Source organism: Bacteroides sp. OF04-15BH (genome assembly GCF_003477995.1).
In the GTDB taxonomy this organism is placed as follows: domain Bacteria; phylum Bacteroidota; class Bacteroidia; order Bacteroidales; family Bacteroidaceae; genus Paraprevotella.
Map to the genome: position 1 here is coordinate 1 of NZ_QUEM01000007.1, position 115,343 is coordinate 115,343.

General features: G+C 46.6%; 76 protein-coding genes and 1 tRNA gene (1 of these 77 running past the window's edge). 52 read left to right on the forward strand and 25 right to left on the reverse strand.

Annotated features, from left to right (window positions below; genetic code table 11):
* Nucleotides 1-144 precede the first annotated feature (144 nt).
* The 16 genes from DXA74_RS04450 (at nucleotide 145) to DXA74_RS04525 (ending at nucleotide 31,304) form a co-directional block, all read left to right on the forward strand.
* Nucleotides 145-990, forward strand: coding sequence for a DUF3575 domain-containing protein (locus DXA74_RS04450; RefSeq protein WP_118525625.1), 846 nt, complete (start codon nucleotides 145-147; stop codon nucleotides 988-990).
* 10 nt (nucleotides 991-1,000) lie between these two features.
* Nucleotides 1,001-1,549: a DUF3575 domain-containing protein gene (locus DXA74_RS04455; protein WP_118525626.1), complete on the forward strand. Its 549-nt coding sequence runs from the start codon at nucleotides 1,001-1,003 to the stop codon at nucleotides 1,547-1,549.
* 4 nt (nucleotides 1,550-1,553) lie between these two features.
* The gene (locus tag DXA74_RS04460; RefSeq protein WP_147401031.1) at nucleotides 1,554-3,821 is read left to right on the forward strand and encodes a hypothetical protein; all 2,268 of its coding nucleotides are present in this window, start codon (nucleotides 1,554-1,556) and stop codon (nucleotides 3,819-3,821) included.
* Nucleotides 3,822-3,836: 15 nt separating this feature from the next.
* Nucleotides 3,837-6,749 carry a hypothetical protein gene (locus tag DXA74_RS04465; protein WP_118525628.1) on the forward strand — a complete coding sequence of 971 codons (2,913 nt, stop codon included), beginning with the start codon at nucleotides 3,837-3,839 and terminating at the stop codon, nucleotides 6,747-6,749.
* A 157-nt stretch (nucleotides 6,750-6,906) separates the two neighbouring features.
* Nucleotides 6,907-8,082 (forward strand): PAS domain-containing sensor histidine kinase, encoded by a 1,176-nt coding sequence (locus DXA74_RS04470; protein ID WP_118525629.1) that lies wholly within the window; start codon nucleotides 6,907-6,909, stop codon nucleotides 8,080-8,082.
* Nucleotides 8,083-8,145: 63 nt separating this feature from the next.
* Nucleotides 8,146-8,700: a DUF177 domain-containing protein gene (locus DXA74_RS04475; protein WP_118525708.1), complete on the forward strand. Its 555-nt coding sequence runs from the start codon at nucleotides 8,146-8,148 to the stop codon at nucleotides 8,698-8,700.
* Nucleotides 8,701-8,712: 12 nt separating this feature from the next.
* On the forward strand, nucleotides 8,713-8,898 hold the full coding sequence (rpmF, locus tag DXA74_RS04480; RefSeq protein ID WP_118525630.1) for a 50S ribosomal protein L32: 186 nt from the start codon (nucleotides 8,713-8,715) through the stop codon (nucleotides 8,896-8,898).
* Nucleotides 8,899-8,971: 73 nt separating this feature from the next.
* Entirely contained in the window at nucleotides 8,972-9,973 is a 1,002-nt protein-coding gene (locus tag DXA74_RS04485; protein ID WP_118525631.1) for a beta-ketoacyl-ACP synthase III, read from the forward strand.
* Nucleotides 9,974-10,053: 80 nt separating this feature from the next.
* On the forward strand, nucleotides 10,054-10,938 hold the full coding sequence (gene era, locus DXA74_RS04490) for a GTPase Era (RefSeq protein WP_118525632.1): 885 nt from the start codon (nucleotides 10,054-10,056) through the stop codon (nucleotides 10,936-10,938).
* 33 nt (nucleotides 10,939-10,971) lie between these two features.
* A complete protein-coding gene (der, locus tag DXA74_RS04495; protein ID WP_118525633.1) occupies nucleotides 10,972-12,285 on the forward strand; it encodes a ribosome biogenesis GTPase Der in 1,314 nt (437 codons plus the stop codon).
* Entirely contained in the window at nucleotides 12,285-12,683 is a 399-nt protein-coding gene (locus DXA74_RS04500; RefSeq protein ID WP_118525634.1) for a DUF4878 domain-containing protein, read from the forward strand. The genes der and DXA74_RS04500 overlap by 1 nt, the downstream gene beginning before the upstream one ends.
* 646 nt (nucleotides 12,684-13,329) lie before the next feature.
* On the forward strand, nucleotides 13,330-20,202 hold the full coding sequence (locus tag DXA74_RS04505) for a LamG-like jellyroll fold domain-containing protein (protein WP_118525635.1): 6,873 nt from the start codon (nucleotides 13,330-13,332) through the stop codon (nucleotides 20,200-20,202).
* Entirely contained in the window at nucleotides 20,199-22,187 is a 1,989-nt protein-coding gene (locus tag DXA74_RS04510; RefSeq protein ID WP_118525636.1) for an NPCBM/NEW2 domain-containing protein, read from the forward strand. Before DXA74_RS04505 ends, DXA74_RS04510 begins: the two co-directional genes overlap by 4 nt.
* Before the next feature lie 333 nt (nucleotides 22,188-22,520).
* On the forward strand, nucleotides 22,521-24,458 hold the full coding sequence (locus tag DXA74_RS04515; protein ID WP_118525637.1) for a hypothetical protein: 1,938 nt from the start codon (nucleotides 22,521-22,523) through the stop codon (nucleotides 24,456-24,458).
* The gene (locus DXA74_RS04520; RefSeq protein ID WP_118525638.1) at nucleotides 24,421-29,352 is read left to right on the forward strand and encodes a LamG-like jellyroll fold domain-containing protein; all 4,932 of its coding nucleotides are present in this window, start codon (nucleotides 24,421-24,423) and stop codon (nucleotides 29,350-29,352) included. The genes DXA74_RS04515 and DXA74_RS04520 overlap by 38 nt, the downstream gene beginning before the upstream one ends.
* Nucleotides 29,349-31,304, forward strand: coding sequence for a T9SS type A sorting domain-containing protein (locus DXA74_RS04525; RefSeq protein ID WP_147401032.1), 1,956 nt, complete (start codon nucleotides 29,349-29,351; stop codon nucleotides 31,302-31,304). Before DXA74_RS04520 ends, DXA74_RS04525 begins: the two co-directional genes overlap by 4 nt.
* A gap of 140 nt (nucleotides 31,305-31,444) precedes the next feature.
* Here DXA74_RS04525 and DXA74_RS04530 read toward each other — a convergent pair whose 3' ends face one another.
* From DXA74_RS04530 to DXA74_RS04565, 8 genes are all read right to left on the reverse strand, one after another.
* The gene (locus tag DXA74_RS04530) at nucleotides 31,445-32,890 is read right to left on the reverse strand and encodes a sulfatase-like hydrolase/transferase (protein WP_233550463.1); all 1,446 of its coding nucleotides are present in this window, start codon (nucleotides 32,888-32,890) and stop codon (nucleotides 31,445-31,447) included.
* Nucleotides 32,891-32,934: 44 nt separating this feature from the next.
* The gene (locus tag DXA74_RS04535) at nucleotides 32,935-33,996 is read right to left on the reverse strand and encodes a glycoside hydrolase family protein (protein ID WP_118525641.1); all 1,062 of its coding nucleotides are present in this window, start codon (nucleotides 33,994-33,996) and stop codon (nucleotides 32,935-32,937) included.
* Between the two features lie 65 nt (nucleotides 33,997-34,061).
* Nucleotides 34,062-36,605, reverse strand: a complete 2,544-nt coding sequence (locus tag DXA74_RS04540; RefSeq protein WP_233550459.1) for an alpha-N-acetylglucosaminidase — start codon at nucleotides 36,603-36,605, stop codon at nucleotides 34,062-34,064.
* A 21-nt stretch (nucleotides 36,606-36,626) separates the two neighbouring features.
* Nucleotides 36,627-38,819 (reverse strand): glycoside hydrolase family 3 N-terminal domain-containing protein, encoded by a 2,193-nt coding sequence (locus DXA74_RS04545; protein ID WP_118525642.1) that lies wholly within the window; start codon nucleotides 38,817-38,819, stop codon nucleotides 36,627-36,629.
* A gap of 28 nt (nucleotides 38,820-38,847) precedes the next feature.
* Nucleotides 38,848-41,418 (reverse strand): glycoside hydrolase family 3 N-terminal domain-containing protein, encoded by a 2,571-nt coding sequence (locus tag DXA74_RS04550; protein WP_118525643.1) that lies wholly within the window; start codon nucleotides 41,416-41,418, stop codon nucleotides 38,848-38,850.
* A gap of 11 nt (nucleotides 41,419-41,429) precedes the next feature.
* Nucleotides 41,430-42,542: an acyltransferase family protein gene (locus tag DXA74_RS04555; RefSeq protein WP_118525644.1), complete on the reverse strand. Its 1,113-nt coding sequence runs from the start codon at nucleotides 42,540-42,542 to the stop codon at nucleotides 41,430-41,432.
* A gap of 137 nt (nucleotides 42,543-42,679) precedes the next feature.
* Nucleotides 42,680-43,903 (reverse strand): alkaline phosphatase family protein, encoded by a 1,224-nt coding sequence (locus tag DXA74_RS04560; protein ID WP_118525645.1) that lies wholly within the window; start codon nucleotides 43,901-43,903, stop codon nucleotides 42,680-42,682.
* Nucleotides 43,904-43,932: 29 nt separating this feature from the next.
* Entirely contained in the window at nucleotides 43,933-45,480 is a 1,548-nt protein-coding gene (locus DXA74_RS04565) for a sulfatase (protein WP_118525646.1), read from the reverse strand.
* 225 nt (nucleotides 45,481-45,705) lie between these two features.
* Between DXA74_RS04565 and DXA74_RS04570 the strand changes: the two genes are divergently transcribed.
* The 13 genes from DXA74_RS04570 to DXA74_RS04635 all read left to right on the forward strand — a co-directional run bounded on the left by DXA74_RS04570 (nucleotide 45,706) and on the right by DXA74_RS04635 (nucleotide 67,068).
* Nucleotides 45,706-49,746 (forward strand): hybrid sensor histidine kinase/response regulator transcription factor, encoded by a 4,041-nt coding sequence (locus DXA74_RS04570; RefSeq protein WP_118525647.1) that lies wholly within the window; start codon nucleotides 45,706-45,708, stop codon nucleotides 49,744-49,746.
* On the forward strand, nucleotides 49,743-51,200 hold the full coding sequence (locus tag DXA74_RS04575) for a sulfatase (protein ID WP_118525648.1): 1,458 nt from the start codon (nucleotides 49,743-49,745) through the stop codon (nucleotides 51,198-51,200). Before DXA74_RS04570 ends, DXA74_RS04575 begins: the two co-directional genes overlap by 4 nt.
* 45 nt (nucleotides 51,201-51,245) lie before the next feature.
* A complete protein-coding gene (locus tag DXA74_RS04580; RefSeq protein ID WP_118525710.1) occupies nucleotides 51,246-51,746 on the forward strand; it encodes a 3'-5' exonuclease in 501 nt (166 codons plus the stop codon).
* Between the two features lie 149 nt (nucleotides 51,747-51,895).
* A complete protein-coding gene (locus tag DXA74_RS04585) occupies nucleotides 51,896-53,017 on the forward strand; it encodes a VWA domain-containing protein (protein WP_118525649.1) in 1,122 nt (373 codons plus the stop codon).
* Nucleotides 53,018-53,674: 657 nt separating this feature from the next.
* Nucleotides 53,675-54,280 (forward strand): TetR/AcrR family transcriptional regulator, encoded by a 606-nt coding sequence (locus tag DXA74_RS04590; RefSeq protein WP_118525650.1) that lies wholly within the window; start codon nucleotides 53,675-53,677, stop codon nucleotides 54,278-54,280.
* 588 nt (nucleotides 54,281-54,868) lie between these two features.
* Nucleotides 54,869-56,470, forward strand: coding sequence for a hypothetical protein (locus DXA74_RS04595; RefSeq protein ID WP_147401033.1), 1,602 nt, complete (start codon nucleotides 54,869-54,871; stop codon nucleotides 56,468-56,470).
* A 45-nt stretch (nucleotides 56,471-56,515) separates the two neighbouring features.
* Entirely contained in the window at nucleotides 56,516-58,030 is a 1,515-nt protein-coding gene (locus DXA74_RS04605) for a TlpA disulfide reductase family protein (RefSeq protein WP_118525652.1), read from the forward strand.
* A 98-nt stretch (nucleotides 58,031-58,128) separates the two neighbouring features.
* The gene (locus DXA74_RS04610; protein WP_158576017.1) at nucleotides 58,129-59,742 is read left to right on the forward strand and encodes a TlpA disulfide reductase family protein; all 1,614 of its coding nucleotides are present in this window, start codon (nucleotides 58,129-58,131) and stop codon (nucleotides 59,740-59,742) included.
* Nucleotides 59,743-59,806: 64 nt separating this feature from the next.
* Entirely contained in the window at nucleotides 59,807-62,182 is a 2,376-nt protein-coding gene (locus tag DXA74_RS04615) for a thioredoxin-like domain-containing protein (RefSeq protein WP_118525654.1), read from the forward strand.
* A 449-nt stretch (nucleotides 62,183-62,631) separates the two neighbouring features.
* Entirely contained in the window at nucleotides 62,632-62,988 is a 357-nt protein-coding gene (locus tag DXA74_RS04620) for a hypothetical protein (protein WP_118525655.1), read from the forward strand.
* A gap of 461 nt (nucleotides 62,989-63,449) precedes the next feature.
* On the forward strand, nucleotides 63,450-64,322 hold the full coding sequence (locus DXA74_RS04625; protein ID WP_118525656.1) for an electron transfer flavoprotein subunit beta/FixA family protein: 873 nt from the start codon (nucleotides 63,450-63,452) through the stop codon (nucleotides 64,320-64,322).
* 6 nt (nucleotides 64,323-64,328) lie between these two features.
* Nucleotides 64,329-65,351 (forward strand): electron transfer flavoprotein subunit alpha/FixB family protein, encoded by a 1,023-nt coding sequence (locus tag DXA74_RS04630; RefSeq protein ID WP_118525657.1) that lies wholly within the window; start codon nucleotides 64,329-64,331, stop codon nucleotides 65,349-65,351.
* Between the two features lie 7 nt (nucleotides 65,352-65,358).
* Nucleotides 65,359-67,068 (forward strand): acyl-CoA dehydrogenase family protein, encoded by a 1,710-nt coding sequence (locus tag DXA74_RS04635; protein ID WP_118525658.1) that lies wholly within the window; start codon nucleotides 65,359-65,361, stop codon nucleotides 67,066-67,068.
* Between the two features lie 87 nt (nucleotides 67,069-67,155).
* On the opposite strand, the gene DXA74_RS04640 is transcribed toward DXA74_RS04635, so the two are convergent.
* The 3 genes from DXA74_RS04640 to cysK all read right to left on the reverse strand — a co-directional run bounded on the left by DXA74_RS04640 (nucleotide 67,156) and on the right by cysK (nucleotide 69,578).
* Entirely contained in the window at nucleotides 67,156-67,791 is a 636-nt protein-coding gene (locus DXA74_RS04640; RefSeq protein ID WP_118525659.1) for an outer membrane beta-barrel protein, read from the reverse strand.
* Between the two features lie 27 nt (nucleotides 67,792-67,818).
* A complete protein-coding gene (locus DXA74_RS04645) occupies nucleotides 67,819-68,472 on the reverse strand; it encodes a DUF4136 domain-containing protein (RefSeq protein ID WP_118525660.1) in 654 nt (217 codons plus the stop codon).
* Nucleotides 68,473-68,615: 143 nt separating this feature from the next.
* Entirely contained in the window at nucleotides 68,616-69,578 is a 963-nt protein-coding gene (gene cysK / locus DXA74_RS04650; RefSeq protein ID WP_118525661.1) for a cysteine synthase A, read from the reverse strand.
* 93 nt (nucleotides 69,579-69,671) lie between these two features.
* On the opposite strand from cysK, the gene DXA74_RS04655 reads away from it, so the two are divergent.
* Together DXA74_RS04655 and DXA74_RS04660 are read left to right on the forward strand one after the other, a co-directional pair.
* Nucleotides 69,672-70,529: an ion transporter gene (locus DXA74_RS04655; protein ID WP_118525662.1), complete on the forward strand. Its 858-nt coding sequence runs from the start codon at nucleotides 69,672-69,674 to the stop codon at nucleotides 70,527-70,529.
* A 72-nt stretch (nucleotides 70,530-70,601) separates the two neighbouring features.
* Complete coding sequence (locus DXA74_RS04660) at nucleotides 70,602-71,108, forward strand: outer membrane beta-barrel protein (protein WP_118525663.1); 507 nt, start codon at nucleotides 70,602-70,604, stop codon at nucleotides 71,106-71,108.
* 374 nt (nucleotides 71,109-71,482) lie between these two features.
* Here DXA74_RS04660 and DXA74_RS04670 read toward each other — a convergent pair whose 3' ends face one another.
* The 5 genes from DXA74_RS04670 to DXA74_RS04690 form a co-directional block, all read right to left on the reverse strand.
* Nucleotides 71,483-72,730: a sodium ion-translocating decarboxylase subunit beta gene (locus DXA74_RS04670; RefSeq protein WP_370448487.1), complete on the reverse strand. Its 1,248-nt coding sequence runs from the start codon at nucleotides 72,728-72,730 to the stop codon at nucleotides 71,483-71,485.
* Nucleotide 72,731: 1 nt separating this feature from the next.
* Complete coding sequence (locus DXA74_RS04675) at nucleotides 72,732-74,588, reverse strand: biotin/lipoyl-containing protein (protein ID WP_118525665.1); 1,857 nt, start codon at nucleotides 74,586-74,588, stop codon at nucleotides 72,732-72,734.
* Between the two features lie 46 nt (nucleotides 74,589-74,634).
* A complete protein-coding gene (locus tag DXA74_RS04680) occupies nucleotides 74,635-74,901 on the reverse strand; it encodes an OadG family protein (RefSeq protein ID WP_118525713.1) in 267 nt (88 codons plus the stop codon).
* Nucleotides 74,902-75,022: 121 nt separating this feature from the next.
* Complete coding sequence (gene folB, locus DXA74_RS04685; protein WP_118525666.1) at nucleotides 75,023-75,394, reverse strand: dihydroneopterin aldolase; 372 nt, start codon at nucleotides 75,392-75,394, stop codon at nucleotides 75,023-75,025.
* Nucleotides 75,395-75,515: 121 nt separating this feature from the next.
* Nucleotides 75,516-78,059: an adenosylcobalamin-dependent ribonucleoside-diphosphate reductase gene (locus tag DXA74_RS04690; RefSeq protein WP_118525667.1), complete on the reverse strand. Its 2,544-nt coding sequence runs from the start codon at nucleotides 78,057-78,059 to the stop codon at nucleotides 75,516-75,518.
* Between the two features lie 312 nt (nucleotides 78,060-78,371).
* Here DXA74_RS04690 and DXA74_RS04695 point away from each other — a divergent pair, with 312 nt between their 5' ends.
* Nucleotides 78,372-79,112 (forward strand): nitroreductase family protein, encoded by a 741-nt coding sequence (locus DXA74_RS04695; RefSeq protein ID WP_118525714.1) that lies wholly within the window; start codon nucleotides 78,372-78,374, stop codon nucleotides 79,110-79,112.
* Between the two features lie 62 nt (nucleotides 79,113-79,174).
* Here the strand turns inward: DXA74_RS04695 and dnaA are convergent, their stop codons facing one another.
* The 5 genes from dnaA to asnA form a co-directional block, all read right to left on the reverse strand.
* Nucleotides 79,175-80,581, reverse strand: a complete 1,407-nt coding sequence (gene dnaA / locus DXA74_RS04700) for a chromosomal replication initiator protein DnaA (RefSeq protein ID WP_118525668.1) — start codon at nucleotides 80,579-80,581, stop codon at nucleotides 79,175-79,177.
* Nucleotides 80,582-80,817: 236 nt separating this feature from the next.
* Complete coding sequence (locus DXA74_RS04705) at nucleotides 80,818-81,711, reverse strand: MlaD family protein (RefSeq protein WP_118525669.1); 894 nt, start codon at nucleotides 81,709-81,711, stop codon at nucleotides 80,818-80,820.
* A 10-nt stretch (nucleotides 81,712-81,721) separates the two neighbouring features.
* Nucleotides 81,722-82,990, reverse strand: a complete 1,269-nt coding sequence (locus DXA74_RS04710; RefSeq protein WP_118525670.1) for an N-acetylmuramoyl-L-alanine amidase — start codon at nucleotides 82,988-82,990, stop codon at nucleotides 81,722-81,724.
* Nucleotides 82,991-83,073: 83 nt separating this feature from the next.
* Nucleotides 83,074-83,565: a methylated-DNA--[protein]-cysteine S-methyltransferase gene (locus DXA74_RS04715; RefSeq protein WP_118525671.1), complete on the reverse strand. Its 492-nt coding sequence runs from the start codon at nucleotides 83,563-83,565 to the stop codon at nucleotides 83,074-83,076.
* 88 nt (nucleotides 83,566-83,653) lie between these two features.
* Nucleotides 83,654-84,691 (reverse strand): aspartate--ammonia ligase, encoded by a 1,038-nt coding sequence (asnA, locus tag DXA74_RS04720; protein ID WP_118525672.1) that lies wholly within the window; start codon nucleotides 84,689-84,691, stop codon nucleotides 83,654-83,656.
* Between the two features lie 174 nt (nucleotides 84,692-84,865).
* Between asnA and DXA74_RS04725 the strand changes: the two genes are divergently transcribed.
* The 3 genes from DXA74_RS04725 to DXA74_RS04735 all read left to right on the forward strand — a co-directional run bounded on the left by DXA74_RS04725 (nucleotide 84,866) and on the right by DXA74_RS04735 (nucleotide 88,808).
* Nucleotides 84,866-84,939, forward strand: a tRNA-Arg gene (locus DXA74_RS04725).
* A gap of 331 nt (nucleotides 84,940-85,270) precedes the next feature.
* On the forward strand, nucleotides 85,271-86,506 hold the full coding sequence (gene pepT / locus DXA74_RS04730; RefSeq protein WP_118525673.1) for a peptidase T: 1,236 nt from the start codon (nucleotides 85,271-85,273) through the stop codon (nucleotides 86,504-86,506).
* A 58-nt stretch (nucleotides 86,507-86,564) separates the two neighbouring features.
* Nucleotides 86,565-88,808 (forward strand): cation:proton antiporter, encoded by a 2,244-nt coding sequence (locus DXA74_RS04735; RefSeq protein ID WP_118525674.1) that lies wholly within the window; start codon nucleotides 86,565-86,567, stop codon nucleotides 88,806-88,808.
* Nucleotides 88,809-88,831: 23 nt separating this feature from the next.
* Here DXA74_RS04735 and DXA74_RS04740 read toward each other — a convergent pair whose 3' ends face one another.
* The 4 genes from DXA74_RS04740 to DXA74_RS04755 all read right to left on the reverse strand — a co-directional run bounded on the left by DXA74_RS04740 (nucleotide 88,832) and on the right by DXA74_RS04755 (nucleotide 91,026).
* Nucleotides 88,832-89,269: an RNA-binding S4 domain-containing protein gene (locus DXA74_RS04740; protein ID WP_118525675.1), complete on the reverse strand. Its 438-nt coding sequence runs from the start codon at nucleotides 89,267-89,269 to the stop codon at nucleotides 88,832-88,834.
* Between the two features lie 8 nt (nucleotides 89,270-89,277).
* Nucleotides 89,278-89,841, reverse strand: coding sequence for an aminoacyl-tRNA hydrolase (gene pth, locus DXA74_RS04745; protein ID WP_118525676.1), 564 nt, complete (start codon nucleotides 89,839-89,841; stop codon nucleotides 89,278-89,280).
* A gap of 18 nt (nucleotides 89,842-89,859) precedes the next feature.
* Nucleotides 89,860-90,456: a 50S ribosomal protein L25/general stress protein Ctc gene (locus DXA74_RS04750; RefSeq protein WP_118525677.1), complete on the reverse strand. Its 597-nt coding sequence runs from the start codon at nucleotides 90,454-90,456 to the stop codon at nucleotides 89,860-89,862.
* A gap of 231 nt (nucleotides 90,457-90,687) precedes the next feature.
* Nucleotides 90,688-91,026: a DUF3276 family protein gene (locus DXA74_RS04755; protein WP_118525678.1), complete on the reverse strand. Its 339-nt coding sequence runs from the start codon at nucleotides 91,024-91,026 to the stop codon at nucleotides 90,688-90,690.
* 137 nt (nucleotides 91,027-91,163) lie between these two features.
* On the opposite strand from DXA74_RS04755, the gene nusB reads away from it, so the two are divergent.
* From nusB to DXA74_RS04840, 17 genes are all read left to right on the forward strand, one after another.
* Entirely contained in the window at nucleotides 91,164-92,090 is a 927-nt protein-coding gene (gene nusB, locus DXA74_RS04760; RefSeq protein ID WP_118525679.1) for a transcription antitermination factor NusB, read from the forward strand.
* A gap of 18 nt (nucleotides 92,091-92,108) precedes the next feature.
* Complete coding sequence (yajC, locus tag DXA74_RS04765; RefSeq protein ID WP_118525680.1) at nucleotides 92,109-92,426, forward strand: preprotein translocase subunit YajC; 318 nt, start codon at nucleotides 92,109-92,111, stop codon at nucleotides 92,424-92,426.
* Between the two features lie 80 nt (nucleotides 92,427-92,506).
* On the forward strand, nucleotides 92,507-93,430 hold the full coding sequence (locus DXA74_RS04770) for a YbbR-like domain-containing protein (RefSeq protein ID WP_233550460.1): 924 nt from the start codon (nucleotides 92,507-92,509) through the stop codon (nucleotides 93,428-93,430).
* A gap of 2 nt (nucleotides 93,431-93,432) precedes the next feature.
* Complete coding sequence (gene coaE, locus DXA74_RS04775) at nucleotides 93,433-94,023, forward strand: dephospho-CoA kinase (protein ID WP_118525682.1); 591 nt, start codon at nucleotides 93,433-93,435, stop codon at nucleotides 94,021-94,023.
* Nucleotides 94,024-94,098: 75 nt separating this feature from the next.
* Nucleotides 94,099-94,506: a DUF5606 domain-containing protein gene (locus DXA74_RS04780; RefSeq protein ID WP_118525683.1), complete on the forward strand. Its 408-nt coding sequence runs from the start codon at nucleotides 94,099-94,101 to the stop codon at nucleotides 94,504-94,506.
* Nucleotides 94,507-94,725: 219 nt separating this feature from the next.
* A complete protein-coding gene (lpxD, locus tag DXA74_RS04785) occupies nucleotides 94,726-95,775 on the forward strand; it encodes a UDP-3-O-(3-hydroxymyristoyl)glucosamine N-acyltransferase (RefSeq protein WP_118525684.1) in 1,050 nt (349 codons plus the stop codon).
* A 6-nt stretch (nucleotides 95,776-95,781) separates the two neighbouring features.
* On the forward strand, nucleotides 95,782-97,167 hold the full coding sequence (locus DXA74_RS04790) for a bifunctional UDP-3-O-[3-hydroxymyristoyl] N-acetylglucosamine deacetylase/3-hydroxyacyl-ACP dehydratase (protein ID WP_118525685.1): 1,386 nt from the start codon (nucleotides 95,782-95,784) through the stop codon (nucleotides 97,165-97,167).
* A 10-nt stretch (nucleotides 97,168-97,177) separates the two neighbouring features.
* Nucleotides 97,178-97,951, forward strand: coding sequence for an acyl-ACP--UDP-N-acetylglucosamine O-acyltransferase (gene lpxA / locus DXA74_RS04795; RefSeq protein WP_118525686.1), 774 nt, complete (start codon nucleotides 97,178-97,180; stop codon nucleotides 97,949-97,951).
* A 12-nt stretch (nucleotides 97,952-97,963) separates the two neighbouring features.
* Complete coding sequence (locus DXA74_RS04800) at nucleotides 97,964-98,515, forward strand: hypothetical protein (RefSeq protein WP_118525687.1); 552 nt, start codon at nucleotides 97,964-97,966, stop codon at nucleotides 98,513-98,515.
* Nucleotides 98,516-98,517: 2 nt separating this feature from the next.
* Nucleotides 98,518-99,423, forward strand: a complete 906-nt coding sequence (gene miaA, locus DXA74_RS04805) for a tRNA (adenosine(37)-N6)-dimethylallyltransferase MiaA (protein ID WP_118525688.1) — start codon at nucleotides 98,518-98,520, stop codon at nucleotides 99,421-99,423.
* A gap of 41 nt (nucleotides 99,424-99,464) precedes the next feature.
* Complete coding sequence (locus tag DXA74_RS04810; protein ID WP_118525689.1) at nucleotides 99,465-101,951, forward strand: transglycosylase domain-containing protein; 2,487 nt, start codon at nucleotides 99,465-99,467, stop codon at nucleotides 101,949-101,951.
* Between the two features lie 14 nt (nucleotides 101,952-101,965).
* Nucleotides 101,966-103,987, forward strand: coding sequence for a tetratricopeptide repeat protein (locus tag DXA74_RS04815; RefSeq protein ID WP_118525690.1), 2,022 nt, complete (start codon nucleotides 101,966-101,968; stop codon nucleotides 103,985-103,987).
* A 505-nt stretch (nucleotides 103,988-104,492) separates the two neighbouring features.
* Nucleotides 104,493-107,429: a hypothetical protein gene (locus DXA74_RS04820; RefSeq protein ID WP_147401034.1), complete on the forward strand. Its 2,937-nt coding sequence runs from the start codon at nucleotides 104,493-104,495 to the stop codon at nucleotides 107,427-107,429.
* A gap of 8 nt (nucleotides 107,430-107,437) precedes the next feature.
* Complete coding sequence (locus DXA74_RS04825) at nucleotides 107,438-110,821, forward strand: SusC/RagA family TonB-linked outer membrane protein (RefSeq protein WP_118525715.1); 3,384 nt, start codon at nucleotides 107,438-107,440, stop codon at nucleotides 110,819-110,821.
* 11 nt (nucleotides 110,822-110,832) lie between these two features.
* On the forward strand, nucleotides 110,833-112,605 hold the full coding sequence (locus tag DXA74_RS04830) for a RagB/SusD family nutrient uptake outer membrane protein (RefSeq protein WP_118525692.1): 1,773 nt from the start codon (nucleotides 110,833-110,835) through the stop codon (nucleotides 112,603-112,605).
* Nucleotides 112,606-112,611: 6 nt separating this feature from the next.
* Nucleotides 112,612-114,786 carry a fasciclin domain-containing protein gene (locus DXA74_RS04835; protein WP_118525693.1) on the forward strand — a complete coding sequence of 725 codons (2,175 nt, stop codon included), beginning with the start codon at nucleotides 112,612-112,614 and terminating at the stop codon, nucleotides 114,784-114,786.
* Between the two features lie 18 nt (nucleotides 114,787-114,804).
* A protein-coding gene (locus DXA74_RS04840; RefSeq protein WP_147401035.1) for a hypothetical protein crosses the window boundary here: on the forward strand, nucleotides 114,805-115,343 show its 5' portion. The gene runs 1,168 nt beyond the window's last position; 539 of the gene's 1,707 nt are visible here — the first part of the coding sequence; the start codon lies at nucleotides 114,805-114,807; its stop codon lies off the right edge, out of view.

A 115,343-nucleotide genomic window follows, 5' to 3' on the forward strand; every position in this document is an offset into this window, starting at 1 on the left:
CCTTCAGAGAGCAATCTCCGGAGGGATTCTTTTTTTGTATTTATTTTTTATAAATTGTCAATAAACCTTACAAAAGGATTTTTTTTGTTTTTCTTTCTTGTAAGTGTTAGAAAGACATTATTTTTGTGGAAAATTATACTGTAAATGAAGAAAACGTGGTTTGTACTGTTTTGTTTTACCTTTTTAGGTTCGGGCATGAAAGCACAAACGTATACTACAAAAAAGGTAAAGAGTGAAAAAGAGAAAACGATTTCTTTTCCTGATCGTTGGAGTATACGAACAAATGCAATTGATTGGATTGCAACAGTACCTAATATTGCTGTAGAATTTGATATTTCAGATTCTGTATATAATCGATGGTCTTTAGGAGCTGGTTTTAAATTTAATTATATTCCATGTTCTACAAATTTTTCTTCTCGTTTTACTTATAAACTTGGTGAGGCTAGGTTAGAAGCAAGAAGGTACTTTCGTTCTTATCAGATGTTTCCTTATCGCTCGAAGAAATCTAAAAAAGGTAATAAAGGGTGGTGGAGAGCATATTATGTAGGACCTTACGTGGGGTATAGTCGCTATGCAGTTCAGTTTTCCGAACCAAGTTACCAAGGAACGGCAATTAGCATAGGAATAACAGGAGGATATAATATTCCTTTGTATGAAACACGTCATGGCGGTTCTGTTGATTTGGATTTGGGTTTAAGCGTTGGTGCCCTTTATTTAGATCAGCAAAAAAATAAGAATGGTATGAATGTAATTGAATCTCGGGTATTGCCTTATCCGATGCTTACAGATTTGCGTATAGGTTTTGTATATCGTTGGCGTTCTGTACGTAAAAAGTATGTAGTTTTAAACGAAGAAAAGATTCTGGAGCGTCATACAGAGCGTCTTCTTAAAGAAAAACAACGATTGGAAAAGAAATATCAAGATAGTTTGCGCTTGGACTCCGTGCAGCGTGTAAAACAAGAGATTCGTATCAAAAAACAGAAGAAATAATCAGAATATAATGAAAAAGAGATTGTTCGGTTTCGCCCTCCTGATTCTGGTCTTTGCTATCAAGATGCAAGGCCAGTTGCTGTCGGTGAAAACCAACTTATTGAATTGGGGTTTATGTGCTCCCAACTTGTCTTTGGAGCTGGTTACCGGAGAGCGGCATTCGTTTGTTGTATCCGGTTCCTATATGTCGAAGTTGTACCAGAAATCTTTAAGAGGCTGGATGCTGATGCCAGAGTATCGTTTCTGGCTCAGTGGAAGACCTATGGTACGTACTTACTTGGGTGTAGCTGCTTTTGGAGGTAATTATAATGACCAGAGCGCTTTGATCCAGAAAGGAAAGAATCAGGAGGGAAGCTATGCCGGTGTGGCAGCTACCGGAGGTTATTCCTTTTATTTGGGCAAACGATGGAATCTGGAACTGACGGCCGGTGTTGGAGTTGCCATGACCCATCGCAGAGTCTATACTTCGGGGGAACCGAAACCAGAGTCTTTTGAACCGTTGAATTTTAGTGTCATTCCTGTGAATCTGGGTGTGACGTTGGGATATATTATAAAATGACACGATGAGAAAAATTTTAGTTCTACTCTTTTTGTTTGTAGCCTGTGGCAGTGTGCTGCGGGCGCAAAATCAGATAACCGTATCGGGTAAGATCCTGAATATGGAAGCCAATAAGGAAGGTAAGCGTAATCTTCCTTTTACGGATGAATTGGTTGAGGTATTTTCTTATGCCACCAAGGCAGATGCGGAAGAGGCCCTGAAGCTGATGGAGCAGCAGTTCAAGAAAGGTCTGCCCTATCATGGCCTTAAGGAAATTGATATAACCGAGGCCGATCCCTATACCGGATATTATGAGGTGAAAACTTATTCCAACGGATGGTTATTGGTTCGTGTTGGTTTGTCTTCAGAACTTCATCCAGTGGAGAATCAGTTTCAAATAGATTTTAAGATTCGCGGTGCCGTTGCTTTAGACCAGGTGGTGGTGCAGGCTCAAAATACTACTCCCAATGAATTGCAGGTGATTCCTGTGGCCACGGCACGTTTCGGAAACGTGTTGCCGTTGAATCTGACACTACCTATCGGAGAACATTATGGAAAAACCAATGCGCGGTTAGTTTATCAGCCGTTTGTGGTAGACTGCACTACTGATAAAATTGAAGCCTACGGACGTCCTTATGTTTTGGAAGGAAAGGAATACCATGCTACGCAGGAACGAAGAATGGGATATGACATTACTCGTGATACACTGCAAAGGTTTGTAGATCCTGAAAAGCAATTGTCAAAAGATGCTTTTGTGCTGAATTATGCGGATACGGTTTATTTGTCACATACAGACCGGAACTATGCCGTGTTCGGTTCGTTCTCTTTCGTGGATTATAATAATATCTATTATTCCAAGACTTCGATGGTAAATACTTGTCGGAATATTCTTTTGATGGATCTAATGGAAGTCCCCAAGTTTAAGCCATTTTATCTGGACTTTGAGGATTACAAGAAAATAGCTGAGCGCAAAGAGCGTCCTGTGCCTGGAGAGATACAGATAAACTTTCTGATTAATGAAGCTAAGCCAGATCTTACGGACTCTTCAACGGTAGAACAATTGAATGATCTGGTCGCTCTTTTGAATAATATTTCCTCTGGAGCGGTTTTAAGATCATTATCTATTGAAGGAGTATCTTCTCCTGATGGCCGTTATGCTTCTAATCTTAACCTTGCCCGTAGGAGAACGGAGTTCTTGCAGGATTTTATCAGTCAAAGACTTCACGTGAGTGGTTATGATAAAAAATCAGATGCCCGAGTCACTTCTTGGAAAGAGTTGGCCGACACAGTCATGGTTTATGATACATTGTTAGCTCGACAGTTGCAAAAAATCGTTGAAGTAGAAAAAGACCATGATCATACTTCTGTTGCTGTGAGACGTAGTGGATTAATGGAAAAATTGACTCCTTATTTGGAAAAAATGCGAAAGGTAACCTATACGTGCGTCTATGTGGTAAACCGTCCTTTGACTCCGGCTGAGATTTTACAAAAATATCGTGCCAACCCCGATGATTCGTTCTTGCCGTATGAATACTGGCATCTGTATCAGATGGTGAAAGATACGGCGGAGCTGGAAGTGCTGTATAAGAAAGGAGCAGCTGTGGCCAAGGCCTACGAAAACGGACGTCCGTGGGTGCTTCCGGAATGTTTGCTGGCTGCATCTTACATAAATAGGGATACTAGTGATTTAAGTCTTTTGGAACCATATGTGGATCGTACTCCGATATCTGTATCTGATAAGCGTCCAAAATTGAATTATATTAAAAAAGACTTTAATGGATATGAGACAATCATTAATCCTGAGGCTGTAGTTGCTAATTATTTAATTATGTGTTTAAAAGAGCACAATTATGAAAAAGCGAGTGTTGCTGCGCAGATTCTGGAGCAAGCTAAAAATAAGGATTATGAAGAGTTGATAGCTTTTGCATTATGTATGAGAGGTTCATTCTATAATAATTCTCAAGTATTTAAAAAGGTGGCAGCTATTTCACCTGTTAATGAAGTGATCTTAAATTTAATGATGGGTACGAATCGAAATAACATGTATGCTCAAGAGAGTTTAGAGAAATTATCCGATGAGACCCCGTTATATTGGTTTTTGAAGGCTGTTCTGGCAGACCGTATGGATCAAGGGCAGAATATGTCATTAGATTTACCGGAAGCGGTGAAATGTTTGGTCAAGTGCTTCCAGTTGGATGAGTCCTTCGTGGACAAGGCGTTGAAAGACGGTAGTTTAAGAGAGTCTACAGTGGATGAAGCTATTGCAGAATATGAAATGCAGAAAAAAAACTAGGAAGGAGCAGACAAAATGAAAAAGATACTGATCATAAATATATTGTTAGGCTGCTTCGTTCAGGAAGCTGCAGCGCAGAACACCGGTCTGTTTGACCAACGTCCGGATTATGGAAATGTTTTGGATTATGTGCGGGTGAAGCGCTATCGGCCGGCCGATTCGGCCTTTGTGGATACCACGGCTGCCAAGAACATTTATTTCTCTGTTTTTGGGTTGGGAGAGACCGCACGCCTGCAAAATCTTTCTTCCTATCGGAACATTTCTCCAGGTATAGGTGTCAGTCTCGGTAAACAGTTTGACAAGTTCAACTCCATGCGCTTGTCTTTCTCCTACCAGAAAGGACGACCACAGCTCGGGGCCAATATGATGGCTTACGACCGTTGGGATATGAAGGCTGATTATCTCTTCGATGCGACATCTTATCTGATGGGATACCGTCCGGGCCGTATCGGAAGCATTCATACCGTTGCCGGTCTGGGATTTACCTACGTGCCCGATGCGGCTCACCGCTATATGCCCCATTTCCAGACGGGATTGCATTTCCGCTATCATGCGGGCGACCATCTGTATTTGTATGCCGAACCAACCATGCAGCTGTATCCGTCGGCCGACAATGTCACCCCGATGAGAAACAGTATGCTGGCCTGGTCTCCTCGACTGGAGATCGGTGCTCTGTATAATTTCACCGCCCATCCGCTATATCGGGATGGATACAGAAACCAAAGCTGGATGGATCAGGTATTTATCCAGGGTGGTGCCGGATTCGCATTTATGGCTTCGGCATTGAAGGGACACGGTTCTCCGGCAAAAGGCGGTGATGCCTTTGTGAATTTAGGTAAATGGTATGGTATTCTCGGAGGCCGTTTAGGTCTGTTTACGCAGGCATGGCACAATACGGAGACCAGATACGACCGTGTGTATGGTTATCTCGGCGGTCGTGCCGAGGTGCTTTTGAATCTGAACCGTCTGTTCCGGCCGACTGTCCATCAGCCCAAAGTCGAAGTGAACGGTTTCTTGGGATGGACGTTGGGAGCTGTGGGCTACCGTTACAACCCTTCGTATGCCGACCGCATCAATATTTTTCAGGGGCCGACAGCCGGAGGTAACCTGATTTACTATCCGGTGCCACAGGTCGGTCTGATGCTGGAGGCACGCTACCAGCGGCCCAAGTTTGAGCGTACGCTGCCTAGCGGTGCGGAAAGAATTGGAGCGCAGAACAATCTGTCTGTGTCCTTAGGTCTGGAAATTCGTCGCCGCGATACGGAGTTCCAAGCATTGAAAGATGCCTACGGGTCTCAGTTCCGTCCTTACTGGTTCACCGAAATGAGTGGAGGCATCACCGAAGGCGTGCAGGCACTGACTTCTTCGGTCATCAAGGATAATATCGGCGGAAGCGGACGCTGGGCCTTCGGACGCATGTTTACCCCTTCGTCCGGTTTGCGCTTGTCTTTGGGAACAGCCAAACTGAAGACTTCCTACTCGGGAACGGCTTATCCGTTCTATCTGAATCTGGATTATCAGCTGGACATGCTGAATGTGCTGATGGGATATAATCCTGAGCGGAAGATGGATTTCAACCTGCTCGTGGGAGCCAATTATATACATAATGCGGTGCACGGAAAAGATGCCGTCGGTGTGAATCTGGCTTTGCAGCCCGGTGTGAGAATGGGCCAGCACTGGAATCTGTTCCTGGAGCCCGGACTGAAACTGTACAGAAAGAAAGCCTTTGAGGGTGCCAAGCGGATAAGAAACCTGAATGCCATTGCCGATTTGCAGTTGGGACTCCGCTACCGCTTCCATGAGTTTAACGGAACTTTTGGTGACTCGGAGAGAAAAGACTTTACCGATGGCCTGTTTGTACAAATGGCCGCCGGAATGAACAAGATTGCTCCGGCTGACCATGTGGGTCCGGGCGGAACGGCTAGAGTGTCTTTGGGCAAGTGGTTTAACTTCCTCGGAGTGCGTCTTTCGGCGTTCGGCACCTATACCTTTGACGACCGCAGCTATGCCGCTTTGTCCGAATGGCAGAACGAGCATACACAATATGTGGGAGGCCGTTTGGAAGGAATGCTCGCTCTGGCAGACTTCTGGAAGAAGACAGACGTAGCGCCGGTGGATGTGAATCTGATCGGAGGTTGGGTCACCGGAGTGGCCCGCAACAACAGTTCCTATAACCTGAAGAAGATTTCCGGCATGAACGGTTACTCTTTCAGTACTCAGGTAAAATGGAACATCACTCCTCATTGGGGCATCTTTGTAGAACCTCGTTTCCAACAGCTGTTCTACCGTTACGACAAGCAGTTTGCCGAGCGTTCTTATGCCGTGCAGTCCGTGCGCTATAAAACCAAGATGTTTGAACTGGAAGCCGGTGTGGAATTCCAGGGACGGGGCATGGAGCCGTATCGCACGTCGAAGGACAAGTTCCGCGGCGAAACCTTCGTGCAGGGAGAATATTCCGTGTCCTTGCCTTTCAAATTGCTGAACCGTGCCGGTCTGGACCATCGCGGCGGACTGGGTGTGGGACACCGCTTCACCCCGCTTTCCGGAGTCCGCTTTACGGTAGACTACGGACAATACGACGCTTTGGTGAAAACTCCGGTGACGACCTTGTCGGCCGACTATATGTTCTCGCTGATGAACTGGTTCTGCGGCTATGACCCGGCCAACAAGTGGCAGCTCGATGCCGTTGCCGGTTTCACCTATTCTTTCTCTAAGGATGCCTTGAACCGAGACTACAAGTCTGTGGCCGGAGTGCCCGGAATCAAGCTGGGAGTGCGTGCCGCCTATCGCTTCCTGCCGCAGTGGGGCATTTATCTGGAACCGCAGAATCTGTTCCGTTTTGGCAGACTGAACGAGAATTTCTGGATGTATCACAACCGTTTCTCAGAGACTCTGGGACTGAACGTGGGAGTAGAGTACCGGTTCTGACACGATGTTCTGAAAAAATCATCCTGATGAAGTGAACAGATCATTTCGATGAAATGCGCACTTCATCAGGATGATTTTTTTTGTGCGCATACAGAAAAAGATCGAAACAGCTTTTGTGAAACAATAAAAGGGCCGTATCTTCGTTAGAAAAATAAAAATGAATTGGATAAATCAAATTTCACGAACTAAAATAGGCCTGATTTTGCTGGCCATTGCCATTTCATCGGTATTCCTGATTTCTTCGCAGACGCTGGTGCGGGACCTTTCCGAGCAGGAAAAGACCAACATGTCTATCTGGGCCGAGGCGATGCGAAGCCTGAATCATGCCGACGAAGACACGGACCTGTCGCTGGTGCTGAAAGTTATCAACAGCAACTCCTCCATACCCGTGATTGTGCTCGATTCCTACGGAAACGTGCAGACCAGCCGCAATCTTTCTCTGAAATCTTCCACCCGTCAGGACAGTATTACCGAGATCAAACTCCGGGCCGAGAGGATGAAGCAGCAGGGACATCTGATCCGGATTGATATGGATGCGGCTTCGCCCGAGGCGCGGGATGAGTTCATCGAAATCTGTTATGACGACTCCATCTTGCTCAAGCGCCTGGCAGCCTATCCCTACGTACAGCTGGCTGTGGTCTGCGTGTTCTTCTTTGTGGTGCTGATGGCGCTGCTCAGTTCTAAAAAGGCCGAGCAGAATAAAGTGTGGGTGGGACTGTCGAAGGAAACCGCCCATCAGCTGGGCACTCCGATCTCCTCGCTGATGGCCTGGGTGCAGATCCTGAAAGAGAACTATCCGCAGGACGACTTGATTCCCGAGATGGATAAGGATGTGAAGCGTCTGGAAATGATTGCCGAGCGTTTTTCGAAAGTGGGGTCCATACCCGAACTGAAGGAAGAAGACCTGACACGCATTGTCCGTAATGTAGAAGAATACATGAGTGTGCGCATCTCGTCAAAAATCGTGATGCACACCGAAATGCCTTCCGGTCCTTGTCCGGTAAAGCTGTGCGCCCCTCTGTTTGAGTGGGTGGTGGAAAATCTGTGCAAGAATGCTGTAGATGCCATTGCCCGCGAAGGAGAAATCCGCTTACAGGTGACCGATGCCGAAGATACCTACTATATAGATGTGTCCGACACCGGAAAGGGAATCCCCAAGAAAGACTTCAAGGCCGTGTTCCGCCCCGGATTCACAACCAAAAAAAGAGGCTGGGGACTGGGACTGTCGCTGGCCAAACGAATCGTGGAGGAGTACCACAAAGGGAAAATTTATGTGCGTAAATCTGAGTTGGGACAGGGAACGACGTTCCGTATTGAGTTGAAAAAGTATTAAAATAATTTTTTTTGGTTCTTTTCTTTGTCTTTGTCCTTCATTTTTTATAAATTTGCAGCCCAAATGGATATATTAAACAGCTATAGGATTGATTTGAAGAACATGAAATCAGAAAAGGAAGAATTCTGGTTTCACCTTGATGATGTCTTTTTTCAGACTGTTGACGGTCCGGAAATCAAGAGCGGGGATTTGAAAGCCCATCTGCTCGTTCGCAGAACAAGCGGGGCCTTTGAGTTCCATATTGATGTGGAGGGCACGATACAGATACCGTGTGACCGCTGCCTGGATATGATGAGCCTGCCCGTAGAGACGGAAACCTTGATTAAGGTGCGTTTGGGAGAGGAATACGATGATGACGGCGAGTGGATCACCATTCCGGAAGAAGACGACGTGTTCGATGTTTCCTGGTTGCTTTATGAAATCATTGCCCTGGAGATACCCTTACAGCATGTGCACGAACCTGGAGCATGTAATGAGTCCATGATTAGCGCATTAGAGACTCACTGTGCAACGCTAGGGAATCCGGAAGCAGACGATTCGCCAGCCGAAGAAACAGACGCCGACAAGCCGATTGATCCTAGGTGGAATGAATTGAGAAAAATATTAGATAATAATTAAAGATTAAGTAAAATGGCACATCCTAAAAGAAGACAATCAAAAACGAGAACTCTTAAAAGAAGAACTCATGATAAGGCAGTAGCTCCTACTTTGGCCGTATGCCCAAATTGTGGTGAGTATTACATCTATCATACAGTATGCTCTGCCTGTGGTTATTACAGAGGCAAGTTAGCTGTTGAAAAAGAAGCAACTGTCTAATTAGCGAATAGAAGAGTAATAGCCAGAGAGTCAGCAGGCTCTCCGGCTACTTTTTTTTAGAAACTTCTGTGAAATGGAAAAGATAAATGCAATTATTACCGGTGTCGGTGGTTACGTTCCTGATTATGTGTTGAATAATGAGGAATTGTCGCGTATGGTGGATACCAACGACGAGTGGATCATGACACGTATCGGTATCAAGGAAAGAAGAATCTTGAACGAAGAGGGACTGGGTACCAGTTATCTGGCACGCAAGGCTGCCAAACAGCTGCTGCAGAAAACCGGTGTGAGCCCGCTGGATGTGGACTGCGTCATCGTGGCTACCACTACCCCCGACTACCACTTCCCTTCAACAGCTTCTATTGTGATCGGTAAACTGGGTATGGAGAATGCCTTTGCCTATGACCTGCAGGCTGCATGTAGCGGTTTCCTGTTTGCCATGGATACAGCATCAGCGCTCATCACCAGCGGACGTTACAAGAGAATCATGGTGATCGGTGCCGACAAGATGTCTTCTATGGTTGATTATACAGACCGCGCCACTTGTCCTATCTTTGGTGATGGTGCCGCAGCCGTATTCGTTGAGCCGACCACAGAAGATCTGGGATGGAAGGATTCTTATCTGCGTACCGACGGAAAGGGACTGCCTTTCCTGTGCATGAAGGCAGGTGGTTCTGTTTGCCCTCCTTCTTATTTCTCTTTGGACAACCGCATGCACTATCTGCATCAGGAAGGAAGAACCGTGTTCAAGTTCGCCGTGACCAACATGAGCGACACTTGTGCCCTGATTGCCGAGCGTAACGGACTGAACAAGGACAACATTGCATGGGTAATTCCTCATCAGGCCAATGTGCGTATCATCGAAGCTGTGGCCAACCGTCTGGAACTCCCGATGGACAAGATGATGATGAACATCCAGCGCTATGGAAATACCAGTGCGGCAACACTTCCGCTGGCTCTTTGGGATTACGAAAAGCAGTTGAAGAAGGGAGACAACCTGATCCTCACAGCTTTCGGAGCAGGATTCACTTGGGGAGCAGCCTACATGAAGTGGGGATATGACAGTTCCAAATAAAGACTGTTCGATATAATTTAAAATAACAGAAAAACGCATCGTTTTCAAGGTGCGTTTTTTTATTCAATAAAATCATGACTATGACACATAAAGCCGGATTTGTGAATATTGTGGGAAATCCGAATGTCGGAAAATCCACACTGATGAACCTGCTGGTGGGCGAGCGTATTTCCATTGCCACCTTCAAGGCTCAGACCACGCGTCATCGCATTATGGGTATCCTCAACACCGAGGACATGCAGATCTGTTTCTCTGATACTCCCGGAGTGCTGAAACCGAATTACAAGTTGCAGGAGTCTATGTTGAACTTCTCGGAGTCTGCCTTGCAGGATGCCGATGTCTTGCTTTATGTGACCGACATGGTGGAGACTCCGGACAAGAACGAATCCTTTTTGGAGCAGGTTTCCAAGATGAATGTGCCGGTATTGGTGCTGATCAACAAGATTGACCTGGCCGACCAGAATTCGTTGGGCGACAAGGTGGCCGTATGGCACGAGGTGTTGCCGCAGGCCGAAATCATCCCGATTTCCGCCAAATGCAAGTTCAATGTGGATGTGGTTCTGAAGCGAATCAAGGAACTGCTTCCCGACTCTCCGCCTTATTTCGGTAAAGACCAGTGGACCGACAAGCCGGCCCGCTTCTTTGTCACGGAAATCATCCGCGAAAAGATTCTGCTGTATTATGACAAGGAAATCCCTTATTCGGTAGAGGTTGTGGTAGAATCCTTCAAGGAAGACAAAAAATCCATTCATATTCACGCCGTCATCTATGTGGAGCGTGAGTCACAGAAAGGAATCATTATCGGCCATCAGGGTGTGGCCTTGAAGAAAGTGGCTTCGGAGGCCCGTAAGGAACTGGAACGCTTCTTTGGCAAGAGCATCTATCTGGAGACTTTTGTCAAGGTGGACAAGGACTGGAGAAGTTCCGACAAGGCCCTGAAGAACTTTGGTTATAACTTAGATTGATTAATAGGCTGTGAAGCCAAAACAGAACAAAATATGGGAAATTTAGTTGCTATTGTAGGACGCCCCAATGTCGGGAAATCTACTTTGTTCAATCGTCTGACCAAGACGCGCCATGCGATAGTCAGCGATGAGGCCGGAACGACACGCGACCGCCAGTATGGCAAGTCGGAGTGGATCGGCCGTGAGTTCTCAGTGGTAGACACCGGAGGATGGGTTGTCAATTCAGATGATATCTTTGAAGAAGAAATTAGAAAGCAGGTTACTTTGGCCACCGAAGAGGCTGATGTGATTCTGTTTGTAGTTGATGTGCATAATGGCGTGACCGATTTGGATGAGGCTGTTGCCGGCATCCTGCGTCGCACCAAGAAACCGGTAATCCTGGTTGCCAATAAAACTGATACCAACGACTTGATTTATAGCGCCGCCGAATTCTATGCCTTGGGATTGGGCGATCCGTATTGTATTTCTGCCGCTACCGGTAGCGGCACGGGAGACTTGCTGGACTATGTGGTTTCCAAGTTTCCGAAAGAGGCAAAGGAAGAGGCCGATGAAAACATTCCCCGTTTTGCCGTTGTCGGCCGTCCGAATGCCGGCAAGTCAAGTCTGGTCAATGCCTTTATCGGCGAGGAACGCAATATCGTGACCGATATCGCCGGAACCACCCGTGATTCCATCTATACCCGTTACGACAAGTTCGGCTTTGATTTCTATCTGGTGGATACAGCCGGTATCCGTCGTAAGAATAAGGTGACTGAGGATTTGGAATACTATTCGGTGATGCGTTCTATCCGTTCCATCGAAAACTCCGATGTGTGTATCCTGATGATTGATGCCACCCGTGGTATCGAGGCGCAGGACCTGAATATCTTCCAGCTCATTCAGCGTAACAACAAGAGTCTGGTGGTTGTGGTCAACAAATGGGATTTGGTAGAAGAAAAGACTACTGCGGTGATGAAAGAGTTCGAACTGGCTATCCGCAACCGTATGGCTCCGTTTGACGATTTCCCGATTATCTTTGCTTCAGCTTTGACCAAGCAGCGCATCTTCAAGGTGCTTGAAACTGCCAAGGATGTGTTCTTGAGCCGTAAGACCCGCGTGTCAACAGCCAAACTGAACGAAGAGATGCTTCCGTTGATCGAGGCCTATCCGCCACCATCCATCAAGGGTAAGTATATCAAGATCAAATACTGCATGCAGTTGCCGAACACACAGATTCCTTCTTTTGTGTTCTATGCCAACCTGCCTCAGTATGTCAAGGAACCGTATAAGCGTTTCCTGGAGAACAAGATCCGCGAACGCTGGAACTTCTCCGGAACACCGATAAATATATTTATTAGACAGAAATAATGAGATTCAGCCGGTCGTTTGTTGCAATATCCATTGTGCTGTGCGTGCTTTTGAGTGTCTTGTCCTGCAAAAAAGAGTCGCGGGAAGATGCTGCGGCGCAAATGGCTTTAACCTGCTATCAGCATTTGATAGCCGAGGAATATGATGCTTATCTTCAGGCAATGGTGGATTATGAACACATGCCTGCATCATATCGTGAGGAACTGAAAGCCCTGTTGGCTCAGTATGTCCGGAAAGAAATGACTGAGCGCGGAGGGTTCTCCAACGTAACGGTCAATTCCGATACGATTATAGGAACGCGTGCCAATGTGTTCTTGCAGGTAAAGTTCAAGGATGACTCAACGGAAGAAATTTCAGTTCCCATGATTTATGTTGGGAATGCCTGGAAGTTGCAATGACCGGAGCCGATACGGATTTTTTGAATTATATTCATGATCGCGGGTGTGTCCTCAGACACATCCGCGATTGCGTTTATATATGCAAGATTTTTCTGTTTCGGACGTTGCGGGACAGTACCGGCAATCTGAAATTTGTCCGGTTTGTGTAGAATTGTAATATGTTTGTAAGAACTTAATTTTTAATAATGGGTTAATCTTCTATAAACTGTATTCTTATACTATTGTTATTATTGTGTATTCATTTCATTTTTGTATCTTTGTAAGCAAATTGTGTGATACAATTATTACTAACTGCAAGAATAAACTAAACTGAACTAAATGTAATCTAATGATGTGTAAGAGAAAAATCATGTCTTTTGAAGAATAGCTTGTTTTGACCAGCTAGGGCAACCAGATATCTTGAGTTGCTGAAAAATTACCAAATCTTTGTGTGACTGCGTGTATGCTGAGTCTGTTACGAAACAGTTTTAGCATACTATAAACGTGTGTGTTCATTTCTTTCATGTCGTGCATTGCGGCATACAGGATAGGTAGCGACAAACAATTACTTAACTTTTTAGTGATTAAAAAACTGGCTCTCGCCGATTAATTTGTTTAACTTTTATTTTTCGGTAAGAACTTACCGGAGCATCGGACAACAAAAGTAATGAGAAAAAGAACTATACCTTTATTTTTATTGGTGCCGGCAGTTGCATGGTCTATAGCTGGAAATTTGAGTGATGACCACCTTACTGCCATTAAAAACAAACTGAACTCCATTCCGGATTCCATGTTTTCATCTGTGAAGAAAGAAGATTTGCTGAAGGATGAAGTATATATGAAATTGGCGCGCGACGGATGGAGTCAGGATGAAATCAAGTCAATCTTCGGGGATTATCTGAAGCGTAACAAAAGCAAAGTAAGAGGTTCGCTGGAATATGGCAGATACGCGAAGCAATGGCTTCCGACTTATGGCTATACTCCAGGCGGAGATACGATATATCAATTTGCAGACACTGCCTATAACGAAAATATGATGCGGGCCGTGAAATCTTATGCCCGGACAAAAGAAGGCAATGATTTTAATGGCTATTATTTGTCGGAAGAGTATTCTCCGGAACCAAGATTACGTGGAGAGCGTCAGCCGGGAGTGTTCAGACCGGCAAAACCAAAACCGTCATCCGGTAGAATCCATTGGATTCAGGTGCATCCGACAGATCCGGACAAACTTATGGTAATCCCCGACGGTTCCGGTATATGCCGTACTGACGATGGCGGAAAGCATTGGGAACTGATCACCGACCGCATTCCGGAAAGATATCATCGGAACACGGCGACTCATTCAGCCATACCGGTTGATCCGGATGACTGGGATCATCTGTTTGCCTTCATGTCCAATGGAAACCCGGTTTATGAAACCATGGATGGCGGTAAGACATGGACAAGAGTTGAGGGAGCTACCCATAAGGGCTTTAAACGTGGTCATGCTTTCAGAGACAGTGAGGGTACGCTTAAGTTCATCGGTGCTGTGCAGAATGGTGGAAACAATTACTGGTCAAGTGAATTGTGGATTAGTGAAAATAAGGGAGTAACATGGAATCGAGTACAGATTCCGGACTCTTTGATTGATGTCCGCCCGGAGAATAACGTAAAAGGTGCCTGGTTCCAGGAAACGGCTTTTCATCCTAAAAACCGTGACCTGATCTTCTTTCCGACTTCCAGAGCTATTTATTACTTTGACAATGGTGGCAGACCCGAGGTGGTTAATGGAGTAAAGAAATATGTCCTGAAGAAGCTGCACTTCAAGGTGTATAATGCCGACAGTACACAATTGCGTTGCGAGGGATACAACTTCCCGTTTGAGGCAACCACTCAGGCTTTCCTGAATATCAATCCGAACAATCCGAACGAAATGTGGTTTGCTACTGGTTCGCGTAACGTAAGTTTTGGCAGTTATTCGGCCTTATACCGTTCAAGAGACGGAGGTAAGACCTGGATTACTTTGCAGGAGCCTTATCACGGAATCGGTAGTGGAAGAATTTACGGAAATGAATGCCCTTGGGGATGGCTTGGAGGCTTTGGTGTAAACTATGCGGATACAAGATACCTCTATGGATGTTCCATGAGCTCGGGATATAGTGAGGATGGCGGTGTGAACTTTAGAGAGTATGCATGGGGTAACCGTCTTAAGTCATTGCAGGCAGACGGCAATTATTATCATGTAACCAATTCACGCCATAATGCGGACAATCATGCTATTGTATCTCATGCGTCCGGAAGAGTGTTCAGAGCCTCGGACAGCGGTATTCTGATGAAGGACAAGAATATCAATAACCACGAGTGGACCAATATCGGAGGTGATATGGGACAGATGCTGTTTTACTGTATCCGTGTGAATGAATTCGGTGACCAGATGATGCACGGAAACACTCAGGATATTGATGTGCAGACTTATCGTGAAGGAAGATGGGGAAATTGGCGAGGATATGAAGGAAGCACTGCCTTTATCAATCCTTACAGTAATATGGGCTATTATCCGTCTGGCGGTGGAGGTATTGACGGCCTCGACTATGGCAGCTGGGTCGGTCATGATGTTAAAGCCGATGTTTGTACCGGTAACTGGTATGTGCAGCAGAATGAAAAACTGTTTATCATAGAGGATTTCGGAAAGAAATCACGCCGAGTGAAGATTCAGAGTGCTACCGGTGAGGACCAGAACGTAAACTCTTATGTGCTTTCCCGAAACAACCCTTCAAATGATGGCTCTACAGTCTGGGTAAGAACCGGAGGCAGTTGGTTCAGATATTCGCACGACAACGGCAATACCTTTACTTATGCCTATCAGGTGGCTAATTTGAATAATGTGCAGACTTTTGCCGCTGACCCGAATAATTGGACAAAGCTGTATATTGTGGCGAAGTCTGGTTCTGATTCAAAGATATATTTGTGTGATATGGTGAAGAAAACCATATTGCAGGACCTGACATACAATCTGCCTAAGAATATGACTTGTAACTCTCTCTTCTTGCATGAAGGTAGCGGAGATTTGTATTTCTACAATAGCTCAACCGGTATCTTTATTTTGGAGAACGGTTCTACGGAGTGGAAGTTCTGGATGAAGGGATATAATGCGGCAAAATCAGGAAGTGTGATCATCAATTATACAACACAGGAGATGGTGCTTCATGATTATGGTCGTGGCATTTATGTGGCAGACTTGGAGAACCCGTCTGACCGTTATTTTGATGATGGATTTCAGCTGAAGGCATTGTCTTGCAATTCCGGCAGACTTACTTTGGGAATCAATACTCACTGGACCATACCGTTCTACTATAATTATGTATGGACGGTAAATGGAGTGGATGTGAACAATCCTTATCAGTACCTGACGCATTCTCTGAAGGCAGGAGACAAGGTGCAGCTTAAGCTGACTCTTAGAGAGTCGCCGGATGTGTCTACTCTGTCTGAAGTTTATGTGGTGAAAGATTCAGATTTAAATGGATCGGTTGCGACAAGACAGAGTAAAACGGCAGACAGTCGTCCGAAGGCATTGTATTCTGATGGAAACGGACGCGTGGATCTGGGTTATGTGGATTTGTTCCTGAACGACTTCAGTATAGATTTGTGGGTTTGTCCGGAATCATCAACGGGAGTCATATTGGCCAATGGTCAGAAAGTACAGACCAGAGACGGTAGAGGCTGGTGGTTGGGTCTGGATAATGGTATCCTGAAGTTTAATTACGTACCGACCAACAGATTTGATCAGCCGACTTACGAAACCAGAGCAGATCAGGAAAGAACGCTTCAGGCAGGCACCTTACCGTTGAAGAAATGGAGTCATGTCGTACTGACTCAGGAAAGAAACGGTTCTATCTCCATCTATGTAAACGGAGTCAAGAAGGTAACCGGCGAAAGAATACTTCCAAAGCATTCTTTGAACAATGCCCTGTATCTTTCTTTGTTTGCAGACGGATATGAGCAGGCTCCTCTTACCGGAACTGTTGATGAACTCAAGATCTGGAAATATTCGATGAGTGAAGCAGATGTAAGAAAGGCTATGAATTCGCAGATTACTTCGAATACGGATGCCCTGGTATATTATAACTCTTTCGATGCGGACAAACTGGAAGACAATAAGGAAGCATTCTCACAAGTGGCTCCACATTCCAGAATTTTGGCACGTACAAAAGCGATGCTGTCTCCTGTGGCTGGTAAGGCAGAAACGGTAGAACGTGGAATTCCTGCTTCTGGAGGATGGATCGGAGATGAGGCTGTGGCTAAGGTATCTCTGAAGGGTGCAAATGATCAGGCTTTCGCAAGTTCTGATTTATATGCCTATTCATTCCGACATAACTTCCTGGAGGATACATTGTCGAATCTGAATTCGAAATATTACACCGTTGCGCCGTATGCTTATATCTTAAGAGATTTTGCAGCAACAGACTTGACTCAAAAGGTTAATATCATTTTCAGAAAGAATGATAATATGAAGTCAACAGAATATCGTTTGTATTCGGCTGCTGCAGATGCTCCGTCATCTTATTGGACTGAGATTGCCAAATTGCAGATCAATAGTGATGGAAACTATGAGGCAGAAGGACTGACTCTGCAACAGATTCTGAATAACAAGCTGATTATTGTCAGTCTGGACAACGGTATTGAGATTATTCCGGATGAAGGAAGCAATATGAAGGCCGGTAAGGTAACCGTAACCGAAAGCGGATATACGGAAGTGCCGTTTACCGCTTATCTCCGTGGTGGAAATGAACCGGAAGACGAATGCAGACTGAAGGCTTCTTCTGCGGCAGTGAGATTTGATGGTCCGTTGAACTTTGTTCAGGGAAAGGCTACTGGCAAGATCATTATCGATTCTGACAAACTGGATGATTTGACTTCCAATATTGTTAGCATATCGTCAGATGATGCACCGGTTGTTCCGTTCTCATTTGCTATCAGCGATCAGCGCATATCAAATTATGAGCGAAATGCTGTAAGAGGCAATTGGGGAGGATTCTATGTCGGTGACGCTTCTACGTTCAGTTCATTGAATTCATCGAATACGATGACATTTATGACTTGGATACGTATAGAGGATAAATCAGTTTTAGAGAAGCTGGTTGGTCTGATGATGTTCCGCAGCAGTAGCGGTGCAACAGGTTTACATATTGACAGAGGAAACGTACGCTGTCACTGGAATGAGGAGTCCTGGAGCTGGAGTACGGCATCAGACCTTAACATTACGGCGTCAGACCTGGGTAGATGGATACATATTGCGATGGTGGCACGCCCGGATGGTATGGATTACTATCTCAATGGTCGTAAGTTTACGATTGCCCGTGGCATGAGCCGAACCAGAATCGCTTCTGAAATGATGTTGGGTATGACTGTCTCTGGTGAGAAGTATTTTAAAGGCTCTTTTGATCAGTTGATGGTTTGGAACCGTTCTCTGACTCAGGATGAGGTATTGCATTATATGCATCACCCGGTTGAGTTGGGCAATAACGGACTGATTGCTTATGCCAATATGGATGCGAAGGATTCCAATGGAATGCCTGTTGAGTTGGTTTCCGGTAAATCATTCAGAACAAATGGTGGAACGGAATTAACGGTTTTATCAGAGATTCCATATAATCCGGCTTATTCAGTAGCACATACATCGGTTGATGATAAGGCATGCATACATGTTTCTTCGAATGGCAGTCCTGTGGACTATGCGTTGAATGTATTTAAGGACTATTCTTACAATTACATTCAGAATGCACGGTCTTTGGAACTTCCGTTAACAAAGGAAAGTTATTCTTTGGTTCCATTGAACAGTGTTGCCTATGGAGAATCGGATGTCTTGAAGTTAGACTATACCAGTGCCATTCTGGCTTCCGGTGATCCGGTTAGACTGGCCATACGTCCGTTGGGTTCTTTAGAGCCTTATACTATGTTCTATGAGAGTGTAGCAGATACTGATGGCCATGTGTCTTTCGAGATTCCGGCTCAAAGCATACAAGGAGCGGTAGAAGTGATGTTCTTCTCAACCCAAAGTGTTTCTGAGCGTCCGATAAAGGCGAGCTTGTCTTTATACGATAAGGAACAGCGTCCGGCAAATGCTTTTGTGCTTCATGATGAGGAGAAGGAGATTCATTTTGATGTAACGTTGCGTTCCGGAAATCCGTCGGTAAAGGTCCCGGTATACATCAAGGAAACCTCTTATGCGAAGGCTCTCACAGATTCGGTAGACCTTTCAGTGAAGAATCCTAGAGTAACTGTGGTTTTGGACTACGATCAGCTGAATAAGCTGGCATGGAATCCGGTCACCGTAAATCTTCTCGGTGTAGATTCCGAGCCGGTAGAGTTGAATGTTGCTCTGGAACCTAAAGTCCGTCTCTCCGTTGCTGGCACAGAAAAAACGCTGCACAATGCGTCATCTTCGGTACCGACATATCCAGTAAAGGTTGAGCTGGTACAAGGTATTCTGGATGAAGATGTGAAGTTGGAAGTTGTATCCGATGTGCCGGGAGTCGTGAATGGAATGGCTGGTGTGATGTTTAACAATACCAATGTCAAGTATTCCGATTTGAAGTTCTTTGGTGTAGAGAATCATTTGGATGATGGATGGAACCTTGTGGGTAATCCTTATCTGGCTTCAATTAATGTCACCAAGAATCAGAATTACAATGCTACGAACATAGCGCGGTATGTATACCACTATGATAACATTACGCGCAACTATGTTGTTTCAGACATGGTGACATTTGAGCCGGAAAAGTTGATCAATCCATTCTCGGCATATTTCGTTCAGGCGATGGCTTCGGATGCTCATTTTGAGCTGACTCCGATATCCAAGTCGAGAGCAATTAACCGAAAAGTGCTGGATTATGATGTCGCTGCGGAACAAGTTGCTCTGACAATGCAGTTATGCGAGGATGGTCAGCCGCTTGATGAACTCAAATTCATGTGGGAGAACGGAGCCTCGGCTGATTGTGTATTCAATGAGGATGCTTTGAAAATGTGGAGTCTGTCTGAGGATGCCATGCAGATATATTCTTATGACAAGATAAAGAAAGCGATGGCTGTAAACACATTGCCGCTTTCAAGCATAGAGGCACCGTTGGCGATATCTGCCGGTCATACAGGCAAGATGACCTTGAAGGTAAAGAGAAAGACCGGTTTTACCGGATCTGATCGTGTTTTGCTTGTTGACAAGTTCAAAGGCAACAGTATTGAACTTGGTGATGGCACAGAATATGAATTCGATGTGGATAAGAAGGGTGCGATAACTTCTCGTTTCAGCATACGTTTCGTAAAAGGAACTACCGGTATTGCAGAAAATACAGTCGGCTATCCGGTAATCGTGCGTAATGGTAAGTGTATCATTTCTGGATTGAAGGGAAATGCTGATATTAGAATCTTTGATATGGCCGGCCGTATGGTTGTGTCAGAACACACTTCGGATGCTGAATATTCCGTTCGCTTGAATACCGGATACTATCTGGTCAAAATTAAAGAGAACGGTAAAGAGTTTGTAACTAAGATTTCTATGAAATGAAAAAAATATCTTTTGTTTTAATTTTTATATTTACTATTCTGGGTTTCCTTAAAATGGAAGCCCAGAATGTAAACGTAACTTCAAAGGCGCAGTCTGCTTGGTTTACCGAGGCCAGATTGAAACTTTTGGGAGGAGAGAAGTCTGCTGACGGCAAATATTATGCTTATATATCCGTCAATACTGCCAACAAGGAAATCAAGTCCCTGTCCATAACAGGGTATGACAATGTTTTGACTCTGAATAAAAAAGAAACTGTTGAACTGACGGATATGCTTCTTTTGAGCTCTTCTTCAGAAACAGGTATTTCTATTTATGCCGCTCCGATAACAGAATCTTCTGTGTATCGTATAAATGGAGAACTGGCTAATGATGATGCTTCGTCTGAGGTATTGAAGTCGTATTATTATGAAATAGATGAGGGTACGGGGCATGCTTTTGAATATGTTTCTGATTTGCCTTATGAAGGAGAATCCGGATGGAATGGTATAAAGATAGACCGCTCACCCGATAATCTGGTGATAAACTTGTTGGGGCAGACTTATGCAAAGGGAATCGGTTTGCATTCTCAGGGATGGATTAGGTTTACTTTTGATACAGGAAAATACCATCGTTTCCTAGCAGATGCTGCCATTCAGAAGAATTATTCAGGACGTGCAGATGCCCAATTGAAATTTAAACTAGAAGGTAGTGCAAATGCGGAAGTAATTGATTATTTTACTGAAATCACTCAAACCAAAAAGGTAAGTTGGGATTATGAATTACCTGCTAATGTTATAGCGGTAGTTGTAGATTTTTTCAAGGCTAGTTATGGTAATGGCGAAGCCCACTCATGTTTGGGAGGAGCAAGACTCTACCTGACTCCACATACAAGAAAAGCGCAGAGCATTAATTGGAATCAGAGTCAGGAAATCTATGCTTACCGTCCGGTTACGATAAACCTTAATGCAACTTCTTCTTCAGGTTTGCCGGTGTACTACCGAATTGTGAAAGGAAACTCAAATGCCGAGATTCTTGATGGCTCGGTGCTGAGAATCAATAAATTCAATTCAGATATTGCTGTTGAGGCTTATCAGCCCGGAAATGAAGAGTGGGAGTCTGCGTCATTCAAAACTTCTGTTTTCAAAATTTATAGCGGTTCTAAGGTGGATGTAGGGAGTACGGTTGATTTGTCTACCGGCGATGAATTGGATGAGTTGATTGTATACGGTAACGGAGTGAAGACTGGTGAAGTGAATGTAAATGGACTGCCTCAGGTTAAGAAGTTAATCTATAAATGCAAGTTCCGCCCCTCTGCATGGAATTTTGTTTCCTTCCCTTCAAATGTAAATATTGACGAGATCAGTAATTTGCGCGAACTGGGTTATGAACTGAATGCTCCACAGGGTAAGCCGGCATACTATATTCTGGAATACGACGCGCAGAAGAGAGCTGAAAATCCATCGGAGTCTAGTTGGAAAAAGCTTAATACCCCCAATCTTGAGGCCAGAAAGGGATATATTATGGGTATCAATAATGTAGCTACAACAGACTCCGTTGAAGTGACTTTTCATATTGATAACACAGCTATGGCTCTTTCTGGAAGTTCTACAGAGTTTAATGTCAGTGTAGATCTTTCCCAGTGTGAACCTCAATCGGTACAAACGTTTTATGTAAGACCGACGAATATCAAAGGCAATACTTTAAAAATGGATGTTGAGTTTAATCCGACAGACTATTCAGAATTGCCGGTAAACCACGAGGTAGCATTAAGAAATGCCAGAGTGACTCATACTCCAGGTTACGAAGGCATCCGCATAACGCTGCCTGATGCTACACCTGCCAAGGTTGCTATTTTTGACAAAAAAGGCAAAAAACTTATCAAGGCTGTACGTTATGTGTCTCCTATGATGATAGATGTTTCTGATTTGAAACCTGGTGATTATAAGGTATTCATATCTTACGGTAATGCTTATGCCGAAAAAGCTTTTGCAATGCCTAAGAGATAAGGAATAACAGGAAAAAATTTTATTCTCATCCTTAATAATAGAAGGGCTGCATCGTGATATGCGATGCAGCCCTTCTGTTTTTCCTTAAAAGGGTTAAACTATTATAAACAAGCTTGTTTTTATTGAAGTTTAAATAATGTATTAATTACATTATTGTATCTTTGTATAAAGATTGTTTTTATAAAGCTACACAAAATATAAGTAATAACTAAACTAAGACGTGATTAAATGAAGTTTACAAGAAGATGGACTAGTTCTTTTTGTCTTTTTTTATTACCCTTAGCTCTGTATTCAGGCGAGAAAATAAAAAAAGAAAACCGACAAAAACACAAAATGGAAAAAGTTTTGCAAACTTTGCCGGACTCTCTGTATGAGCGGGTGCGTCGTGAAGATCTTTTGCAGAACGAAGTGTATGTTAAACTGGCGCGCGACGGTTGGAACAACCAGGAGATTGTCCGTATCATGGACAATTACTTGCAATATCGTAAGAGTAAGGTCAAGGGATCGCATGCTTACGGTATGTATGCCAAACAATGGCTTCCCACCTATGGTTATACTCCGGGAGGAGATTCCATTTATCAGTTTGTAGATACCACTTTCTCCGAAAAGGCGATTGCCAGTGTACGTCGTTTGTATTCCAAATCATTGGATAATTACTATCCCCAGATCCCTTATACACCAGATGACCGTTTAAAGGGTATTCGTAATACAGGCTATTTCCGTCCTGTACTGCAATATCCGAATACCGGTCGTATTCATTGGATTGTAGCCGACCCGTTGAATGCAGACCATATTATGGTCGTTCCCGACGGTGGTGGTATCTTCCGCACCGATAATTTGGGAGATACCTGGGATTGTGTGACGGACCGTATTCCGGATCGTGAGTTCCGTAAAATCTGTACTCATTCCGCTATTCCGGTAGATCCGGATGACTGGAATCATTTCTTTGCTTTCATGAAGAGCGGTAATACAACCCGTGTTTATGAAACACTGGATGGAGGACAGAACTGGACACGCATAGAAGGAGCTACTCATAAAAGTTTCAAGCGTGGTTATGGCTTCAAGGACAAGGCGGGTAATCTGAAGTTTATCGGTGCCTGCCAGGCCGGAAATTATATGTATAATGAACTTTGGACCAGTGCTGATAAGGGAGTTCATTGGGACCGGATAACCTTGCCGGAGGAATTGAAAGAGACACATCCGGAGAACGGTTCCAAAGGAGCCTTCTTCCAGAATTTTGCTTTCAATCCTCAGAATCGGGATATGGTATATATCCCCACTTCACGAAGCATCTATTATTTTGATGACGGTGTTACCAAGAACGAGAACGGAGGCTATAACATCAAGAAGATGGTGTTTGATGTGTACGATCAGGACGGCACAACTCTTCGGGCAAAGGCTGTTTCTGAGTTCCCATTCAAGGCAACCAGTCAGGGATTCCTGGAAATTGATCCGGCTCATCCCGACACCATGTGGTTTGCATCTGCCTCTCGTAATGTGAGTTATGGCGTTTATTCTGCCGTATACAAGACTACCGACGGTGGAAAAACCTGGATTACCTTGCAGGAACCTTTGGCTAAGATCGGTTCCGGATTGGCTTTCGGTAACGAGTCTCCATGGGGATGGCTCGGAGGCTTTGGAGTAAACTTCAAGAATCCGCAGCGCCTTTATGGTTGTTCCATGAGTTCGGCTATCAGTACGGATGGTGGAAAAAACTTCTGGGAATATGCCTGGGGTAACCGTTTGAAGGCTAAATACCTGGATGGAAATTACTATACAACGACCAGTTCGCGTCATAATGCCGATAATCACTGTATCGTATCTCATCCGAGTGGTCGTGTGTTCCGCGGATCAGATTCTGGAGTGTTGATGATTGACGAGAATATCAATGGCCATCAGTGGACCAATATCAATGGGCCGATGGGTAATCAGTTGCACTATTCCATCAAGGTTAATGAGTTTGGTGATCAGGTGATGCTGGGTAATACTCAGGACGTGGATGTGCAGACTTACAAATATGGCCGTTGGGAGAACTGGAGAGGTTACGAAGGAACCGAAGCCTTTATCAATCCGTATGGCGGTACTTGCTACTTTTCTGGTAGTGGTGGCGGTGGTCTGGATGGTATTGATTTCGGTTCGTGGCGTGCCGGCTATACCAAAGCCGATGTATGTACCGGAAACTGGTATCTGATGCATAATCAGGATGCCGGTTCTTTTTTCCGCGTAGAGGACTTTGGCCGTACTCCAATCAATATCCAATACAGCCGATGATACCGGTGCAGGTGCCGGAGCCAATGACTTTGCGTTGAGTCGTGGCAAGGACGGAACTCCTGTGCTTTATGTCTATAACAAGAATAATACAGTAGTCCGTTCTACGGATAATGGAAATACTTTCCAGACGGTAAAGGTCAATGTAAGCAGTGGTCTGGTTAATGCAAAATATGCCAACTGTAAGATTGCAACAGACCCGAATGATGTGAATATCGTTTATTTGGGACAGAATAACGGTAAGGTATTCAAGATTAATGCAGAGACCCATGTGGTTGAAGAAATCAATACGGGATTGCCTTCTTCAATTCAATGTAAGGGTTTGCTCTTCCACGAAGGATCGGGCGATTTATACTACTGTAGTAATGTGGGTATTTATTTGCTGGAAAAAGGCAGCAGTAGCTGGCGTTTGTGGATGGATGGTTATAATCCGTTGGAGTATGGAAGCGCACTGATCAACTACACCACTCAGGAGATGGTGATGCATGATTACGGAAGAGGTATCTGGGTTGCCGACCTGGAGCATCCTGCCGACCGCTTCTTCACAAATGGTTTTGCTTTGAAAGAAATTTCGGATGTAGCAGGACGTAAGACCATTGGTATAGATACCAAATGGACCATTCCGATGTATTATGAGTATACTTGGACCGTGAATGGAGTAGAGCAGCCTGTTCCTTATCAGTATCTGACAGCCCGTTTGAACCCGGGAGACCGAGTGCAGCTGAAACTGACTTTGCGCGAGTCACCGGATGTAAGCACTACTTCGGCTGAGTTCGTAGTTCCGGATGCTTCGCGTCAGAAAGACGTGGCCACTCCGGTTTATGCTCCGAAGGCAGGCAAGGCCCTCTATTCGGATGGAAACGGCCGTGTTGATTTGGGCTATGTGGATTATTTCTATAATGATTTTACGATTGATTTCTGGGTAAATGCAGAAAGCGACGGGGTCATTCTGGCTAACCGTCCGGTAGATTTTGAGCGTGACACAAGAGGGTGGGCCATTCTTCTGGAGAACGGACAGTTGAAGTTCCGTTATGCTCCGGCCAATATGGTTAACCAGCCAAGTTATGAGCAAGGATTTACGCAGCAGAGCAATCTGGTCATTGGTTCGTTCCAGAAAAACAAGTGGAACCATGTGGCATTGAGTCAGGATCGCGATGGTAATGTGGTTCTGTATTTGAATGGCAATACAACAGCCCAGCAGGCCCGTATCTTGCCGAAGCATACCCTGAACTCTTCCTTGTATCTGTCTTTGTTTGCCGATGGTTATGAGCGTAGAGCCATCAAGGCAGCTGTGGATGAACTGCGAATCTGGAAATCAGCTTATGGCCTTGATGAGATCCGTCGGATTATGTATTCACACGATCCGGGACATGAGGATGATTTGCTCTACTATCAGGATTTCAATGCCGGAAAGCTGGATGCCGAGCAGGAACTCTTCTCGCGTCAGGGGATGCGCGTGCGCACCCGAGCGGTGACCAGTTATGTCGCTATGCCGGTAGGAGTCGCAGCCCGTTGGGCCGACCTGAAGGAGGCTGCATCAGATGTAACTTTTGCCAGCGGCAGCAAGCAGCTGTTAAAACTTCACATGGATCAGTACGATCAGTTGGGCACATTGGCTGCATACGAATATGACTTGCAGGGCAGCACACAGTATGCCGGTGTGGATTCAAAATATTATGAAGTTGCTTCGGACATTTACCAGATTCGTTCTTTTGGTACGGTGAAGGAAGGTATTCAGGCTGATCTGTATTTCCCGCAGGCTTTGGACGATTCACAGCGTTATACGTTGTATGCATCTGATTTTTATGCAGATTCTGTGGCTTGGAATAAGTTGGCTGTCCTGGAAAAGGATGCTTCTACCGGACAGTTTGTTGCCCGTGGAATTCCAATGTCTACGATACAGGGACGTCAGTTAGTGATCTTGAAGAACAAGGCAGCTATAGAGGTTGCTGTTGGAGATGCCAGCTGGGATAACACGCTGGTTGTCTATGACAAGAATGAAACTCAGTTCAAGCTTAGAGCAGAGGCTATTGCCGGTTTGTCAGAACCGACCGGAACCTATAAGATAACATCGGAGAAAGGATACTTGATTATCAATGATGCTTTCAATTTCCAGAATGATGTAGCCGAAGGAACTGTTTCTGTAGATATGCGCCGTGTTGGTGATGCCGTCGAAGTCAGCGACCGTCTGATTGGACAGGATGGCCGTATGATTCCGGTATCTGTGAAGGTTATCAATAAGGTTATGCCGGAGAATGTGGGTAATGCTTCGACGATAACCAGCGGAGGTATGATCTTTGAGAATGCGTCTCTGCCTCAGAAACTGAACGGTACGAACCAGATGACCTTTATGGGATGGGTGCGCATTGATAATGCCAATCTGTTCTCGGGTGTGAATCCATTGATCTTTAGCCGTTCGGGCGGTTCCAAGGTTTGTGGTTTGCATTTGTCTGGCGGAAATCTGGGATTCCACTGGAATGATGGATATTATCAAGAGAGATCTAGCTTTACCCTAACAACCGCTGATGTGGGACGTTGGGTGCATGTAGCAATGTCTGTTGCTCCGGATGGAGTGCGCATCTATCTTAATGGAATGGAATATCACAGAAAATTCACACCGGCTTCGGCTCAGATTGAATCCATGCTGATGTTGGGAGTAGATTCCCGTAACGACCGTCGTTTCAACGGTGCTTTTGATCAGGTGTCTATCTGGGGACGTACCTTGTCGGCCGATGAGATTCGCCAGTATATGTACCACGCACCGAAACTGAATGCAGAAAGCCTGTTGGCTTATGTGGATATGGATTCGCTGTCGGCTTCCGGACAGGTTGTTGATCGTGTAAGCGGTTTGCCGATGACCAATTTGGGTACTGTCCGTCAGGAACAGAATATGGGAAGCCTGTATAATCCGACCCGTGAATTGGTTCAGGAAACAGCAGATACCGAAAACGGACAGACTTTCTTCCTGGAGCAGCCGTCGAACAAGAAAACACGTTGCATGTTTGCATTCTTCAATGGTTCTGCTTACAACAGTACCAGTGCCGAGCATCCGGAACTGTTCCCGTTGGTGAACCGTCATTATGCCCTGACCTTTAGCAATTTGCCGGGCTTTACGGCTTCAGAAACCGTGCGCCTGATTGTGAATTCTCCGGATCAGATTGCTGCCGGTGATCACATCACGCTGGCTTTGCGCCTGATGGGACGACAGACGGAGTATAGCAGCTATATCGAAGCCAAGACTGTAGAAGCAGGAAAGGCTGTCTTTGAGATTCCGGGTAATATCGTAAATGGATCTGTAGATTTCATGCTGATGACGAATACTCAGGTACAGGATAAGCCGGTGAAGGTTGCTCTTTCTGCCTACGACCGTACGGGAACCAACGAAATCAAGGAAGGTGACCTTGTGATTCTGAAAGAAGGTGAAAATCAGTTTATGGTTAAGACTGACGTACTTTCAAGCAACGATAATGCACAGGTACTTCTTACTGCGGTAGAACAGGCCTATGTGAAGCTTAATGATACCTTGGATATCAAGAATCATCCGCAGGATGAGATGCTTGTCACTATCGACCGTTCGGCTCTGGATCCGTTTGCCGAGAATCCGGTTACATTGCGCCTGGCTGGAGTATCAGAGAATACCACACTCTGCTTCAAGGTGGCTTTGGAACCTGTCATTCAGCTTTCTTTGTTGGAGAACCAGCAGAAGATTGAAAATGAATCTCAGATTGTGGTGGATAATGTGCAACAGCAGTTCCATGTGCAGGTTGATTTGCTGCAGGGTGTTTTGAAAGAGGGAGTTCCGTTTGTTACAGAATTCGACCCGGAATCAAAACTGAAAGTAAATACGAATACGCAAATTGGAGATCTGATGGCCAACTATGCGGTGACAATAAAAGACCATTTGGAATATCATCCGTCTGCCAATCCGGAAGACGAGGGATGGAACCTGGTTGGTAACCCTTATCTGCACAACTTGAACCTGACAAAACCGCAAAATGTTGTGATTGACGAGTCTTATATGTTGAAGTATATGTACCAGTACGAGCCGGAGACCGATACCTATCGTGTTTGGGATATGATTGAGAACTACGACCCGACGCAGCAGCTCAAATCCTTGCAGCCGTTCTTCATTCAGACAAAGCAGCAGGGAGCCACTCTGACAATTACGCCAGAGGCTAAGAACCCGAATATAAACCGCCGGGTATTCAGTCATTATCGTATGAATGATGCTACTGCTATCCGTTTGTCATTGCTTTCTGAGGATAAGAAAGAGTATGACTGTACTCAGGTGCGCGTGATGCGCGATGCAGAAGATGCATATCAGTTTGGCGAAGATGCCGTGAAGATGTGGGGTGGCCTGAATGGCCAGACCAACGAAATCGCCACACAGGCATCCGGAAAGAGTCTGTCGGTCAATGTGGTGGGCAGTCATCAGATTGAGATACCATTGCAGCTGAAACTTACCCATACCGGTACCTTTGAGCTGGCATTGTCTCAGCAGGAAGGTCTGGTATTTACAGACAAGGTACAGTTGTATGACAAGAAACTGAAGGTGCGCCATGACCTGCAGAGCGGTCGCAACTATCGTTTCCAGGTAGATGCTGTGGCTGAGGCCAACACGCGCTTTGCCCTGATCCTGTCTGTGGGTGACGAGGAAACCGGAATAGAAACTCCGGAAGAGCAGAAGCAGAACATTCAAGTCGGAGAGAACGGAATGTGTACGATTAGCGGACTGGAGGGTAAGAGCGTCATTGAAGTATTCGATGTGGCTGGTCGTCGCATCATGTATCTGCCGACTACACAAGAGAGTCTTTCTGTGCGCCTGAAGTCTGGAAGCTATGTGCTTTATGTTCGTTCGGCACAAACTGAGTATTCACATAAGATCGTAGTAAAATGAAAATAAGAGCATATATATATTTGTTACTTTTGTTTTTGGGATGGTCCGGGCACTTGGTGGCCCGTGACCCCCAATTAATCGGGGCTGTAAATTCTCCAGATGGCAAAGTTGTTTGTTTTGAACTGGAGGCAGGAGAGCAGGTGCAAAGCATTTCCTTGATTCTCTTTGATATGGTCAAAGGTGAAAAAACGACACAAGAAACTACCGGTTTTCAGAATGGCAATTATTTCTTTGTCAATATCCCCAAGAACGAAACGGAGAATAATTACGCCTATCAGATCGTTTTAGGCTTGTCGGACGGTACAGAGTTTTACAGCCATAAATACGAAGAAACGACCGGTCGCTGGTTCGATTGGTTGGGATCTGATGTGAAATGGACCACTGCTACAACGGATTATCCGAAAAGAGAACCATTGGTGGATATTTGTTATGGATATGATCCTGCGTGGGGATTGCCTTTTAACCGTACCACCTACTATAAAGCCTTGGTAAATTGTGCAAATGGTAGTATTGTATTCTCTTTCTCTGAAGATTCTCCTTATGACTTGTTACATACTGAATATGGAGTCGCTACATTCGATACGCAGACCTGGTCTGAAAATGGAGATGTGCGTTTTACTTTCACTGTGAATGGCGAAGTAAAAGAAGAAAATGTGATGTATGCCCCGGGCTTCTTTTCTTCAACAGCTCCTCCGCCTTATACGCGTATTTTTGAGACGGCAATAAAGGGTGCTACCAAAATTGAAATGTCCGGAGATATTTTTGATAAAGATAATGATGGAGATATCATGGTATTCGCCCTTCCTCGGGTATATCTGAAGGAATCAGACGGTCAGGCACAGACTATTGACTGGATGACGGAAATGAATCTGGATGAAAACCGGCCGTTTAAGTATACGCTGACGGCTAAAGCCAGTTCCGGATTACCGATACAATATCGTTTGGTGCACGGAACAGAATACGCCAGTCTGAACGGTTCTGTGTTAGATGTCACAAAGATTCCTCTGGATGATTATATTGAGGTAGAGGCTTTCCAGCCTGGTAACGAACAGTTCAAGCCCAGTGATATATACCGTTGCCGTTTTACGGTATCAGGAAAGAAGGTGGTAGACAGTAAAGAAGTCTATGTGCTTCATGAGAACGAGGAAATCAGTGAGATCATTGTGAAGGGTGATAAGGAGTCGGTTGGTCAGCTCAGTGTGGAGAATGGAAGTGCCAGTGTTGGCAAACTGGTCCTTCAGTACACATTTGTGCCGGGTGAGTGGAATTTCATTTCTTTCCCCAGCAATGCCGATTTGAGCAAGATCACCAATCTGGAGGAACTGGGCTACGCCTACAATACAGGAAACAAGGCTTTTTATGTGCTGGAATACAACACGAAGAAGCGTGCGGAGAGCCCAGACAAGACTGCGTGGACGCGCTTGAGCAAGCCTGCTGTATTGGCCAATAAGGGTTATATCATGGGTGTGTCCCGCTCTGACGATAATCCGAATAATGATCCGGTGACTGTGACCTTTACCTTCGACAATGTTACGCTGGATTTAAACAAGGAGCAGAACGGAATGCTCGGAGTGAATATGAACTTTTATGAAGTAGAGCCAGGCAGCGAGGTGCCGGTTTACATCAAGCCGGCCGATGGAGTCAAGGGTAACATTTTGAAGTTTGACGTGAAATTCGAGCCTAAGACACGTAATGATTTGGCCATGAATTATCAGTATGAGCTAGAACAAAGTCGAATTACATTCAATCCGAACCGTTCGGGTATCCGCATCACACTGCCGACTTCAGAAACAGCCAAGGTGTTGATTTTCGACAAGAAGGAGCGTCTGGTCAAGGCGGTGCGCTATGAATCTCCTTTCCTGATTGATATTCAGGATCTGAAGAAAGGAGAATATCAGGTGCTCATCCAGTATGGAAATGCACAGGAATATAAGAAATTGGTGATTGAATAACCCGCTTCATTGAATAAGACAAAGGGGCAGCCTGGCATCATGCCAGGCTGCCCCTTTCTTTTGTTGGGATGCTTCGGAAAAACCATCCTGATGATTTTTTCAGATGATTTCAATGAAATGTTTCATTCATCAGGATGGTTTTAGAAATCGGTAATCTTTTGGGTTTCGCGCTTCAGTTGTTCAAAGCGCATCATCATCTGGCGCAGTCTTTTTCTTTCCTTGTCAGCCAGATTATTCTGTTGCATTGGATCTTCTTTAATGTTATACAGTTCATATTCTTTATTCTTTCCCGGATAAGGAGGCAACATGACCCAGTCGCCCTGACGGAAGGCGTAATCGAACATGCCTTCAATGACCAGTTCCTGACGTCCGTTTCCCGCTTGTCCCAGAAAGACAGGCAGTGTGTTCTGACTGTCGGTGCGGTCGGAGTAACTTTGTCCAGTCAGTGCCGCCAGCGAAGCCAGCAGATCCATTTGGCACACCAGCTTGTCCGAAACACCCGGCTTGACCACTTTAGGCCATCGCACGATGAACGGGATGCAGGTTCCGCCCATCAGGCGGGTTGTTTTCCATCCCCGATAAGGTCCGGCCGGCTTGTGACTGCCTATAAGTTCTTCGGCCTGATCCTTGTAACCGTCGTCCAGAACGGGTCCGTTGTCGCTGGTCAGTATCACCAGAGTATTTTCTGTCAGTCCCAGTCGGTCCATTTCTTTCAGGAATTCAGACACGCACCAATCGGCTTCGAGAATCACGTCTCCACGAGGGCCCATACCGCTTTTTCCCGCAAAGCGCTCATTAGGAACGCGGGGAACATGGGGCTGATGAAGGCCATAGTACAGAAAGAATGCTTCGTCTTTATGCTCTTTCAGAAAGTCTTTTGCCTTGTTGAGGAACAGTTCGGCCATATCCTCATCTTTCCACTGTGCTTTCTTGCCACCCGTCTGGAAACCGATTCTCGGCACTCCGTTTACGATAGAGCCGCCATGACCTACGCTGGGGTGCATCCGCAGCAGTTCGGGATTGTCTTTTCCGGTAGGTTCTCCCGGGAAATTCCGTTTGTAGCTTACGTAAATGGGGTCCTTGGGGTCCAGGTTCACACCTTTACCGTTTTCAATAAAGATGCATGGCACCCGGTCGTTCGTGGCTGCCTGGATAAAAGAGTATTCATAGCCCACTTCACGGGCTCCCGGATAAATCCGGTCGTTCCAGTCCACACTGCCGTCACCCAGTCCCAGATGCCATTTGCCAACGGCTCCGGTGGCATATCCCGCCTGTTTCAGAACCTTGGGCAGTGTGATTTGTTGCGTGTTGATGATGAGCGCGGCATTTCCCGGCAGGATTTTGGCGTCTTTGTTGCTCCACGGATATTTTCCCGTCAGTAGAGAATATCTACTCGGAGTAGAAGTGGCGGCCGTGCAGAAAGCATCCGTAAAGCGCAATCCTTCCTCGGCCAGACGGTCCATGCCCGGAGTCTTGAGGGCGGTTGCTCCGTAGCAGCTCAGATCGCCGAATCCCAGGTCATCGGCTTCTATAATCACAATGTTCGGGCGTTCCTGCTGGCTTTGTCCGAAGAGTGCGGCCGGCATCAGTGCGGCCAGACCGAATAATGATGTTGCTCTCATATTGATGATTATTTGGTTGTTTGTTTCAGGTTAAAGAAAACGATGAAGGCATTATTCCCTTTTTTCACGCCGAAGGAAAGCATCGCCGGTTTACCGTTTTCCAGATACAGGAACGGGCGTTCCATCCGGTCCACCTTCATAATAGTGCCGTCTGTCAAAGGGATTTCTTTTTTGCACACGACATAATGCCGTGCCTTTTTCCAGTGAATACCGTCCGTAGAAGTAATCAGTCCGATAAAATTGCCGCCGTGCGCATGAAACAGCGCATAGAAGCGTTCGCGTTCTTTGTCATACCAACTGCACACATCTTCTGTAGGAATGTCGGCAAAGGCCGGCTTATCTTCCAACACAAACGGGCCGGTAGGGCTGTCGCTCGTGCCCACAGCCTGAATCAGATGACGTTTGCCTGATGGTTGGTTGTCGCCTTTGACTATCAGATAATATCTCTGATCCTTGCCTCGACACACCGAAGGGTTTACCGTCACGGTATAAATGGGACCGTGAGGCTCTATCATGGGTTTCTCCTTTCGTTCCCAGGGACCGTATAGGGAAGATGACTCGGCCACACCGGTGCGCTGGTTTGAGCGCAACAGATTCCAATAGGGATGCGAATACCCCGTGCGTGCGATTTCCTGGAGTTGCTTCTCGTTCAGCGTTACGGTATCGCTGTTGGTAGAGATGTAATAAAGGTAGTAACGGTTGTTGAATCGGTTCACCCGTACATTATGCGCGGTAATCTGATCCCAGTGTCCTTTGCGAGCTTGCAGGACTGTTTTTGTTTCCTGATAAGGACCGTCCGGATGCCGGGCGGTGGCGTGTGCTATTTCCGAGTGGGTGAGCCAGGCAAAAAAGCCATATTTTTTGGGCCATCTGGAGTAGAACAGGTGGTAGGTTCCCTGTTTGTCCCGGATGATGGAACTGCACCAGTTAAAGTATTGGCTGTCCTTGACGAACCGGGACGTGTCAGCCGGTTCGATTAAGGCTGACAAATCCAGGTTGTCTGTATCCTGTGCAGCGACTATCGGTTGCCACAGGAATAGGAGTGCTAGTATTAGATGGTAAATTTTCATATTTCCATATAGGGTGTTGAAATGAACAACTGTTTTTATTTCCGTCTGATAACAATCAGGTATCTTTACGGCAAAAAGACGATTCCGGCACAATTTTCAGGGGCACTTATCTTTATTTTCAGGATGCAGCTGTTGTTGGCCTTCAGATTTGCATCCAGTTTTATTTCATAAGTACCTGTTTCTCCAGCCTTGATGTTCTTGACAAGATCCGATGAGGCTACGGTTTTTCCGTCGGCTTCCAGAGTAAATCCCGATACCTTGATTGCTCCGTTTCCTTTGATTGTTTCGATGGAAATTCCTTTCATCAGTCCCAAACTCTTGGCAGGGATGTTCCAGGCAAATTCTTTGGAACTCTTTGGAGATACGTTCCAAATGCCCACCATGTTTTTGCGGTTCAGCTTCAGGTTCTTGTCTGAGATATCCTTTGTCTGGCTGATTCGGGCTTTGGCAAAACCAACCACATCAAACGGAGCGATATTGGTTTGGGCATCCTGATTGTTTTCCACCCAGTTACGTTCCCAAGCCGCCATATCAAACGGTTGGCCCGACTGTCTGGAGGCATAATAGTTCTGCCATCTTTTCAGATAATAGTTCTTGATGAGACCGCTCCAGATACGGGCCGCATAATCGTCAACCGGCGGTCCCCAGATGGTAACGATGCGACGGGCATTCATTTCATACTGTTTCTTCTGTTCGTCGGTCTTTGCGGCTTGAGTGGCAAAGTTCACCCAGCGGTCCAGTCGCAGGGTGGGGTGTTGGCTGAGCAGAGAGTCCATGCTTGTCAATACATGTTCAAAACGTTTTTGCAGTTGCAGTGCCTGCAACGTGTCGCCCAGCAGATATTCCTGATCAATCATTTTCGTCAGGATCTCGGCTTTTCCTCCCAGATAGTGCGCCGCCATTTCTTCCAGATCGTTCCGGTACAAAGGACTGCCAGACAGTTCGTCCGATGCTTTTGCAAAGTATTCCAGCCCTTTGAAATAATCTTCGTTGATGTAGATGGAGCCGTTCTTTACATTTCCTGGACGGAACTGCCAGTTGAAACGGGGATGGTCGGTAAAGGTACCATAGCAGGACTTCAGCAGATAGTCCCAAGCGGTCATCAAGGTTTTCGGAGCCTTGCCATAGCGGTTTTCCGAGTAATTTTTCAGCCACTGCTTCACGTCGATATGCTGTTTGCTCCATCCGGCATCGGTAATCAGCTCATAAATCACTTCGTTGTTTTCTATGCCTTCGGGAGCCATGCCGTGAGCAATCAGGTTGCCTTTGTTCGGAGAACTCAGAGCCTCGAGGTGTCCGTTGGCATAAAAATCCAGCACACCGGTCATACCCACCTTGCCTCCCATGTTGGGGATAACACTGTAGACCCATTGTTTATCGTAGAAGCCTTTGTAATATTCCCAGTTCACCTCCGAGTGCCAAAAGTGCTTGTTGTAGTCCACAGCCAGGTCGAGTAAAAGCATTTTCTGGTCTGGCACCTTGGAAACCAGGGCATCCAGTGTTTCATAGTCCCAGATATATCTTTGATATCCGAACATCCATCCCTGCATCACCCACACGGCATCCGGATTGGCCCGTTTGATGGATTCATACACTTTCTCTCCATAAGATGCCGCCATTGCATAGCGTTCCGGATTTCCTTTCTCGGGGAATGGAATATCCATTTCGTTGAAGCTGTCCACCAGATAATAGCCACACTCTCCAAATTCCTTCTCCCATTCCTGAATAAAGGCGGTTCCTATTTCCTGAAACAGCGGTTCCTGTGGAGATACCATCCAGTTGTTGAAAGCTCCTCCCCAGTGTGTTTCAATGATTTTCAGTTCCGGATGAATTCTTTGGAACGCCTTGGGAATGAATCCCGGGAATCCCGGACAGATAGGTTTCATACCCAGTTCACGCATACGCTTCAGGATTTTGTGCTGCAACTCTATTTGCTGTTGGTGCCAGTCTTCGTTAAGAGGACCGTCAATGCCGCTCACATTACCCATTCTCATCCAGGGCAAATGAGCCGGACCGACAAAATACTCGTTGATTTCCTCGTCGGTGAGTCCCATCTTTTTCCAGACGCGGGCAATGATGGCTTCGTAACCCACCAGGGCCAGTGGCATGTTGATACCGTGTAAAGCCATCCAGTCTATTTCCTTTTCCCAGCGTTCCCAATTCCAGTAGGGCATGGAGTATCCGTAGGTGCATACATTGAAATAATAATGGTTGGCAAAGGGAGAAACAACCTTTTGCGATGCTTGTGGATTCAGGATTTCGGGGAAACGTAGATTGTTGCCCGACCAGGAATAGACACCGCACTTTTCTTGTTTGAGGAAAGCGTAAAGGCCGCGGCATAAAGACACCGGAGCGTTTCCTTCAAGGTAAAGTCTGCCGTTTTTCACCTGATACGAATAGTAGGTGGAGTCCTGACAGCCGTTTTTCAGTTTTAGCGAAACCGGCAGTTTTTTTCCTGAAGTATTCAGAACTCTTTCCATCAGTTTTTTTACAGGGCGTATCTGGTCTTTGGCCTCTGCGGGCATATTGTTGCCAGCAAAAGCCAGCATAAATAATCCGGCATAAAAGCCGATTTGTCTTTTTATCAGGTGGTTGCTGTTGGGATTCATATTCTAATGCTTTTTATCGGGTTATGGTTTGAATTGGATTGTGGTGGCTTGAAGTTCCTCTGAGTTGCTTCCGGTCAGAATCTTAAAGGAGCCCGGTTCTAGAACTTTTTCCATCCGGTTGTTCCAGATCATAAAGGATTCGGAAGGAAGTTCGAACCGGATCTCTTTGCTTTCACCGGGTTGTAGTTTTACGGAGGCAAACCCTTTTAGTTCCTTTTCTCGGGGAACGATGGTGGCAACTTCGTCACGAATGTATAGTTGTACGATTTCTCTGGCTGCTTTCTTTCCGGTATTCTGCACCGTTACCCTTACTCGGACCGTGTCGCCGGAAGTATATTCCTTGCGGTCTGTGGCCGGTTCTCCGTAGGCAAATGTCGTGTAAGTCAGTCCAAAGCCAAAAGGAAACTGAGGACCTTTTCCCAAGTCGTTATGTTCGATTCGGCCAAAACTTCTTCTGAAATTATAGGCGATGGGCACTTGTCCGGCGTGCCGTGGAAAGGTTTGTGTCAGTTTGCCCGACGGAGATTCCTCACCGAGCAGCAAAGAGGCAACCGCCTCTCCGCCCATCGTTCCCGGATACCAGGCTTCCAGCAGAGCGTCGCAGGATTTCAGAATCTCGTCCACGACCAGAGGCCGGCCGTTAAACAGTACGGCAATGACGGGCTTTCCGGTACTTTTCAGGACTTGAAGCATTTGTATTTGTTCCTCCGGTATTTGCAGTTTGCCGGTAGTAACCGCTTCGCCGATGTTGAAAGAGAATTCTCCGATACAGGCAATAATCACCTGAGCCTCTTTAACCTGTTCCTTTAATGTGGCCAGATATTCCGGTGTTACTCCGTTCCACGCGCATCCGGCATGGATGAGTTGTTCTTGAGGAAGCTTTTTGCAGAAACCGTTCCATACCGATATGACCTCTTCGGCACGGCCTTTCATGGTCCATGACCCCATCAGGTCCGTCTGAATATTGGCAAACGGTCCGGTGAGCGCTATTTTTTCTTTTCCGGAAAGCGGCAGTACGGACGACTCGTTTTTCAGCAGAACCATGCTTTCGCGAGCCATATCCAGCATGGTTTGTCTGATGGCGGATGAACCGGTGATTTCCTTTTCTTTTTTCGTGTCAAAATAAAGGTAAGGATTGTCAAACAGTCCGGTCTTGAATTTCAGAGTCAGTGCCCTTGCGGCAGCCTGGTCGATCAGTGAAGAATCGACTTCTCCTGCAAGCACAAGTTCCTTGAGCCATTTGGAGTATTGGCCGGAAGTCATGTCCATATCTACGCCGCTTTGCATTCCCCGTCGTGAAGATTCGCGTCCGTTTTCGGCTGCCCCTTCTTCAACTGCATGAGTCAATGTCGACCAGTCGCTCATGTATAATCCCTTGAACTGCATTTCATTCCGGAGCAGTTCCGTGTTTATCTTATGATTCATCGTGACCGGTTCTCCGTCATAAGAAGTATAAGAACACATAACAGAAGATACTCCGGCATCTACCGCAGCCTGGAAGGGCGGCAGATAGCGTTCTTTAAGATCCCGATAAGAGAAATCGGTGTTGAGATAATCCCGTCCGGCCAGAAGAGCGGCATAACCGATAAAATGCTTGACACAGGCAGCCAGAGTATGCTGGTCGTTCAGTTCGTCCCCCTGAAATCCTCGGACACGTGCCGTAGCCATAGCGGCTCCCAGAAATGCGTCTTCGCCGGAAGTTTCCATGATGCGTCCCCAGCGCGGATCGTTGGATACATCGACCATAGGGGCATAGGTCAGCTGGATTCCGGCGGCTGTGGCCTCCAGAGCCGCTGCGGCAGCACTTTTCCGTACCAGAACCGTGTCCCAGCTACAGGATTCTGCCAGGGGTATTGGTGCGAGGGTACGATATCCGTGAATGACATCCTCATGGAATATCAGCGGAATGCTCAGGCGACTGTTTTTTATGGCGATTTCTTGCAGGGAACGGTTCAATGCGGCTCCGTTGGCCTTGAGTAAGGCACCGACTTTACCTTGTTTTATGAGATTTCTGATATTGGCATCCCTTTGCGTATAATAAGGCATGAGGTTCAGTTCCGCAATCTTTTCCTCCAGAGTCATCCGTTTCAGCAGATCTTGGACGCGGACTTCTATGGGCTGATGCCGGTCTTTATAGGCCGGAATGTTTTCTGAATAAGCGCCGTTGGCTCCCCACAGCGAGGTGCACAGCAAAGATATTTTCAGTATTTTCATGATCTATACGTTTAAGATTCTGTAAGTTCTATTTCTTTCTTACGATTTCAATATTGATGTTTGCTTCGCCCTGAACAGGTATTTTCTTGGATTCTATGTGTTGTCCTTTTACGAGTAGAGTAGCCGTAGAGTAGGTCGTTATCTGATAGAATCCGTCCGAATCGGTCGATACGCTTTGTCCCTCACTCTCGATTCGGACATTTTCTACCGGGTTGGCTTGCACGTCGCGTACATATCCCGAAACCGTTATTTTTTCTTTTTTGATTTTTCGGGTTGTGTTTTCCTGTTTTTCCAGATTGATCTTTTTTTCTTCATGAAGAGCCACACCGATTTTTTTCCGTAAAGCAATCTTGTCGGATGCGCCGCCAACCTGTATTTCGAATTCGCCCGGTTCTACCACATATTTCATGGCCTGATTATACAGTCCCAAATCGTGTACCGGTATGGACAAATTTACCTGTTTTGTTTCTTTTCCGGAAATATTTACTTTAGAAAAAGCCTTCAGTTCCTGAATCGGAGTCACCACACTGGATATCAGGTCCCGGACATAAACCTGCACGACTTCCTTTCCGGGAATGTCGCTCAGATTCCGGACTTTTACATCAATATGTATGGTGTCGTCCATATCGTATTCTTCCTTGTCCGTTTGCATGTCGCAGTACTCAAATTCTGAATAGCTTAATCCATGACCGAAAGCCCAAAGAGGCTCAGGAGTGTCGAACACATAATCACGTCCCGGTTGGTTGGGTTTACCCGGCTGGTGATAAAATCCTCTGTCTGTGGGCAGATGGTTATAGTAACAAGGCATGTTTCCTGTACTTTTCGGGAAAGAGTAGTTGAGTTTTCCGGAAGGGTTTACCTCACCAAACAGTACATCATACAAGGCATAGCCTCCCTGCTCTCCAGGATACCACTGTACCAGAATGGTGGGAATGTTTTCCTTTACCCACGGCATGGCGAAGGGTTTGCCCGACAGCAGGACAACGATAACCGGTTTTCCGGTGGCATGTATGGCCTTGATCAGTTCCTCCTGCGCTCCGGTCAGTGTCATGTCCGACAGGTCGTATCCTTCTCCGCAGGTCACATTGGAATAGTCTCTGGAGAGGGAAGCGCTGGCCGAACCTACAACAACAATACTTAAATCACAGTTCTTAGCCATGTTTACAGCCTGTGGAATATAAGAAGTTGTGTCCGTATGCAGGTCACAGCCTTTGGCGTATTCTATCCGGATTTTATTTCCGGCTCTTTTCCGGAAGGCTTCCAACAGGGTAACCCCGTCTTCGTTGCTTCTGCTCCAGGTATAATCTCCAAACTGTACTTGATGGGCATTAGGACCAATCAGCGCCACAGAGTGCAGTTTGTGGATGTCCAGAGGAAGAAGTTTTTCGTTGTTCTGTAACAGGACGATGGATTCTTCGGCCAGTTTGCGTGCCAGCGCCACCTGTTTGGGAGTATGCAGATGCTTCTTGAATTCTTTTTCGGTTGGAAAGCGGTATTCAAACAGTCCCATTTCAAATTTGGCGGTTAACACCCGACGCACCGCCCGATCAATATCCTCCATATCCAGCAAGCCGGAGGCCACCAGTCCCTTCAGGTTCTGATAGCAGTTGATTCCGGCTTCCACATCCAGTCCGGCATGGAACGCCTGATAAGCCGCTTCTGCCCGGTTTCGTGCAGTCTTATGGAAATAATCCAGCATGTCGATGGAGCCCCAGTCAGAATATACGTATCCCTGAAAACCCCATTCGTCTCTCAGTAAAGTCGTCATCAGATACTCGGAAGCAGAATTGGGCACTCCGTTCCAGGAATTATACGAAGACATGACGGCCCAAGGCTTCACAGTCTTTACGATATATTCAAAGGGTTGGAGATAGATGGAAAGCAAATCTCTTTGTCCGCAATGCACGGATGCAAGATTAAGGCCTCCGGAAGGATTACCGTGGGCTCCAAAATGCTTCAGCATGGGCGAAATTCCCTGATCCATATATCCTTTCACCTGATGGGCTCCCATCGTACGAACCAGAAAAGGATCTTCGCCGAAACATTCTTCCACACGGCCCCAGCGTAAATCTCGGCAGACATCGACAACGGGTGTCAGGCTCTGGGTAATTCCCTGCACTTTTAATTCTTCCGAAATATGGGCGGTCATCTGATAAACCAGTTCCGGGTTGAAAGTGCTGCCCAGAGCTATAGCCTGCGGATAGATCGTTGCGCCGTCGTTCACGGAACCGTGCAGTGATTCGGTAATGGTAAAGACCGGAATTCCCAACCGGGTGCTGTCTATCATATAGTGCTGCACCTCGCTCATGATTCTGTTGGCCTCTTCGCTGGTGAGGGTGATCCCTTCAAAAAAGCCGATTCCGTTTTTCTGGCAAATAGCTTTCATTTTGCCCAAATCCACTTTCCCGTCGTGCACAATCATGTGGCTGCCCATCTGCATCAGTTGGGCCACTTTTTCATCGAGCGTCATTCTCGCCATGAGGTCTTCGACGCGTTCCGATACCTGGACAGAAGCATCCTTATATTTGATATAATCCTTTGCCTGTGCCGTCTGACAAGTGCAGAGGCCGGCTATCAGGAGAGCATATAGCTGTTTCATGTTTTTGTTCTTTATACTTTAAGAAATATACCTTTTTGATAACAGTGTCTCAGGATCAGGAAGATCAGAGAGACAAAACACAATTCGAAAACGAAAGGATAATACTTCCCCGCGAACTGTTCCACTCCGTGTAACCATTGCTGAAGCAGAGAATTCAGATTCATGGTATTATACAGCATGTAGGCCAGAATGGAATTCATGCCGTAAATCTTCAGCCACTTTAAGAACCGTCCTTTCTTCCGGATATCCACCCAATAGTAAAAGAACAGCATCAAGAGAATGGAAATTCCAGAAGACAGGAAAGTCATGGAACTGGTCCATATTCGCTTGACGATCGGCTCTGCGAAAGAAAGACCGTAAGCAGCCAGCAGACAGATGATGCCACTGAAGAGCAGAACCTGCACTTTCTTCTTTCCGGTCATCTGGGATTTTAAGATGACTCCGGTGAGCACACCGCTCATGGTGGTTGCTATGAAATTCAGTGAGCTTAACAGCCAACTGTTGTGATACCAGTCGGCAAAGACGATTTCTCCGTTGTCCATGACATAAGAACCATAGACAAACCGTCCGAGAATCATCCGGTCGATTTGTTCGGCCATATTAGTGCCCGGCTGGTATCCGTCGCCTGTCATCATCGTGACCGTGTAGATCAGGGGGCAAAGCAGAGTGACGACCAGCATGCCTTTAGCTGACAGATTCATAAAGAGAATCACAGAGAACAGGTAGCCGCAGGCAATGGCCTGCAAGGTATCTGTGTATAGATAAAAGGTATCGGGATTAAGATCCAGGAGATTCCCCTGAACGATGGCACCGAAAATCCAGAGCAGGACCACCCGTTTGCCGACGCGATAAAAGGCGGACTTCGGGAAATGTCTTTCTTCCTTATATCGGGCAAATGCATAAGGGATGGAAGTTCCTGCCATGAATAAGAACAAGGGCATGACCTGATCCCATAAATGATGTCCTTCCCATTCCACATGGGTAAAGACCTGTTCTTGAATGAGTCGTAAAAAGTTGCCTTCCGGCTGCGCCTGTGCCAGGCGCATGAATACAGGCTGGAAAAACACCAGAATAAAAAGATCCAGACCCCGTAAGATGTCTAATGATTCCAAACGTTGTTTCATGGTATGCTGTATGTAGGTCGTTGCAAAAATGAGATTATCGGTAAACGAATATCGGGGACTGCATAAACCATCCTATTTCCAGCAGCAGGAATACCCTCTGATAGTTAGGAACAGGATGGTCTGTGCCAAATATGTTTTTATTTAAAAATCCATTTCGTAATCAGATTGTTGGGAGTTGCCACCACAAATTTATAGAACTTTGATTTCGGGTATTTGTTCAGGTCAACGGTAAATTCCTTTTTGTTGGCCTTTGTGGTACCGATTTTTATCCACTCATCCTTGCCTCCTTCTTTATAGTTATTGGTCGTAGCCATGTAGATGGTGGCATCCTCTTTGGACTTGGTGCAGTTCCATTTCAGAGTGACATATTGGTCATAAGGGTGAGTCGTCAGATCAGAGATATCATTCTTGCCCAAGAAAGAAACGCCATCCTTTTCGAAAGCTACTTCCTGAGGCATTTCAAACTGCATGTAGGAGCAGATGCTGGGCAGGATGTCCACCAATGATAATGAAGGACTCTGGAAGTGACTGTTTACTTTGGCGGCATTGGTCGAAATCCATACGCTGCGTTCTCTTTCCGATTGTCTGCCGTGATGGTAACCGCTTTCATCACGTCCGTGGTCGGTGGTGACAATGACCAGCCATTCTTCGTTATATTCTTTTTCGCGCAATTGCACGGCCTCCCATATCTGTCGGATCAGTTCATCAGTCTTCCGTACGTATTGGTCCATATAGGCGCCGTCTCCATATTGATGATAGCCGGCATCCGTATACCACAGATATACCCAACTCAAATCAGGGGCTTTCTCGCGGATACACTTGGCAGCTTCGTGGCAGACCACAGAGTCGATTTCAAAGATGTGCATGTTGTTGGCTTTTTCCGGAAATCTCTGTTTGTCCAGTTCGTATCCGTCATACACATAGTCTATCTTTAAGTTTCCTGTTTCCGGCTTGTCGGCACCGATGAGTACGGTGCGGTTGTCAGTCCAGCTGGAAAATAAGGCCGTTTTGTAATCCGTGTCCTGAGATTTGGCAATCCGGAACAGCGACCAGTAATTATAGTTCGGTTTCAGATTGGAGTTACCGTTTACATTGTGTTTGTTCATCCAGGTTCCGGTCAGCATATTCATATATCCGATGGCAGAGATGGTCGGTGTTTCCGAGTATCTTCCGATTTCTCCTCCGGTTATGGCCCGTGCATAATTCCCTTTTTCCGCTATTTCAAAGATGGTTTTGGGATGTACCCGTTCGATGTAGTCGGCAGGAATTCCGTCCAAGACGATATATATTGCTTTGCGTTTCTGTGCTGTGAGTTGCAGTTGGGTAAGCAGAATGGCGAGTAATAAGAATATTTTTTTCATGATATCGGGATGTTTAAAAGAGTTATGTTTTAATTCTGATTTGTTTCGTCCGGCCAGGGGCAGGCTTTTCCGGTGGTCTTGAAAGTCGGTCTTTGTCCGTCCACTTTTCTGAGGAATCTGCCCAGTTCTTTGGAGAGTCTGGCTACGAGTTTCGGATTCTGGGTGGCCAGATCCTTGGTTTCGGCAATATCTTCCTTTATATTATAGAGTTCCTTTTTGCCGTCCTTGTACCAGTAAACCAGCTTGTAGTCCCCCTTGCGGATGGCGCAAGTCTGTCCGATGCCCTGATGTCTGTAATCACCGCCATACCATGTGTTGGGCGTATTCCAATATAAGGCACGGCCTTTAGACGGATCTCCCTTTCCGGTTATCAGCGGAACGAAGCTCACACCGTCAATCGGCTGGACCGTTTTGTATTTTTTGATTTGAGCCATTTCCAGAATGCTGGGGAAGAAATCTTCAATAATGAGATATTTGTCGATGGTGCTTCCCGGCTGTGCCACTCCGTTCCAATAGACAATCATCGGTTCTCTGATGCCCCCTTCGTAAGCCGATCCCTTTCCACTGCGCAACGGAGCGTTCTGAACACCCAGCGGGGGCGTGCGGCTTGAGGCTGCCAGTCCGCCGTTGTCCGACATGAAGATGATAATCGTATTGTCTATCTCTCCGTTTTTCTCCAGATAGTCCATCAAGTCTCCCAGACTTTTGTCCATGCCCTCGACCAGAGTGGCATAGGCTGCTTCGGTGGCCGAAAGCCCCATGTCCTGATAACGTTTCAGGAAACGTTTGTCTGCCTGAATGGGGATGTGCACGGCATAATGTGCCATATACAGAAAGAAAGGATGGTCCTGAGAGCGGGCTTTATCGAGTGCCTTGATTGCCTCCCGGGTCAGTGCTTCGGTGACAAAGACATCTGTGTCCCAATAGGCTTCCAGGCCCGGGATGGCGAAGCCGCTGACCGGTTTTCCGTTCTTGTCGTGACCGTAGCGCTGCTCGCCCAGATAAGAGGCCAGACCTCCGGCGGCATGTCCGGCAATATTCACCTCGAAACCATATTTCAGCGGGTCGGCGGCAGGAGTGTTCTGCGAGCCGAAGTGTGCTTTTCCGCAATGGATGGTATGGTATCCGTTCTGCTTTAGAATCTGTACGAATGAGGTTGCCTCGTACGAACGTTCTATGCCGCCCACTGGCTGGATGCCGTTGACGTTCCATAAAGGCATGTCCAGATCCGGATCCTGGGCATCGGTCGAAGAATTATAGCCGAAGGTCCAGTTGGTAACCCGATGGCGTGCCTGGTTGGTGCCCGTCATCAGGCTGCAGCGGGTCGGTGAGCTGATACTGCAGGCGTAGGCCGATGTAAATTTGGCGCCCATCTGGGCCAAACGTTCCATATTCGGAGTGTGATAACGCCTGTTCAGGGGAGTTTTCTCTTTCCAGAACGGGAGAGAGGTGTCCTGCCATCCCATATCATCAACCATGAAGAGGATGATGTTGGGGCGGTTGTCTTTTGCGCTGATGTGGTTATGCACGCCAATTAAAGGAAACAGCGCTGTGCTCAGCAATAAAAATCTGTTCATATCTGATAACTGTTGTTTTGCATGATACATTAAGGATAACCGGTAACGTTTTTCTGTATCAGTTATAAAGTTTTCTGCGAAAATATAAAAAATGAGCTTTACAGTTTGAAACAATCGTACAAAAACATGCAATTATTGTACAAAGAGTGAAATTACTGCTCTTTGGCAGGCTTTTGAAGATAAGCTTTTATTACCTTTGTATCAAACCATATTAAACACATCAAGATGTATTTCAGATATATCCTTTCCTTTCTTTTTACCGTTTGTTTTTTCTTGCAGCTGCGGGCCGTTCCTTCCGAGGTTAAGGTGCGCCATTTAACCGTGAACGAGGGCTTGCTGCGGAATGCGGTCTTTGATTTGGCGCAGGATAAAAAAGGATGTATCTGGATTGGAGGATGGGACGGTCTTTATTCGTATGACGGTTATCAGCTGAAGCTGGTCTGTCAGAACCCGATACCGCAGAAGAAAGGGGAACAGGTAATCCGTAAATTGGCCATAGACGATTCGTCGCGTATCTGGATGGGAACATCCGAAGGGCTGGCCTATTGGGACCCCGTTCACGAAAAAGCACATGTCCTGCATTTCACTGTCCCCGGGAGAAAAACTCCAGATGCGCGGATCACCGCTTTGCAGGCAGGCCGTAACGGTCTTTTGTGGATAGGAACGCAACACGGAGATATCTTTTTATGGAATCCGCGAGTGCGGAAACTGCTTCATCTGGCAGATGCGGTGGCCGAAGGATTGTCCATGGTTACCGGTTTTCATGAGGATGCCGCAGGTCAAGTCCGGGCGGTGACTTATGAAGGTACCGTGCATACTTTTGCCCCCCGAAGTGCCGGTTCGGACAGTTGGAGACGAGTTTACCGGCAGCGTCTTCCCTTTTTGAATGGCACCTGTATCTTATCACTTCTGGTGGATTCCAGACAGCGTTTGTGGTTGGGCACCAATCGCGGGCTTTATGTTCTGGAAAGAGAAAAGCACCGTGAGCTGACTTTTTCCGGAAATGAAGCGAAACTGCTGGTGCCGGATTGCGAAATACGCTCCATGACCGAAACAGAGGGCACGGTTTATCTGGCTACCGACAAAGGCGTGTGTGCCTGTTCGCTGGAGCGGATGTCTCTAAACTGGATTGCTCCCGATTACAATCGTCAGAATGCCCTGAACGACCATAATCTGCAAAAGGTGTATTGCGACCGCGAGGGAGGATTGTGGATTGCTTCCTTTTACGGAGGGGTTAACTATATTTCGCCTACAGCCGGAAATTTTCAGGACCACCAGCAGATCAACCAGCTTTTGGGAGGTCATGTCGTGAGCGGCATTGCAGAAGATGCGCGCCACAATCTGTGGATCGGTCTTGAAGATGGCGGTCTGAGTTACTGGGACCGTGCGACCGATCGGGTGCATCATCTGGATGCTGCCCCTAAGGCTTTGTTCCGTTACAGCCCGAAGAACGTGCAGACGGTTTATTGCCATGAAGATGAACTCTATGTCGGCACTTTCGGTCAGGGTATGGATATCATCAACCTGCGTACGGGAGCACAGATGAATTATCGGAAGGATGCGAAGAATCCCGGCTTTTCCAATTCGGTTTATGCCTTTTATAAAGATACGGAGGGCATTTTGTGGATAGGAACGGCGTCGGGCCTGTACCGTTCGGAGGGCCACCGGCCTCCGGTTGCAGTGGACCGGATTCCTTCGTGCAAGGTGAATGCCATCCGGGCCGATGAAGAAGACAATCTTTGGATCAGTACCCTTTCCGAAGGCTTTTTCTGCATGGACAGGCGTACCGGTCGGGTCCGGCAATGGACATGTGCGGACAGCACCGGAGCAAAGCTTCCTACCAATGAACTGACCACACTGACCCCTTACGGCCAATCCGTATATTTAGGTACTCAGGGATACGGACTTTGGTGTTATGGCAAGAAAGACGGAGTGCTGCTTCCTTTGGCCGAAGAAGTGCTCGGACAACTGTTTATTTTCAGGATCATTCCCGTGCAGGACTACCTGTGGATAACGACAAACCGCGGCTTGTATGCCTATAGTCTGACCACCCGGCAAATCAAACAATACACCTCGCACGACGGCTTGCGTACCGATCAGTTCAAGAACAACTCCGGAATCCTTACCTCCGATGGGCTGGTAGTGTTGGGAAGCGTTCAGGGAATCAATACTTTCCGTCCCGAGAAAATCCGTTTCAACCAAGTGCGCCCGCAAGTGTTTCTTACCGGATTTTTCTTGCAGAACCAGTTGGTGGCAGCAGGAGATGCGGGGTCCGTTCTCCCGGCATCGATAGAATATGCCGGGCATCTGGATGTAGAGCAGAAGCATCATAGTATCGGATTCCAGTTTGCTTCGTCCAGCTACAGCGATGTGACGAGCAACCGGTTTGAGTATATGCTTGAGCCTTTTGAAAAGGAGTGGCAGCGCTTGTCGGAGGGAGTACATTCCGTGAGTTATACCAATCTTCAGGCCGGAACCTACACGTTTCGCGTCCGTACGGCCAATAAGGATGGCATCTGGAGTGAGGAAAAGTCGGTCACTGTCCGGGTGCATCCCTACTGGTGGCTTTCCTGGCCCATGAAGATGGTCTACCTGTTTGCGGTCCTCTCGACCGTTTATCTGTTTTTCCGGGCATACCGAAACAAGCATAAGGAAGAGATCCGTTTGCTGCATATTCAGAAAGAGCAGGAATTATATCATTCCAAAATGGACTTTTTCACCTGTATGATTCATGAATTACGCACCCCGCTTACCTTGATTCTCGGTCCCTTGGAGCATGTCAAGAAACAGACTCCGCCAGCAACACCGGCTTATGCCGATCTGCAAGTCATGGAGCGAAACGGCCGGCGCCTGCTTTCTTTGGTGAACGAATTGATGGACTTCAGGAAAATAGAGGAGAAATCCTATCGCATTCATCTGAAAAGCTGGGATGTGCGTGTTCTGGCCGGACAGGTGGTGCAGGACTTCCAACCCGAAGTGCAACACCGGAAGCTTGCCTTGGAGTGGAATTGCCCGCCGGAAGAATGTTCCGCTCTTTTAGATCAGGAAGCCTTTATCAAAGTGCTTTATAATCTGTTGTCCAACGCCCTGAAATTTGCAGAAACCAAGATTCAGGTGGTGTTGGGAGAATCGTCGGACCGCCATTTCTGGCTCCTTTCCGTAAGTGATGACGGTCCCGGAATAGACCCGCAGCAGCAGAAAAAAGTCTTTGAACCTTTCTATCAGGCCGACAATGCCGGCATGGCGACAGCCGGAACGGGTATCGGACTATTTGTGGCCCGGCGTCTGACGGAACTTCAGAACGGTTCCATTCAGGTCCGTCAGAATCCGGAGAAAGGGTGTTGCTTTGAACTGCTGTTGCCCAAGCAGGGAGAGCTGGTCCGGCAGTCTGATTCCGAAGCGGCCGATGAGGCTCTTCTTCGGCCGAATGACTGTGCGGACAAGCCGGAGGCAGTAGTAGCCGACGGAAAACTGCACCTGCTGATTGTGGAAGACCATAAGGAGATGCAAGAATATATCCGCTCCCTGTTCGTGCCGGAATATCAGGTAGATGTGTGTGATAACGGACAAATGGCCCTGGAGCAGGTCCGTACTCATGAATATCATCTGATTCTGACTGACCTGATGATGCCGGTAATGGGAGGAGTGGAATTGTGTGGCATACTGAAGAACGATGTCAGGACATCGCACATTCCGGTGCTGATGCTGACGGCAAAATGTGATGAAGCCAGTCAGGTCGAAGGCTTCGACTCCGGAGCCGATCTGTACGTCACCAAGCCCTTCTCGGCAGCAGTGCTTCAGGCTCAGGTGAGTGCGCTGTTGCGGAACCGCATGAATCTGAAGAAAGAGTTCTTCCATAATCCCGAGGTACATGCAGAGACCTTGTGTGCCAATCATACCGACCGGGATTTTTTGGAGCGGCTCGATCAGTTTATTGCCGGCGAATTGCAGAACTCCTCTTTGTCTGTAGAAGACATGGCAGCGCACATCGGAATGGGGCGCAGTATCTTTTTTCAGAAAATCAAGGAACTGACCGGAATGACTCCCAATGATTATCTCCGCACTTACCGGTTGAAATGCGCCGCGTCCTTGCTGGCCGATGGCCGTTTGCGGATCAGTGAGATTTGTTATGAGGTCGGTTTTTCCTCCCCTTCATATTTTGCCAAAAGATTCTGCCAGCAGTTTGGAGTTTCTCCTTCTGATTATCAGAAAAGAATGCAGGCCAATCTTCAGGACTCTTGTCAAACATTAAAACAACGTTTATGAGAATCGTTTCTTTACCTTCTTTCCTTCTTTGCTGTTCTGCCTTACCTTGGGTGCAGACCCGGGCAGAACAGGGTGCTCGCCCGAATCTTCTGGTCGTGATGGCTGACCAGTTCCGCGGCGACGCTTTCAGTTTCCGCGGGCGCGAAAGGGTTCAGACACCCGCTTTCGATGAATTTGCCCGGAATGCGGTTGTGCTGAATCAGGCCGTGAGCGGTTATCCGGTTTCTTCTCCGGCCCGCGGCATGTTCCTGTCCGGCGCTTATCCCCATCGCAACGGAGTGCTCACCAATTGCCAGTCGCACTCGGCCGTGCAGGATGTGGAACTGCGTGAAGATCTGACCTGCTGGTCGGATGTGTTGAAGTCCGAGGGCTATCACACCGCCTACATCGGAAAGTGGCATCTGGACAAACCGGTGGAACCGTTTATCGACTGTGCCAACAACCGGGGCAATATGGCCTGGAACGAATGGTGCCCGCCACACCGCCGTCACGGTTTCGACTATTGGGTGGCCTATGGCACGTATGACCAGCATCTGCGTCCGCTGTACTGGAATGCTGATGGCGGGCGGCAGGACTTTTACTATGTAAACCAATGGGGACCGGAGTATGAGGCCAATCTGGCCATCAACTATATCGACAGTGTGGCGCACAGCGGTCAGCCTTTTGCCCTGATGGTGTCCATGAATCCTCCGCACACCGGTTACGAACTGGTGCCCGAAAAATATAAGTGCTATAAGAATCTCAATGTGGACTCCATCGTGCAGACCATGCCGCATCTGCGTGATGCAGACCCCAAGTTCGTGAAATATTTCAAGCGCAGTCTGCCCGACTATTATGCCTGCATATCCGGGGTGGACGACCAGTTCCGGCGCATCATGGCGAGTCTGGAAGAAAACGGACTGTTGGAGAATACCATCGTGGTGTTTGTGTCCGATCATGGCGACAGCATGGGCATGCACGGAAATATCGGAAAGAATATCTTCTATGAAGAGGCGATGCGTGTGCCGTTCATGGTGTCGTGGAAAGGACATCTCACACCCCGTATGGACGACGACCTGCTGGTGTCGCTTGAAGATTTCTGTCCCACAGTCCTTTCTCTGATGGGACTGAAGGAAAAGATTCCGGCCACGGTGCAGACGCGCGACCTGAGCGAGCAGATCCGGGGCAGCCGTAAGAAGATGCCGCGCGAGCAGCTTTATATGCTTTATAGCGAAGTGAACAAGAAAGGCAAGCACCTCACCACCGGTGCCCGCGGTTTGCGTGATGCGCGCTACACCTATGCCGTACGCTTCAAGAACGGAGTGATCACCGAGCGACACCTGTACGACCGCAAGAACGATCCGGCACAGATGGAAAATCTGGCCGAGAAACAGAGCAAGCGGGCGCAGAAGATGCACCGCCGGCTGAAAGAGTTGTTGGTTGAAAAACAGGACCCGGCAGCCGGAGTGCTGTAAGGACCGGTGCCCGATTCCGAATACATAATTTTAAAAGACAATGAAATGAAAGACTTTGCAGCAATAGATTTTGAAACCGCCAATTTTGAACGTACCAGTGTGTGCAGTGTGGGTGTAGTGGTGGTGCGCGACGGGGAGATCGTAGATTCTTTCTATTCCCTCATTCAGCCCGAACCGAATTACTATACCTATCGTTGCACGCAGGTGCACGGGCTGACGCGTGCCGATACGGATGAGGCTCCTCTCTTTCCGGATGTGTGGGCGCAGGTGGCCCCCATGATTGAAGGACTGCCGCTGGTGGCGCATAACAAATCCTTCGACGAGAGTTGTCTCAAGGCCGTGTTCCGCTGTTATCAGATGGATTATCCCGACTATGTGTTTTACGACACTTTGCGGGTGGCGCGCCGTGCTTTTCCGAAAGCCCCCAATCATCAGTTGCATACGGTGGCCGCACTGTGCGGTTATGATCTGAGACGGCATCATCATGCTCTGGCTGATGCTGAAGCCTGTGCCTGCATTGCCTGCAAGCTGTTTGCTTCGGTCTGAGAATGGTTGCGAAGCTCTTCTCTTCCTCTTTGCCGTGGAAAAATTTTACGGTTAGCGCTTCATTTCCATTTTCGTATTTGAATTCTGATAGATTCAGCGTCATAAGCCCCTCCATTATAAAAACAAGACAAAAAGAAAGGAGTTTATTTATGAAGACATTCAAATTCGATGAACCAATAACAGTTTTGGGAGTGACATTTAACGATGTGCGAGAGATGATATGTTGTGCATTCGAAAGGAAGGCCAAGGACGGCATTTATGTGGGCTATGATTCGGAGCGGTATCCTTGTTTTGATGCTGATGACTATGCTTCAGAGACTCGTTCTTACTGGAATTTTGTTTTTGCAACAAGTCTGTATGAACTGAGTCGCAAGCTAAAGGAGTTGCGGGCCATGAGTCCTCTCCACTCAAATTACAACAAATTAACGGGGAAACTGTATCCGATGGCCTATTGGGGAGGTGACAGCCATCATCCGGTTTACGTTATGGAGTACGAGGAGCCGGATTTTTCAGAGTCACCGGATCAACCCAAGGAAGAACGATGGCAGAAGATTGCTCCCAAAGAGGTCGGTATGCTGGATATGGTCATAGCTTTTGATACTACAGGCTCTATGGCAGCTTATATCGATGCCGTGCGGAAGGAAGTCGCCGAACTGATTCCCCGCCTGTTTCGGGAGAACAAGGATCTGCGTATCGGTATTGTGGCTTTCGGCGATTATTGCGATATGAAGAATGCTCAGGAGTTTGGCGATGCTTACCAGTGCCTGATGCCTACGGACCATGAGAATGAAATCATCAGATTTGTCCGGGAGTCAAAGGACACAAACGGAGGTGATGGTGACGAATTCTATGAACTGGTAATCCGAAAGATTGTGGAAGAAACTCCGTGGCGCGAGCATGCCACGCGGAGCGTGCTGCTTATCTCCGATGCCAATCCCCATCCGGTGGGCTATTCCTATGAGAATTTCGTAGTGAACAACCCGATAGACTGGCGTGAAGAGGCCCGGAAGGCTGCGCGGATGAAAATCAAGATTGATACGGTGACCATAACCGATGCTCCCTGGTATAAGGAATTGTCGCGGATGACCAACGGTATCTGTGTGCCTTTTGAGAATGGGGAGAAGACGGCCCAGTTGGTGGAGATTGCAGCGATGGCCCGAGGTTCAAAAGAATCGCGCAGCCGTTTCGATGCGCTTGCCAGACATTGTACGGACCATGAGATAAAAAGCATCTTCGAGAGCTACGATGAAGAACGCAACAGATTCGATTGATCTTGTATTTCTTCCTTTTGACAGTTTGTCAATTCGAAGGCTTCAGATTTGAAAATATACGGTGATGCTCCGTCCGGGATTCAAAAATGAGAATCTCAGACGGAGCTTTTCTTTTTAAAAGGTTGATGCACTGGTGGATATGGATTCAAAGTACTGCCCGAAACTGAGAGCAGATAGCGCGGCTGCATGGTTTCCAAGTCATTTTTTGAAGCCTTCCCGATGATTGGTTTCTGTCATCAGGATGAATGTTGCCGGTCATTATGATGAAAAAAGGCATCTACTCTCATAATTTGGGATATTCTCAGTCCGGTTTTAGCACACATATAGAGGTGTTTTTTGCATAAAGGCTGTATTATTATGAGAAAAACCGGTTGCAAAACGGAATATTTATAGATTATTCTTTCTGTTTTGTTTGTTTGAAAGGAAGCAAGCGAAAGCTTATTCCGTGATGGAGCGTCATTTTGCTTGTGTTTCTCCCATTTTGCAGATATTTCTGTTTTACTTCACTACGCTTTTTAAGGACAAGGATTCAGCTATACGATGAATTTGACGCTTAGATAATAATTGTTATGTTTCTTTCAAAAAAACAGATGAAAAAGTTTGCAGCAGATATTCAGTTTTGTAATTTTGTAAACACATCCTCAAAAAATATGGCACATGAATAAGAATAACAGAAAAGAGCATTTGTACGCCACGGCTTTTAAGTTGTTTCTTACAAGGCAATACGAAGGCGTCAGCATATCCGATATAGAAAAGGAATCCGGAATGACCCGCGGAGCAATTACCTATTACTGCAAAGACAAGCTGGGATTGTTTTACGATGTCATACGCCATTACCTGATTGATTCTCAGAATCTGGACTTTAAATTGCAGGAAATGAATTTCGAAAGCCTGAAGGATTTCATGGATGCGTATGTTCAAAGCTGTCAGGAGACGATGGCCAGATTCCGGAAGATTGACGCTACCATAGAGAACGGAAGCCGTGCTTATATGGCTCTGATCCTGCAGGTCTGTAACTTTTTCCCCGACTTGCACCAGCAATATCTGGAAAACCGAAACAAGGAACTGATGATATGGATTAAAGTCATTCAGGCCGCTATCGGAAACAAGGAGATCAAGGAAGATATTGACGTTATTACCACGGCAAGACTGTTCATGAACGTCTTCTACGGACAAGCCTATCTGGACGCATTAAGCATGGGACTGAATACGATGGAATTGAAACTGCAGTTCCAGAATATCTATAAATTACTTAAAAAGTAGCAACAGAACCATCGGAATCCATCATTCATTTTCTTTTCTAATCAAAAGAATAACAATCATATCTAGAATATATTTTATATTGGGAACTCTCATCCTCTTTTACCTTGTTTAGACTGTTTCTCCGGATTATATGAATCTTTTAAAACAGAATTCTGTACTTTAAAACGGAGAAACAGCTAAAACAAGATCAATATTTCTCAGTCTTCTTTTAAAAAATAGATTAATAATTATTAATATTAATCTATTGGATTTGCATAGTTTCTGCTGATTCTTTTTCTTTATAAAAGAATTATGGGCATAATGTAAATCAAGCTTTTCAGATGGTTTCAATTTATCCGAATTCATTTAATCTTTAAATCATGAAAAAATTAAAAATGTGCGTATGAAAGGAACATGATTATCAGAAATTACGCAAAAGATACAAAGGGATTGCTTGTCCGGATAATCCGGAATATGAGCGTCCGGACTATCCTGCAATCTATCTATTGCAAAAAAACGAATCAATAGACTGTTTTTTTAAGGGCCAGTTTAATTCCGCCAGTGTCCTTTTTAAAATTTGTAGAACTCACAGAAAATAAGACCATGAAAATGTTACGTAGACTTTTTACCCTGTTGTTGCTTTGCCTTTGGGGCCAGGCTTCTTCCTTGCTTTGGGCCGATGACGGCTATGAATTCCGAGGCGGTACGTGTGTGCTTCGGGGACAGATAAAGAATATGGGCACGATGCCCAAACATCTTACCCTTCATCTTGGGAATTTGTTTTTAAATCAGGATGCCAATTATCTGGTGCAGGTTCGTCCGGATGGCAGCATTCAGGAAAACATTCCTTTACCTCACAGTCAGTTTGCTTATTGGAGCGGATTGAACGGACAGTTTTTCTTAATGGCGGGCGATACGGTCGATATGGTTTATGATGCCGAAAAGGGAATGGAGTTTTTGGGGAACAATGTTACCGCGCAGGTTAACCGTTACTATCCCGCTCTTAGGAAGAAGTTCTTGTCGGAATACAGAACCTCTCCCGGAGAGAACGATTCCAAGAAGGTCTATGATGATTATATAGACTTTAAAATTCAGGTATTCGAGAAAATCAGAAAGGAGATAGACCGGTCGCTTCCTGCGGACTGCCTGCCGCTGACTCGCAAAATTCTTCGGGCTTCTTTGCTGAACGAGCCGGTTTCTGATATTTTAGACTTGACGCTTTATCAAAAAGTTATGCCTACTCTTGGAGGATGGATGGTGAGTGAAGAGAAGCCTTCGCTGGATAATAAGAAACTCTTTCATTTTTTAAGTAAGTATAAAGCCGATTTTTTGGACAACCCTTATTCTATCATGGGCGATAATGCCAGGATACCTCAGAACAGAATGACTTATTACTATGCTCTTTTCCTGTCTTTTGGCGGAGTGACCAGAGAAGCCTTGGTCGATCCGGATAATCCGAACCAGGATCTGGTTGGGTATGGCATCGATTACCTTTTGCCCCAGCATTATGATTCCGGTTTTCTGAAGCAGGCCAAAGCGTTGCGAGATGGTGCGCTTTATACATATAGTGACTTTGTTGAGGAGCAATTCCAGAAGTATCAGAAACGTACGGGTATGGACAATAATTTCTCCTTTCAGGTTGCGCTTTGCCAACATTTCAGAAATGCGTACAAGAATCTGGATGCGTTCAATATAGACCGTCTGACCGAACGGCTCCTTGCCATCATGCCTTATATCACTTATCCTCAGGTGCGTTTCCATCTGTTGCAGTTCTATCGCCAGTGCGTTCGGGAGCAGGCGGTTGAGGAGGAGAAAGCGTTGGAGAACGACAGTGTGTTCCAGCGTATCATCCGTCCCTATGCAGGCAATGTGCTTTATATCGACTTTTGGGGATTGGGTTGCGGCCCTTGCCGTGCCGGAATGCTGCAACAGCGCGAAATCGTAGAAGCCCTGAAAGGTAAGCCGGTGAAGTTCCTGTATATCTGCAATGAGGCGGCCTCTCCCCGTGAATCTGTTGAGGCTTGGTTGAAAGAGAATCAAATTCAGGGTGAGCATATCTTTATCCATCCGGAAGACTGGGCCTATTTGGAGGCTCATTTCCAGTTCTCGGGCATTCCATTTACCTTGATCATGAATAAAAAAGGAAAATTGCTGAAGCTCTCAAGTTATGATCTGACTGTGGAGGAATTTGAGCAATTGGCAAACGAGTAGGATTACAGAAATGCTGTCAGCATTTTATAAACCATATTATATTGTATGAAAAAAATTTGGATATTATTTTTGTTGATGATGACTGTGCTTTTCGTTGGGGCACAATCTTTGCTTCCTGTTCCCGAGTGGACGAATACTCCGGCTATTCTTAAAGGACAAATTATCGGTTATGAGAAGAACGCTCCGGAGATGAGGGTGCAAACTTTTGCTTATATGCCTTATGACGACCTTGGAACCATTACTGCAGAAATCCATGAGGACGGTTCTTTTCGTATGGAAGTTCCCATGTATGCCACTCGCCAGGGATATTATTTCCGGATTGGTCCGTGGTATGGTATTCTGGTACTCACAGCCGGTGATTCTGTATCCGTTACGTTGGATTTGAAATCCGGAATGCCCGGAGAGGAATATTCGTTGGAATGCCGTGGACCGTTGGCTGAACTGAATAATGAATTGGTAAGATGCTCTACGCTTGACATATGGAAGTCTTATAGAAATGTACATAATAAAGTCAGTCCGATGTCGCCTGCCGATTTTTATGATTCGGTGCGTAAATACTATCATGATTTGGCACTTCAGGCGGATTCGATGGATCTGAAGCCCATAACCAAAGAATGGCTAAAGTTGCATTTTCAATCTGATATGGTTAATGTCCTGCTGCTTCCCGAAAAACTGGTGAATACGGAAAATTTGGGAGAAGACTTTTTGCGTCGGGTTACTTCAGAGGTTGGAGGAAATACTTTGATGCAGGCTTATTCGGCTCAGTTACCGACAGTGGTGAATCGTTATGAGTATGCCTTTTTTGGCGATTCTCTGTTTGTCGATCAGATAAGACGAAAGGGTGATAACCTTGCTGCCCGGGGATATAATAGCGATGTTATTACGGATTCTACGAATCAAATGAGATGGCGGTATACTTTTTCTTTGCTTGGAGGAGAGCAGGGAGTGATTCAGGATGCCATTAGGGGAAACTATTATTCCGTAATTCTGAGCCAGGATACACCGCTTACAGAGAAAGAGCTGAAATCGTTGTCGCAGTTGGAGAATGCTTCTATCCGGAATTATTTCCAGAAGAAGAATGAAAGGCTCAAACAGACCCTTGAAGAACGTAAACGCAAAAGGAACAAACAATTCGTTTTTCAGGAAACGACAGCCAAGGAAAGTGAAAAATTTCTGGCTGAAATCACAAAAAAATATGCGGGACAAGTGATTCTGATTGATTTTTGGGGCACTTGGTGCGGACCGTGTCGTCAGGCAATCAAGGATTTTAAAGAGAATCATGAGAAACTGTCCCAGAAAGGATTGGTAACCATATATGTAACGGATGAGCTTTCGCCGGAAGCTGTTTGGAAGAATATGGCTGCGGGGATGCCCGGAGTGCATTATCGGATAGAGGAAACCCTGTCAAATGAAATCTTTTCCCAATATGGACTGACCGGCTGGCCTTCCTATCTGATTATTGACAAGAACGGTCATCTTATTTATAAGAAGACAGCATTCCGTGAAGATGAATTGGTGGAAACCATTCTTCGGGCAATAGATGAAGATGTCAAGAAATAAAGATGATCGTAGAATATTTATACCTAAATTGATACCAGATGATACATGTTTCTTTTTTTACAAAAAATACCCTTGCCGTGGGTATAGCCGCTCTTTTTATGACAAATGCGACGGCGCAGACGGTGGTGGACTATCCCGGCAGTCTGAATCACCAAGATTGCATTGAGGTTTATCGTACAGCGACAGATCAGAAGCAAACGGTTTTTGATGTTACTGTATATTATCAGCCCGGCTATTGGTTACGATTGTCTTCTTCCGGAGTGCTGCACGGATGCCAGACCGGCAAGACTTACCGTTTGGTTAAGGCAGAAGGCTTTGAACTGGATAAGCAGGTGGTCATGCCTGATTCGGGTTGCCGTGATTTCAAATGCTATTTTGAACCTATTGATGCCCGTGACCAGGCCGTACATTGGATAGATCGGAAAAACGATACTTTGTTTACTGCTTTGAATGTGCGTCCGGTTTCTCGTTCCAAAGAGATGTTCGCCTGTCGCATCAAGGGGACGGTTGCAGGCGAACGCCCTTGTGTGCGTCTGTTGTTTTATGATTTTGACCAAGACAATCGTGTGCGGCCACCTTTGTCCATACCGGTGCGTGGTAACCGCTTTGACTATATTTATTACACGGACAAGCCGGAGGTGAAAATGCTGACAAAATGGGATGAGTATATGGAGGGCAGCTGGTATGTGATTCCTTTCTTTGTGGAGCAGGGAGAAAATGAAATTACCATTCTTCCTAAGGGAACGGATCTCGAGTTATGTCGTGCCACGGCTGCGAATCAGGAATGGAAACGAATCAGGCAGGAAACGGATCGACGGGGAGACGAATGTCAGTTGGACGAGTATTACAAAACCATGAGAGAAATGTCTCCGAAGCAGAAACTGACTCCTGAAGCGTTCACCTTGCATGAGCAGTTGCAGGCTCTTTATGCCAAAAAGGAGAAGCAGGGAGAAGATCAAGTTTTGGACGACAGTATCGATCAGATTTATAAGCAACGCGCTCAGTTGAAGGAGGCACAGAAAATGTATTCACCCGAATATACCCAGCTTCGTAAAAACGTAGACCGTATCTGGTCACTGATCAACCGGACGATGGTCACTCAGATGGCCAAGTCTCCTTCGTTACCGGCACTTTACCGGTTATATCAGCTGATTGCCGAGGCTATAGATGAAAATTCGCCGGAACTGCAGCCTTACTATCAGATTTATCAAAGGAACTTTGCCCCTCTTTGGAGCGAACATTCTTTGGGAAAGCATCTTGAATATATGACGAAGGCCGGAATACAGATGAAAGTTGGGGAGCAGTATCCGCTTTTTGAGGCCAGAGATCTGACCGGAAAACAGGTTTCTGTGAATGGACTGATCAAAGGGAAATGGGCATTGGTTGACTTGTGGGCTTCTTGGTGCGGCCCGTGTCGTCAGCATTCGGAAGAAATGATTCCCGTCTACCGGAAGTATGCCGATAAAGGTTTTACGGTGGTAGGTATTGCCCGCGAACAGTATGTTTCCGATGCGCTGGAGGCAATCCGTGAGGACGGCTATCCCTGGGTGCAGTTGATTGATCTGCGTGACGAGTTCTGCATCTGGTTAAGACATGGCATCGGAAATTCCGGTGGTTGCCTGTTCCTGGTGGACCCTGAAGGGAAAATTGCGGCCATCCGTCCCTCTGCCGAAGAGGTAGAAGCTATTCTGGAGCAGCATCTGGGGCATTGATACAGCAGGCAGATTCTGTGACTGCTCCCATTCTTTTCATTTCGATTTTATATTTAAAGACATTATGAGAACGCAACATTTATGGCTTGCCTTGATATTCATGGCACTCGGCATCTGGAAGGGGCAGGCGCAAAAGATTCAGACCTGGAACCATCCGACCACGGAGTATGGTAATGTTTACTTTGACGGATTCTTCAATATCGCTTTGGATATTACTAAAGTGGAACTGAAAGAAGACGAGACTGCGGTTTATGCCACAATTAGGCAACGCTCTGATTATCCTGATATGGATCAGTTTCAGTTTTCAAAAGACACCTATCTCTTGGCAGACAGTAAGCGCTATTCAGTGGTGTCCGCCGAAGGAATAGAATTTGACAAGTTCCGTCAGACGGAAAAGAATGGCCGGCTTGATGTGGTCTTTCACTTCCGCCCATTGCCAAAGAACACAAGGTCGTTCGATTTTATCGAAGGTGAGGGACAGGGAGCCTTCCAGATAAAAGGCATCAAGCCGGTGGAGGAAAGATGGAAAGAACTCTTCCCGTCTTATTGGCGTGATGAACAGACCGGAGAATGGGTGATTGCTTTCCTCGGCAATCAGGCCATCTATGATAATAAGGTCTGGGATATGGAAGCGGAACTCCGTCATCGGGGAAAAGAGGCGGAAATCACGCTGACTCATGAAGGCGAAACGATCAAGGTTCAAGTCGGTAAGAACCGGAATGGCCGTCGCACGATACGGATAGGCAAGCAAAAGCGAACGCTTTCCATGATTACCGGTCGCTTTATACCCGATTATCCCAAAAAGGATACGCGCACTGATTTTGTGGATCTGGGCAATAAAACCGATACTGTTACTTTTATGGGTTGGTTAAAAGACATGCCGGAAACTGAAAAAGCCAAGAAACAGGTTCGTGTGAGTTACACTGATTTTATCACGGGTAAACTGATGGAGCACATGGTGCAGCTCGATTCGCTCGGTCGTTTCTCCATAAAGATTCCGTTGACCAGCAGCCATGAATTTTTCTTTGATTGGGATCTATGCTATCTTCGCACGGTTTTTGAGCCGGGGAAGACCTATTTCCTGCTCTATGACTTCAGGGAAGGTCGCCGCCTTTTCATGGGCGATGATGTGCGTTTGCAGAACGAACTGCTTAAATACCCTTTGGAATGGTTTGGCATTCGCATGGAACGGGGCGATGATTTGGATGAATTTCTGGATGCTACCGACAGCATACTTAAGGCTAAATATGCATCCTTGGATACCTTATGTCTCCAGCATCCCACGCTCTCTGCACGTTTTAGCCGGTTCTGCAAGGACAATATGACTTCTCAGGCTGCGCGCGAACTGGGGCAGGCACGATTCTATACGCCGGCACGCTGTCTGTCTTCTCGTGCCCGCCAATATGCTTACGAACATTTTTGGAAGAAAATGTCCAAACCCTACGCGTTACACGATTACTGGAGAGATTTCATTCGTGATTATGCAGATGATATGGCTGAAGAAAGTTTGGCTGCCACTTACTCTTTGGATGTCTGGGATTTCATAGAGGAGATCGCGTCCAATACCGAGGAACTTGATTTCCTGAAAAACTGTAAGTCGTGGATGGAAGAGAGCAATGCCCGCCTGGCTTCTGTAGAAAGTGCGGAGGAAAAAAAGCGCCTGATGGAGCAAAACGAGAAGGAGGATGAAGAACGGTTCAAAAAGGTAATTTCTATCCTCAATTCTCCAAGAGCAAAGGAAGTAATAGGAAGAAAGATGTTCGTGGAAGATATGCGCCGGAAAATCCATGTACTCGATTCGATAGGCACAGACTCTTTCATCAAGACGGTCCTTCTTTGTGAGGATGCATACAAAAGAATCGACTATACCCGTAAGCCGCTCCATCAGGAAATCATGGACTCTTTAGTCCTATGGACCGGCAATTCATCGGTCTTACAGGCCATCAGGGAGAAAAACGAATTCTACACCGCTCTTGCCAACCGGAAACTGGACCAGCTGGTTTTGAAAACGGGTTCGGAAGTGGAAGGCTTGCAGGAAGGGAAGGAGATTCTGAGCAAACTCACGGAGCCTTATCGTGGCAGGTTCATCCTTCTGGATATCTGGGGCACCTGGTGCGGCCCTTGCAAAGATGCGCTCTCACATTCACAAGAAGAATATCAGCGGTTGGCCAAGTACGACCTGCAGTATATGTATCTCGCCAACCACAGTCCGAAAGACACGTGGGAGAATGTGATCAAAGAGTACAACGTGACGGGCAGCAATGTGGTTCACTTCAATCTCCCTCCTGAGCAACAAGAAGCTGTTGAGCGTTATCTCGAGGTTTCCTCGTTCCCTACCTATAAGGTGATTGACCCGGAGGGTCGGGTGCTCGATGTCAAGGTAGACCTCCGCAATCTGGAATCTACCGAAAAGTTGTTCCAGATGCTTACCGGAAAATAATATCCTGGAGAAGAAAGACATATTATCTTTTTTAGAAAGAAAGTATTAATAACTTTTTGAAAAAGAAGATAAACGAGCAATGCATGGGTATAGCTTCCCTTTTGTATTTTACTTTTCTAATTTCGGAATAGAAGACTGTATGAGTATTCCCATTCTTTCCAATTTGGCAAACTTTGGAAAGAATGGGAATACTTTTTTGTTATTTCTGACATGGAACATATCGTCAAAGGTTCTGTTTTCTTTAAAAACATTTATCTGTGGTAGGGGACGAATACAGAATAACAGATTAATGAGAGAAAGAATTCAGGCGTAAGAATGGGGGTATTTCTTGAGCATTTCGTTATTATAATCATGAGAATGATTCAAATGCGATAAGGTTGATATACCGAAAACTGGTATGCAACGATTGGATTCATCGCATTATTGGGTAACTATTAAAAGAAAAAAGTATGAATGTTTTTAAGAAATCTCTTTTGTTTGTTGTATCGCTGCTGTGTGTTTTTATGGGATATTCCTGTTCAGAGGATGTTCCTGATTTGACTGTGGTTCGTGTGCAAATAGAAGCCAATACAGACGAACCGGTTAGAATTTATGGAATGAAGGGTAGTCCGGAAGGAGGAGTTGTCATAAGGAAGAATTTTGATCAGACATTTCAGTTGGAAGGGAATAATGATTTTTCTATTGAAGCCAGATGCAAGGATGAGAATACCTTAATTATTATCAAGGTATGGATAGGCGGACAACTTTGGGCATATACGTATGGTAATAAATATCTGACAACCGGTTCCATTTCACTGATTCATTAGAATAGTGGAATGGAAAGATATTTTTATTTTATATAGAACCTAATAAGGTGACGTTTTTTCTTATGTAATCTTATAGCATAAGGAGAGATAGTAATATTCAAGGAACGCATATCCAGAAGAATAAGCCTTCAGACTTTGTTTTTCTGAATTTATATTTCTAAATTTGTGGAATGCAGCGTGGGGTGCAATGTGCGCTCGTAATGGTTGTGGTTCGATGGGGCGGTGCGGATCGTTTCCATTTGGATGGCTCTTTCGTCGGTTTTTCCGGAGAGAATGATGCTGTCGAAGGATGGAAGGAACAGTGCCGGATTCTGAATAAACTATGCTGTAACCTGAGTTTGGGTATAATCCGAGCCGTGGCATCATCCCGATTTTGCATCGCTGTATCCCTGTCTTTTTCATGGGAAATAAGAATGGAATAAAATTTATTACCTTAATTATATACAGAAAATAAATTGAATATGAGTTTGAAAATCGTTGTACTTGCCAAGCAAGTTCCCGACACACGCAATGTGGGACCGGATGCGATGACCCCGGAGGGTACCATCAACCGTTCCGCGCTGCCGGCTGTGTTCAATCCCGAAGACTTGAATGCCCTGGAACAGGCTCTTCGTCTGAAAGACCAGAATCCGGGTTCTACCGTAACTATCGTGACTATGGGACCTCCGCGTGCCGCAGAGATCATTCGCGAAGGTCTGTATCGTGGTGCCGATAACGGTTACCTGTTGAGCGACCGTGCCTTTGCCGGTGCCGATACATTGGCTACATCTTATGCTTTGGCCCGCACCATTGAGAAGATCGGTGTGCCCGATCTGGTAATCGGCGGTCGTCAGGCTATTGATGGAGATACCGCACAGGTTGGTCCGCAGGTGGCTCAGAAACTGAATATGCCACAGGTGACTTATGTAGAAGACGTACTGAGCTGTGCCGACGGAAAAATCGTCGTGAAGCGTCATATCGACGGCGGTGTGGAAACTGTTGAGGCTCCGCTTCCGGTAGTGCTTACCGTAAACGGAAGTGCCGCTCCATGTCGTCCGCGCAATGCCAAGCTGGTGATGAAATACAAGCGTGCCATGGCTCCGATGGAGATGCCGGCCGAGGGTCTGCCTTATGCAGAGGAATACGAAAAGAAACCATACCTGACCTTGGGTCAGCTCAGTGCCGCTGATGTGGAGGCCGATCTGGCACAGTGCGGTTTGAGCGGCTCACCGACCAAGGTGAAGGCTATTGAGAACATCGTGTTCAAGGCTAAGGAGAGCAAGGTGCTCACCGCCAGCGATGCCGATGTAGAGAGTTTGATTCAGGAATTATTGGCTAACCATACCATTGGATAAAGAAACATGAATAACGTATTTGTATATTGTGAACTGGAAGGCACAACCGTTGCCGAGGTAAGTCAGGAACTGTTGACCAAGGGACGTAAGTTGGCCAATACGCTGGGCGTTCAGCTTGAAGCTGTTGCTGCCGGCAGTGGTATTGTAGGTAAGGTAGAGGCGCAGATCCTGCCTTATGGAGTAGACAAACTGCATCTCTTTGATGCTCCGGGTCTGGCTCCTTATACTTCATTGCCTCATACTTCTATTTTAGTGAATCTGTTCAAGGCCGAGCAGCCTCAGATCTGCCTGATGGGTGCCGATGTGGTGGGCCGTGATTTGGGTCCGCGCGTATCTTCGGCCCTGCATTCCGGTCTGACTGCCGACTGTACCGCATTGGAAATCGGTCCGCATGAGGACAAGCGTGCCGGAAAGACTTATGAGAATCTGTTGTATCAGATCCGTCCGGCTTTTGGCGGTAACATTGTAGCAACCATTATCAATCCGGAGAACCGTCCGCAGATGGCTACCGTGCGTAGCGGTGTGATGAAGGCCGAGATTCTGGATCCGGACTATAAGGGTGAAGTGATTGTACACGATGTGGCCAAGTTTGTTCCGGAAACCGATTATGTGGTCAAGGTGCTCGACCGTCATGTGGAGAAGGCCAAGAATAACCTGAAGGGCGCTCCGATTGTGATTGCCGGCGGTTATGGTATGGGCAGCAAGGAAGGTTTCGATATGCTGTTTGAGCTGGCCAAGGAATTGCATGCCGAGGTAGGAGGTAGCCGTGCGGCTGTGGATGCCGGATTCTGCGACCACGATCTGCAGATCGGTCAGACCGGTGTTACCGTTCGTCCGAAGGTATATATCGCCTGCGGTATTTCCGGAGCTATCCAGCACATTGCCGGAATGAAGGAGAGCGGTATCATCATCTCCGTAAACAGCGATCCGAACGCACCGATCAACGCCATTGCCGACTATGTAATTAACGGCACTGTAGAAGAGGTGGTTCCGAAACTGATCAAGTATTACAAACAAAACAGCAAGTAAGAGAAAAATGGCTAATTATTATTCAGATATTCCGGAACTCAAGTATCACTTGAACAATCCGATGATGGAGCGCATCTGCCAGTTGAAAGAGCGCGACTACCGTGACAAGGACGAATTTGACTATGCACCGAGCGACTTTGCCGATGCGATGGATTCATACGATAAGGTATTGGAGATTACCGGTGAGATTACTGCCGACGTGATTGCTGCCAATGCCGAGAGCGTGGATGAGGAAGGACCACACTGTGCCAACGGACGTGTGGAATATGCTCAGGGCACCAAGCAGAATCTGGAAACCATGGTAAAGGCCGGACTCAACGGTATGACCATGCCGCGCCGTTTCGGTGGACTGAACTTCCCGATCACTCCGTACACCATGTGCGCCGAGATCGTGGCTGCCGCCGATGCCGGTTTCGGTAACATCTGGTCTTTGCAGGACTGTATCGAAACCCTGTATGAGTTCGGTAACGAGGACCAGCACAGCCGTTTCATCCCGCGTATCTGCGCCGGAGAGACCATGTCTATGGACCTGACCGAGCCGGATGCCGGTTCTGACTTGCAGAGCGTGATGCTGAAGGCCACCTATGATGAGGAAAACCAGTGCTGGCGACTGAATGGTGTGAAGCGATTCATTACCAACGGAGATGCTCAGTTGCACTTGGTGCTGGCCCGTTCGGAGGAAGGAACCAAGGACGGCCGCGGACTGTCTATGTTCATCTATGACAAGAACGACGGCGGTGTGGACGTGCGCCGTATTGAAAACAAGATGGGTATTCATGGTTCACCAACCTGTGAGCTGGTTTACAAGAATGCCAAGGCCGAGCTTTGCGGCGACCGCAAGCTGGGATTGATCAAATATGTGATGGCCCTGATGAACGGTGCCCGTCTGGGTATCGCAGCCCAGTCTGTCGGATTGAGCCAGGCCGCTTACAACGAAGGATTGGCTTATGCCAAGGACCGTGAGCAGTTCGGCAAGGCGATTATCAACTTCCCGGCTGTGTACGATATGCTTTCCATCATGAAGGCCAAACTGGATGCCGGTCGTGCGCTGTTGTATCAGACTTCACGCTATGTGGATATCTACAAGGCACTGGACGATATTGCCCGCGAGCGTAAGCTCACTCCGGAAGAACGTCAGGAGCAGAAGAAATATGCCAAGCTGGCCGACAGCTTCACTCCGCTGGCTAAGGGTATGAACTCTGAGTATGCCAACCAGAATGCCTACGACTGTATTCAGATTCACGGCGGTTCCGGTTTCATGATGGAGTACGCCTGTCAGCGCATCTATCGTGATGCCCGTATCACTTCAATCTATGAGGGAACCACCCAGTTGCAGACTGTTGCCGCTATCCGTTATGTCACCAACGGATCGTATGCCGCTACGCTGCATGACTATGAACTGATTCCTTGTGCTGCCGAGTACGAAGATCTGAAGGACCGCATCAAGAACATGACCCGCAAGTTCGAGGCCTGCACCAATGCCGTGAAGGAAGCTGCCGATCAGGAGCTGCACGACTTTGTAGCCCGTCGTCTGATGGAGATGGCCGCTGTTTGTGTCATGTCTCACCTGTTGTTGCAGGATGCCACCCGCTGTTCGGAACTCTTCGAGAAGAGTCTCAAGGTATATGTAAACTATGCCGAGTCAGAAGTGGAGAAGCACTTCAACTTCATCCGCAAGTTCGATGCTACTCAGCTGGAGGCATACCGCCAGTTGTAATTCATAACGGCAATCCATAAATACAAACGGGCTCTCTGAGATTCAGAGGGCCCGTTTTTTGTAACCGACGAAATAAAAACGGAATCTTTAAAAGGTGATACCGGTGCGGAATCCATAATTATGCGTGTGCTTGTTGTGATACCACAAAGCCCCGTGTTCATTGGTGGCAAAACTGTAGTAGCAGGCCAAATGCAGTCCGAAGCGTTTCTGGGCAAAAGGATATATTTCCACTCCGATTTCCGGAGAGAGATAAAAGCCCCAGTTGTCCTGATAGACACAGGTCCGGTTGATGTAATCCTCGCTTCGGGTATATTGTGCTCCGATTTTTGTGCCGATGTAGGGCCGGACACTGTTTCCCGTCAGCCGGTAGCGGGCCGACACGCCGAACGGAATCTGGAACACCGAATGCTGCTGTTCGATACTCAGAGCCTCGTTTTCCCAGATAAAAGATTGATAAGGGATATATTCATTGTTTGTGTGATAAGATAAAAAGCCGCCGACGGCGAAATTCTCCGTACGATAGTAACCCGCTTCCAGATGCGCGCCCCATCCGCTGATTTTGCTCACAAAGTCACTGCCGATTACTCCGTTTGCCTGCCAGTCTATGTTTATGTATGAAGATTTTTGCGGGGTCATCTTGTTGAAAGATTCCTGTGCATCCCCCGACAGAGGAAGCACGCTGCAGGTTGTTGCCAGTAGAAAATGATATATTTTTGATTTCATGATAATTCCTCCTTCATTTTGTGGCGATTATGGGTTAGTGTTCCGGTTCAGGTATCTGCTCTGGTAGAATGCCTGATCAATGCCGCGTTGCATGCGGTTGCTGTCAAAATGCCGGTAGCCCGACACTTCGCCGTTGATATACATGTTCCATACGACATTCAGTTTGCTGCCTTTTTCCTGGCGGGCGGTCAGGTCGACCATCTCTCCCAGCAGGGAGTTTTCCGAATAGCTGTAGCTGATGGGGAAACTGTAGTCCCAGCCCACCCAGTAGCTGCCCCAGTAATAAGGATCCCAATAGCCGGGGTATCCCCACCACCAATACGAAGGGTACGGATAGCTGGTAAAATAATGTGTGTCGAAGATATAGCTCAGTTGCAGACCCAAATCCGCTTCTTCCTTGCGGTCGGTGCGGTGATATCCTGCGCGTTCCATATTCAGCGCTACCCTTGAGATGATTTTTTCCGCTTCTGTTCCCTTCAGATATCTGGGTTCTTCCGCATCGTCGATGAGCAGGATGCTGTCGGCGATGAAATAGTTTTCATATCGTCCGGCCTCAAAGAAGGCATCCTTTTGCGTATACACAAGATATTCGTTGCTTTGTTCCGCCCAATCCGGCTCCTTCTGGCAGGAGATGAGAGCGGTGGTCAGGGCCAGTAGCCACAATGATGGTTTGTAATTCATAAGTTAATCGGTTTTTGTTCACGGCAAATATAAGGCTGCCTGCAGAAAAAGGAGAGGGTAAAGATGATAAAGCCTGAAAAGTCAGTTCTCAAGTGACTTTTCAGGCTAATGAATTGGTTTTTGAGATTCAAAAACTTCGTGTGTTACTGTGCGGTTGTTTCCAGCGGGAAGTTCTCAAAGTCGAAGAGTGGGGTAGAAAGGTAGCGTTCGCCGGTGTCCGGAAGGAGCACCACAATGTTTTTGTTTTCATATCCCGCTTCGGCGGCTACCTGAAGAGCGGCAAAGGTGGCGGCACCGGACGAAATACCGGTGAGCAGACCTTCGCGAAGAGACAGGAGTCGACCGGTGCGCAAGGCATCATTATCCGTAACACGAACAATGCGGTCAATGACGCTGCGGTCCAGAATGCTGGGGACGAAACCCGCTCCGATTCCCTGAATCTTGTGCGGTGCCGGCTGCTCCCCTGAAAGAACTGCCGAGGCATCCGGCTCTACGGCAATGATTTCGATGTTCGGGTTCAGCTCTTTCAGTCGGCGGCCCACTCCGGTGATGGTTCCGCCTGTGCCCACTCCGGCGATGAATACATCCACCTGTCCTTCGGTGTCGTTCCAGATCTCTTCTGCTGTTGTATGATAGTGTTTTGTCGGATTCGCTTGGTTCTCGAATTGCTGCAGCAGGACGGCATTTTCCAGAGTGGCAGCCAGCTCCTGTGCTTTTGCGATGGCTCCCTTCATGCCCTGTGCGCCGGGTGTGAGCACCAGTTCGGCCCCTCGGGCACGCAGCAGGTTGCGGCGTTCGATGCTCATGGTTTCGGGCATGGTCAGTATGGCGCGGTATCCCTTGGCGCGTGCAATCCAGGCCAGTCCGATGCCGGTATTGCCGCTTGTCGGTTCCACGATGATGCTTCCGGGTTTCAGGATGCCTCTCTGTTCGGCATCTTCAATCATGCCCAGGGCAATGCGGTCTTTCACACTGCCGCCCGGGTTCAGATATTCCAGTTTGGCCAGGATATTGGCTTTTGCGTGTGCGTCTTCAGTCAGCTTTTGCAGCATGACCAGGGGAGTATTACCGATCAGGTCGGTAAGTTGTCTGTTTATTCTTTTCATAATCTGAGCTTTTTATTGTTACTTTGCAAAGGTATGGGGAAAGCCGCAGGCCGGCAATACCCTTTTTATGGGATATTTGAAATGAAACAGATTATGACGACTTTGGAGAGACTGAAACGATATTTGAACCGGGAGAAACTTTATCAGATTATATTTGAGTCGGATACGTATGCCGGGCGTCTGTTCGACACGGTGCTCATCATTGCCATTCTGCTCAGTGTGTTGGCTGCCATCATCGAGAGTCTGCCCTTTGTGAGTGAGGGCTGGCGTCTGGCCTTGCAGGTATTTGAGTACGTGTCCACCTTCTTCTTTACGGTGGAATATATATTGCGCATTTATGTGTCCAACAAGCCGCGGAGCTATATTTTCAGCTTTTTCGGCATTGTGGATTTGCTGGCCACCTTGCCGCTCTATCTGGCCTTTTTCTTTCCTTCCGTGCGCTATGTGCTGATTATCCGTGCTTTCCGTCTGATTCGGGTGTTCCGTGTGTTCAAGCTCTTTAATTACTGGACAGAAGGAAACCTGCTTTTGCGCTCGGTGCAGAAAAGCATGCGCAAGATATTCGTGTTTTTCCTGTTTGTGCTGATTCTGGTCATTTCAATCGGTACCATTATGTATATGGTGGAGGGAGACCATCCGGAATCCGGCTTTACGGATATTCCGACCAGTATCTATTGGGCCATTGTGACGCTGACCACAGTGGGCTACGGCGACATCACTCCCCTCACGGCTGTGGGACGCTTCATTTCGGGAGTGGTGATGCTGTTGGGTTATACCATTATTGCCGTGCCTACCGGCATTGTTTCCGTAACCTTGATGGACGAGCAGAAAAAGGCTGGCGGCACCTGTCCGAATTGCGGTCGCCCGCTGGATTTTGATGCCCGATACTGCAAGTATTGTGGCACCAAAGTAATGTCTGAAGAATCGAACGAGGAAAGCAGGCAAAATTAAAAAATCCCGGAAACAGTCTGCTGTTTAGAAATTTCTTTGTAAATTTGCGCAATTTTTAAAATAAGTTTTGAAATGAAAAAGTTTTTATTAATTGCCGTACTGGCTGTTTTGGGTGCCGTTTCTGCCAAGGCACAGGTAAGATTGGGAGGTGAAGTTTCCGTTTGGTACAACAACGACACAGAGAATACCTCTTATGCTTTTATGCCGGAAATCGGTTATAAGCTGAACGATCGTTGGGAGGTAGGTACTGAAATCGGTTTTACCGGTCATTCTAACCAGAGCGGTCTGAACTTCAAGATGGCTCCTTTTGCCCGTTACACCTTCCTGAGAGCCGGTATGTTCTCAATGTTTGGCGAGGGCGGTTTTGCTGTGGCTACTTCTAAGCACCGCGATACAGCTTTCAACATCGGTTTGCGTCCGGGTATTGATGTAGAGCTTTCTGAGCACTGGAGTCTGGAAGCACATCTGGGTTTCCTGGGATTTGCTACCAATAAAGATGGAATTGCCGGAATGCAGGAGTCAGGTTTTGGCTTTGATTTTGCCAACGGAACCTCTTTCGGTCTGATCTATCAGTTCTAAAAAACGAAGAGAATTGAATGTAATAGACACACGCTGGTGTGGAAACGAAGTGCCCCTTGTAAGTTGCTTTTGAACTTACAGGGGGCACTTTCTTTTGGTGGTTTCCCGAGTTTCTTCGGGAGTCTTGTTTTTCCGGACTTTACTTGCCGCTTCCGGAGCGTGGAAATTTCATCAGGATGATTGGTTCGGTTCATTGAGATGATTTTTTCATTTCATTGGGATGCTTTTTCCGAAACATCACCAGTACAGAATGCTCCGGCACTTTTCCCCGAAGAAACAGTCGGAGGGTCTTTTTCTGTTTATGCGGCATCGACAAAAAATCGAGCCCCTTCCTCACTCGGTGTCCGAGGCAGAAGGGGCTCGTTTTGTTCTTGCTAGCTCAGGAAGGAGATCAGCACTCCGGCAGCTACTGCCGAACCGATCACACCCGAGATATTGGAAGCCATGCAGTAGTTGAGCACATGGTTCTTCGGATCATATTTGGTGGCAATCTCGTTGCACACACGGCTGGCCATCGGCACAGCACTCAGACCGGTGGCACCGATCAGCGGATTGATTTTCTTCTTGCTGAACAGGTTGAATATCTTCACCATCATGATACCAGAGGCGATAGAGAGGGCAAAAGCCAGGAATCCGCCTACGACAATACCGATGGTCTGCATGTTCAGGAAGGCATCATAAGTCATCGTAGCACCCACACACAGTCCCAGGAAGATGGTGGCGGTGTTCATGATGGAGTTGGAGGCCGCGTCAAACAGACGGCTGGTATCCGCTCCGATTTCCTTCAGCAGGTTTCCGAACATCAGCATACCGATAAGCGGTACGGCTGTAGGTACGAAGAGCGCCACAATCGTAGTCACGGCTATCGGGAAGATAATCTTCAGCGTGCTCATGTTCTTGATTTCATTTTTCGAAGGATGCAGCTTCTCCTGTTCCTTCATATTGATCATCAGTTCCTTCTTGCTGCAGGTCAGTTTCACCACCAACGGGATGATTACAGGCACCAGCGCCATATACGAATAGGCGGCGATGGCAATCGGACCGAGCAGATGCGGGGCCAGCTTGATGGTGGTAAAGATGGCGGTCGGACCGTCGGCACCACCGATGATACCCAATGAAGCGGCTTCCTTAGGCGTGAAGCCCATCAGGATGGCTACCAGCAGCACGCAGAAGATACCGAACTGTGCGGCGGCACCGAAAATAGACAGGCGCAGATTGCGCAGCATCGGACCGAAATCGGTCAGCGCACCCACACCCATGAAGATAATCGGCGGCAGGAATCCGGTTTTGATGAGCATGTAGTAGAGGAAGTTCATCAGTCCGAATTCGTGGGCAATCTGGTGCAGCGGCATGTCCCAGATGAGGCGGCGCGTATTGTCGGAACACAGGACATAACCTTCGGAGTCGGCTTGAATCACTCCCATGCCGCCTCCCGGAAAGTTGGCCAGCAACACTCCGAATGCGATGGGAATGAGCAGCAACGGTTCATATTTCTTAACGATGCCCAGATAGAGCAGGATAAATGCCAGGGCATACATGACCAGGATTCCGGGCTCCAGAGCCAGATTGCTGAAGGCCGTCATCTGGTACAGCTTTTCTAAAATCTCATATATTTGGTCCATATCACTTTCTTGCTATCTTCATGATTACATCGTCTTCTTCTACACTGTCGCCGGAGTTGACCACAATGGCGGTGATGACTCCGTCAAATTCGGCACGGATGGCATTGTAGGTCTTCATGGCCTCAATGTAGCCGATGATGTCGCCTTTCTGCACGGCATCGCCCACATTCTTCGGAGTCTCCTGCGCGTTCTTCACGCGGTAGAACTTGCCTTCCAGCGGAGCGGCAATATCTTCGCCTTCGCCGGCAGGGGCTGCCGGAGCGGCTGTTGCCTGAGCCGGAGCTGCGGCTGCCGCATCGGCACCATAGGCCACTTCCACCTGATAGCGCTGTCCGTTGAGGGTGAGGGTGAGCGTCTTGGGCAGTTCTGCCGGAGCGGCGGCAGAGCCCTGATGCTGCTCTTCGCGTTTCTTTTGCAGGTCTGCCAGGAAGTTTTCCTTGGCTTTTCCGCTCTTGTAGGCCTCATACTGCGACGGGTGCATGGCATATTCGAAGAGTTCCTCGTCGTCCTGTCCGGTTTCCCAGCCTTTTTCCTTCATCAGCTGGCGGTATTTGTCCAGTTCGTCCGGATAGTTGCTCTGCGGATCGCTGGTCATGAACACGCGTCCCTGTTCTTTGGCCAGAGCCACGATTTCCGGAGCCACTTCGCCCGGCAGTTTGCCGGCCTTGCCCAGAATCATGTCCCAGATGTCGTCGGCAATCATGCTCCAGCGTTCCTTGCCTTTCTCCAGTTGCATCACATTCATCAGAGCCAGGTTCTTGACATACTGGCTGAACGGAGTCACCAGGCAAGGGTATCCCAACTTAGGCCAGATATAGGCCACCTCGTCGAACAGCTTGATGAGCAGGTCGTCCTGAGTCAGTTCCGGCTGGTTGTGCTTTGCTTTCCATTTGTTGATGCTTTCCAGATTGGTCTCCAGATCGGCCATCAGGGAGCCCATCATACCGCCCGGCAGTCCCGGAGCAATCAGCAATGAGTTGTTCAGTCGGTTCAGCGGGTTGCAATAGAAGCCCAGGAAGTCGTCCATCATTTCCTGAATCTGTGAGCGCACTTCCATATAGGCGGCCATATTGATTTCCTTCACTTCAAATCCGGCATCCTTCAGCATGGCCTGCACGGCGATGATGTCGGCATGACCGGTACCCCACGACAGCGGAGCCACAGCGGTGTCGATATAGTCACAACCGTTTTTGCAGACCTCCAGAATGGAAGCCATATTGAAGCCCGGTCCGGCATGAGAGTGATACTGGATGACGATATCCGGCTTGTAAGCCTTGATTCCGGCGCAGATTTTTCCCAGAGTGACGGGACGTCCGATTCCGGCCATGTCTTTCAGACAGATTTCGTCACAGCCGGCATCAATCAGCTGCTTGGCCATGTTTACATAATAATCTACCGTGTGCACCGGTGAATGGGTGATACAAAGACAGCATTGTGAAATCATGCCCGCAGCATGGGCGTAGCCGATACTCGGGATGATATTGCGCACGTCATTCAGTCCGCAGAAGGTGCGGGTGATGTCTGTGCCCTGTGCTTTCTTGACTTTATAGAAGAGCTGGCGCACGTCGGCCGGTACGGGGCTCATGCGCAGTCCGTTCAGGGCGCGGTCCAGCATGTGAGTCTGAATGCCGGCTTCGTGGAACGGGCGGGTCCATTCGCGCACCGCCTTGTTCGGATTCTCGCCGAACAGAAGGTTCACCTGCTCAAAGCCTCCGCCGTTGGTTTCCACACGGTCAAAGCAGCCCATGCGGATGATGGCCGGAGCCACCTTAACCAGTTGGTCTACTCGGGGTACGTATTTTCCGGCACTCTGCCACATATCTCTGAATACGAGACTGAATTTTATTTCTTTTTTCATGATTGTTTAGGTCTGTTGTTGATAATCAGCTGTAAACGCTGAAGGGTTAGGGTAATTTCTTGATTTGGGTCACATGGCCTTTTCCTCCGGTCAGTTCCTTGATGGCCAGCTGGATGACAGCCTGGGTAGTGGCATCGGCTTCAGGAGCCTGGGCGGGTCGTGGGGGCGAGACGGGAGGAGCCTCCTTTGCATTTGCGTTGGTGTAATTTACGAGTAATTTGCCTAATCCGATGATGATATAAAGGATTAGAAATACGGTTGCCATGCCCACAACCATGAGTTGCAGGGCCAGATAAATGTTTTCCGTGTTCATAAGCTTTGTTTTTTTATGGTATTGTTTGTAAGATCGATTTAATGGGAAACCGGTCATGCGAATATAGCACTTTTTTTTCTCTTCCGGCCCTTCTTAATACTTTTTTGTACACTGTTCACCTTTATTCGCGTGCGGCTTCGATGTGGATTCCGGCCCCTTCGCTGTCTGCTCCCATCGGCGGGTTCTCCTTGATGATTTCCAAGGTGATGTTCTCTACCTCCGGATAGCTGCTGAAGATATGTTCCAGAATTCTTCCTCCCACATGCTCAATGAGTTGCGAGGGCGTTTCCATCTCTGTGCGCACGATGTCGAACAGGTCGGCATAGCTCACCGTGTCGGTCAGTTCATCGGTTTGAAGCGCATGAACGAAGTTTACTCGGGCTTCCAGATTGACATAAAAGTTGGCTCCCGTGTAGCGTTCCTGCTCCAATACTCCGTGATGGGCAAAGAAACGGGCTTTTTTGATAAAGATTTTGGTCTGATTGATTTTCATTGTGATTCTTTGTAAGGAATTAATAATAAAACCGCCTCTTTGCCAGAGCCGCGGACAGGAGTGCGGCTTCCGGCAAAGAGGCGGTTATCTGGTTTTCTTATATATCGTTTTCGGGGGAATACTATCCGCAGCGTGAAGTACCGCAATACTTGCAGATGAGGCAGCCTTCCTGATAGATCAGCGTCTCATGACCGCAGTTCGGACATTTCTGTCCTTTGGCCTCGGTACCGTCGGTGATGTATTTCTTCAGCGCGCGCTCCACACCGTTTTTCCAGGTGTTGATGCTTTCGCTTTCCAGTTGCAGGGAACCGACCAGACGGATTACGTGTTCCAAAGGCATGCGGTAACGCAACACTCCGGAAATCAGTTTGGCATAGTTCCAATATTCCTTGTTGAATTTCTCAGAGAGACCTTCAACCGTAGTTTTGTAACCTTTCTTGTTCTCGAACTGGAAGTCGTAGCGCTTGGTGCCGTCCTCGCATACATTTTTGATGATGCGTCCCTTGGTGACACTCTTAGGCAATACGATACCCTCGTCGTCGTCCTGAAGTCCGGTAAAGATTTCATAAGGCTGACCGTCGAGCAGTCCGATGAAAGCCACCCATTTTTCCTTGTTGTTCTGGAAGCGTACCACATCACATTCCAGTGATTTCGGGCGCACTTCGGTAACGGTGGGGTGTTCGAAGACCTTCGGCTGTTCCGGCTTGTCGCTTTTCTTCTTCACGGAGATCATCACTCCGGCACGAGAGCCGTCACGGTAGATGGTGCATCCCTTGCAGCCGGAGCGCCATGCCTCTACATACAACCGGTTCACCAACGCCTCGTCTACGTGGTTCGGCAGGTTTACGGTCACACTGATAGAGTGGTCTACCCATTTCTGGATGGCACCCTGCATCTGCACCTTCATCAGCCAGTCCACATCGTTGGCTGTAGCCTTATAATAAGGTGACTTGGCTACCAGTTCATCAATTTCTTCCTGAGTATATTTCTTTTGTGTGTCGTAACCGTTCACTTCCATCCAGGTCATGAACTTGTGGTGATACACGATATATTCCTCAAAAGCATCTCCCGTTTCGTCCACAAAGTCAATGTGCACTTCCGGATCGTTCGGGTTCACTTTTCTGCGGCGCTTGTAAATCGGCATGAATACCGGCTCGATGCCCGAAGTGGTCTGGGTCATCAGACTGGTGGTTCCGGTTGGAGCGATGGTGAGACACGCAATGTTGCGGCGTCCGTATTTCGCCATGTCGTTATACAGTTCCATGTCCGCATCCTTAATGCGGTTGATGAACGGATTGTTCTTTTCACGCTCGGCACTGTAAATCGGGAAGGCACCTCTTTCCTTGGCCATCTGGACAGAAGAACGGTAAGCTTCCAAAGCTACGGTCTTGTGTACCTGTACCGAGAAGTCAGTAGCCTCCTGGGTTCCGTATCTCAGGTTCAGGGCAGCGAGCATATCACCCTCGGCTGTGATTCCCACACCGGTGCGTCGGCCCATGCCGCTCTTCTTGTAAATCTTCTCCCAAAGGTGCTTTTCGGTCTCTTTCACCTCATCCGATTCCGGATCGGCCTTGATCTTTTGCTGTATGGCTTCAATCTTCTCCAGCTCCAGATCGATGATATCGTCCATGATGCGCTGCGCTGTGCGTACGTGCTTCTTGAACAGTTCAAAATCGAAATAGGCATCCGGAGTAAACGGATTGACTACGTAAGAGTATAAATTGATGGCCAGCAGACGGCAACTGTCGTAAGGACAGAGAGGAATCTCACCACAAGGGTTGGTACTTACGGTGCGGAATCCCAGGTCTGCATAGCAGTCAGGAACAGATTCACGCAGGATGGTGTCCCAGAACAACACGCCCGGTTCAGCTGATTTCCAGGCATTGTGCACAATCTTCTCCCACAAAGCCTTGGCCTGAATCTCCTTGTGATATAAAGGCTGGTCAGAATCAATCGGGAACTGCTGGATGTAAGTCTGGTCAGTTGTCGCTGCCTCCATGAAGGCATCGTCCAGTTTCACCGAGATGTTGGCGCCGGTAACCTTGCCTTCGGTCATCTTGGCGTCGATGAAGGCTTCTGCATCCGGGTGTTTGATGCTTACAGACAACATCAAGGCACCGCGTCGGCCGTCCTGAGCCACCTCACGGGTTGAATTGCTGTAGCGTTCCATGAAAGGAACCAGACCGGTTGAAGTTAGAGCCGAATTCTTTACAGGAGAGCCCTTCGGACGGATGTGTGACAGGTCGTGTCCTACACCGCCGCGTCGTTTCATCAACTGCACCTGCTCTTCGTCGATACGGATAATGCCGCCGTATGAATCCGCCTTGCCTTCCAGTCCGATAACAAAGCAGTTGGACAGGGAAGCAATCTGATAATCGTTTCCGATTCCGGTCATTGGGCTTCCGGCCGGTACGATATATTTGAAATGGTCGAGCAATTCAAATATATCCCGGGCTTTCATATTATTGGGATACTTGGCTTCGATGCGTGCGATCTCATTGGCCAAACGCCAATGCATGTCGGTTGGAGTCTGCTCATAAATATTGCCATAAGAATCTTTCATGGCATATTTATTCACCCACACTCTTGCGGCCAGTTCATCTCCCTTGAAGTATTTCAGGGTTGCCTCAAAAGCTTCATCATAGGAATAAGTCTGTTTTTCCACGTCTAGTATTTTTAATTATTTTTGCATTTGTAGTTTCTAGCCTTGTATAAGCGTGAATGAATCGTAGAATTGTGTTCTAAAAGCAGTGCAAAGCTACGCATGTTTTCCCATATATCAAAATAAAAAGTAGTTAAAAAACGGTTTCGAGAAAAGTTAGTTGTCAGTTTTTGAATATTATTCATCTGATAATTAAATGATTATGTTTTTCAAAAATTCGAAAAGTTATCCAAAAAGAAAATTCAATGATATAAATTGAATAACACTCGCATTTTTTTTGTATCTTTGTTCAACCAACAAAAAAATGAAGGAATTATGGATTTTCTGAATAACAGACGCTCTATTCGTCGCTATAAAACCGATGATATTTCGGATGAATTGTTAAATAGTCTTTTGCTTCAGGCCGAGCGCACCCAAACAATGGGTAACATGCAATTATACAGTGTTGTGGTGACCCGTTCGAAAGAAATGAAGGAGGCTTTGGCGCCGGTTCACTTCAATCAGCCTATGGTTACCGGAGCTCCTGTAGTGCTTACTTTCTGTGCCGATTTCAACCGTACGGTCAAGTGGTGCTCCTTCCGCGATGCCAATAGCGGATATGATAATCTGCTTTCGCTGATGAATGCCGTGAGCGATACCTTGCTCTATACGCAGACCTTCTCTTGTCTGGCTGAAGAGGCAGGGCTGGGACTCTGTTATTTGGGAACAACCTTGTATAACGCCGGTCAGATTATCGACTTGCTGAAGCTTCCGAAACTGGTATTGCCGGTGGCTACACTGACTGTGGGATATCCCGATGAATGCCCTCCTATGACCGACCGTCTGCCTTTGGTGGCCCTGATTCACCAGGAGCATTATCACGATTATGACGAGCAGGCTATCAATGAATTTTATCAGACAAAAGAAAGCCTGCCGGAGAACCAGGAATTTGTAAAAGTCAACCAGAAGCAGACTTTGGCACAAGTCTTTGCCGAGGTGCGTTACAATAAGGCCGACAATGAAGCCATCAGCGGCGTTTTGCTTGAAACGCTCAAGAAACAGGGCTTCTTGAAATAAACTCTATTGAGATATAAAGATACAAAAAAACACCGTTGAATGGAAGTTCAACGGTGTTTTTTTTATTTGCTGCTTTGAAGCATTCTTTCAATTTCTTCTACCTTGCTCTTGAAGTTCTTGTCCACATGAATGCGGTCTGCTACCAGATTGCAGGAGTGGAGTACCGTGGCATGATTGCGTTTGCCGATGAGTGCTCCAATCTTTGACGAAGACAAGTCGGTATGTTTCTGAGCCAGATACATGGCGATTTGTCTTACCTGCACCACATTCTGTTTGCGGCTCTTGGTAAAGATCTCGCTTTGGTTCATCTTGAAATATCCGCATACGTTTTCCAGAATCAGGTCTACGGTGATCGGTTTCTTCTCGAACTTCACGGCACGTTTGACAATCTGTTCTGCCAGATTCATGTCCACTTCGCGATTGTATACCACAGAATAGGCCATCAGAGAGTTGATGATACCTTCCAGGTCGCGCACGCTTTCATTGACGTTTTCTGCAATGAAGTCGATGACAGCCTCCGGAATGGACAGACCGTCGCGGTGGATTTTGCTTTTCAGAATGTCCTTTCTCAGTTCCTTGTTCGGCTTTTCCAACTCAGCCACCAGACCCCATTTGAATCGGGTGAGCAGTCGTTCTTCCATTCCCTGCAGGGCTACCGGAGGACGGTCGGAAGTCAGAATCAGCTGGCGTCCGTTCTGGTGCAGATGGTTGAAAATGTGGAAAAAGGTATTCTGAGTCTTTGTTAGGCTGGCAAACTCCTGCACATCATCAATAATCAGCACATCAATAGTTTGATAGAAATTGATGAAGTCGTTGACGGTATTTTTGCGCACAGAATCCGTGTATTGCACCTGAAACAGATGTGCCGACAGGTACAGAACTCTTTTCTGAGGATACAGTTCTTTGATTTTGGTACCGATGGCATTGACCAGATGAGTCTTTCCCACACCCGATGCTCCGTAAAGAAACAGCGGGTTGAAGGTGGTCTGTTTCGGATGTTCGGCAATAGCCTGGCCTACCGAGCGCGGCAGCTTGTTGCTGATACCCTCGATAAAGTTCTCAAAGTTATAGTTTGGATTCAGTTGCGGATCCAAGTCCTGCGGCAGAGTAGCCTGCATCGGATTCGGTGCCTTATTGCCGTTTGTAATCGGGCGCCCTACCGGTACGGATACAGGACGGGTAGTAGCTTCCAGATCAACCGTAAGATTGTTGGTCTTGTCAGCTTCAATACGGTACATCAATTTTACCCCTTCACCGAAAACCCTATGCAGTACGTTGTGAAGGAGTTTAACGTAATGTTCTTCCAAATATTCATAGACAAAAGAACTAGGTACCTGAATGGTCAGAGTCTTGTCCTCATAGCTCATACAGGTAATTGGTGTAAACCAGGTTTTAAACTGGAGTTCGCTTACATTGTCGTGAATAATTTGAAGACAACGTTCCCATTGCGTTTGAAGAGAACTAGTCATTCAATTAAGTTCTTGCTTTTAAAATTCTACTATCATTCAATACTTATACTCTACAAAGGTCGGAATATTCTCTGAAATTACCAAATATATTTGGGGGTCTGAGCATTCTTTTTTTATAAAATGCTTGTTTCCAGTGTTTAGTTTCAGCGTTAAAAAAAATAATCTGTTTTTCTGAGGGGGGATAAAAAAAAGACGCATGGTTTTTAGCAGGCCATGCGTCTTGATATGGTTTGATTTTACTTGTCTTTTCTTCCGAAGATGGAGAAGTGCACATAACGTTTCGGATGTGCCTTCAAATCGCGCAGCAGACTGTCTGCACTGCCGATGGTAGTGTTGATATTGCCATAGAGGGCCGTATCGTTGAGCAGCAGACCGATGCTGTTGTCGGTGCGGTTCAGCTTTTCAGTGGCCAGTTGCAGATTGTTCATGGTGGTGTCCACTTTTGTCAGTGTTCCTTCCAGGTTGAGTGCGTTCACTTTGTCTGTCAGCTGGATGACGTGGTCACCTACAGCCGTAAACTTGTTGGTCATGCCGGGAATGTCTTTCCGGAGCACTTTGTTCAGGTCCTGGGTACTCTGATTCAGATTGGCCGTCAATTGATTGGTGTTGGCCAGAATCTTGGCAATGTTCGGATCAGACACGATGCGGTTCAGGGCAGATACCAGTGAATCGACGGTATTCAGGGTTTTCTCCACTTTCGGTATCATGGTGGCCGCCTGGTCCATCAGACCCAAGTTCTCGGTTCCGATGATGGTGTCTCCCGGTTCGAAACGTTCTCTCGGATTGTTGGCCAGCAGCAGGTTCAGATTGCATCCGCCCAGCATTTCCGATACCAGTTCGGCCGAGCTGCCTTTGGGGATTCTCATCTGGTCGTCAACCTGAATCTCTACGATGACATGACCGTTCTTGTTGTAGTTGTAGAAGATTTCGCGAACAATACCGATGTTGTATCCGTCGGCATACACCGGGCTGGACTTGGCCAATCCCTTTACGTTACTGAATTCGATATAGTAGAAATTGCTGGACTTGAACAGATTGATTCCTTTCAGGAAGTTTATTCCCAAAAAGAGCAGGGCCAAGGCCACGATTCCGGCTATTCCGATTTTTACTTCTTTTGATAGACTTTTCATACTTAGTATTTTAATTTCTTTTCATTTTCAATGCTTCTGCCAAAGGAATTTTCCGGCTGTTGTGAAAGGCAATTACAAAAGCGCCCGGAAATTTTTCCTCCACTTCTTCCTTTCTTTTCACCGCTTCCCGATAAATGGGAGTGCTTCCGCAGGTGTATTTATAGATATCATTTTCCTTGAAAACCTCAATGTCTGCTATTCCCTTGAAGTGCGAACTGTTGACATGCAACTGCCGGTTGCTGGTGAGTATCTGCACTTTGAACAGGATGGTGTCGGCCATAGCCTGCTGGGGTTCTGCCGGAGCCGGCAGGGGCAGGGGAGCCGGTACCGTATCTGCAGAAAGGCTTATTGCTGTTTCCGCTACGTGGGTCACCACTGAATCTGCTTTTGCCGTGGTGTCGGGAACTGCAATGGCAGCAGCCAAGGCTGTTGCTGCAACAGGCAATGTGTCTTTGCGGACCGTTTCCTGGGCTGTTTGCAGCGGAGCCGCCTTGCGCATTTGCTTGCTCTTGTACTGGCTGAAGGCGTTGTAAAGGCTTTGCGCCAGTTGGTTGATGCCTTGTGCCGAGTTCAGATATCGTTCTTCGTCCGGTGTGGTGATATATCCCAACTCTACCAGCACGCTGGGCATGGTTGTGGCGCGCAGTACCAGAAACCCCGCCTGGTGCACGCCGCGGTCCGCTCTTTTGGCTGTGCTTTTGAATTCCTTCTGAATGTTCCGGGCCAGAGCCACACTCTGCTCCATGTACTTGTCCTGCATGAGTTCAAAGATAATGTAGCTTTCGGCCGAGCGAGGGTCAAAGCCCTCATACCGTGTCTGATAGTCATCTTCCACGAGGATTACCGAGTTCTCCCGTTTGGCCACATCCAGATTTTCCTGTGCGCGGGCCATACCCATTGTGTATGTTTCTGTTCCTCGCGCTATTTTCTTGCCGGGCATGGCATTCGTGTGTATGGAGATAAACAGGTCGGCTTTTGCCTTGTTGGCTATCTGGGCCCGTTTGTCCAGCGGGATGAACACATCCGTTTTCCGGGTATAGAGCACCCGGGTATCCGGGCAATTGTTTTCAATCAGTTTTCCCAGCGCCAGAGCCACAGAAAGGTTGATGTTCTTCTCTCTGGAAATCCGTCCTACGGCTCCCGGGTCTCTTCCACCGTGTCCGGCATCGAGCACAACCGTGAAGTTTTTGGTGGCCGGAGCATTTTCAGCATGTGTCCGTTCGGGCACGGAAAAGAGCGCTATGAAAATGATTATCAGTGAAAAGATATGTTTGCTCATTTTGCTTCTTTTCGTGCAAAAATAATAAGTTTTTTTGATATTTGAATTCTTTTCGTCATTCAAATCTGCTCTAATGAGCAATATTATAGATTAATAACAGAATGCGAAAAGAGGGGCAGGTTGTCTTTTTCGAGCAGCAGCAGACTTTTTTTCCGTTCTGCTCCGCCCCGGTAATTGCCTGCTGTGCCGTTTTTGTTCACGATGCGGTGGCAGGGGATAATCAGATTGATGGGGTTGTTGCTGCATGCCGTTCCCACCGCGCGGCAGGCCTGAGGATGACCGCTTTGCTGTGCCAGTTCCTGATAACTTAGGGTAGTGCCGTAAGGAACCTGCGCCAGTGCCTGCCACACCGCTTTCTGAAAGTCAGTGCCCCGCAGCAGGCAGGGGATGGAAAAACGGGTCAGTTCCTTGCGGAAGTAAGCCTTGATTTCCGCTTCGGTTTGGGCCAGCAGGTCTGTTTTCCGGCAGCAACCCTCAAAGACCGTTTCGCCCCACAGCAGTGCGGTGAGCCGTTGCTCCTCTTCGAGAGCCGTAAGTTTCCCAAGGGGAGTCTCTATGCAGAAGAAATATTTCATGGATTGTTTTTCGATTTCAGGGAATAAACGGGAAATAGCCTGTTCCGTTCTGAAACAGGCTATTTATATATAGGAGTTTGTGTTTTGCTTAAATCAGGGTCATGCCGGCTTCCTGACATTCCTTTCTCATGGCTTCCGGCCAGATGCTTGACTGGGTTTCACCCACGTGAGCCTTGTGCAGCAATACCATGCACAGACGGCTCTGACCGATGCCGCCACCTACAGACAGAGGCAGAGAGCCTTCGAGCAGGCGCTTGTGGAAATAAAGTTCCTTACGGTCTTCCTTGCCGCTTTCCTTCAGCTGTTTTTCCAAAGCAGCCTTGTCCACACGGATACCCATAGAAGACAACTCCACGGCGCGGTTCAGTACCGGATACCAGATCATCAGGTCACCGTTCAGACCCGGCAGTCCGTTTTCGGCAATGGTAGAGTAGTCGTCATAGTCCGGTGCGCGCAGGTCGTGCTCCTTGCCGTCGCCCAGCTTGCAGCCGATACCGATGATGAACACGGCACCATATTCCTTACAGATGGCGTCTTCGCGCTCTTTGGCAGTCAGGTTCGGATATTTCTGACGCAACTCTTCTGCATGGATAAAATGAATCTCTTCCGGCAGGTAAGGCTTCAGTTGCGGATAAGTTTCGCAGATGAAGAACTCGGTGCGCAGGATTGCAGAATAGATGCGGTAAACGATTTTCTTCAGATATTTCAGGGTGCGCTGCTCCGGAGTGACTACACGCTCCCAGTCCCACTGGTCCACATAAAGAGAGTGCAGGTTGCCCATTTCCTCGTCGGCGCGCACGGCGTTCATGTCGGTAATGATACCGTAACCCGGCTGCACCTCATATTCTGCCAGAGTGACACGCTTCCATTTGGCCAGAGAGTGTACCACTTCGGCTTTGGCATCCTGCATGTCCTTGATCGGGAAAGTCACCGGACGCTCCACGCCATTCAGGTCGTCATTCATACCCAAACCTTTGAGTACGAAAAGAGGAGCCGTAACGCGGCGCAGGCGCAGTTCTGTAGAGATGCTGCTGAGGAAAAAGTCCTTTATCTTTTTGATGGCCAGTTCTGTTTGCTGTAAGTCCAGAACCGCTTTATAATTTTCAGGTTTTATTAAATAGCTCATTTTGCTTTGTTTTTTATATTATTGCTTTCTATTTGCGATGCAAAGATAAGTGATTTTATTAAAATGACAATGATAAAACAAAAATAAATGTCTATATGATTATCACACTTTAGCCAAATTTGCAAAAGACTATTGCAGCATAAAATATTTTTGCTTATTTTTGCAATGAAATAAGGCTCCGTAGCTTAGCTGTATAGAGCGTCAGATTCCGGTTCTGAAGGTCGAGGGTTAGAATCCCTCCGGAGTCACTACAAAGGGAGGTGTCCACAAGGGCGCTTCCCTTTTTGTTTTTCTTCGTTACTTTCCGCTTTTCGTTTGTTTTGTTTTTCATGTTCCCGTCATTTTACTTGCCCGTCAGTAATAGATTACCGAGCCGTCAGTAATTGATTACTGACGGGCGGATAATTTAGGGAGAATATCTTCGGGATTAGGGAATGAGCCGTTGGGAGAGGGGCTGTTGGCTATGATTTCTTGATCGGAAATCTAAAAAATGCCATACAAATTTGGGATTGGCTGTCGGATTTTCTAATTTTACACATTAAATAATTGATTCTATAAATATATAATTAAAGTATTGATATGGAAATACTGGATCGTTTTTTGAAATACGTTCGTTTCGACACTCAGTCGGACGAGCAGTCGGGAGTTTGTCCCAGCACCGCCAAGCAGATGGTTTTTGCCGAATATCTCAAGAAAGAGCTTGAAGAAATCGGATTGGAAGAGATTACGCTCGATGAGCACGGTTATCTGTTTGCTACCTTGCCGGCCAATACTGATGCCGAAGTGCCGGTGGTAGGTTTCATCGCTCACATGGATACTTCACCCGACTATTCCGGTAAGGATGTGAATCCGCGCATTGTGACGGCATACGATGGAGGAGACATCGTGCTGTCGGAAGAACGGGGTATTGTCACTTCACCCAAGAAGTTCCCCGAACTGTTGAACCATGTAGGCGAGGATCTGGTGGTGACCGACGGAACAACCCTGCTGGGTGCCGACGATAAGGCCGGTATTGCCGAAATCGTATCGGCTATGGTTTACCTGAAACAGCATCCTGAAATCAAGCACGGAAAGATTCGTGTGGGATTCAACCCCGATGAGGAGATCGGAATGGGTGCTCATCTGTTCGACGTGGAGAAGTTCGGTTGCGACTGGGCTTACACCATGGACGGCGGAGAAGTGGGCGAACTGGAGTTTGAGAACTTCAATGCCGCTTCGGCTCATGTCACCGTAAAGGGACTGAACGTACATCCGGGATATGCCAAGAACAAGATGATCAACTCCAATTATATTGCCGCTGAGTTTGTGCGCAGCATGCCGCTGCTCGAAACTCCGGAGCAGACCGACGGTTACGAAGGCTTCTTCCATCTGATGTCTATGCAGGGCACCGTGGAGAAAACGGAACTGACTTATATCATCCGCGACCACGACCGCAAACGCTTTGAGGAGCGCAAACAGTATGTTCAGAAACTTGTGGAGCAGTTCAACAAGAAGTATGGCGAGGGCACGGTAATCGCTGAAGTTTCTGACCAGTATTACAATATGCGCGAGGTGGTAGAGCCAAGCATGCACATCATTGATGTGGCCCAGCAGGCCATGCAGGATTGCGGCATTCCTTGCGAGGTAAAGGCCATCCGTGGTGGTACTGACGGAGCCCAGTTGTCGTTCAAGGGACTTCCTTGTCCGAATATCTTTGCGGGAGGACTGAATTTCCACGGACGTCATGAGTTCATTCCGGTGGCCAGTCTGACCAAAGCCATGAACACCATTGTGCGCATCTGCGAACTGGTGCCAACCTTAGATATCAAGAAATAATCAACACAAACTATAAAAGCGAATCGGGAAAGCTCGTTCTTTCCCGATTTTTATTCTTATGAACCATCTTCCTGATTTGATAAAAGACTTGGCGCTGATTCTTGCCGTAGCAGGAATCGTGGCGCTGATTTTCAAACGTCTCAAGCAACCCTTGGTGCTGGGATACATTGTGGCCGGATTTCTGGCCGGTCCGCATCTGGTGTGGGTGCCCACCATACGCGACATCAACGATGTGCAGGTGTGGGCCGACATCGGTGTGATCGTATTGCTTTTCTCTCTGGGACTGGAGTTCAGTTTCAAGAAGATTGTGCGGATGGGAGGCGCACCGATTATAGCCGTCAGTGTGATTATCTTTGCCATGATGCTGTTGGGCTCAGCAGTTGGTTCGCTGTTCGGATGGGCGCGTATGGACTGTATCTATCTGGGTGGTATGCTGGCCATGTCGTCTACGACTATCATTTACAAGGCCTTTCAGGATTTGAATCTGCTGTCGCAACGGTTCACCGGCATGGTGCTCAGTGTGCTGATTCTTGAAGATGTGCTGGCTATTGTGTTGATGGTGGTGCTGTCCACTTTGGCCTTGAAGAACAGTATTGTGGGCGAGGATATGCTGGGCAGTATGTTTAAGCTGGTGTTTTTCCTGATCGTGTGGTTCGTCATCGGTTTGTATCTCATTCCCACCTTTCTGCGCAAGAATCGCAAGTGGATTAACGATGAGATTCTGCTGATCGTGTCGTTGGCGTTCTGTTTCGGTATGGCTGTGTTGGCTGTAAAGAGTGGTTACAGTGCCGCTTTCGGAGCTTTTGTTGTAGGTTCCATCCTGGCCGAGACGGTTGAAGCGGAGCATATCGGCAAGTTGGTTTCGCCTATCAAGGATTTGTTCGGTGCCATCTTCTTCGTGTCTGTCGGTATGCTGGTTGAACCGCAGGTACTGGCCGATTACGCCTGGCCGATTGCCGCCATTGTCTGTACCATTATTCTGGGTCAGGCCATTTTCGGAACTATCGGTTATCTGGTTTCCGGACAGACGTTTCGCGATGCCTTACGCTGCGGTTTGAGTATGACGCAGATCGGAGAATTTGCCTTTATCATCGCCTCCTTGGGTTTGTCTTTGGGAGTGATCAGCAAGTTCCTGTATCCGGTTGTGGTTGCCGTTTCAGTCATCACCACCTTTACCACACCTTATATGATCCGTCTGGCCGATCCGCTTTATCGGGTACTTATCAAATTCATTCCGCTTTCCTGGCAGGAGTTTTTCACACAGAATGTGTCTTCCAGTGTGTCGCGGGTGAACCATGACAGCAACTGGCGACGTCTGTTGCTGGCTATTCTCAAGATGGTGTTGGTCTATGCCGTGCTGAGTACGGCGGTAATTGCCTTTTCGTTCGGTATCCTGCTGCCGCTGTTCCGGGCTCATCTGGGGCATTGGTGGGGAAATGCGCTGTGTGGAGTACTTACCTTGCTGTGCGTGTCTCCGTTCCTGCGGGCCATTATGGCCAAGAAAAACCACTCGGTAGAGTTCACAACCCTGTGGAACGAGAGTAAATACAACCGGGTGCCGTTGGCGTTTCTGATTCTGCTGCGTGTGTTGCTGGCCGTATCGTTTGTGTTCTACATAGCCCGCTATCTGATTCCTTTTGCCGATATCTGGCTTTTGGGAGCCGCCTTTGTCGTGGTAGTTGTCATGATTTTCTCGCGCCGTCTCAAACTGCAATCCATCAAGATGGAGCAGTCCTTCAAGCACAATCTGCGCAGTCGCGAGGAGTTTCAGCGCCGTCATTCCGACAATCTGCCTCGTTATGCCCGGCATCTGCTGTCGCAGAATCTGCATTTGTCTGTGTGTCAGCTGCCCGAGCATTCGTTGTGGGGCGGAAAGAAACTTTCGGAATTGAATCTGGCGCATAAGTATGGCATTCATGTGGCTTCGATTATTCGTGGAGAGCGCCATATCAATGTGCCCAACGGAGATGATGTTCTGTTTCCGGGCGACCGGTTACAGGTGATCGGTTCCGATGCCCAACTGATGCGTTTCAATAAGATTCTGGCCGAACAGGTGTATGTATTGCCGGAGTATGACAGTGCTTGCGATATGGTGATGCGCAAACTTTATATCGACGCCGGTTCGCCGTTCTTGGGTAAGAGTATAAAAAACAGTGATATCAGAGACCGATATCACTGTATGGTAGTGGGATGGGAAAGTGCTGAGGGAGTGTTGGAGCGCCCGGATCCCGACCGTACCTTCGAAGAAGGCGATCTGCTGTGGATTGTCGGGGAGCAGGAATCGCTCAAACAACTGCTCTAATAGGGATTTTCCGGAAATGAAGGTCAGGCGTTGTCTTCATCGTCCTGATCTTCATCATCATCCCAAAGATCTTCAAAATCACCAAAGAATTCGGGAGTGGTAAATTCCTCCAGGCTTCGGCGGTCTTTCTTGGTGGGGCGTCCGGTACCTCGGGCACGGTCCACAAAACCGCTGATTTTGCTCATTTCCAGAATTTCATACTGTTCCGGAGGAGTTACGTTTTCCAAAACATCGGGCACCAGTTTGGCACCTACTCTTTTTTCAATGGCCTGCTTGACCCGGAAAGAGAACGTGACGGGGCTTTTGCGCACCTCGATCACATCGCCTTCCTTGATCATGCGCGAAGGTTTTATCTGGCTTCCCTTGATGGACACCTGGCCCTTCTTGCAGGCAGCGGCAGCCATGGAGCGGGTTTTGAATATTCGTGCGGCCCACAGCCATTTGTCTATTCTCGCTTCCATGCCGACAACTATTTTTTGTTGAATTGGTTCATGGTGATATTGATTCCGGCCAGACAGAAACTCTTGATCATTTCTCCGGCCAGTTCAATACGTTCTTTCAGTTTTTCCTGCTCTTCGGGGCTGAATTTTCCCAGCACGAAGTCCACCTGGCCTCCTTTGGGGAAATCATTGCCAATGCCGAAGCGCAAGCGCGGATAAGCCTGGGTGCCCAAGGTGGCGGCGATGTGCTTCAGACCGTTATGGCCGGCATCGCTTCCCGACGGTTTCATGCGCAGGGCTCCCAATGGCAGAGCCAGATCATCAACGATAATCAGTGTTCTTTCCACCGGAATGTTTTCCTTGTTCATCCAGTATCGTACGGCGTTTCCGCTCAGGTTCATATAGGTAGAGGGCTTGAGCAGGATGAGTTGCTGTCCCTTGACCGACATGGAGCCTACGAATCCGTAGCGCTTATCCTCAAAAATGACATTGGACGCCTTAGCTAAGGCGTCCAATACACTGAATCCTATGTTGTGGCGCGTTCCATCGTACTCACTTCCGATGTTACCGAGCCCTACAATCAAGTATTTCATTCAGAGAATGTTTCAGGATTACTTCTTCTGAGCGGCAGCAGCAGCCATAGCGCTACGAGTCATCTTAACCTGGCATACTACAACCTCTGAGCTGTTCATCAACTCCATACCCTCGAAGTTCAACTCACCAACCTTGATAGTCTTACCCAGACCCAGGTGAGATACGTTGATAACCAGACGCTCTGGAATGTTAGTGTAAACAGCCTTAACTTTCAGCTTACGTACGTTAGCAACCAGCTTACCACCGGCCTTAACACCTTCTGCCAGACCTTCCAGCTTGATAGGTACTTCCATAACGATAGGCTTCTGATCTGTGATTTCGTAGAAGTCAACGTGCATTACGTTGTCCTTTACAGGGTGGAACTGGATTTCCTTCAGGATAGCCTTGCACTCCTTACCGTCGATGTTCAGGTTTACAGAGTAGATATCCGGGCTGTAGATCAAGTTACGCAACTCGTCGTTAGTAGCTGTGAAAGACAGTGCCAATGGCTTTCCGTCCTCAGTCTTAGCCTCACCATACAAGTTACATGGAACTGCGTTTGCCTTACGAATCTCGCGAGCTGCCTTCTTACCCAGGTCAGTTCTTACGGTACCTTTTACGTTAATTTCTTTCATAATAAAATGTGTTACTCTAAATTAAGTGATTAATTTGCTTAATTCGCCATCACACGATGCGGTGCATCTGAATGTATGTGCTAAAAAGCGCGGCAAAATTACAGATAAATATTCGGTTTGCCAAGCTTTTTAGTTGTTTTTTGACACTTTTTGTGTTTGCTTGCTGCTCCTAACCGGTCTTTTATGCGCGAATGCTGAGACCGTTTCGGAAAATCCGGAGAGAATACTGTCTTAGAATTTGATATCAAAGTTCAGGTCGTTTTCCGTCGGATCCTGCTCTCTTACCGCCACTCCCTGCTCCTTTTGAATGAAATTCACGGCGTCATTGAGTGCGTGGATGAAATTGTCAAAATCTTCGCGGTACAGGAATATCTTGTGCTTTTCAAAATTTACCTGCATATCTTCGTTGCTTCCCGATACAATTTTTTTGCTTTCGGTGATGGCGAGGAACATCTCATCCTTCCGGTTTTTCTTCACATCAATATAGTAGATGCGTTTCCCGGCTTTGATGGTCTGGGAATATACGATTTCCTTTTCTGCTTCTGTCATGTTTTTTTTATTCTCCTCCATAATCCAATCCCTTAATTGTTTGATTTGAGTTCAAAATTGCTGATATTTTTTAAAACTTCCAAAAAAAAAGAGAGAAACATACGTTTTTTTATGCAATTTCTCTACTTTTGTATTCCGATACTGAAACATATAATTGTATGATTAATAGAGAAATCATTCGTTTGAAGGTAGTTCAGATAGTTTATGCTTATTATCAGAACGGCGGAAAGAATGTGGATGTAGCTGAAAAAGAGCTGTTTTTCAGCCTCTCCAAGGCTTACGACCTGTATAACTATCTTTTACTGCTGATGGTAGAAATCAATCGCATCGCGATGCGAAGTGTAGAAACGGCACAGAATCGTTACAACCGTACTCATGAAGGTGAGGCGCCAAGCACGAAGTTTATCGACAACCGTTTCGCATTACAGCTTGAAGCCAATGAGCAACTCAAGGAGTTCCAGGAGAACCAGAAGAAAAGCTGGGCCGATGAAGAGACCTTTGTTCGCTCTTTATATAAGAAAATCACCGAGACTGATTATTATAAGGAGTATATGGCTGCTGAGACATCGTCTTATGCAGAAGACCGTGAGCTCTGGAGAAAAATATACAAGAACATCATTTGCAATAACGAAGAGCTGGATAGCCTGCTCGAGGATATGAGCCTCTATTGGAATGATGATAAGTTTATTGTAGACACCTTTGTCCTGAAAACCATCAAGCGTTTTGAGGAAAGCAACGGTGCCGCTCAGGAATTGTTGCCGGAATTTAAAGACGATGAGGACAAGGAGTTTGCTCATAAACTGTTCCGCAGCACTTTGCTCAATGCCGAGTACTATCGCGGACTGATTTCCGAGAACACCAAGAACTGGGAGTTTAAACGTATTGCCCAGATGGATTTGGTGATTATGCAGATTGCTTTGGCCGAAATCCTCAGCTTCCCGCAGATTCCTTTAAGCGTGTCCATCAACGAGTATGTAAATGTGGCTAAGGTTTACAGCACCCCGAAAAGTGGTGGCTATATCAATGGTCTGCTGGATGCGATTGCCAAGAAACTGATTGCACAAAAGAAACTCATTAACAAATAAAACTAAAAACCTGTATCCATGAATTTAATGACAGTAGTGCTGAACGCACAGGGTGGCGGTTATGAAATGCTGATCATGATGGTGGTTATTTTTGCCATTATGTATTTCTTTATGATTCGTCCGCAACAGAAAAAACAGAAAGAAATCCAGAACTTCAGAAACAGTCTGGCCGTAGGTCAGGATATTGTTACTGCCGGAGGTATCTACGGTAAGATCAAAGAGGTGAATGATGCCGACAATACCGTAATGATTGAAGTGGCTTCCGGAGTGAAGATAAAGGTGAGCAAGAATTCTGTATATGCCAATATCGAATCCACTGTACCGGGTGGTAAATAATAATGAAGGGAAATACAACTCGAAAAAGAATTATCATAAAGATCAAGGACTTCCTGTTAGGCAGAAAAAATAGGGAGTTCTTGATTTTTTTGTTTTTTTTCGCCTTGTCTGCCGTATTCTGGCTGTTGCAGACGCTGAATGAAACCTTCGAAACGGAGGTGGTGGTTCCGCTGAAACTGAATAATGTGCCCAGCAACCTGATCATTACTTCCGATTTGCCCGATGAACTGCATGTGACGGTTCAGGATAAGGGAAGCATTCTGATGAAGTACCTTTATGGCCAGCCTTTGACTCCGGTGACTGTGGATTATAAGAACTATGATTTCGGAGGAATGGCCGGAAGAGTACAGGTGCAGGAGGCGGAGGTGAGACGTGCCATTGCCGCTCAGCTGTTTTCTTCAACCAGAATTCAAAGTATCAAGCCCGATACGCTGGAGTTCTTCTACAATCGTGGTCTGAAGAAGAAAGTGCCGGTGCTGATTAGTGGCGTTATTGAGCCGGCCCAGCAATATTATCTGCGTCATGTCGTAGCCAAGCCGGACTCTGTAGTTGTTTTTGCACCTTCGTCTATTCTGGATACCTTGCAGGCTGCTTACACTCAGAACTTTTATCAGGCCGGACTCGTGGAGAGCAAGAATTTGCAGATTCCTGTCCGTCCGATAAGGGGAGCCAAGTTTATTCCTGATGTGCTCGATGTGCAGATTGATGTGGATATCTATACCGAAAAGACGGTAGAGGTACCCATTGTAGGAGTGAATTTCCCGGCCGACAAGGATTTGCGGACCTTCCCTTCAAAGGTGAAGGTGACGTTCAAGGTCGGTTCCAAGAGCTATAAATCAATTACGGCAGACGATTTCGTGTTGGTTATCTCTTACGAGGAACTGATTAACAACGAGTCTTCGAAGATACCATTGCATTTGAAGAGTATTCCGGAAGGTGTCTCTTCTGTGCGAATTCATCCTTCGGAAGTCGACTATTTGTTGGAACAGACAAGCGGAGAATAGATATGTTGAAAATAGGAATAACAGGAGGAATCGGCTGCGGAAAGAGTTTTGTTTGCCGAAAGCTTCAAGAGTTGGGAATGGTTATATTTGACTGTGACCGCGAAGCGAAGCGGATAATGGAAACCTTGCCTGATGTCGTTGAAGGGCTGAAATCCGTAGTCGGAGAGCAGGTCTATACTTCCGAAGGGCGGATTGACAAGCGAGTCATGTCGGATTTCCTTTTTGCCAATGCTGCGAATGCGGCTGCTGTGTCTGCAATTGTACATCCGGCTGTGGGGCGGGAATTCCTGAAATTTGCCTCTGAGCATACCGATGCTTTGGCTTGTGTGATGGAATCAGCCATTCTGATCGAATCGGGATTGGCGCCGCTGGTTGATAAGGTTATTTGTGTGCAGGCTCCGCTTCAGGTGAGACTGGAGCGCGTGCAGTTGCGCGACGGCCTGGATGAAGCAAGTATCAGAAGAAGAATAGACCGTCAGATGGCCGAAGAAGAGCGTCGGAAATATCCGTTTGACTGTATCATTGTAAACGACGGGCAGGAAGATCTGGCGAAACAGCTGTCGGAGATGCTTCGTGATTTTAAGCTTTTTTAGTGACTATGTTTTGAGATTATTCATTCGATGTCTTAACTTTGTCACAAATTAATAATTAATCAGATAAAGAGTTATATGTTACAGACAGTTTTGGCAATAGCCGGCAAACCAGGTTTGTATAGACTGGTTTCTCGTGGAAATAAGAACTTGATTGTAGAATCTTTGGATGCAGCCAAGAAGCGTACTCCGATTTTTGGAGCAGACAAAGTGATTTCTTTAGCGGATATTGCAATGTATACCGATAACGGTGAAGTTCCTTTGGCAGAGGTGTTGCAGAAAGTGGCCGATAAGGAATCTGCAAAAGAGGCTTCTTTGAATCCGAAAAAGGCAAGCAATGAAGAATTGCAGAATTATTTTGCGGAAATCCTTCCTGATTATGACCGTGAAAGAGTTTACATGACTGATATCAAGAAATTGCTCACATGGTATAATCTGCTGGTTAATGCAGGAATAACTGTGTTCGTAGAGAAGGAACAGGAATAAAGAACACAATATCAAAATGTCACATAGAAAGGGAATATGGTGCGAATCATATTCCCTTTGTTTTTACATTTTTCTAGATTATGACGGATTATGCTCCATTTTTCTGACTGTGATATGGCCTAAAAGGCTTGTTGCTGTTGAATTTGTGGTCTAAAAAAGATGGTTCTTATGATTTTTTTTACGATATTTGCAGAATATCATGGACAATATAGATGAAATATGGAATTTTCAGCGAAACAAATAGCAGCATTTATACAGGGGGAGGTTGAAGGTAATCCGGATACCATGATTCATACATTTGCCAAAATTGAGGAAGGGGTTCCCGGAGCCATCTCGTTCCTGTCTAATCCAAAATATGAGCATTATATATATGACACACAATCGAGTATCGTTCTGGTGAACAAGGATCTGGTGTTGCAGAAGCCTGTCAAGGCCACATTGATTCGGGTTCCGAATGCTTATGATGCCGTTGCCCGGCTGCTTACTCTTTATGAAAGCACTAAAGCCCAGAAAACGGGGGTTTCCGAACTGGCATATATTTCGCCGACTGCCAAGTTGGGCGAAGGATGTTATGTAGGTCCTTATGCTTATATCGGCGATCACGTTGTTGTGGGCGATCATACTCAGATATATCCCAACACCACCATCATGGAAAATGTTCAGGTTGGTGATCACTGTAAGATTTATCCGAATGTTTCGGTATATCATGGATGTAAAATCGGTAATCGTGTTATTTTGCATTCCGGTTGTGTCATCGGTGCCGACGGTTTCGGTTTTGCTCCGGTGGGAGAGGGATATGAGAAAATTCCTCAAATCGGTATTGTCACCATCGAAGATGATGTTGAAATCGGTGCCAATACTTGCGTCGACCGTTCTACTATGGGTTCTACTTATGTACGTAAGGGCGTGAAGCTGGATAATCTGGTACAGATTGCCCATAATGTAGAGGTCGGAGAAAATACCGTAATGTCTGCGCAGGTAGGTGTTGCCGGTTCCACAAAAATCGGTTCCTGGTGCATGTTCGGAGGTCAGGTCGGTATTGCCGGTCATGCCGTAATCGGCGACCGTGTGATGTCGGGAGCTCAGGCAGGTATTGCAGGAAGCATTCGTAAAGGACATATCACTGTGCAGGGAAGTCCTGCCATCGAAGCTAAAAACTTTGCCCGCTCCAGCGTGGTTTATAAAAAGCTTCCGGAAGTTTATGCAACCGTCAACCAGTTGCAGAAAGAGATAGAAGAGTTAAAACAATTACTAAATAAGGATAAGTAAATCATCATGCTAAAACAAAATACACTAAAAGGCAGTTTCTCGCTGTGCGGAAAGGGTCTGCATACCGGACTGAACCTGACTGTAACCTTCAATCCGGCACCAGAGAACCATGGATATAAAATCCAACGAATTGATTTGCCGGGAATGCCGGTTATGGATGCGGTCGCTGAGAATGTAACAGAAACAACCCGAGGCACTGTTTTGTCAAAAGGCGAAGTGAAGTGCAGCACCGTGGAGCACGCTCTGGCTGCCCTGTATGCTTTGGGGGTAGATAACTGTCTGATTCAGGTAAACGGTCCTGAAATGCCGATTCTGGACGGTAGTGCGGAACTGTATGTAGAGCAGATCAAGCGCGTGGGTTTGGCTGAACAGAATGCACCCAAGGACTATTATGTGATTAAGAAGAAAATCGAAGTGCGTGATGAAAAGAGCGGTTCCTGCATTACGATTTTACCGGACGAGGAGTTCAGTATTACAACCATGATTTCTTTCGATTCCAAAGTATTGAACAGTCAGTTTGCCACTTTGGACAATATGGCAAACTTTGAGAAAGAAATTGCTCCTAGCCGTACCTTTGTTTTTGTGCGTGAAATCGAACAGTTGTTGCAGGTAGGTCTGATCAAGGGCGGTGACTTGGACAACGCCATTGTGATTTATGAAAACGAAACGACTCAGGAGGCGCTGGATAAGTTGGCAGATGCCATCGGAGTGGCTCACCATGATGCCCGTGTGAAAGGCTATCTGAACCATAAGCCTTTGGTGTGGGAAAATGAGCCGGCCCGTCATAAGTTGCTCGATATTATCGGCGATATGGCGCTTATCGGCAAGCCGATCAAGGGACGTATCATTGCTACCCGTCCGGGACATACCATCAACAATAAGTTTGCCCGCCTGATGCGTAAGGAGATTCGTGCGCACGAAATTCAGGCACCTGTATTCGATTGCAATGATGCACCGGTGATGGATGTAAACCGTATCCGCGAGTTGTTGCCGCACCGTTACCCGATGCAGTTGGTGGATAAGGTAGTGGCTTTGGGTCCGACCAGCATCGTGGCAGTGAAAAATGTAACGGCCAACGAGCCTTTCTTCCAGGGACATTTCCCTCAGGAGCCGGTGATGCCGGGCGTTTTGCAGATTGAGGCTATGGCACAGGCCGGAGGCTTGCTCGTTCTGAACTCTGTAGAAGAGCCGGAGCGTTGGAGCACTTATTTCCTGCGTATTGATCAGGTGAAGTTCCGTCAGAAGGTGGTTCCGGGAGATACTTTGGTCTTTAAGGTTGAGTTGTTGGCGCCGTTGCGTCATGGCATTTCATCGATGCACGGTTATGTCTTTGTTGGCGAAAAGGTTGTTTCAGAAGCTACATTTACTGCGCAAATCGTAAAAAACAAATAATTTCATCACTATGAGTAAGATCAGCCCTCTAGCATATATCGATCCCGAAGCGAAAATCGGCGAAAACTGTGAGATCGGTCCTTTTTGTTTTATTGACAAGAATGTAGTTATTGGCGACAACAATGTTCTGATGAACAGCGTGACCGTTTTGTATGGAGCGCGCATCGGTTCCGGAAACGTGTTTTTTCCCGGTGCTGTGATCAGTGCCGTTCCGCAGGATTTGAAGTTCCGTGGAGAGGAAACGACAGCTGTCATTGGAGATAATAATAAGATTCGTGAGAATGTGACCATAAACCGCGGTACGGCAGCCAAGGGAGTAACTGTTGTCGGAAGCGGAAACCTTCTGATGGAAGGGGTACACGTGGCTCATGATGCCATTGTAGGAAACAATTGTATTATCGGTAACAGTACCAAACTGGCCGGAGAGACGGTCATCGACGACCAGGCCATCATCAGTGCCGGAGTGTTGATGCATCAGTTCTGCCGTGTCGGAAGTTTGGCTATGGTTGGCGGCGGTACCCGTTTCAGTCAGAACATACCTCCGTTTACAACCTGCGCCCGCGAGCCGGCGGCCTATTGCGGCTTGAATGTAATCGGTTTGAGACGTCACGGTTTCTCTAACGAGAAAATTGATTTGATTCATAATGCCTATCGTCTGATTTATCAGAGCAACCTGCAGCTTAAGGATGCCCTGAACCGCATTCGTGAAGAGTTGCCGCAGACCGATGAGATACGCTATATTGTAGAATTTATTGAGAGTTCAAAGAAAGGATTTGTTCATTAAACCTATTCAAGTATGATCTTTCGTTTTACGTTGATCTCGGACGAAGTGGAAGATTTCATCCGGGAGTATAAAATTGATGCGGATGCAACCTTTTATGATTTGCATCAGATTATATTAAATTCTTGTCAGTACGAGAACGATCAGATTACAAGTTTCTTCCTGTGTAACGAAGAATGGGAGAGAGAGCAGGAAGTAGTTCTGGAAGATATGGGAACTTCATCTTCGGACGAAGACCTTTATGTGATGCGCAATACTCTCCTGAGCGAATTGCTGGAAGAAGAGAAGCAGCGTCTGGTTTATGTCTTTGACCCGTTGAACGAGCGCATGTTCTTCATGGAGCTGACCGAGATTATTTTTGGTGAGCAGTTGGAGCAGCCGGTTTGCAGCCGTCAGCACGGAGAGCCGCCGTTGCAGCATCCCGATAACGACTTTGATGCGGTAGTGCCGGCTGTCGACGGTAAAGGAAAAATGGATTTGGATGAAGACTTCTATGGTGATGATTCTTTCGACAACGAAGAATTTGATCCGGAAGGATTTGATTTCACCGAAGATAAGTCCTGTTAAGCATGCCGCAGAAGACCCTGATTGTATTGGTGGGACCCACGGGAGTGGGTAAGACAGAGACAAGCCTTGTTTTGGCAGAGACTTTGCATGCCCCGATTATCAATGCCGATTCCCGACAGATATATAAAGGTATGGGAATCGGTACCGCTGCGCCTACTCCAGAAGAACAGGCCCGTGTGGAGCATCATTTTGTGCAATTCCTCAATCCCGGAGAATACTATAGTGCCGCCCAGTTTGAACTGGATGTGATGGCGCGGCTGGAAACGCTTTTCGAGAGCCATGACTACGTGTTGCTCAGTGGAGGAAGCATGATGTATATTGATGCCGTGTGCAAGGGAATAGATGATATTCCCACGGTAGATGCGGAAACCCGGAAGATGATGCTGGAGCGTTATGAGGCCGAGGGGCTGGAGCGTCTGTGCAGCGAGCTTCGTGTGTTAGACCCCGAATATTATCAGGTGGTCGATCTGAAAAATCCCAAACGCGTCATTCACGCGCTTGAGATTTGTTATATGACCGGAAAAACCTATACTTCGTTCCGCACCAATACCCGGAAGGAGCGTCCGTTCCGGATTGTGAAAATCGGGTTGAAGCGCGAGCGGGAGATTTTGTACGACCGGATAAACCGGAGAGTGATGCAGATGTTGGAGATGGGACTGGAGCAGGAAGTTCGCAGCCTGATGCCTTATCGCAACACCAACGCACTGAATACGGTGGGATATAAGGAAATGTTTGCCTATTTCGACGGAGCCATGACTCTGGAGCAGGCAGCCGATAAGATTCGGCAGAATTCCCGCATTTATTCCCGTAAGCAGATGACATGGTTTAAGCGGGATGAAGAGATAAAATGGTTTGAGCCTGGGCAAATGAGTGAAATTATGAATTGCATAGAAAAGTCAGCCGTCTGATTTTTCTTTTGAATATAGTCTTGTATTAGAATTAGGAAGGTATGAGTGATCAGAAAAAGGGAGGAAACAGTTTTGTTTCCAGGATATCTTCTTTGGGAAAGAGCATAAAGAAGATGTTTCGGAAAATCTATGGAGGGCCATGGTACAAGAAGGTTTTTGTGTGGATCGCAACAGTCATCGTAGCGGTTTTTCTGCTGTTGGGTGCTGTCGATCTGAACTTTTTGTATCTGTTTGGCAAGTCGCCTGGTTTTAAGGACATCAAGAGTCCCGTTACCAGTGCTGCTTCCGAAGTATATAGTGCCGACAGTGTGCTGATCGGCCGCTTCTTCAATGAAAACCGCACTCCGGTAAAATTCGAAGACCTTCCGCCACATCTGATCAATACATTGATTGATACCGAAGATGAACGCTTCTACGACCATCATGGCGTGGACTTTCAGGGTCTGTTTGCTGCCGTAAAGGATATGATGGGCGGTCATGCCCGCGGTGCCAGTACCATTACACAGCAGCTGGCCAAGAACCTGTTCCGCGTGCGTACCCAGTATTCCACCGGTTTGCTGGGAAAGATACCCGGGGTGAAGATTCTGGTGATGAAGGCCAAGGAATGGATTGTGGCCGTGAAGCTGGAAATGGTTTTCTCGAAAGAAGAGATTCTGACCATGTATTTCAATACCGTGGATTTCGGTAGCAACTCTTATGGAATCAAGACTGCCAGCCGGACCTATTTTGGAAAGGACCCCAAGGAGCTGACTTACGAAGAAGCGGCTACTCTGGTCGGACTGCTGAAGGCTACTTCAACTTATAATCCCCGCCGCAATCCGAAAAACAGTACAGCCCGCCGTAATGTCGTGCTGACCAATCTCTATGAGCACGGTCATCTGGTGATTGACGGGAAGAGAGCCACCAAGGCGCAGTTGGATTCTCTGAAAGCCATTCCGATGAAGGTGAGTCAGAAAAATCTGGCCAGCAATTACGATGGTATTGCGCCGTATTTCCGTCTGGCATTGGCCGATTATATCGATGACCTGTGTGAAAAAGGTCTGGTTGACGGTTGTGATTCTGCCAATAAGCTCGATCTGTATGCCGATGGACTGAAGATTTACACCACTCTGGACACCCGTATGCAGAAATATGCCGAGGCTGCCGTGCAGAAACAGATGGCGGTGATTCAGCGTAACTTCAACAACCATTGGGGAAAGACCAACCCGTGGCAGAACGAAAAGCATGAGGAGATTCCGAACTTTATAGAGGATCTGGCCAAGCGTACCGATACCTATAAATATTATAGCAACAAGTTCCCGAATGAACCCGATTCCGTGAACTATTATCTGAATCTGCCGCATAAGGTAAAACTCTTCAGCTATGACGGACCGAAGGAAGAGGTGATGAGCACCATGGACTCTATCCGTTATATGGTGAAGTTTATGCATTGCGGTTTTGTGGCCATCGAGCCACAGACCGGAGCCGTAAAGGCCTGGGTGGGCGATGTTGACTTCGATTCCTGGAAGTATGACAAGGTGACCGCTATGCGTCAGCCGGGATCTACGTTCAAACTCTTTGTCTATACCGAGGCCATGAATCAGGGACTCACTCCGTGTGATACCCGTGTGGATGAGTGGAAACAATATCCGGATACCATTAACGGCGAACCGACGACGTGGACTCCGACCAATGCCAACGGATACTTTACCGGTGCAGCCATTCCGCTCAAGGCAGCCTTTGCACAAAGTATCAACAGTATTGCTGTGAAACTGGGTTACGAAATGGGTATTCACAACGTGGCGCGTACCGCGCACGAAATGGGAATCAAGTCTCCACTGCATGAGACTCCGGCATTGAGTCTAGGAGCTTCGGACGTAAATCTGCTGGAGCTGGTCAACAGCTATGGCACCGTTATCAACGACGGAAAGGCACACGACCCGCTTCTGGTGCAGAAAATTGTGGACCGTGACGGCAATGTCATATACGAAGCCGAGGTGCAGGATGTGCAGGCCATCCCTTACCGTTCTGCCTATCTGATGCAGCAACTGCTCCGGGGCGGTATGACCGAACGCGGAGGAACTACCGCTGCTTTGTGGAGCTATATTCATCCGGTGGCTTCGATGACTGAGTTTGGAGGTAAAACCGGAACTTCGAACAACCATTCCGACGCCTGGTTCGTCGGAGTGACACCTAATCTGGTAGTCGGTGCCTGGGTAGGAGGAGAGTATCGAAGCATCCACTTCCGTACCGGAGCATTGGGACAAGGTAGCCGTACTGCCTTGCCTATCTGCGGCTATTTCCTGAACGATGTGTTGCTGGACGACCGTTTTGCACAGTATCGCGTCAAGTTCGCTCCGCCGAAAGAAGATCTCGACCCGTCCAGCTGGAACTGTAGTGGCTATTATTATGCACCGGCCGATACGGATTCTGTGGCAGTAAACGATTCGGTGTCCATGACCATCGATCGGGTGGAGAGCGATTCCCTGCTGAATGGAAAAGCATCGGAGAATATCGACTTGCCTCCGATTGAACATGTGATGCCTTAACAGAAAAAGCACCGTTGACGACAAACAAAAAAGAAATTGACACCAGTAACGCAGAGTTTCAGAATGCTCTGCGTCTGGTGCAATATACCAGTAACTCACTATTCTTGACCGGTAAGGCCGGAACCGGAAAGTCCACCTTTCTGAAGTACATCTGCGCCCATACGAAAAAGAAATATGTGATTCTAGCCCCCACAGGCATTGCAGCGATCAATGTCGGTGGGGTGACCTTGCACAGCTTTTTCAAACTTCCTTTTTATCCCTTTCTGCCGGACGATACCCGCTTTTCGTTCGGCAAGATACGCGACACCCTGAAATACAACCGGGCACTCTGTAAACTGATTCAGGAAGTGGAGCTGATTGTCATTGATGAGATCTCCATGGTGCGTGCCGACATCATTGATGTGATTGACAAGATTCTCCGCGTTTATTCCCGCAATCTGCGTAAACCCTTTGGCGGAAAGCAGATGCTTTTCGTGGGCGACATGTTCCAGTTGGAGCCGGTGGTCAAGTCAGAGGAACGCGAGTTGTTGCGCCAGTTTTATCCTTCCCCTTTTTTCTTTTCGGCGCATGTGTTCCGAGAAACGGAGCTGGTTGCCGTGGAACTGACCAAAGTCTATCGCCAGAAAGATGCTTCTTTTGTCGCTCTTTTGGATCATATCCGTTGTAATACCCTTTCCGGCGATGACCTGAGCCGTTTGAACCAGCGTTGTCTTCCTTCAGCATCCGGAACGAGTGATCCGGAACACGATTTCTTTATTACTCTGGCTACGAAACGCCATGTGGTGGACCACATCAACTATGACCGTCTGAATCGTCTGGAAGGCGAAGTCTGCGAACTGAAAGGGCGCATCGAAGGCGACTTTCCCGAATCCGCTTTGCCGACAGCTGAAGTGCTGCATCTGAAAATCGGCGCTCAGGTGATTTTCGTGAAAAACGATATGGAAAAGCAATGGGTGAACGGAACTGTTGGGCGGGTAGAGTATATCGATCCTGAATTGAATTTTGTGGAAATCATCACCGAGGACGGTAAGGACTGTCTGGTCAAAAAAGAAAAATGGACAAACATCCGCTATCGGTATAATGCCGAGAAGAAAGTCATCGAAGAAGAAGAGCTTGGGGCTTTTGAGCAGTTTCCCATCAAGCTTGCCTGGGCTATGACAGTGCATAAAAGTCAGGGATTGACTTTCTCGAAAGTACATATAGACTTCAGCGGTGGCGTGTTTGCTGCCGGACAAGCCTATGTGGCTTTGAGCCGTTGTACTTCGTTGGCCGGCATCGTGCTGCGCGAACCGCTGAAGCGGAGTGATATCTTTGTCCGTCCGGAAATCCTGGCCTTTTCCCGCAGGTTCAACGACCGTGCGGCAGTGGACCGTGCTCTTCAGTCCGCTCATGCCGATATCGCCTATCATGAGGCGGTGACAGCTTTTAATTCAGGGGATTTCGACGGTTGCGTCAGTCATTTTTTTGAAGCCATCCATGCCCGTTACGATATAGAAAGTCCTTTGAACAAGCGTTTTATCCGTTATAAGCTGGAGGAGATAAACCGTTTGCGCCGGCAGAACCAGCAGTTGCGTGAGGAGCTTCATGCCCGTCAGGAGCAAATGAACGGATATGCCCGTGAGTATTACCAGATGGGTAATGAATGTGTGGTGCATGCCCACAATAACCAGGCCGCCATCCGAAATTATGATAAGGCGATAGCGTTGAATCCCAACTATCTGGATGCCTGGGTGCGCAAGGGCGTTACGTTGGTTGCCGAGGGCGAAGTGATGCAGGCAGAGCGTTGCTATTCACAGGCCATCGAACTGTCTCCCCTTTGTTTCAAGGCCTGGTATCATCGGGGAAAACTTCGGTTGGCTTCTGGTCGTCCCGACGAGGCTGCGGCTGATTTTGACAAGGCAACCTCTCTGAAACCCGAGCATGCACAGACACGTGAGTTTTATGGAAATGCCCTGATGCAGTGCGGTCGGGAAACAGAAGCCGCCGAACAGTGGGCTTGGGCTGAGCGTTTGAAAAAAAATAAGGGTAAAAAATAAAAATATTAAGTTTTTGTTTTTTGCCCTTATTGCATTTTAAAAGATTATGTCAAAAAAAATACAATATTTTCCGAACACCTTTCTTGCTTCTGATTTTGATCACAATGTTTTTGAAAAAACATCGAAATGATTTGTTCATTTCATGCTGATCACTTTATTCGGGCTTGCTGATTCCTTTGAAAATGTCCTGTTCTCTTTTTTCTGCATGGAGATCGTCAACCAATCAGTCCGTTTCCGGTGAACTTTTCCTGGCTTTGCAGAAAGCATCCTGAAAACAAGATTTTGCCTCTTAAAACCGATGATTAAGTGTATTAATACCCTCCAATAAACCCTCGGATTTTAACACTAAAAGGAATTCTATCACTAAACTTTGTTAACAGAATGTCATATTCGGAGGCCCTGATACCTTATTCTCATATTAAGAATTAAATTTGTATGTCTATTATGGCATTAACAAAGCAAAGACAAGCAAATTAAATTAATAAATTTTCAATTTTAAAAGTGTATGAAAGACCGTTTAAGCAAAATCAGTAAGAGAGCAACGCACGCGTTGTGTCTTCTTGCAGCCTGTGGCTTGACGTACTCTTGTGCCGATGAATACAAGTTGGATGATGAAACGCCAACCTGGCTCGGTTCGAGTATTTACAACTACTTGGAGGAAAAGGGTAATTACACGAATTTCGTGAAATTGATCAATGACCTTGGTCTCAAAGATGTGTTGTCAACTACAGGAAGTAGAACTTTGTTTGTGGCAAATGATTCTGCTTTCCAAAGATTTTATGAGAAGAATGCAGCTGATGCCGCTGCAAATCCAAACACTCCTTGGGGAAATGCAACCAGCTACGATAAGCTGACCCTGGCGCAGAAGAAGCTCCTTTTGAATTCTGCCATGCTGAATTCTGCCTATTTGATGGAGATGATGTCTCGTTCAGAAGGTACAGTAACAAAGGGAACTAACATGCGTAAGGTTACCTCTGTGGAGTTGACAGACTCCATTCCGGTTCTGAAGGCTGATGAATTCCCGACTTCTGAGAATCCGGATGACAAGAATTATTGGGAACAATACAAGGCTAAAGACAAGTTCTATGTCGTTTCTGATAATTCAACTCCAATGATGGTGTTCTTTACAGACGACTTTATGTCAAAGTCAAGTATTACTGCCGATGACTTTAAATTTATTGTAGGACAGGAACACGAATTTAATCAGTATTATATTTACGACAATAAGGTTATCAACAAGGATATCACTTGCCAGAATGGTTATATCCATGAATTGGAAAATGTGTTGATCCCTCAGCCGAATATGGCCGAAGTGATTCGAAATAGTGGAAAAACCAATATTTTCAGCCATATTCTGGACCGTTTCAGTGCTCCTTATTATGATGCCAACCTGACAAGACAGTATAAGGAAAATATTGACCAGACTTTCCAGGATTCAATTTTTATCCGTAAATATTATTCACAGATTACCAATACCTCTTCGATGACAGATGTTATCACTGATGGTTCTTTGGTAAAGGGTCCGGATGGCGAGGTTCCGTCTCCATACTTTGCAACCCTGAAACTGGATCCGGCTTGGAATCAGTATCAAGCAAGTGATCGTGTTGACAAGGCTACTGATATGGCAGCCATGTTCGTGCCAACCGATGATGCCTTGAAGCAGTACTTCCTGGAGGGTGAAGGACGAGATATTCTCGACAACTATGCCATCATTAAGAATGATAATTCTTTAGAGGCATTGTATACCAATTTGGATCAGATTCCTTTGTCAATCCTGAACTCTTTGGTAAGCAACTTGATGCAGAAATCTTTTGTAGAATCTGTTCCAAGTAAATTTACTACCATTCTTGACCAGGCAAACGATAACCTGTTCCCGAATGAGGAAGAAACTAAGGGAGATATTTCTGATGTGAAGATTGCCAATAATGGTGTCGTTTACATTATGGATAAGGTTTATCCTCCTGTTGACTATGCTGCAGTAACTTCTCCGGCTTATATTGGTGACAACTACAAGATTATGAAGTTTGCCATTTATAATGGTGAAGGTTCTGATGGTAAGAACAACTTGATGTATTTGAACTACTTCGCTTACTTGCGTGCCAAGGGTGATGGTATCAAGTTCTCTTTGTTCTTGCCGAGTGATGATGCCTTGCAGAATTATATTGACCCGCTGTCAATTATTCCGGGCCAGAAAACAAAGGCCAGAGTTCTTTCTTTCACTTACAATGCTGAAAAGAGTTCTAATAAAAATATCGCTCCGTTGGATTACAAGCAGTTCTCTTTTGACCTGGCAACTGGAGTGAAAGGACGTGAGCTTGTTGGTACCAAACCGGGTCAGGATGAGTGCTTGAACCGTTTGGGTGATATTCTGGAGACTCATACCATTGTGCATGATGTAGCTCAGGAACCGGACGGTGTTAAGAGCGGAAATGAATATTATCTGACCAAGAGTGGTTCTCCGATCCGAGTTACCGTTAATGGAAATAATGTTCAGGCTCAGGGTGGTATGCAGATTGAAAATCAGAAAACTTATCCGGGTCTTTCTGGAACAGTTCCTGGTTTCTATTATGCTTCTACTGAAGAAACCTATGAAAAGACAAATGGTACAACCTATTGCGTGAATGCTCCGATTCAGCCTGCCGTGCAGTCTGTTTACAAGGTTATGAGCGATATGGGTAACAATAAGTTCCTGGAACTGTGTACCGGTGTTACTGAAGATATCCTGACTAAGACCGGAACAGTGGTTTATGATCCGGAAGCATCGGATGATGAAAAGCGTAGAGAGTTGAACAAGTATCTGATCTTTATCAATAACAAGGGATTGGATCAGAATGTATCATTCTTTACCAACTTTAACTATACGGTATATGTTCCGACAGATGCAGCTGTAGAGAAGGAAATCGCAGAAAAGAAGCTTCCTACTTGGGACAGCATTCGGGAGTATATCACACAACACGAGGTTGATGGAGTGTTGCCTGAAGGAGCTAAAGAAATAGCAAAAGCACAGGTTGCTTGTTTGTTGAACTTTGTTCGTGGACACTTCCAGGATAATTCTGAGTTCGCTGATAAGAATGCAACAAGCGTACATAATTATAATTCCGCAACTTTGGATGACGCTGGACAGAAGTTCGTAACCATTACTTCACAGCAGACCGGTAACGGTGAAATGGTTTTGAAGAAAGATGGATATTACGACTGCAAGGTAACGAGCAAGAAGAACATCATTGCTCGTGATTATATTACAAACGTAGATTATTCTGCTGCTAATATCAACTTGATCGGCAGTCAGATCAAATCTTCTGCTTACAGTGTAATTCATGAAGTTGATGGTGTATTGAGATATACCAAGTTGAATGAAGGAGAAACTTATGAGAGTAAATATTGGTCAACAGCTGCAAAAGCAAAACGCACCGCAGCTAATTTTCGCATTAAAAACAAATAATGGATACCATGAATAAGATAAAGATTCTATTGCTTATGTTCGCCTGTTTTGCAACAGGTGCGGCTATGGCGCAGCAAAGACGTATTTCTGGTACTGTATCGGATGACTTTGGTGGCATTATGATGGCCAATGTTACAGAGGTGGATGCCAACAATCGTATCGTTTCTGCTACGACTACAGATATGAATGGTAACTTTACCATGACCATTAAGAACCCGAAGAATAAGTTGAAGATTACTTACATGGGTTTCCAGAATCATGTGGAGGTTATCGGTAACAAGAGTGTGTTCAAGGTTAAAATGAAGGATGCCTCTCGTCAGATTGATGAGGTGACCGTTACCCATAAGAAGAAAACTGTCAGCAACGGTTTGTCTATCCCTGAGCGTGAAATCTCAGTAGCTCGCCAGAAGTTCAACATGGACGAGATGCAGGGACTTTCTTTTGAGTCTGTTGACGAGGCTTTGCAGGGTAAGATCGCCGGTTTGGATATCGTGGCCAACTCAGGTAACCTGGGTGCCGGTACTACCATGCGTTTGCGTGGTACAACTACCATCAACGGTAATGCCGAGCCATTGATCGTTGTGGATGGTCATATCTTCGAATTGCCGGATAACGCACAGGAAATCGATTTCGAAAATCTGGATAACGAGGAGCAGTTCTCAACTCTGTTGCAGGTAAATCCGGAAGATATCGCCGAAATCGAGGTGTTGAAGGATGCTTCTGCAACTGCTATCTGGGGTTCTAAGGGTGCCAACGGTGTGCTTTCTATCAAGACACGTCGTGGTAAACGTGGTAAGACTCGTGTCAACTTCTCTTATCGTTTCTCTGGTAACTGGCAGGGTCAGGGTATGAACCTGTTGGATGGTGACGGTTATACCATGATGTTGAAGGAGGCTTATTTCAATCCAAAGCAGAATACAAGCTCGTCTAACATGTTGGAGTTGGACTATAATCCGGCTTATCCTTATATCTACAACAACTACAACAAGAATACAGACTGGGTTGATGCAGTTACTCAGTTTGGACAGGCTCACAACTACTATGTTACTTTGACCGGTGGTGGTGAGAAGGCTACTTTCCGTGTAGGTGTTGGTTATGACAAGGAGTCTGGTACGATCATCAAACAGAACCTGGATCGTTTCACAACTCGTCTGGCATTGGATTACTATGTATCAGACCGTATCAAGTTCTCATCTAACTTCTCATTGTCTTTCACAGATAATCATAAGAACTATGATGATATCTTGGCACGTGCATACAAGGCTATGCCGAATATGAGTATTTATGAATACAACAGCAGTATTGAAAATCCTCAGATGACCGGTAACTACTTTAACATGTTGCCTTTGACAGACCAGGGCGGTTTCCAGCCGAACTATACTTCTGCCAATTTGGGTGATATGTATTCAAACGGTAACCCGGTTGCTATTGCTAATCAGGCTTGGAAGCGTGAGCAGCAGTTTAACATTACTCCGCAGTTCTCTGTTGAGTATAAGTTCTTGGGTAAGGATGATGATGAAACTCAGTTGAACTATACCGGAGATGTTCAGATGCAGATCTATAATACCAGTGAGAATTCTTATTATCCGGCATCTTTGACCAATAATAAGTGGTACGACGGTATTAACAGTGCTTCTAACCGTGAGTACAAGAGTATGCAGTTCACTACTCGTCATGACTTGGCTTTCTATCCTAAGTTCAATAACGAGGATCATGCTCTGAGTGCTTTGTTGCGTTTTGAAATGACCAGTGGTACAAGTAACGACCAGTCTTTGACTTCAAGAGGTATTCCTGGAGGTTTGACTGATCCTACTTTGGATGCATATCTGACAGCTTGTAGCACCAGTCCGGGTGAATGGAGAAACCTGTCATACACCGGTTCTGTTCACTATTCATACAAGTCAAAGTATAGCTTGACAGCTACATTCCGTACAGACGGTCGTACAGACTTCGGTGCCGGTAAGAAATTCGGTACTTTCCCGGGTGTGTCTGGTCGTTGGAATATCATCGATGAGGACTTCATGAAACCTTTGAAGAGCTGGATGTCTATGTTGGCATTCCGTCCGGGATGGGGTATCGTAGGTAATGTTGTCGGTGGTGGTTATAACCAGTACAACAAATATGCTGACTTTGGTTCATACGGTAACAACCATGGTGCCATCAAGCCGGAAAACTTGCGTCTGGCCTCTTTGCAGTGGGAGAAGACTTCTTCTTGGAATATTGGTTTTGACTTAGGATTGTGGAACGATCTGGTAACTTTCGCATTGGAAATTTACAATAAGAAGACTACAGACTTGGCTCTGCAGAATGTAAGTATTCCTTCTCATACCGGTTTCTCTTCTTTGGCATGGCAGAATGTAGGTACTATGCGCAATAGAGGTTGGGAGTTGTATGCAAACACTTCTAAGTTTGCCCGTGTCGGTAAGTTCAGCATGAAGTTGAGTGCCAATATCGCACAGAACATCAACCGTATTGAAGAAATGGATGCTTCTGTATTGGAGAGCCTGAATGCAGATTTCAACTACGCAAACGAAAGCTATTTGGGTCGTGTTCAGATCGGTAATGCTTTGGGATCAATCTACGGTTTCCGTTATAAAGGTGTTTATGCATACGATTATGATCATAACGGATATACTGATGTTTCCAGAAAGACTTATGGCGACAACACAGCTGCAGCTGCCCAGGAGCGTGGTGACAACTATACCTGTCCAATCGCTTACGATGCAAACGGCAATATGATTACAGATGCCAAGGGTAACCCATTGCCAATGTATTTCAACTATGGTGGTGTAAACTATCAGTTCCAGGGTGGTGATGTTATCTATGAGGATATCAACCATGACGGACAGATCAATGCATTGGATATCGTATATTTGGGTAACTCTAATCCAACTTGTAATGGTGGTTTCGGTGTAGACTTCTACTACGGTAACTGGAGCTTGAGTGCTTCTTTCAACTATCGTATCGGTAACCAGATTATCAATATGGCCAGAATGCAGGCTGAGGATATGTTGAACAACAACAACCAGAGCCAGGCAACCAAGTGGAGATGGAGAAAGAACGGTGATGTAACCGAGATTCCACGTGCTATGAACAGCAAGGCTGCTGATGGCAAAACTTATAACGCTTTGGCCAGCGACCGTTATGTGGAAAATGGTGACTATCTGCGTTTCCAGTACTTGCGTTTGGGTTACAACTTCGATGCTAAGAAAATCAAGAAGATTGGTTTGAGCTCATTGAGTTTGTCAGCCTCTGCAAACAACTTGTGGGTTTGGAGCAAGTATACAGGAACAGACCCTGATGTGACAACTTCAGGATGGGGTGTTGCTACCGATAGCAACAAGACTCCTCGTTCTAAGTCATTTACAGTAAGTTTAAACGTTGGTTTCTAAAAGTGTAAGAAATGAAAAATCGTAAGAAAATTAGATATGCGGCATTGTTAGGATGCCTGGCATTGGGAACTACACTTACTTCTTGCAACGATTGGTTGACTCTTTATCCAATGGATAAGATTGTGGAGGAAAGCTTTTGGGAAGATAAGAAGGATTTGGAAAGTGTTCGCAATGCAGCTTATGTAAATATGGTATCGAATGACTGTATGGAGCGATACATGGTATGGGGTGAGTTGAGAGCGGATAACTTTGACAAAAATTCCGGTAATGCTCCTTCATCAGATATACAGGACATTTTGAATGTCAACCTAAAACCTTCAAATGGTTATTTCAATTGGTCCAGTTTTTATGCGACCATTAACTATTGCAACAAGGTTTTGCAGCATGGTCCTGAAATCCTTCAGAAAGACAAGAGTTTTTCTGAGGCAGAATGGGAAGGTATTCGCGCGGAAATGATCACTTTGAGAGCGTTGAACTATTTCTATCTGCTTCGTACTTTCGAAGATGTGCCGATGGTTTTCACCGCAATCAATGATGATGATGAAGTGCGTACCTTGAAGGCAACACCTCAGGCTGTTTTATTGGATTCGCTGATCAATCAGTTGGAGTATGTGACTACTACCAATATGACTACCAATTTCGGTAATTCAGCAGATAACAGAGGTTTGATTACAGATAAGGCGGTACATACCGTTTTGGCTGATTTGTATTTGTGGCGTGGTTCTTACTATGAGAGTCGTGACAAGGCAAAGGCCGATTCAAACTATCAGGCTTGTATCAAGCAGTGCGATAAGGTTATTGCGCTGAAAGATGAGGAATACCGTAAGAATAGCATGAATGGTTCAGGTTTCCCGTCTATTGGCGGCGGCAGCGGCTCAACTTCTGATGCAGATAATCCTTACCATCTGATTCAGAATATAGGTATGGAAGGAGTCGGACTGACCACTTCAAATGCTTATAACGAGATTTTTGGAGACAAGAACAGTTCTGAAAGTATCTTTGAACTTCAGTTTGACGGTACGGTGAACTCTAATACAATGGTTCAGAACTTTTATCAGAAGCCTGATAAAAACGGTGTGCTTGTTCCAAGTGTGATTGCCACAACATTGTCTTCTAGTGCAGATGATGCAAGCAATGCAGCTTTGTTCTCTAAGACTGACTTGAGAAGATGGGCTTCTATTCAAGACGCTGGTGATGACTCATACGTTATTGTGAAATATGCAGCTTCTGCTATCGAGCAGTCAGCTTTGAGTGATAATACGGATGTCTCTGGACGAAAAGCACCGGTTTATACTGTAGGAGCAACTGCGAATGCAAACTGGATCTTTTATCGTTTGACCGATGTGTTGCTGATGAAGGCTGAAGCTATGTGTATGATCGGAACAGATTTGCAGGGAGCTTTTGAATTGGTTAAAGCCGTTAATGAGCGTGCTAATGCTTATGCCAAGGAATCTGAAAAATTGCCGGATTCACGTGCTAGCAACAAGGATGAGTTGGAAGGCCTGATTCTTCGCGAAAGAAACCGTGAATTCTTCGGAGAAGGCAAGCGTTGGTTTGACTTGGTTCGTTACGCAATGCGTAAAGGTGAAGCAGATGGACCAACCAAAGCATTCGAAATCTTTGGAAAGAAGTTCTTGGGAACTCAGGCAAGTACTGCTAAGAATAAGTACAAACAGAGCATGAAGGTGATGTATTCTCCTTATGCAGAATCTGAAATGAAAGCCAATCCAGAATTGGTACAGAATCCAATCTGGGATGATCAAAGTACAATTCAAAAAAAGTAAAGAAAGATGAAACCATTTAATAATACAAAGCGGAATTGGATGCGCAGCCTGGGGCTTGCATGCCTTGGACTCGCAGTCTTTTCAGGTTGCCGTGAAGAGATTAACAAAGATGATTTGTATACCTTTACCGGAGAGACTGTATGTAGTTTTTTGGAGAAAAATGACTCCATTTACAGCAAGTACGTGGCTCTGTTGAACGTCGTAAGACAAAGTGACAGAACACAGTCTACTGTGTCAAAGCTTCTGGCTTCTTACGGTAACTATACTTGTTTTGCTCCAACCAATGAGGCCATCGAAGAGTTCCTCGATTCTGCGTATGTGCAGGGTAAGTTTAATTCCAAGGACTTTAATGTTTTCTTGGATTCTGCCAAGGCAGAAAAGCATTTGGGTGACTCTCTGGCAAAAGTAATTGTTTATAATAGTATCATTGACTGCGGTAATAATACCGCTTTTGAAACCGCAGTATTTCCGGTAGATAATGGAGTTTTCTCCTTGCCGAACATGAATGACCGCTATTTGACCGCAAATACAGCTACCGAAAACGGTAAGATGGAGTATTATATCCTGAATGATGTAAAAGTCATCTATAAGGATATTGAGGTAGAAAACGGTTATATCCAGGGAGTAAATAAGGTTATTGCTCCTTCAAATTCTTCGGTATCTGACTTGTTCAAGAATACCAAGAATATGACCATGTTTGCTACTCTGCTTCAGAAGACCGGTTGGGAAGATTCTATGGGCATTGACAAATATCTGGATCAGGACTATGAAGAATTCTATAAGGATCTGGATTTGACCAGTGCTATTCCTGAGAAAATCGGAACTCAGAGCGGTTCAAATGCGTTGTTGCCAGAACATAGAAAATACGGTTTTACTGTTTTTGCCGAGACAGATGACGTATTTAAGAAGGAACTGGGATTGGAAGATCCAAGTCAGCTGATTGAGAAACTGAATGAGTATTTGAAGAAGCAATATGACTTCCTGGGCTCTCAAGTTACTTATGGAACATCTGACGAAGATTTGAAGAAACCGGATAATGCCATTAACCAGTTTGTGGCTTACCACCTTTTGCCGGTAAGTCTGGCTTCAAACCAGTTGGTAAATCACTGGAATGAGAAAGACTTTGACCGTGAAGAGGCTAAGAAAGGTAATATCATTGTGACGATTCCTGTGTATGAGTATTACGAGACCATGTCACAAAAGGGTGGTCCTCGTCGTTTGCTGAAGATTACTGAAAGTAGTAATGAGAGTGGCAAGCGTTTGAACCGTAAGGCCATTATGGATACGAAGACATATAAGGAGAGCAGTGTTGTTATCGAAGGTGCGCTGATCAATACGCAGGCGGATTCCGTAAATACTGCAAACAGTGCATTGAACGGTTATATTTATCCGATCGACCGTATTCTGGTTTATAACTACGATGTGGTTGACAAGGTGTTGAAAGAGAGACTGCGTTTCGATTGGGCTTCTTTGTTGCCTGAATTGATTAACTTGGGTTATCGTCGTCCAATGGGACTTTATTCAAACGATAAGAGTTTGATCTACTTCCCACCGCAGTTCAAGTTGCAGAATATTCAGAGAACTCAGTTCACCGTATTCACTTATTTGAGTGGAGCTACTGCAACCAACTGGTCAGACTATCAGGGTGACGAGGTATTCGTTGTCGGTAACTATGACTTGACATTGAAATTGCCTCCAGTACCTTATGATGGAACTTATGAGATTCGTTATGCCGTATCTGGTAACCCTGAGCGTGGTATGTGTCAGGTTTACTTCGGAGAAGAGGGAACAACCTTGGCTCCGGTAGATGTTCCGATGGACTTGCGTATGCCGTATGCAAGTGCAGGTGGTAAAGGTGGTTTGGCAACTCTGAATGTGGGTTGGGAACTTGGATCTGAGGACCAGAGCTATAATGAAGAGGTTGCCAAGAATCTGCGTAACAGCGGTTGGGTAAGAGGACCTAGATACTATACAACCCCTACTTCCAACAGTATGGCATACGATAATGCAGCATGTAACAGAAAGATCTTGACTCAGCAGTATATGGAAACTGGAAAGACATATTATCTGAGATTCAAGTCTGCTTTGGACAATACACAGACAGAGTTCTTCTGTGACTACATTGAGATGGTTCCGAGTGAAGTATATGCTCACCCGACAACTCCGGAAGATGAGTGGTAATATTAACAAACTGAATTTATGGAAAGAAAATATATGAGATTATTTAAGAAAGGTGTTTTAGGAGCAGCAGTCATTGCGGGCTGCTCCGCCTGCACCGACACCATAGATGAGCATTATGGCATTTCTGACGGTGTGGCTACCAAAAGTTTGTGGGAGCAGATTGTAGAACAGCCAAACTTGAAGAATTTTGCCAAGGTGCTTGAAAAGGTTCATTATTATAATAATGAGACAAAAGCCAGCAATTTGACCTACAAGGATATTCTGCAGCAGAATAATAAGATGACCGTGTGGGCACCTGTTGACAGCACCTTTGATCTGGATGCAGTATTGGCAGACATCGAAAAGGATGAGTATAGCGTAGATCATCGTTTTGTACGCAATCATATCAACTCTTTTGCCCGCAATGTGAGTGGCTCTGAAGCTGACTCTATTACGATGTTGAACTCCAAACTGGGTATTCTGGATAACAGCCAGAAGAAGTTCAAGGATGTGGATATCGTGGAAGCTAATATTCCGGCTACCAATGGTGTTCTTCATAAATTAAGTGCAACTGTTCC

Coding starts and splice junctions, on each gene's coding strand:
- DXA74_RS04530 (WP_233550463.1), bottom strand. CDS start 32,890: ATGCCGGCCGCACTCTTCGGACAAAGCCAGCAGGAACGCCCGAACATT.
- yajC (WP_118525680.1), top strand. CDS start 92,109: ATGAATTTAATGACAGTAGTGCTGAACGCACAGGGTGGCGGTTATGAA.
- DXA74_RS04735 (WP_118525674.1), top strand. CDS start 86,565: ATGAACCATCTTCCTGATTTGATAAAAGACTTGGCGCTGATTCTTGCC.
- DXA74_RS04780 (WP_118525683.1), top strand. CDS start 94,099: ATGTTACAGACAGTTTTGGCAATAGCCGGCAAACCAGGTTTGTATAGA.
- DXA74_RS04810 (WP_118525689.1), top strand. CDS start 99,465: ATGAGTGATCAGAAAAAGGGAGGAAACAGTTTTGTTTCCAGGATATCT.
- DXA74_RS04590 (WP_118525650.1), top strand. CDS start 53,675: ATGAATAAGAATAACAGAAAAGAGCATTTGTACGCCACGGCTTTTAAG.
- DXA74_RS04610 (WP_158576017.1), top strand. CDS start 58,129: ATGACAAATGCGACGGCGCAGACGGTGGTGGACTATCCCGGCAGTCTG.
- DXA74_RS04755 (WP_118525678.1), bottom strand. CDS start 91,026: ATGGAGGAGAATAAAAAAAACATGACAGAAGCAGAAAAGGAAATCGTA.
- lpxA (WP_118525686.1), top strand. CDS start 97,178: ATGAGTAAGATCAGCCCTCTAGCATATATCGATCCCGAAGCGAAAATC.
- DXA74_RS04835 (WP_118525693.1), top strand. CDS start 112,612: ATGAAACCATTTAATAATACAAAGCGGAATTGGATGCGCAGCCTGGGG.
- DXA74_RS04545 (WP_118525642.1), bottom strand. CDS start 38,819: ATGAAAATACTGAAAATATCTTTGCTGTGCACCTCGCTGTGGGGAGCC.
- DXA74_RS04470 (WP_118525629.1), top strand. CDS start 6,907: ATGAATTGGATAAATCAAATTTCACGAACTAAAATAGGCCTGATTTTG.
- DXA74_RS04615 (WP_118525654.1), top strand. CDS start 59,807: ATGAGAACGCAACATTTATGGCTTGCCTTGATATTCATGGCACTCGGC.
- DXA74_RS04825 (WP_118525715.1), top strand. CDS start 107,438: ATGAATAAGATAAAGATTCTATTGCTTATGTTCGCCTGTTTTGCAACA.
- DXA74_RS04820 (WP_147401034.1), top strand. CDS start 104,493: ATGAAAGACCGTTTAAGCAAAATCAGTAAGAGAGCAACGCACGCGTTG.
- DXA74_RS04680 (WP_118525713.1), bottom strand. CDS start 74,901: ATGAACACGGAAAACATTTATCTGGCCCTGCAACTCATGGTTGTGGGC.
- DXA74_RS04630 (WP_118525657.1), top strand. CDS start 64,329: ATGAATAACGTATTTGTATATTGTGAACTGGAAGGCACAACCGTTGCC.
- DXA74_RS04715 (WP_118525671.1), bottom strand. CDS start 83,565: ATGAAATATTTCTTCTGCATAGAGACTCCCCTTGGGAAACTTACGGCT.
- pepT (WP_118525673.1), top strand. CDS start 85,271: ATGGAAATACTGGATCGTTTTTTGAAATACGTTCGTTTCGACACTCAG.
- der (WP_118525633.1), top strand. CDS start 10,972: ATGGGAAATTTAGTTGCTATTGTAGGACGCCCCAATGTCGGGAAATCT.
- DXA74_RS04580 (WP_118525710.1), top strand. CDS start 51,246: ATGAAAGACTTTGCAGCAATAGATTTTGAAACCGCCAATTTTGAACGT.
- DXA74_RS04450 (WP_118525625.1), top strand. CDS start 145: ATGAAGAAAACGTGGTTTGTACTGTTTTGTTTTACCTTTTTAGGTTCG.
- DXA74_RS04460 (WP_147401031.1), top strand. CDS start 1,554: ATGAGAAAAATTTTAGTTCTACTCTTTTTGTTTGTAGCCTGTGGCAGT.
- DXA74_RS04645 (WP_118525660.1), bottom strand. CDS start 68,472: ATGAATTACAAACCATCATTGTGGCTACTGGCCCTGACCACCGCTCTC.
- DXA74_RS04675 (WP_118525665.1), bottom strand. CDS start 74,588: ATGAAAAAAGAAATAAAATTCAGTCTCGTATTCAGAGATATGTGGCAG.
- DXA74_RS04485 (WP_118525631.1), top strand. CDS start 8,972: ATGGAAAAGATAAATGCAATTATTACCGGTGTCGGTGGTTACGTTCCT.
- DXA74_RS04740 (WP_118525675.1), bottom strand. CDS start 89,269: ATGGAAGCGAGAATAGACAAATGGCTGTGGGCCGCACGAATATTCAAA.
- DXA74_RS04525 (WP_147401032.1), top strand. CDS start 29,349: ATGAAAATAAGAGCATATATATATTTGTTACTTTTGTTTTTGGGATGG.
- DXA74_RS04635 (WP_118525658.1), top strand. CDS start 65,359: ATGGCTAATTATTATTCAGATATTCCGGAACTCAAGTATCACTTGAAC.
- DXA74_RS04570 (WP_118525647.1), top strand. CDS start 45,706: ATGTATTTCAGATATATCCTTTCCTTTCTTTTTACCGTTTGTTTTTTC.
- DXA74_RS04695 (WP_118525714.1), top strand. CDS start 78,372: ATGGATTTTCTGAATAACAGACGCTCTATTCGTCGCTATAAAACCGAT.
- coaE (WP_118525682.1), top strand. CDS start 93,433: ATGTTGAAAATAGGAATAACAGGAGGAATCGGCTGCGGAAAGAGTTTT.
- DXA74_RS04505 (WP_118525635.1), top strand. CDS start 13,330: ATGAGAAAAAGAACTATACCTTTATTTTTATTGGTGCCGGCAGTTGCA.
- DXA74_RS04555 (WP_118525644.1), bottom strand. CDS start 42,542: ATGAAACAACGTTTGGAATCATTAGACATCTTACGGGGTCTGGATCTT.
- DXA74_RS04575 (WP_118525648.1), top strand. CDS start 49,743: ATGAGAATCGTTTCTTTACCTTCTTTCCTTCTTTGCTGTTCTGCCTTA.
- DXA74_RS04455 (WP_118525626.1), top strand. CDS start 1,001: ATGAAAAAGAGATTGTTCGGTTTCGCCCTCCTGATTCTGGTCTTTGCT.
- DXA74_RS04515 (WP_118525637.1), top strand. CDS start 22,521: ATGGAAAAAGTTTTGCAAACTTTGCCGGACTCTCTGTATGAGCGGGTG.
- miaA (WP_118525688.1), top strand. CDS start 98,518: ATGCCGCAGAAGACCCTGATTGTATTGGTGGGACCCACGGGAGTGGGT.
- DXA74_RS04605 (WP_118525652.1), top strand. CDS start 56,516: ATGAAAAAAATTTGGATATTATTTTTGTTGATGATGACTGTGCTTTTC.
- DXA74_RS04660 (WP_118525663.1), top strand. CDS start 70,602: ATGAAAAAGTTTTTATTAATTGCCGTACTGGCTGTTTTGGGTGCCGTT.
- DXA74_RS04625 (WP_118525656.1), top strand. CDS start 63,450: ATGAGTTTGAAAATCGTTGTACTTGCCAAGCAAGTTCCCGACACACGC.
- DXA74_RS04670 (WP_370448487.1), bottom strand. CDS start 72,730: ATGGACCAAATATATGAGATTTTAGAAAAGCTGTACCAGATGACGGCC.
- DXA74_RS04510 (WP_118525636.1), top strand. CDS start 20,199: ATGAAAAAAATATCTTTTGTTTTAATTTTTATATTTACTATTCTGGGT.
- DXA74_RS04540 (WP_233550459.1), bottom strand. CDS start 36,605: ATGAATCCCAACAGCAACCACCTGATAAAAAGACAAATCGGCTTTTAT.
- dnaA (WP_118525668.1), bottom strand. CDS start 80,581: ATGACTAGTTCTCTTCAAACGCAATGGGAACGTTGTCTTCAAATTATT.
- nusB (WP_118525679.1), top strand. CDS start 91,164: ATGATTAATAGAGAAATCATTCGTTTGAAGGTAGTTCAGATAGTTTAT.
- DXA74_RS04640 (WP_118525659.1), bottom strand. CDS start 67,791: ATGAAATCAAAAATATATCATTTTCTACTGGCAACAACCTGCAGCGTG.
- folB (WP_118525666.1), bottom strand. CDS start 75,394: ATGAAAATCAATCAGACCAAAATCTTTATCAAAAAAGCCCGTTTCTTT.
- DXA74_RS04655 (WP_118525662.1), top strand. CDS start 69,672: ATGACGACTTTGGAGAGACTGAAACGATATTTGAACCGGGAGAAACTT.
- DXA74_RS04585 (WP_118525649.1), top strand. CDS start 51,896: ATGAAGACATTCAAATTCGATGAACCAATAACAGTTTTGGGAGTGACA.
- DXA74_RS04750 (WP_118525677.1), bottom strand. CDS start 90,456: ATGAAAGAAATTAACGTAAAAGGTACCGTAAGAACTGACCTGGGTAAG.
- DXA74_RS04475 (WP_118525708.1), top strand. CDS start 8,146: ATGGATATATTAAACAGCTATAGGATTGATTTGAAGAACATGAAATCA.
- DXA74_RS04790 (WP_118525685.1), top strand. CDS start 95,782: ATGCTAAAACAAAATACACTAAAAGGCAGTTTCTCGCTGTGCGGAAAG.
- DXA74_RS04800 (WP_118525687.1), top strand. CDS start 97,964: ATGATCTTTCGTTTTACGTTGATCTCGGACGAAGTGGAAGATTTCATC.
- lpxD (WP_118525684.1), top strand. CDS start 94,726: ATGGAATTTTCAGCGAAACAAATAGCAGCATTTATACAGGGGGAGGTT.
- DXA74_RS04565 (WP_118525646.1), bottom strand. CDS start 45,480: ATGAACAGATTTTTATTGCTGAGCACAGCGCTGTTTCCTTTAATTGGC.
- DXA74_RS04595 (WP_147401033.1), top strand. CDS start 54,869: ATGTTACGTAGACTTTTTACCCTGTTGTTGCTTTGCCTTTGGGGCCAG.
- DXA74_RS04710 (WP_118525670.1), bottom strand. CDS start 82,990: ATGAGCAAACATATCTTTTCACTGATAATCATTTTCATAGCGCTCTTT.
- DXA74_RS04830 (WP_118525692.1), top strand. CDS start 110,833: ATGAAAAATCGTAAGAAAATTAGATATGCGGCATTGTTAGGATGCCTG.
- DXA74_RS04500 (WP_118525634.1), top strand. CDS start 12,285: ATGAGATTCAGCCGGTCGTTTGTTGCAATATCCATTGTGCTGTGCGTG.
- era (WP_118525632.1), top strand. CDS start 10,054: ATGACACATAAAGCCGGATTTGTGAATATTGTGGGAAATCCGAATGTC.
- DXA74_RS04705 (WP_118525669.1), bottom strand. CDS start 81,711: ATGAAAAGTCTATCAAAAGAAGTAAAAATCGGAATAGCCGGAATCGTG.
- DXA74_RS04535 (WP_118525641.1), bottom strand. CDS start 33,996: ATGAAAATTTACCATCTAATACTAGCACTCCTATTCCTGTGGCAACCG.
- asnA (WP_118525672.1), bottom strand. CDS start 84,691: ATGAGCTATTTAATAAAACCTGAAAATTATAAAGCGGTTCTGGACTTA.
- pth (WP_118525676.1), bottom strand. CDS start 89,841: ATGAAATACTTGATTGTAGGGCTCGGTAACATCGGAAGTGAGTACGAT.
- cysK (WP_118525661.1), bottom strand. CDS start 69,578: ATGAAAAGAATAAACAGACAACTTACCGACCTGATCGGTAATACTCCC.
- DXA74_RS04560 (WP_118525645.1), bottom strand. CDS start 43,903: ATGAAAAAAATATTCTTATTACTCGCCATTCTGCTTACCCAACTGCAA.
- DXA74_RS04620 (WP_118525655.1), top strand. CDS start 62,632: ATGAATGTTTTTAAGAAATCTCTTTTGTTTGTTGTATCGCTGCTGTGT.
- DXA74_RS04550 (WP_118525643.1), bottom strand. CDS start 41,418: ATGAAACAGCTATATGCTCTCCTGATAGCCGGCCTCTGCACTTGTCAG.
- DXA74_RS04465 (WP_118525628.1), top strand. CDS start 3,837: ATGAAAAAGATACTGATCATAAATATATTGTTAGGCTGCTTCGTTCAG.
- rpmF (WP_118525630.1), top strand. CDS start 8,713: ATGGCACATCCTAAAAGAAGACAATCAAAAACGAGAACTCTTAAAAGA.